We start from the raw sequence: 111,312 nt of genomic DNA, 5'->3' as shown, positions 1-111,312 counted from the left end.
GCACCTGATGGTGCGGGCCGGCGGGCACCGCCGGATCACCACCCAGCTCTACTTCGCCGGTGGTGAGTGGCTCGACTCCGACGTCGCCTCCGCGACCAAGGACGAGCTCGTCCTCGACCCCCGGCAGCAGTCCGACGGCAGCTGGAGGACGGTCTACGACTTCGTCCTCGAGCCCGCCTGAGGTCCGTCCGATCCGGTGTCCGTCCGGCCCCGCGTGCCCGGGGCCGGGCGGGACCGCCGTCCGACAGGGAGACCGCCATGACGGTCACGCTCGAACGACCCCCGACCGGACCCGTGCCCGTGACCGAGTCCGGCGCCGGGTCCGGCGGGTACTGGCACGGCCTCGACGAGGTCCCCTGGTGGTGGGGCCGGTCCGTGGTCACCCTCGGGGTGTTCGACGGGCTGCACCGCGGCCACGCGCGGCTGCTCGACCGGGCGGTCGGGCTGGGCCGGCGTCGCCGGCTCCCGGTCGTGCTCACCACCTTCGACCCGCACCCGGCGACCGTGGCGGGGCCGGCCCGCGACACCACCACGGTCGTCACCCTGGAGCGGCGCGCCGAGCTGGCCCGCGCGCACGGCGCCGACGCCGTCCTCGTGCTGCCGTTCGACGGCGAGGTCGCCCGCACCCCGGCCGTCGACTTCGTGCGGGACGTGCTGGTCCGCGCCCTGCGCGCCACCGACGTCGTCGTCGGGGAGAACTTCCGCTTCGGGCACCGCGGGGTCGGCGACGTCCGGCTGCTCCGCCGGCTCGGTGCCCGGCACGACTTCACCGCGCACGGCGTCCCGCTGCTGCCCGGCTGCTCGTCCACCCGCGTCCGCGCGCTCGTCGCGGCGGGGGACCTCCTCGGGGCGCGGAACGTCCTCGGCCGCCCGCACCGGGTGCTCGCCCGGGCCGACGGGGCCCGGCCGGCGGTTCCCGACGGCGTGGCGTTGCCGCCCGACGGCCGCTACCGGGCCCGCGTCGGCACCACCTCGACGGTGGTGGAGGTGCGGGGACGGACGCTGCTGGTCGCGGGTCGTCCGCAGGGGACCGTCGCGGTCGACCTGCTCGAGCGGATCCCGTGACGTGAACCTCGATCCGTAACGGCTCCCGCCTTGGCCCGACAAGCAGAGGGCCCACGGAAGGGGAACGCGTGACGGAGACCCGAGCCGACGGCGGGCGCCCCGCCGGGCACCGCGACCGGGTGCGGCAGCCGCCGCCCCTGCCGGTGGTGCCGATCGTCCTGCTCGGCGTGACGGCGGCGGCGCTGGTCGGGCGGTACGCCTTCGAGCTCGTCCTCGGCACGAACGAGGCCGTGCAGACCTGGTCGACGGTGTTCGTGGCGATCGTGCTGCAGGCGGTGCCGTTCCTGGTGCTGGGCGTCATGCTGTCGGCGGCGATCTCGGCCTTCGTCCCGGAGGGCGCGCTCGCTCGCGTGCTGCCCCGCCGGCCGGCCGCCGCGGTGCCGGTCGCCGGGATCGCCGGCGGCGTGCTGCCCGGGTGCGAGTGCGCGTCCGTCCCGGTGGCGGGGCGGATGATGGCCGGAGGTGTGGCCGCGCCGGCCGCCCTGGCCTTCCTGCTCTCGGCCCCGGCGATCAACCCGATCGTCCTGGTGGCGACGGCCGTCGCCTTCCCGCAGAACCCGGAGATGGTGGTGGCGCGGGCCGTCGGCTCGCTCGCGGTGGCGCTGGTGATGGGGTGGCTGTGGTCGGCGCTGGGCCGGCCGGAGTGGCTGCGTCCCCCGCGGCCCGCGCACCGCGAGGGCGGCACCCGCGGTGAGCGCTTCCGCACCACCCTGCAGCACGACTTCCTGCACGCCGGCGGCTACCTCGCGGTCGGCGCGCTGGCCGCCGCGACCCTCAACGTCGTCGTCGACCCGGCCTGGACCGCGGGGATCGGCGGCGTCCCCGTCGTCTCGTTGCTGGTGCTGGCCCTGCTCGCCGTGGTGCTGTGCGTGTGCTCGGAGGCCGACGCCTTCGTGGTCGCCGGGCTGTCCGGGTTCTCCCTGACGGCGAAGCTCGCGTTCCTCGTCGTCGGGCCGGTGGTCGACCTCAAGCTGGTGGCGATGCAGGCGGGCACCTTCGGCCGCCGGTTCGCCCAGCACTTCGCGCCCGCGACCTTCGTGGTGGCGGTCGTGGTGAGCGCGGTCGTCGGCGGGATCCTGCTGTGAACCGGCTCGTCGCACCGATCCTGCTGTTCGTGCTCGGCGCGGTGGCGGTGCAGCTGGTCGTCTTCGGCAACCACGTCGACTACGTCCGCCCCGGGCACGGGCCGCTGCTCGCGATCGCGGGCGGGCTGCTGATGGCCGCCGGCCTGTGGGGGGTCGTCGCCGGCCTGCGTGCCGCCCCCGAGGAGTCCGCGGGGGCCGCGCGGCTGGCCCGGGCACGGGTGCACACCCGCGGCCCGCTCGCCGCGGACCGCGAGACGCTCGAACGGCTCCGCGCCGACGAGCAGGCCGAGGGGCACGACCACTCCCGGGTCCCGGGCGTCGGCTGGCTGCTGGTGCTGCCCGTGTTCCTCGTGCTGCTCGTGCCGCCGCCCGCGCTGGGCGCCTTCGCCGCGGACCGCGCCGGTGCCGAGGTCCCGCGCCCGGCGGCGGTGGCCACCGAGACCCTGGCGGGGCCCGACCCGGTCGCGGTCGAGCTGCACGACTACGCCGAGCGTGCCGCCTGGGACGACGGCCGGACGCTGGCCGGCCACACCGTCGTGCTCACCGGCTTCGTGACACCGCGCGAGGAGGGCGGCTGGTACCTGAGCCGGATGGTGATCAGCTGCTGCGCCGCCGACGCCCGCAGCTACCTCGTCGAGACGGCCGGTGCCCCGGCGGAGCGGGTGCCCGCGCGGAACTCCTGGCAGCAGGTCACGGGCACCTACACCGCGGGCGACGGCACGCACACCGCGCGGATCACCGCGCTGGAGGTCCGGCCCGTCGCCGCCCCGCAGGACCCCTACGAGCTGCCCTGATCGGCACCGACCCGGGCTGATCCGAGCCGGACCGGCGCTGACCAGCACCGACCGGCGGCCCCGGTCCGGTGTGGTGTGACCCCGGTCCTACGATCTCGGCCGTGTCCTCCCTCCGCACCCGGGCCCGCGACGCGGACCGGAACGCGCTGTGCAACGCCCTCGACGCCGCGTACGCGGAGGGGCAGATGGACGGGGCCGAGCACCGCGAGCGCACGGCCACCGCGCTGCGGGCCACCACCCTCGGCGAGCTGAAGGCGCTCGTCGCGGACCTGCAGCTCGAGCGCCCGATCGCGCTCCTGCCCCCGGACCGGCCGCAGCGCTCCCGCGGGACGCGCTGGGCCGGCGTGCTGGTCGCGCTGGCGCTGCTCGGGGTCGGGTTCGGGGTCGGGCACGCCGCGGCCCGGTCCAGCGCCCCGGCCACGGTCGCGGCCGGGGAGACCGCCGCGGCGGGCCGCCAGGTCGCCCCGGTCGTCGTCACCCCGGCCGGCCTGCACACCCCGGAGGGCTTCGGCCGCCTCGTCGACGACCTCCGCTCCCGGCTGGGCACCGCGGTCGTCGCCGATGCGACGATCTACCCGGACTACGCCGTGCTGACCGTGCCGGTCGAGGGCTCGCCGGGCCGCGCGCAGTCCTACACCTACCGCGGCGGCCTCGACGGCCCCAGCCCGGCCGGCACCCGGGACGCCGACCAGCCCGTCGTCGACCTCGCGACGATCGACGCGGCGACCGCGCTCGGGCTGGTGGCCGGGGCACCGGAGAGCCTGAAGGTGCCCGACCCGACCAGCCGCTACCTGATCATCGACGACGAGGGCACCGGCCCGCGGATCGCCGTCTACGCGTCGAACGAGTACGGCGAGACGGGCTACCTGGAGGCCCGCCCGGACGGCTCGATCGTCGCGGTCCACCCGCACGAGGCACGCTGATCCGTCCCAGACGCGACTCCGGACCGCCGTCGGCCCGGCCTCACTCCCCGCCGAACTCGGTGGCCTCCCGCTCGGCGTCGGTGCGGTCGTCGCGGCCGTCGTCGGTCGGGCGCGCGGTGCCCGGGTCGACGTCGCGGGTCGGCGCGTCGACGGGCTCGGCCGCCTCGTCGTCGCGCGGGTCGGTGTCGGGGTTCGGCACGGGTCCTCCCTGGGCGCCGGGATGGTCACGGTCGGCATCCCCGCCCGGCGACGGCCGAAACCGCGACGCGATGTGTGCACTTGCCGGTTAAGTACGTCTGCGGTTACATATCTCCCGTGGACGCGTTCGCGGTGCTGGCCGACCCCCTGCGCCGGCAGGTCGTCGAGCTCCTCGCCGAGGGCCCGGCCACGGCGGGCGACATCGCCGCCCGGTTCCCGATCACGCGCCCGGCGGTGAGCCGGCATCTGCGGGTCCTGCGGGAATCGGGGCTCGTCGAGTCCGCGGTGCGGGGCCAGCACCGCGTCTACACCCTCCGCCGCGCGGGGCTCGCCGAGCTGGACGACTGGCTCGGCAGGTTCCGCCCCCTGACCGACGACGCCCCGCCGGTCGGGCCCGCCGCGCGGCTCGACGCCCTCGACACCGAACTCCACCGCGGCCGTCGCGCCCGGCGCGCCGCCGACCCGACGGGAGAGCACCGTGGCACTGCCTGACCCCGGCGACCGCCGCACCCTGATCCTGCACCGGACGTATCCCGACCCGGTCGAGGAGGTCTGGGCGGCGCTCACCGACTCCGCCCGGCTGGCCCGCTGGTTCGGCTCCTACACCGGCACCGGCCGCGCCGGCGGCACCGTGGAGCTCACCGTGACCGGCGAGGTCGACGCGGGCGGGGCCGTGGCCGAGCCGGTCACCGTGACGATCCACGAGTGCGCGGCGCCGCACCGGCTCGCCGTCGAGGTCCCCGACGGGCCCGAGGGGCAGGCGTGGCTCATCGAGGTCGACCTCGCCCCCGCCGGCGGGGGCACGGAGCTGGTCTTCAGCCAGCGGCTGGTCCCGGGGCTCGACCCGGCGGACGTCGAGGCGGGCTGGAACTGGTACCTCGACCGGCTCGAGGCCTCCCTCCACGGCACCGAGATGCCGGACTGGAGCGCCTACGCCCCCGGCTGATGCTCGTCGACCGGGTGGACCGGCCTGGCGAGGATCTCGTCGGCGAGGCGCGGTACGAGCGCCTCGCGGTCGAAGCGGTGCCCGAAGTCGGCGTAGGCGACCAGCTCGCGATGGAGGAGCTCGCCGACGCAGCCGGGGTAGAGCCGGCGCGCGTGGTGGGCCGCGGCCCGGAAACGGCACCGGTCGTGCGGCGGGATGTCCGGGGCGGTTCCGTCGAGCCCGGCCGTCCCGGTGACCAGGCGGATCGTCATGGAGGAACTGTGCGCGTCCCGACGGGTCCCGCGCGACGGGGAGAACTACGTACACGAAACGGGCGAACGGACGTATCCGGCGCCCGTCCCTGACCGCTCCTGTCAGGGTTGGGGCGTAGCCAGTGGTCATGAGCGAACGGATCGTCGTCACCGCCCCCACCGGTCGTGTCGGGAGCCGGGTCGTGCACCTGCTGCTGCAGGCCGGGGCTCGGCCGACCCTGCTGGTCCGCGACCCGTCGCGGCTCGACCCGGTCGTGCGCGCCGCCGCCGACGTCCGGCAGGGGGACCTCACCGACCGCGCGTTCGTCCGGGAGGCCGCAGCGGGGGCGGAGGCCGCGTTCTGGCTCGACGTCACCCCGCACACCGCGGACGACCCGGTGAAGGAGTCCGCCGCGCTCGGCGAGGTGTTCGCGGCCGCAGCCCGCGAGGTCGGCCGGAACGTGTTCCTGAGCAGTGGCGGCGCCGAGCTGCGGTCCGGCGCCGGGCACATCGACGGGCTCGGGCGCATCGAGGAGCTGCTCGACGCCACCGGTGCCGCGGTGACCCACCTGCGCTGCGGCTACTTCTGCACGAACCTCCTCGCCGACGTCGACGGGCTGCGGCAGGGCGTCCTCGCCGCCGCCCGCGACCCGGAGGAGCCGATGGCGTGGGTGGACCCGCGCGACATCGGGGAGGTCGCCGCGGCGCGCCTGCTCGCGCGGGACTGGTCGGGCCGGGTCGTCCAGGGCGTGCACGGGCCTGAGGACCTCACGTACGCGCAGGTCGCGGCCGTCCTCGCCGAGGTCCTCGGCCGGCCCGTCACCTACCACCGCCTCTCCGACGACGACGTCCGCGCCGCCCTCCGCGCTGCCGGCCTCGGCGAGGGGGCGGTCGAGGGGATCGTCGGCATGACGGCCGGGACGCGGGGCCTCCGGTCCGACCCGCCCCGCACGGCGCTCACCACCACCCCCACCACCCTGGCCGAGTGGGCGCACCGCGTCCTGCGGCCGCTCGTGCAGTGAGGTCAGCCTGCCGAACGGGCGGCGTAGCGCTCCTTCAGCTCGCGCTTGAACAGCTTGCCCGTGGCCTGGCGCGGGAGCCGGTCGGCGAAGTCGAGGGCACGCGGACACTTGTACGTCGAGAGGTGCTGCCGGCACCAGGCGAGCAGCTGCTCGGCGAGCTTCGGGCCGGGAACCCGCCCCGGCTGCACCTGGACGACGGCGTGGACGACCTCCCCCATCTCGTCGTGCGGGATGCCGAACACGGCGGCGTCGGCGACGTCCGGGTGGCCGACCAGGACGTTCTCCGCCTCCTGCGGGTAGATGTTCACGCCGCCGGACAGCACCAGGTCGGACCGGCGGTCGGCGAGGAAGAGGTAGCCGTCCCGGTCGACGTGGCCGAGGTCGCCGACCGTGGTCCAGCCCCGGTCGTTGCGCGAGCCCGCGGTCTTGACCGGGTCGTTGAGGTACTCGAACTCCAGCCCGCCCTCGGACCAGATCGTGCCGACCTCGCCGGGCGGCAGTTCCGTCCCGTCGTCGTCGAGGACGTGCGGTTGCCCGACCAGCGCCCGTCCGACGGAGCCCGGGTGCGTGAGCCACTCCTCGGAGTCGATCGCGGTGAACAGGTAGTTCTCGGTCGACGAGTAGTACTCGTGCACGATCGGCCCGAGCCAGTCGATCAGTTCCCGCTTGACCTCGGCCGGACACGGGGCCGCCGCGTGCACGACGACCTGCAGCGACGACAGGTCGCGCGCCGCCCGGACCTCCGGCGGCAGCTTGAGCATCCGGATCAGCATCGTCGGCACCATCTGGGTGTGGGTCACCCGGTGCCGCTCCACGAGCTCGAGCGCGGCCGCAGCGTCGAACTTCTCCATGATCACGACCGTGCCGCCGTACCGGTGCACCGTCATGCAGAACCGCAGCGGCGCGGCGTGGTAGAGCGGGGCGGGCGAGAGGTAGACCGCCTTCTCGTCGAGCCCCCAACGGTCGTGCAGCAGGGTGGCGACACCCGGAGGGGTGCCCAGCGGGGCCAGCGGAAGGGCCGCGGCGACACCCTTCGGCCGCCCCGTCGTGCCCGAGGAGTAGAGCAGGTCGACGCCCTCCCGTTCCTCGAGGACGACCGGCGGGGCGGCGGCGACCGCCGACGCCAGCTCCTCGAACCCCTCCTCCGCGGCACCCGTGGTGAGCCGCAGCCCCACCCCGGGCGCCTCGCGCAGCGCCGACGCTGCCCGCCCGGTGTACGCCGGGCTGACGACGAGCGCACGGGCACCGGAGTCGCGGAGGATGTAGGCCGCCTCCGCCGGCTCGAGCCGGACCGGCAGCCCGACGTACCGCAGGCCGCTCCCCTGCGCCGCCCAGGCCACCGGCAGGTAGTCCGCGGTGTTCTCCATCAGGATCGCGACACAGTCGCCGTGCCGCAGCCCGCGCGACCGGAGCAGGGCGGCGATCGCCCGGGACGAGTCGACCAGCTCGCCGTAGGTCACGGTCCGACCGCTGTCGGCCATGACGTACGCCGGGCGCCCGGGATCGGTCTGCGCGATCGCGTCGGGAAAGGGTGTGTCCGAGGTGGGTGTCTGCACGGGGGCCTCCGGCGTCAGCGGGCCGCGGTCGCCTCGGTGCCGGTGGCGGCGGCCGGGGCGGCGGTGGAGTGGTAGCGGCGGCGGCTGATGAGCTGCAGGCACAGCAGGGCGGCGGCGGCGAGCACGACGATCAGCACGCCGACCCGCCAGGCGTTGGCGGGGTCGCCGTTGATCAGCGCGACGGTGACGAACGGGGCGAACCCGCCCACGATCGCGGAGATCTGGTAGCCGAGCGAGGCCCCGGAGAAGCGGATCTCCGGCGGGAACAGCTCCGCGAAGAGCGTGCCCTGGGTGCCCGTCTGCAGTGCCATCGCGACGACGGCGCCCAGCACGGCCACCGCGAACGGCCAGATCCGGTCGGGCCCCGACGCGGCGATCAGCAGCCACATCGGCACGGCCCACACCAGCATCGCGGCCGAGCCGAGGCCGAAGACGAGCTTGCGGCCGATCCGGTCCGACAACCAGCCGAAGAACGGCACGAGCGGGATCATCACCACGCAGGCGATCAGGATCCAGGTCAGCACGGTGGACCGGGCCACGCCGAGAGAGGTCGTGACGAGCTGCACCGAGCCGGTGATCGTGGCGTAGAAGAACACGATGCCGACGGTGTTCGCGCCGGCCGCGGTCAGGATCGCGCCCGGGTTCCGGCGCAGGACCTCGAAGAACGGCGAGCGGCGCACCTGGGGCTGCGCCGCCGCCTTCGCGGCGGCCGCCCGGAACTCCGGCGTCTCCTCCAGGTAGCGGTGGATGGCGAAGGCGATCGGCAGCATGACCAGGCTGATCCAGAACGGGATCCGCCACACCCATGTGACGAACGCCTCGGGGGACGCGAAGGCGGTGGCGAGCAGGAACGCGACGTTGCCCAGCACGACACCGATCGGCACGCCGAGCTGGGCGAAGCTGCCGTAGTAGCCGCGCAGGTGCGCGGGCGCGTTCTCGGTCGCGACCAGGACCGCGCCGCCCCACTGTGCGCCGACGGCGAGGCCCTGGCAGACCCGCAGCGTGACGAGGATGGTCGGCGCGAGCCACACGGCCTGGGTGGCCGGCACGAACCCGATCAGGGAGGTGGCGACGGCCATCAGGACGACCGCCCCGACCAGCACCGGCTTGCGCCCGTACTTGTCGCCGAGCTGACCTGCGACGATGCCGCCGATGGGGCGGGCGATGAAGCCGACCGCCACGGTGGCGAACGAGTTCAGCGCGGAGACCACCGCACTGTCCGTCGCGAAGAAGGTCGTGTTGAACACCAGCGCGGCCGCGGTGGAGTAGATGAAGAAGTCGTACCACTCGAGGGAGGTCGAGAGGGCCGCGGCCACGGACGCCCGGGCGGAACGGCGGGGCGGCGCGGCCTCGGGGAGGGCCGCGTCGGCGTCTGACTGCATTGTCGTCTCCAGGGTGCAGACCGCGGCCACCGGGCTCGAGGTCGGTCAACTCTGACTGATTGGCTGCCTGCAGGCCCGTGCCGACGTCTCGGTGGGTCACCCCGTCACGGTCGATCGACCGGAAGCCGCAGGTCGGCGCTGACCTGCCGGGGTGCGGCGCGACGAGGCTACGACGACGGACGGCCGACAGTCAATGCTGACTGCCGTCCACACTTTCCGGAGCGTCAGATCTCGAGGAGGACCCTCGCGACGTCCGTCCAGTGCGCGAGGTGGGGGTCACGCCGGGGGTCGCGGTGGTCGAACGAGTAGGTCAGCGCCGCGCCCCGCATGCTGGTCACCAACATCTCCCGGAGCTGGGGGTAGCGGGGGTGCCCGGCGAGCTCCGGACCCCACATCCGGTCCACCCCGGCCCGGATCACCCCGCCGAGGCGACGCTCGGCCGGGAGCAGCGCGGCGGCGATGCGGTCGTTCGTCCGGGCGGCGGTCCAGATCTCCATCGCGGCCCAGAAGTGCGGCTCGTGGAAGGTCAGCCACATGAACTCGACGACGTGCGCGACCCGGACCGGCCCCGGCACGTCGGCGGGCAGGTGGGTGTCGATGCGCTCGACGGTCTCCCGGATCCGCTCGTCGGCCAGGTACTCGGCGGCCGCGAGCAGCAGCGCCTCCCGGGAGGGGAACCAGTGCAGCAGCCGGCCCCGCGAGATCCCCGCCCTGGCCTGGATCCGCAGCGTGGTGGCGGCGCTGAAGCCCTCCTCGACCAGGCACGCGACCGCCGCGTCCAGGATGCGGGTCCTGCTGTCGACCGCCGGCGGCGACGGTGCCGCCCGGTCGACGTCCGAGGTGGGCGTCACACCTGCAGGGTAGGCGAGGGACGCGCAGCAGTCACTCCTGACGGTCGGCAGTCACCCACGACGTGTCCGTTCTGTCGGTCCCCCTCGCTACGCTCCCGGACGTGATCGGGAGGGGCGGTGGCTGACGCGGAGGACGTGCGGCGGCTGGCGCTGACCCTGGCGGGCGTCGAGGAGATCGACAGCGACGGGTTCGACTTCCGCGTGGGTGGGCGCGGGTTCGTCTGGTCCTACCCGGAGCGGGTGCCGGGGCAGCGGCGGGTGCTCCGCACGGACATCGCCGTGCTGTACGTGGGCGACGAGGCGGAGAAGCAGGCGCTGCTGCTCGGGGAACCGGACCTGTTCTTCACCACGCCGAGCTACGACGGGCTGCCGCTGGTGATGGTGCGCCTGGAGAAGGTCGGTCCGCAGCGGCTCGCCGAGCTGGTCGTCGACGCCTGGCGGATGCGCATGGAGCCGTAGGCGTCAGGGCCGGGCGAGCTCCCACACCACCACGCCGGGCAGGCCCACGAACGCGGTCCGCGTCGCCTCCGGAACCAGCTCGACGGTCGGGGTCACGGCGGCCTCCGGTGTGAGCACCGGCTCCTCGGCGCCGTGCACGACCAGCCCCGCCGCCAGCGCGGCCCGCGCGTAGTCGGTGACCCGGTGCCGGTGCAGCCGCACGTAGGCGCGGCCCGCCGCGCTCGGGAACTGCGCCTGCCAGCCGAGCTGCACCAGAAACGGATGGACGTCGCTGACCAGGATCCGCCCGCCCGGCCGGACCACCCGCGCCAGCTCCGCGACCGCCGGCTCCAGCTCGGGCACGTGCACCAGGGCCAACGCACACACGGCGGCGTCGACCGACGCGTCGGGCAGGGGCAGGTCCGTGAGCGTGCCCTCGAGGAACCGCCCGCCCGGGATCTTCGCCCGGGCCCGCTCCAGCATGTCCGGGGACTGGTCGACGCCGACCACGGAATGTCCCCGCTCCGCAAGCCGCACGGCGTGGCGCCCGGTCCCGCACGCGGCGTCGAGCACCTCACCGGCGGGCCAGGCGTCGAACCGGCTCCGCATCGGCGGCTCCTCGATGGAGAACAGCCGCAGCGGACCGTCGTAGGTCGGTGCCCACCGCGCGTACCCCTCGCGCAGGTCGAGCTCCACCCCCAGCGGTCCCTGCAGCGACGGGTCCCGCTCCAGCCGCCCGAGCACGTCCCGGGTCTCCGCCATCCGCGTCGCCCGGGCCGTGGCCGCGTCGGCGCCGTCGGCGTGGAGCAGCCGCAGCAGCGCGAGGCCCTCCACGCCCACCGTCAGCTCGCCCAGCGTCGGGTCGGTCACGCGCCCACGCTACCGAGCGGGCGCAAGCAGCCCGCGGAACCGCGGGGGGCCGGCGCCGCGGGGTCACCAGGTGTCGATGTTCGGCCGCACCTTCTCCGGCTGCGGCCCGACCTTCCGCTCCGGGAACGAGGAGACGATCCAGCGGCGGGTGTCGGCGGGGTCGATGACGTCGTCGATCTCGAAGACGGTGGCCACCGACAGCGCCTTGCCCCTCTCGTACTCGGCGGCGACGTACTTGCGGAACAGTTCCTCGCGCTCGGCCGGGTCGGCGACGGCCGCCAGCTCCTTGCGGTAGCCGAGCCGGACCGCACCCTCCAGGCCCATCCCGCCGAACTCGCCGGTCGGCCACGCCACCGCGAAGGCCGGGGCCTTCAGCGAGCCGCCCATCATCGCCTGCGCGCCGAGGCCGTAGCACTTGCGCGTGACGACCAGCCCCACCGGCACCGAGAGGTTGGCGCCCACGGAGAACATGCGGCTGAAGTGCCGCACCGTCGCGTGCGTCTCGGACTCGGTGCCGACCATGAAGCCGGGGGTGTCGCACAGCGAGACCACGGGCAGCCCGAAGGCGTCGCAGAGCTGCAGGAACCGGGCGGCCTTGTCCGCGCCGTCGTGGTCGATCGCGCCGCCGAGGTGGGTGGGGTCGTTGGCGATCAGCCCCATCGGCCGGCCCTCGACGCGGATCAGGGCCGTGATCATCCCGGGTGCGAAGCCACGGCGCAGCTCCAGCACCGAGTCCACGTCGGCCAGGCCCTCGATCGCCGCCCGCATGTCGTACACCCGCACCCGGTTCTCGGGGACGACGTGGCGCAGCGCGCGCTGGTCCGGCGCCTCCCACTCGCGCACCGGCCCCTGGAAGTACGACAGGTACTGCCGGGCGACGCGGGTGGCCTCGGCCTCGTCGGGGACCAGGACGTCGACCACGCCGTTGGGGACCTGCACGGACATCGGCCCGACGGCGTCGGGCGCGACCACGCCCAGGCCGCCACCCTCGATCATCGCGGGCCCGCCCATGCCGAGGCTCGTGCCCTCGACGGCGATGATCACGTCGCACAGCCCGGCCAGCGCGGCGTTGCCGGCGAAGCACCGGCCCGCGACCACGCCGACCAGCGGCACCCGGGCCGAGAGCCGGGCGAAGAGCTCGAAGGCCGGGACGTCGAGCATGGAGGCCCAGCTGCCGTCCGTGTCGCCGGGCCGGCCCCCGCCGCCCTCGGCGTAGACCACCACCGGCCAGCGCCGCCGCTCGGCGAGCTCGAAGACGCGGTCCTTCTTCTTGTGGTTGGTGCAGCCCTGGGTGCCGGCGAGCACGGTGTAGTCGTAGGACAGCACCACCGCGTTGGCGTTCTCCTCGCCGACGAGGTCGCGGTTGATCGTCGCGGTGCCGGCGAGCATGCCGTCCGCGGGCGTGCGCTCGATGAGGTCGTCGAGGGACCGGCGCAGCCGCTGCGCGGCGATGGCCAACGGCCCGTACTCGACGAAGCTGCCCTCGTCGCACAGGTCCGCGAGGTTCTCCCGCGCGGTCCGCAGCCCCGTGCGGTGCCGCTTCTCGACGGCAGCCCCGCGGTGCTCGTCGAGCCCGAGGGCGTGCCGCTCCCGCACCTCGGCGAGGTCCGGGCGGACGTGGTCGAGGTCGACGGCGGCCGCGGCCTCCGCCTCCTCGGCCGCCGCCGCGTCGGAGGTGAAGGCGAGCAGGGCGTCGCCGGGGGCCACGGTGTCCCCGGCCTCCACGACCACGGCGCCGACCCGCCCGGCCGCGGGCGCGGCCACGACGTGCTCCATCTTCATCGACTCGACGACGACCAGTGCCTGGCCGGCCCGCACGACCTCGCCCTCGGCGACCTCGACGGCCACGACGGTGCCGGGCGCCTCGGCCCGCACCGCGTCCCCGTCGACCTCGCGGCGCTCCTCGGGCGCGGCGAGGTCCGCGGCGGTCTCGACGTACCGGTGCGGCCGGGTCGCGGCGAGGATCTCGGCGAGGTGGGTGTCGAGGAAGTCCGTGGTCAGCTCGCCGGCGGCGAAGGCGGGGTGCCCGACGATCCCGGCCAGGACGTCGACGTTCGTCTCGACGCCGCCGACGTGCACCTCGGACAGCGCCCGGTGCGTGCGGGCCGCGGCGGTGGCGAAGTCCGCGGAGTGCACCACGAGCTTGGCGATCAGCGGGTCGTAGCGGGGGCTCGTGCGGTAGCCGGTGTGCCCGGCGGCGTCGACCCGGATCCCGCGCCCGGCGGGCAGCTCGAACGCGGTCAGCACGCCGGCCGACGGCGTGGTCGTGCCGTCCGGGTTGGTGCGTTCGAGGGTGATCCGGGCCTGCAGCGCGGCGCCCCGCGGCTCCGGCGCCTCCTCCTGGGTCAGCCCCAGCTCGGCGAGCGTGGCGCCGGCCGCCAGCCGGATCTGCGTCTGCACGAGGTCGACGCCGGTGACCTCCTCGGTGATCGTGTGCTCCACCTGCAGGCGGGGATTGACCTCGATGAACGCGATCCGGTCGCCGCTGACGAGGAACTCCACCGTGCCCAGGCCGGAGTAGCGCACCGACCCGCCGAGCCGGACCGCCGCCGCGAGCAGCCGCGCCCGCACCTCCGGGTCGAGCCCCGGGCTCGGCGCGATCTCGACGATCTTCTGGTGCCGGCGCTGGATCGAGCAGTCCCGCTCGCCGAGCTGGGTGACCGCACCGGTGCCGTCGCCGAGGATCTGCACCTCCACGTGCCGGGCCGGGGTGAGCAGCTCCTCGACGTAGACGCGGTCGTCGCCGAACGCCGCGCCGGCCTCGGACGCACAGCGGCCCAGGGCCTCGTCGAGCTGCGCGGGATCGGTCACGCGGCGCATCCCGCGGCCGCCACCGCCGGCGACCGCCTTCACCATGACGGCGCCGGTCACCGCCAGCAGCGCCCGCGCGCCGTCCCGGTCCGCGGCGGCGAGCACCGGGAGCCCGGCGGCCTCGGCGAGGTCGCGGGCCCGCGTCTTGTCCCCCAGGGCCGCGAGGATCTCCGGCGACGGCCCCACGAACCGGATTCCCCGCTCCGCGCACGCCTGCGCGAACCGCGGGTTCTCGCTCAGGAACCCGTAGCCGGGGTGGATCGCGTCGGCGCCCGCCTCCTCCGCGGCCCGCAGCACGTCGTCGACGTCGAGGTAGCCGGCCACGCCGGCCCCCCGCAGGGCGACGGCGGCGTCGGCCTTCGCGACGTGCGGCGCGTCGGGCTCGTCGGTCGTGTGCACCGCGACGGACGGCATGCCGAGATCGGCGGCGGCCCGGGCGATCCGGACGGCGATCTCGCCGCGGTTGGCGATCAGGAGTCGGGTGAACACGCTGGTCGGGACCTCGGCAATCCGTGGGGCGCGGCCGTGGCCGCGACGACGTCGTCACCGAGAGGGTTGTTGACGATGGCGTCATCGTCAACCGTGGCGGAGCGGAAGCGCCGGATGACCGGCCCCGCACCACCACGGGGCGTCCGGCGTCCCCGGCTCCGCCCCTGATCGCCATCTGCGTGCGGCAGTGGCAGTTTCGCCAGCCGCACGCGCACTCAGCTCGCGATCATGGAGTGAGAAGCGTGTGAAGACCACCCCGGGGTCCCCCGTCCGGTTGACGAGTCGGACGAAGCAGTATCCGGGGCAGGAGTCGCTCGTTGCACCGCGCAGCGGGCAGCCGGCCTGCTGGATGCGTTCCTCACGGCATCGCCCTTCCGGGGCCGGCACCCGCGTCATCCCGTCGAGGGATGGTGGCGGTGACCCGTGATCACGGGCGGAGGCGCGCGCACCTCCTGCCCGTGATCGCCGCCCCGCCTACGCCCCGTGCGGCGCAGCGGTGGTGCCCCGCACCACGAGCTGCGGCGGGAGGGCGATCTGCTTCGGCTCCCGCTCGGGCAGGTCGAGCCGCTCGACCACGGCCTTGATCGCGAAGTCCGCCATGCCGGGGATGTCCTGGCGGACCGAGGTGAGGTCGATGCCGGGGAGCTTGGCGAAGCGCGAGTCGTCGTAGCCGACCACGGACAGGTCCTGCGGCACCCGGACCCCCGCCCGGAGCATCACGTCGAGCAGCCCTATGGCCGCCTGGTCGTTGGCGGCGATGACGGCGGTCGGCAGGGGGCCGTCGAGGAGCCGTCGCCCGGCGGCCGCGCCGTCCTCGTCGGTGTACCCGGCGGGCACCACCCGGATCTCCCCGGCGAGCCCGTGGTCGGTCATGGCCCGCTGGTAGCCCGCCCGGCGGTCGGAGGCGCCCGGGTTGGGGCCGCCGTCGATGTGGGTGATCCGCCGGTGGCCCAGCGCGACGAGGTGCTCGACGGCCTGCCGGGTGCCGAGGGCGTCGTCGTTGCGGACGACGTCGACGGGACCGCGGGTGACGGCACGGCCGACCTCGACGAGGCGGACCTCGTCGGCGATCGCGTCGAGCCGGTGCCCGTCGAGGTCCGGCCCCACCACGATCAGCCCCTCGCACCGATAGCGCAGCAGCTCGTCGACGACGTGCTCCTGGCCGCGGGTGGGGGTGACGGCGCCGAGCAGCAGGTGGTAGCCGAGCTGCTCCGCGGCGGGGTACATGTGCTCGACGAGCTCGACCTCGAACGGCCGGCGCAGGTCGAACAGCACGCCCAGGGTGCGGGTGCGGTTGCTGCGCAGTCCGCGGGCCAGCGAGTCCGGCCGGTAGCCGAGCTCGGCCGCCGCCTCGAAGATCCGCCGGCGCGTCTCCTCCGAGGCGCCCTCCTTGCCGCGGAAGACGATCGACACCAGCGCCCGGGACACCCCGACGTGCTGGGCGATGTCGGCCATCGTCGGCTTCCGGTCGGGTCGGCGCTCCCGCGCCCCCGGCCCGGTCCCGCGTGCCCGGTCCTGCTCGACCATCGACAACCTCCCCGATCCGCCCTTGACGGCAGGGCGGCTCGTCCGCACACTACACGACTAGATCGAGCTACTAACACGATCTAGTCTCACGATCTAGTCGGCCGGTCCGGCTGGAGCCCTCGACGCTCGGAGTGCACATGAGTCAGGACATCGGTGTCGCCGTCATCGGAGCGGGGATGGCCGGGCGGGCCCACGCCCACGGCTACCGCTCCGCGGGCACGGTCTTCTCGACCGGGCTGCCGCCGGTCCGGCTGGTCTCGATCGCGGACATCAACGCCGACCTCGCGCAGGACACCGCCACCCGCTACGGCTTCGAGCGCGCGGACACGAGCTGGGAGGCGATCGTGAAGGCCGACGACGTCGACGTGGTCAGCGTCGTCGTCGCCAACAGCCTGCACCGCGAGATCGTCCGCGAGCTGGCCGCGGCCGGGAAGCACGTGCTCTGCGAGAAGCCCCTCGCGCCGACCCCGGCCGACGCCCGGGCGATGATCGACGACGTCGAGGCGGCCGGCATCGTCGCCCGCGTCGGCTTCACCTTCCGCCGGGCCCCCGGGATCGCCGCGGTCCGCGAGCAGCTGCGGTCGGGCCGGCTCGGGCGTCCGCTGCACGTCAACGCCCAGTACTGGACGAACTACGGCGCCGACCCGAAGGCGCCGATGAGCTGGCGCTACCGCGGCGGCCCCGGCACCGGCGCGCTGGCCGACCTGAGCAGCCACCTCACCGACGTCGCCGAGTTCCTCGCCGGCCCGATCGAGGACGTGTACGGCGCGGCGCTGTCGACGGTGGTCACCGAGCGGCCGCTGCCGCTCGGGCACGTGGTCGGGCACGCCCACGTCGAGGTCGGCACCGAGACCGAGCCCGTCGACAACGACGACTGGGCCACCTACACCGCCCGGTTCGCCGGCGGCGCCACCGGCGAGATCAGCACGTCCCGGGTGGCGTTCGGGCACGCCAACACCCTGAGGTTCGAGGTGTTCTGCGAGAACGGCGCGGTGGCCTTCGACGTGACCCGCCCCGGCGAGTTCGCGATCGCCACCGGCGGGCTGCCCGCTGCGACCGACGGGTTCCGCCGCGTCGTCGTCGGGACCGACCACCCCTACATCACCGGCGGCCTGGCCATGGACGCCACCGGCATCGGCGTCGGCCACAACGACAGCTTCGTCTATCAGGCCCGGGCGTTCCTCGACGAGGTCGCCGGCCGCGACGAGGAGATCCCGCGCTGCGCCTCCTTCGCCGAAGGCCTGCACAACCTCGAGGTCCTCGACGCCGTCGTCCGCTCCGCCACCGCCGGCTCGCCGACCCCGGTGGCCGCACCGACCTCGGTCGCCGTCTGACGCGGTGACCACCGCGGCGCGCCGGCCGCACCGCACCACCAGGGCCCCGGCGCACCGCGTCCCACCCAGCGAAAGGGCAACGATGCTCCGCTCACGCAAGACCGCGACCGCCGTGCTCGCCGCGGCCGTGGGGGTCCTCCTCGCGGTCGCCGGATGCAGCAGCCGGGGCGGTGCCCAGGCACAGTCCGGCGGCGCCGCCGAAGGGCAGTCCTACACGATCGCCATGATCACCCACGAGGCGCCGGGATCGGCCTTCTGGGACCGGGTCCGCTCCGGCGCGGAGCAGGCCGCCCGCGACCTGAACGTCGACCTCAAGTACTCCAACGACCCGGCCGGGTCCAACCAGGCGACCTTCGTGCAGAACGCCGTCGACAGCAAGGTCGCCGGCATCGCCGTCACGTACGCGTACCCCGACCAGGTCGGCCCGGCCACGGAGAAGGCCGCGCAGGCCGGCATCCCGGTCGTCGCGTTCAACGCCGGCATGAACGTCTACAAGGACTACGGCGCGTCGATGTTCTTCGGCTCCGACGAGGACCTCGCCGGGCAGAGCGCCGGCACCCGCATTGCGCAGGAGGGCGGCACGAAGGTCCTCTGCGTGGTCCACGAGCAGGGCAACATCTCCCTGGAGACCCGCTGCGGCGGTGTCGCCAAGAGCTTCCCGGGCACGGAGACCCTGCAGGTCAACGGCTCGGACCTGCCGTCCGTGCAGCAGACGATCTCCGCCAAGCTGCAGCAGGACCCGTCGATCAGCAACGTCGTGACCCTCGACGCCGGCATCGCCTCCGCCGCCCTCGCCGCGAAGGAGTCGACGAGCAGCCGGGCGAAGATCGAGACCTTCGACCTCAGCCCGGACGTCGTGACCGGCATCAAGGAGGAGAAGATCGACTTCTCCGTCGACCAGCAGCCCTATCTGCAGGGCTACCTGGCCGTGCAGGCCCTGTGGCTGAACCTGACGAACGGCAACGACATCGGCGGCGGCCGCCCGGTCCTGACCGGCCCGTCCTACGTCGACTCGTCGAACATCGACAAGGTCGCCGACTACGCGGCGCGCAATACCCGGTGAGTGGGCCGGCCGGGGCCGCGGAACCATCGCCTCCGCGGTCCCGGCCCGGGAGTCCACCCGTCGTCCCCCGACCTCCACCCGAGGACCTTCATGAGCGACCCGACCCGCACCGCGACGCCGACCCTGACCCACGTCCGCCTCGGCACCGCCCCCGACTCCTGGGGCGTCTGGTTTCCCGACGACCCGCAGCAGGTGCCCTGGCACCGGTTCCTCGACGAGGCCGCGGCCGCCGGGTACACCGCCGTCGAGCTCGGCCCCTACGGCTACCTGCCCACGCACGCCGAGCAGCTGCGCGACGAGCTCGGCCGCCGCGGGCTCACCCTGACCGGCGCGACCGCCGGCACCGCCCTGCACCGCGGCGGGGACACGCTCGCCACCACGCTCCCCGAGTGCCGCGAGATCGCCCGGCTGCTCACCGCGCTCGACGCGCCGTACCTGATCACGCTGCCCGCGATGTACACCGACCTGCACACCGGTGAGCTGCTCGAACCCGCCGAGCTCACCGGCGAGCAGTGGCACACCCTCGGCACGGCGCAGTCCAAGCTCGGCCGGATCCTGCTCGACGAGTCCGGCGTCCGGCAGATGTTCCACCCGCACGCCGACACGCACGTGGCCGACGAGCCGAGCATCGACCGGTTCCTCGAGGTCAGCGACCCGGACACCGTGTGGCTGTGCCTCGACACCGGGCACGTCGCCTACGCCGGCGGGGACAACCGCGCGATCGTGGCGCGGCACCCCTCGCGGATCGGGTACGTGCACCTCAAGTCCGTGGACCCGGTGGTCCTCGCCCGGGTCCGCGCGGAGCGGATGTCCTTCGCCGACGCGGTGCAGGCCGGCACGATGGTCGAGCCCGACGCGGGCGAGCCGCACATGCCCGCCCTGCTCGCCGACCTCGACGCCCTCGGCGTCCCGCTCACCGCGATCGTCGAGCACGACATGTACCCGGCCCCGCCCGGCGCCCCGCTGCCGATCGCCGCGCGCACCTGCCGCTACTACACGAAGCAGGGCCTGACCGGCGGCCGCTGAGTGGCCGGGTGCCTGGCCGGCGGCGCCGGTCTCACCCCGGCCGGACGAGGCCGGCGGGGCGCGGGGCTGGCAGGGTGCCGCGCCTCACCGGGGCGGCCGAGCCGCGGACCGAGCACGGGAGGGGTCATGGCGGACCACACCCTCGGAGCACGCGTGACGGGGCACCGCGACCGGGCGAGGACCGCCGTGCTCGAGCAGGAGGGGCGCTGGTTGATGGGCCGGTTCGCCCCACGGGAGCTGCTCGACGGCATCGGCGACTACCTGCACCGGGCGGCGCCCGAGCGCGAGGAGGAGCTGATGGCCGCGATCCGCGCCCGGGCCGCGGAGCTGGCCGAGCAGGACGCGGACCTGCCGGTCGACGGGCCGTCCCGGGGGATGCTGGCGCTCAGCTCGGTGGTGCTGGCGGCCTTCGAGACCCTGCTGCCGCTGTTCGACGGCGACCGGGTCCGGACGATCCGCTACCTGCAGCGGGTGTTCGGGGCGATGCTGCGCCGCACCGTCGACGCCGCGTTCGGCGCGCTGGCCCGCCGCGAGGACCCGCTGGGGGCCGTCGACGACGCCTGCCGCGCCGACTTCGCGATGTACGGCGACTACTACGAGACCACCTTCGAGCGGACGGACGGCACCTTCGAGATGCGGATCGGGCGCTGCTTCTTCCGCGACTTCTTCGACCGGCACGACGCCCGGCCGGTCACGACCGTGCTGTGCGCGTGGGACGCCAACTGGATGACCGCGCTCGACCCGGCGCTGGGCGGGCTGGTGTCGGAGCGGACCTCGTTGCTGTCGCTCGGCGACGACGCCTGCCGCTTCCGGGTGCACCGCACGGACGACCCGCTCGCCCGGCACAGCGACGCGCTCGACCGGTTCGGCGACGAGCCGGCACCCGCGCCGTAGGTCGGACGCGGGCGCCGGCCGACCGGTCAGAACCCGCCGAAGTCGACCGGTGATCGTCCTGGGCGGCGTCCGGCGCGTGCGAGGATCGGCGGCATGGCCACGACCTTCGCCGTCATCTACACGTACACCGACGACACCGAGCTGCGGGACGCCACCCGTCCCGCCCACCGCGACTACCTGCGCGAGTTCGTCGACAGCGGGTCCCTGCTCGTCGCCGGCGCCTGGGCGCCCGCGGAGGCCCCCGGCGGCCTGCTGATCTTCCGCGCCGAGGACAAGTCCGCGGTGCAGGCGATCGTGGACAAGGACCCCTTCACGACATCGGGCGTCGTCTCCGCCGCCGACATCCGCGAGTGGGCCCCGCCGCTCGGCCCGGTGGCGGGCGCGCTCACCGGCCAGGCCTGACCGGCCCGCAGCGCGTGCCGGGCCGGTCCCGGTCCGGCACGCGCCCGGTGGGTCTCACCCCGGCACCCGCCGGGCGGCCGCAGGCCGGCAGGCCGGGGCGGCGGGCCTGCGACGCAGCGGCCGCGGCCGGCGGAGGCCGGCGGCCACCTCGCGCAACGGGCGCGGCGCGATCCCGCGGGCCGCGTCGAGCCGGCGGGCCTTGCGCCGCGTCGCGAGGATGCCCACGACCGCGAGCGCCCAGATCGGGTACTGCAGCAGCCAGGCGACCCGGAACGCCTCCGCGGTGAAGCCGCCGAGCGCGGTGAGCACGGCGCCGACCGCCGCGAGCAGCACCAGCGAGGCGCTGTAGCCGGCGATGTTGACCATGCCCTGGGCCACGGCGAGGTTGCCGCGCGGGTTCGTGGTCCGCGCGATGTCGAACCCGACGACCGAGCCCGGTCCGCCGACGGCGAGCACCAGGATCAGCAGCACGAGCAGCCAGAACGGCGCCGGCCCCGGCAGCGCGAGCACGACCGTCCACACCGCGACCGTCGCGGCGATCACGCCGAGCAGCAGCCACGACCGGCGCATCGGGTGCCGCGCCGTCAGCATCCCGACGACCGGGCCCACGCAGACCGACGCCACCACCAGCAGCGTCATGAGCGCGCCCGCGGTCACGGCGTCGAGGCCCTGCGCGGACACCAGGTACGGCAGGCCCCAGAGCAGCGAGAACGTCATCATCGAGAACTGGGTGCCCATGTGCCCGAAGAACCCGAGCCGGGTGCCGGGCCGCCGCCACACCGCGCGGACCTGGGCGAGCAGCTCACGCGCCGGCACCGGGTCGGGCGCCGGGGCGCCGCCCGGACCGTTGCGCACGACCGTGCCCGCGACCAGCGCCGCGAGCACGCTCCCCGCCGCCGCGACCCCGAAGGCCGTGGACCAGCCGGTCGCGTGCAGCAGCAGGAGCAGCGGCAGCGTCGAGAGGATCTGACCGAGCTGCCCGACGATCGTGGTCACCTGGGTCAGCAGCGGGACCCGGCGGGCCGGGAACCAGCGCGGCACCAGCGCCATCACCGCGGCGAACACCAGGGCGTCGCCCGCCCCGACCACCACGCGCGCGGTCGCCGCGGCCGGCACGGACCCGGCGAACGCGAGCAGGGTCTGGCCGCCGCCCAGCATCAGCCCGCTGACGGCGAGGACGAGCCGGGGGCCGAACCGGTCGACGAGCAGGCCCGCCGGGATCTGCCCCGCGGCGTAGACCCCGACCTGGAGCAGCACGAACAGCGACAGCTCGCTGGGCGAGATCCCGAAGCGGTCCGCCGCGTCGAGCCCCGCGGCCCCGAGCGAGGTCCTTTGCGTGACCGCGAGGACGTACGCGAGCAGCGCCGCGATCCAGATGAGCCGAGCCCTGCCCCCTCCGCCTGCTGCGCGTCCCGCGGTCGTCCCGTCCACCGTGTCGTTCCGTCCACCCTCGGTGGCGCGCATCCGGCTCCCCTCACTCGACTCGGCCCGCCACATGATGGCAACCGGTTGCCGTGAATTGCCAATCGCCTGCCACACTCCGGGCATGGATCACAGCGACGGCGCCGGGAGCGGCCCGTCCCGCCCGGTCACGATCTACGACGTGGCCCGCGAGGCCGGGGTCGCGACGTCGACCGCCTCGCGCGCGCTGTCCAACCCGGGTCGGGTGAGCGAGCGGACCCGCGCACACGTCGAGGAGGTCGCCCGCCGCCTGGGCTATCGGCCGAACCGCATCGCCCAGGCCCTGCCGTCCGGGCGGACGAGGATGCTCGGCCTGGTCGTGCCGGACATCGCCAACCCGCACAACGCCCGCCTGATCCGCGGCGCCGAGGCCCAGGCGGCCGCCGCCGGCTACACCCTGGTGATCGCGGACAGCCAGGAGCAGCCGGAGCTCGAGGCCGCGCATGTGGAGCGGCTCGCCCCCTTCGTCGACGGGTTCGTGCTGTCCTCCCGCGTCGACGACGCCGGCCTGCACGGGCTCCGCGACCGGCGCCCGGTGGTGCTGTTCAACCGCACGCTGCCCGAGCTGCCCAGCGTGTGCGTCGACTTCGACGACTCGGGCCGCCAGGTCGTCGAGCACCTGACGAGCCTCGGCCACCGCACGGTCGCCTACCTGCGCGGGCCCGCGACCTCGTGGGCCGACGCGACCCGCCGCGCGGCGCTCGCGGCGCACTGCCGCCGCCACGGGGTCGCCCTGACCCTGCTCGGTCCTTTCCCGCCGACGCTCGAGGCCGGCGCCGCGGCCGCGGACGCCGCGCTCGCCACCGACGCCACGGCCGTGATCGCCTTCAACGACCTGCTCGCCATCGGCGTCCTGCAGCGGCTGGAGCACCGCGGCGTCGCGGTCCCGGGCGCGCTCAGCGTGGTGGGCGGCGACGACATCTTCGGCGCGACCTTCTGCCGCCCGCCGCTCACCACCCTCGCCAGCCCCGCCGACCAGGCCGGACGCACGCTCGTCGACATGCTGAACGGCCGGATCGACGCGACCGAGGTCGTGCTGCCCGCGCCGCTCGTCGCCCGGGACTCGACGGGCCCCCGGCGGAGCTAGCCTGCCGTCCGCAGCCGGCCGCGGTCGATCACCACGGCGTTGTCGCCGTCCCGCGTGGTGCGGAAGGTGGCGCCGCCGGTCTCGTCCCGCCAGATCGCGACGGTCAGCCGGTCGCCGGGCAGGACGGGCGCGGTGAACCGGCCCTCGATGGACGCGAACCGGGCCGGATCGCCCCCGCAGACGGTGTGCAGCAGCGCCCGGGCGGTGAAGCCGTAGGTGCACATGCCGTGCAGGATCGGCCGGTCGAACCCGCCGCGGGCGGCGAAGGCCGGGTCGGTGTGCAGCGGGTTGCGGTCCCCGGTCAGCCGGTAGATCAGGGCCTGGCCGGGCCCGGTGGCGTAGTGCACCTCGTGGTCCGGCGGGCCGTCCGGCGCCGGGACCGCCGCGGAGCCGCCCCGCGGGCCCCCGAAGCCGCCCTCACCGCGGATGAACGCGGAGCCGACCGTCGTCGCGAGCGGGGCGCCGGTGGCCGCGTCGACGGCCTCGCACGTGGTCTCGACCAGGGCCCCGCTGCCCTTGTCGAACACGCCGGTGACCTCGGCGGTGACCCGCACCCGGCCCGCCACGGGGAGCGGGGCGTGCAGCCGGACGGCCTGCTCGGCGTGCACCAGCTTCGTGTGGTCGATGTCGCCGAGGGGAACGGCGCCGACCCGGGTCATGATCGCGGCGTAGGTGGGCAGCACCGCGGTGGTCACGCCCTCGGTGTTGTCCGTGGTGAAGGCCAGCTCGTCGAGCGGGTCGTCCTGGCCGGCGCCGACGGCGAGGGCGTAGAGCAGCACGTCGTCGCGGTCCCAGGAGAACTCGGCGGGCTCGCTGCGGGTGCCGAGCAGGTCGGGGGCCAGAGGCATGAGATCTCCTTTGATTCAGCTGCCTCAAAGCCTAGGGCCGGAGACCCGCCCGCCGGAACCCTCAGTCGAGCCGCGCGGCGAGCCGCACGACCCCGAAGCCGGCCGACGGGCTCAGAAGTTGCCCCGCCGGGCCTGCTCGCGCTCGATCGCCTCGAACAGCGCCTTGAAGTTGCCCTTCCCGAAGCCCAGCGAGCCGTGGCGCTCGATGAGCTCGAAGAACACCGTCGGACGGTCGCCGAGGGGCCGGGTGAAGATCTGCAGCAGGTAGCCGTCCTCGTCCCGGTCGACCAGGATCCCGCGGGACTGCAGCTCCGCGATCGGCACGCGGACCTCGCCGATGCGGGCGCGCAGCGCGGGGTCCTCGTAGTACGAGTCGGGGGTCGGGAGGAACTGGATCCCCCTCGCGCGCAGCACGTCCACGGTCCGCAGGATGTCGTTGGTCGCCAGCGCGAGGTGCTGGGCGCCCGGCCCGCCGTAGAAGTCGAGGTACTCGTCGATCTGCGAGCGCTTCCGCCCGACGGCCGGCTCGTTGAGCGGGAACTTCACCCGGTGGTTGCCGCTGGCCACGACCTTGCTCATCAGCGCCGAGTACTCGGTGGCGATGTCCTCGCCCACGAACTCCGCCATGTTCGTGAAGCCCATGATCCGGTTGTAGAAGTCGACCCACTCGTCCATGTGCCCGAGCTCGACGTTCCCGACCACGTGGTCCAGGGCCTGGAACAGCCGCCGCGGCGCGCCCTCGGGTTGCACGTGGGTGGAGGTGCGCGCGACGTAGCCGGGCAGGTAGGGACCGGAGTAGCGGGACCGGTCGACGAGGGTGTGCCGGGTCTCGCCGTAGGTGGCGATCGCGGCGGTGCGGACCGTGCCGTGCTCGTCGGTGACGTCGTGCGGGTCGACCAGGATCGTCGCCCCCTGCGCCCGGGCGTGGGCGATGCAGCGGTCGACGTCCGGCACCTCGAGCGCGATGTCGACGATGCCGTCGCCGTGCCGGCGGTGGTGGTCCAGCAGCGGGCTGCCCGGGTGGACGCCGCCCTGGAAGACGAACCGTACGGCGCCCGAGCGCAGCACGTAGGCCTGGTGGTCGCGGTTGCCGGTCTCGGGGCCCGAGTACGCGACGAGCTCCATCCCGAACACGACCTGGTAGAAGAGTGCCGTCTGGGTGGCGTTGCCGACCGCCCAGACCACGGCGTCCCAGCCGGTGACGGGGAACGGATCGCCCTCGCCGTCGTACTCCACGAGGCCGACCAGCTGGCGGAGCTGGTCGAGGTCCAGGTCGGCGAGGCGTTCCTGGCTGGTGAGGGACTGGCTGGTGAGGGACTGATCGACGGTCACGACGGGCCTCCTCGTGCGGCTCTGCACACGAAGGACACCTCTCCGGCCGATCTCTCGCAACAGCGCCGACCCGAGCTGGCCGTTCCGCCCATTCTCGGCCGGTTCCCGGGCCCCGCAGCTGTACAGTCCGCCCACATGGAACTCGACGCGCTCGACGTCGACCTGCTCGCCGCGCTGCGGGAGCACACCCGCGTCGGGGTCCTCGAGCTCTCCCGCACCCTCCAGGTCGCCCGCGGCACGGTGCAGGCCCGCCTCGACCGGCTCGAACGCGCCGGCGTGATCACCGGGTACGGACCGGAGATCGACCTCGCCGCCGCCGGCCACGGGGTGCAGGCCTTCGTCAGCCTGGAGATCGCGCAGGGCGCCCTCGACGACGTCGCCGCCGAGCTGGCCGCCCAGCCCGCCGTCCTCGAGGCCTACGCCACCACCGGCTCGTCCGACGTGCTCTGCCGGCTGGCCGCCTCCTCGCACGAGGACCTCCAGCAGGCGCTGCTCGCGCTCAACCGGTCCCCCTCGGTGGGGCGGTCTACCAGCGTGGTCGTGCTCTCGGTCGTCGTCCCGCCCCGGACCGGCCCGCTGCTGGGGAGCGCCCCGCGCCCCGCCCCACCCCGCGCCCCCGCCTACCGCCGCGAGGACTGATCGACTCAGCCGGGTGGGGCGAGGGCGAAGCGCTTGTCGAGCCAGCCCTCGATCTCGGTGGCGGCGAGCTCGTTGCCCGTGGGCTCGCCCTCGGCGATCGCGCCGCCGAAGTGCAGGCCGCGCACGGAGGCGACCGTGAGGTCGTCCGACCCGAGGGCGGCGATCATGCGGCGGGTGTCGGAGGGGAAGGCCGCCTGGTCGCCGGTGAGCTCCACGAACAGTGTCGGCACGGCGACGCCGGGGGCGCAGCGGACGAAGTCGGCGTTGGTGCTCAGCCCGGACCAGGTCGAGAGCCAGGCCTCCGGGGTGGTGAGCCGCCCGAAGCCGACCTGGCCGTAGTTGATCAGGTCGGGGCGCCTGCCGAACAGCGAGCCGTAGGGCCGCTCGCTCGGGTCGAGGGAGAGGTCGACGGTGCGGGGGTCCGCGTCCGTGCGGAACACCGTGAGGATCCGCGGGGCCAGCGAGCGACGGCGGTCCGCCGCGCTCCCGGTCGCCTTGACGGCGGCGCGCGCCTCGGCCGCGCGAGCGAGGTGCTCCCGCGCCACGGCGTCGATCCGGGCGACGCGGTCGCGCTGCGCCGCCCGGTACCGCTGCAGGAACTCCGTGGAGTACGTCGCGCTCGTCGGCGGCTCGGCGAACCCGTTGGCCGTCGAGAAGGGATCGAGCTCCGGGACGACCGAGAGCGGGTCGGACTCGTCGGCGACGGACGGGTCGATGCAGCCCAGCAGCAGCGCCCCCTGCCCCGGGTGCGGAGCCAGGAAGACCGCGCCGTCGGCCACCGGCATGGGCGCGTCGGCGAGCTTCGTCGGCCGGCCGCCGGGGGTGGTGACGATCCGGTCGCCGGGCGCGAGCGCGGCCTGCTCGAGGTAGAAGGCGTAGAGCGTGCCGCCGCCGGAGTGCCCCAGCACCACCACCGACTCGAAGCCCTGCTCGCGCAGGAAGACCTGGCCCGCGGCGACGTCGAGCAGTGCCTGCTCGTGGACCAGCGTGAGGTCGTTGTTCACCGAGCGCGTGTGCTGGGTCCACACGGCCGCACCGGCCTGCAGCAGCAGAGGGACCAGCGGGTGGTGCGTGACGTCCTGGCGCGGGTGCATCAGGCAGACCACCGTCCGGGCCCCGGGCACCGTGGCCAGCACACCGCGCACGGTCGCCCCGTCGGCGGTGGTCAGCTCGTGCACGGTGGTGACCGTGGAATCCGGCCGCTGCCCCGCGGCCAGGTAGCGGCCCGCGCCCAGGCCCCCGGTCGAAGCGGCTGTGTTCACACCGGCTCCACGCGCAGCGCGTCCTTGTCGTGCTGGGTGATCCGCCCGTCCCGGGCCACCCCGCCGACGCAGGAGTACCAGACCGCGTGCCGGCACCCCGTCGCGCGGCGGTCGATGACGATCGGCCCGTCCGCCCGGATCTCGAAGTACGGGCCGATCTTGTCGACGACCACCGCGGGGTCCTCGGCGGCGACCTTGGCGACGGCCGTGTTCTCCGGGACGTCCAGGACGTAGAGCGTGGTCATCGGACCACCGTCTCCCAGCCCGCGGCCTTCTCGACGATCAGCTCGGCCTTGCGCGCCAGCAGCTTGCCGAAGGTCGGCTCGGGCTCGGCGACGACGTCGAGCAGCGCGTCGATCGTGAGGTTCGCGTCGAGGTCCTCCTGCGGCGTGACCGGCCGCATCGCCCTGGTGATCTCGAACATGTAGCCGTTCGGGTCGTGCGTGTAGATCGACTCGATCGTCTCGTGCTGGATCTGCATCTCCACGGGCCAGTCGCTCGCGTCGAGCCGGCGCCGGTACTCCAGCAGGTCTTCCTCGTCGTCCACGTGGATCGCGAGGTGCCGGGACCGGACGAAGTACTCCGGGACGTCCGCGCCGAAGCGTGCGTAGACGTCCCCCTTCTCCCCTTCCGCGCCGCCGACCGAGGTGTCGGTGCCGAAGTAGTAGAAGAACGCGATCCGGTCGGAGTTGCCGATGTCGAAGAAGAAGTGGATGAAGTCGGGGTGGTCCTCCGGCCCCCAGCCCGCTGCACAGATCGAGTGCACGACCGGGAACCCCAGGACGTCCCGGTAGAAGCGCACCGTCGCGGCCGGGTCGAAGGTCGGGAACGCGACGTGGTCGACCCCCTGCACCCGGTGGTCCCGCTCGCTCATCAACAGCCTCCTCGTGTCGGACACCGTCGACGGTACGCGTCTGTCGACGACCGAGTCAACAGTTCTACACATTCGACGAATGCGGCCTCGGACACAGGAAGGGCTCCTCCACCTGCGACGGAGGGGCCCGTGGGACCGGCGGGATCAGAGATCGAGGATGCGCTCCAGGTGGTCGAGGTCCTGGCGCAACAACTTCAGGGCCGCCGCCGGCCCCTCGGCCTCGGGGGCCTGGCCGTCGGGACGGACCAGAGCGGCGACGGCCATGTCCGCGAGCTGGTCGGTCACGCTCGCGGCGGTGTCCCTGCCGCCGGGATGGAACCACCAGGCGACCCAGTTGCACATGCCGAGCACGCCCAGCGCCGCGACCCGGGCGTCGACGGGCCGGAAGCGGCCCGCGCGGACGCCGTCGTCGACCACCCCGGCGATGACCTTGAGCACCGCGCGGCGGCTCTCGTCGTAGGCCGTGGTCAGCTCGGCCGGGAGCTCGGCCTCGGAGCGGATGAGCAGCCGGAACCGCGCGGGCTGTGTGGTCCGCCTCCCGACGATCACCTCGACGATCCCGCGCAGCCGCCGCACCGGGTCCTCGTCCCGCTCGACGAGCGCGTTCAGCTCGTCCAGCGGGCCGTTGGTGACCTCGGTGACGAGCTTGGCCAGCAGCTCGTCCTTGCTCTTGACGTAGTAGTAGAGCGCGGGCCGGGTGATGCCGAGGGCGTCGGCGATGTCCTGCAGGCTCGTGCCGGCGAAGCCGCGCTCGGCGAAGAGCCGGGTGGCGTGCTCGTAGAGCTCGTTCTCGACCAGCTCGCGCCGGGCCGTGCCGGCCCGCCCGCCCTTCCGGCCCGCCCCCGGTTCGCTCATGCGCCGATGGTAGGTGGCGCCGGAGCGGGCGCAGCCGACCGACCGGCCCCGGCGAGCAGGCTCCCCGCCCCGGGAAGCACCGGATCGAGGCCGAGCCCGCGCAGCAGCGCGTACGCCCCGGCGGTGGCCGCGGACAGCACCGGCAGCCCGAACTCCTCCTCGGCGGGCGCGACGAGGTCCAGCGACGGCATCTGCACGCAGGCGGAGATCACCAGGGCGTCCGCACCGGTCAGGTCCAGCCCGCGGGCCGCGCCGAGCACCCGGTCGCCGGGGATGCAGCCGACCTCGGCGTTGTCCCCCACCTCGAGGGCCACCCAGTCGACGACGGCGAACCCCTCCGCCTCGAGGTACGCGACGACCTGCTCGGCCAGGGGCCTCAGGTACGGCGTGACCAGCGCGATCCGCCGCGCGCCCAGCGCCTGCAGCCCCTCGACCAGGGCGCCCGCGCTGGACAGGACCACGGCGTCGATCTGCGCGCGCACCTCCTTCTCGACGCGCTGGTGCTCCCCCGGCCCCTGCGCCATCAGTGCGACGAGGCAGGCGTAGAGCAGGGCGTCGACGCGGGCGTCGGCCAGCTCGTCGACGCACCGCTCGCGCTGCGCGTTCATCGCCCTGAGCTCCTCCGGCGACACCTGGTGCATCCGCATCCGGCTGGAGTGGAAGGAGAACCGCTCGGGGTGCCGGGCGAGCAGGGCGGGGATCTCGGTCTCGACGGTCACGTTGGAGCTGGGGACGACCAGCCCGATCCTCTTCATGTACCCACCTTGGAAGCGATGTCGGCCGCCAGGGCCTTCTTGTCGGTCTTGCCCACGAGCGTCCGCGGGATCTCGGCGAGGTGCTCGATCCGCTCCGGCCACTTGAACTTGGCGACGCCCAGCCCGGCGAAGTGCTCCTGCACCTCGGGCAGGGTCAGGTCGGGCCCCTCGACCACCACGTACGCGCACGTCCGCTCGCCGAGCCGGGGGTCCGGCATGGCGACCACGGCCGCGCCGGTGATCCGCGGGTGGCGGAGCAGCAGCAGCTCCACCTCCTCGGCGTTGATCTTCTCGCCGCCGCGGTTGATGAGGTCCTTGATCCGGCCCTCGATCGAGACGTGCCGCTGCCCCTCGATCTCGACCAGCGCGGCCAGGTCGCCGGTGCGGTAGAACCCGTCGCTCGTGAAGGCGCGGGCGTTGTGCTCCGGGGCGTCGAAGTAGCCGCGCAGGGTGTAGGGCCCGCGACAGCACAGCTCGCCGACCTCGCCGGGCGGGACCTCGTCCTCCGTCCCCGGTTCGAGGATCCGCACCTCGTCGTGCGCGGACAGCGGGGTGCCGACGGTCGTGGCGCGGGCCTCCCGGGGCGCGCCCGGCCGGGTGGTGAGGAACAGCCCCTCGCCCATCCCGAACAGCTGCCCCGACCAGAGCCCGCGGTCCTCCAGGCCGTCGAACAGGGCGGGCGGGACCTTGCTGCCGGACAGCACGACCTGGGTCACGGCCGCGACGGCCGCGGGGAAGTCCGGGTGCTCGGCGGCCCGGTAGTGCCCGTGCCCGAGCAGCACGTGCGTCGCGCCCTCGGGCGCCATCAGCGGCAACGACTCGTCGAGGTCGGGCGTGCCGAGGACCAGGCAGGCGCCGACGCTGTGCGGGCCGTGGACCGCGCAGACGATCCCGGCGTTGTGGATGATCGGGATCAGGTGCGCGACGCGGGTGTCTGCGGTCCAACCCCAGGACCGCGCGTACTCCACGGCGTTGTACCAGTACTCGGCGTGCAGCCGCGGGATCACCTTGGGCACTCCGGTGGTGCCGCCGGAGAGCTGGAAGGCCGCGACGGCGTCGGGCTCCAGGTCGGCCTGCACCCGCTCGACGAGCGCCCGGGCGGACTCCCCGTCGACGTCGGCGCCGAGGGTCGACAGCGCCACGCCGCGCGGGTCGTCGCCGACGACCAGGACGTGCCGCAACGTCGGGTGCCCCGCCCGCTGCTCCTCGGCGAAGCCGACCAGGTCGAAGCCGCGCGTCCCCGCCTCGACCAGGTGCGCGACCGCCCCGACGCGGCGGCTGATCTCGCCGATCTCGTGTCCGCGGTGCGCGGCCAGGGTGGCGACCGGGACCAGCCCGGCCTTCAGCACCCCGTACCAGGCGACGACGGCGTCGAGCCGGTTCGTGACCTGGAACAGCACCGGGTCGCCGGGCCGCAGCCCGAGCCCGGCGAGCCCGGCGGCGAGCCGGTCGGTGCGCTCGTCGAGCGCGCGGTAGGTCAGCCGGCCGTCGAGGGCGACGACGGCCTCCCGGTCCGGGTGGGCGAGGGCCACCCGGTGGAACTCGGTGGCGATCGGGGCGGTGCCCCACAGCCCGGCCTCGCGGTAGGCGCGGACGTCGGCCTCGGGGTACGGGACCAGAGGGGCCTGGGCGAGGGTCATGGCGTCTCCTGTACGTCGGTGAGCACCACCCGGTCGGTGCGTCCGCTGACCAGCCCGGCCGCCAGATCGTCGCGCAGCGCGGCCGGTCCCTCCACCGCCGTCGGCACGCCGGCCTCGAGACCGATCCGCTCGGCCAGGTCCAGGCGGGTCAGCAGCGCAGGGCGGTCGGGCGGTCCGGTGAGCCGGACCCCGGCCGTGCCCCGCGCCTGCGCGACGAGCGCGTCCCCGGCCGCGGACCACGGGTCGTCGAGCGCGGCGCGCAGCGGGACGAGGTCGGCGGCGCGGTGGCGGGCCGGCGGGTGGTCGAGGACCCAGGAGGTGATGCCCTCGGGAGCGACGTCGGCGGGCTCGCCGGCGTACTGCTCCAGCGCCGCGCCGACGACGTCCGGGCTGGTCTGCGCGAACCGGTCCAGCGGCACGTTCCCGGCCCGGGACATGTAGGCGACCATCAGCCGTTCGACGGGCAGGTGCAGCCGGGCGGGGAAGGACTCCCACCACAGCTGGCTGCGCCGGGCGAGCTCCTGCAGCCGCTCGACGGCGGGCCGGCGCACCGCCTCGTAGCGCGCGAACGCCGCATCCCGGTCCGGCTCGGCGCGCAGCGCCTCGACCAGGCCGATCGCGTCCTCCATCGCCAGCTTCGTGCCCGAGCCGATGGAGAAGTGCGCGGTGTGCGCGGCGTCGCCCAGCAGCACGGTGTTCCCCGCCGACCAGCGGTCGCAGCAGACGGTGCGGAAGCGCAGCCAGCGCGTCCGGTTGCCGATCAGCGCGTGCCCGCGCAGCTGCTCGGCGAAGACCTCCCGGAGGTAACGCAGCGAGGTCTCGTCCGAGGCGTCGAACTTGGTGGCCTGCGTGGACGCGTCGAAGCCGGCCCGCCGCCAGGTCTCCTCGTCCGTCTCGACGAGGAAGGTGCTGCGCCCGCCGGAGTAGGGGTAGGCGTGCGTGACGAACACCCCGTGCTCGGTCTCCACCGGCGCGAAGACGGCGTCGTCGAGGGCGAAGTCGGTGCCGCACCACAGGTAGAGGCCCCGGCCGACCTCGATCCGCCCGCCGAACGGCCCGTTCTCGCGGGTCGCGCTGCTGACGCCGTCCGCGGCGACCACCACGTCCGCGTCGAGCTCCCCGGCGGTCACGCGCGTGCCGAACTCCAGCACCACGCCGGCCTTCTCCGCGTGCCGCTGCAGCACGGCGAGCAGCTCGGTGCGCGCGATGCCGATCAGCCGGTCGTTGCGCACCCGGGTCGTGTGCGGCCCGACCTGCATCGTCATGTCGTGCCGCAGGCCCGCGGCCACGAGGTCCCGCAGCGTGTCCGGGTCGGCGGCCTCGAGCTTGCGCTGCGTGCCGGCGGCGAGCCCCACGCCGAAACCGAAGGTGGTGTCGGGCTCGCCCTGCTCGTGCACGACGACCTCGCAGGACGGATCCGCGAGCTTGAGCAGGCGGGCGGCGTAGAGCCCGCCCGGCCCTCCGCCCAGCACCGCGACGCGACGTGGCTGCATCTGCTCCCTCTCCGTACCAGCTTCTTTGACTTTGCCGTCGACTATTCGACGACATAGAAGCCGGAGAAGTCAAGGTTGACTACCGTCGGATGTGTTGAATAGTCTACGCATCCGTCAGCCACCCCTGCGCGAAGGAGCGCCAGCCATGGCCTATGTCATCGGCGTGGACGTGGGCGGCACGTTCACCGACGCCGTGCTCGACGACGACGCCGGGACCGTGCTCGCCGCGAAGTCCCCGTCCACCCCGCCGGACTACTCGCAGGGCGTCCTCGACGTCCTGCGGCTGCTGGCCGACCAGCTCGGGAAACCGCTGCCCGAGATGCTGGCGGAGACCCACCACATCGCGCACGGGACGACGTCGTCGCTCAACGCCCTGGTCATGGGCAACGTGCCTCCGGTCGGGTTCCTCACCACCAAGGGCCACCGGGACTCGATCTTCATCATGAACGTCGAGGGCCGGTACCTCGGCCGCTCCCCGCACGAGCTGCAGCACGTCCTCGGGCAGAACAAGGACCACGCGCTGCTGCCGAAGCGGCACGCCCTCGAGGTGACCGAGCGGATCGACCGCGACGGCGCCGTGGTCGTCGGGCTCGACGAGGACGAGGCGCGCGCCGCGATCCGGGCCCTGCTGGCGGACGGGGGGCGCGCGATCGCCGTCTCCCTGCTGTGGTCCTTCCGCAACCCGGTGCACGAGCGCCGGCTGCGCGAGCTGATCGCGGAGGCGGACCCGGAGGTCTTCGTCGCGCTGTCGTCCGAGGTCAGCCCCCGGATCCGGGAGTTCTCCCGCAACGCCACCACGATCATGAGCACGCAGATCGGGCCCGGCCTGCGGGACTACCTCGGCACGCTGGAGTCGTCGCTGCGGGACAACGGCCTCACCGGTCCGCTGCTCGTCATGCAGTCCAACGGCGGCGCCGTGGCCGCCAAGGAGGCACCGGCGGCGGCGATCAGCACCGTCGGGTCCGTGCTCACCGGCGGCGTCGTCGGGTCGGTGGCCCTGGGCCGCCAGCTCGGCCACCGCAACATCATCTCCACGGACGTCGGCGGCACGACCTTCCTCGCCGGCCTGGTCGTGGACGGCGAGCCCGTCCGCGACACGACCACGGTGATCAACCACCACCCGATCAACGTCCCCACGCTGCGCGTCGACGCGATCGGCTCCGGCGGCGGCGCCATCGCCTGGCTCGACGCCGGCGGCAACCTGCGGATCGGCCCGCGCAGCGCCCAGGCCGTCCCCGGTCCCGCCTGCTACGGCAACGGCGGCACCGAGCCCACCAACACGGACGCGAACCTCGTGCTCGGCATCCTCCCGGAGCGGGGTCTGCTCGGCGGGCGCAAGCCGCTCTCGCTGGACCTCGCCCGGCAGGCCATCGACACCCAGATCGCCAAGCCGCTCGGGCTGACCGTCGAGGAGGCCGCGGCGGCGATCTACACGGTGCAGAACGCACAGACCGGCGACCTGCTGCGCAAGACGGTCGTCGAGGCCGGGCACGACCCGCGCGACTTCGTGCTCTACGCCTTCGGCGGGGCGGGCCCCGCGCACTGCGCCGGGTACGCCGCCGAGGTGGGCTGCGACGAGGTCGTGGTCCCGCTCGGGCCCGTGGCGTCGGCCTTCTCCGCGTTCGGGCTGGCCTCGTCGGACATCGTGCTGGCGGCCGAGCTCTCCGACCCGACCGTCGTGCCCTTCGACCCGCAGCGGGCCGAACGCAACTTCGCCGAGCTGGAGAGCCGGGTCCGCGAGGGTCTGGAGCGGCAGGGCGTGACCTTCGAGAAGGTCGAGCTGTTCCGCGAGATCGACATGCGGTACTCGATGCAGCTCGCCGAGGTCACGGCTCCGGTGGCGAACGGTCCGCTGGGCATGCCCGAGGTCGAGGCCGCCGCGGCGGCGTTCGAGAAGCGCTACGCCGAGCTGTTCGGCAAGGACGCCGGGTTCCGCGAGGCCGGCATCCAGGCGATCACCTTCCGGGTCCGGGCTGTGGGGGTGCTCCCGTTCAGCCCGGAGCTGCCGGAAGTGCCGGCGGCACAGGGAGAAGCGATCCCGTTCACGACTCGGCCCGTGCAGCTCGACGCCCGCCTCGGCTACGTCGACACCCCCGTCCACGACTACGCCGCGCTGCGCGCCGGCCACGTCCTGACCGGCCCGGCGATCGTCGAGGTGCCGACGACCACCGTCGTCGTCCCGGGCGGGACAACGGGCACCGTCGACCACCTCGGCAACCTCACCATCCGCAGGAGTGCTTGAGATGACCATGCCGATCCCCGGCTCGGAGGCCTTCTCCAGCCGCCCCGTCGACCCCGACGAGCTGGCCCGCTCGCTGCCGTCGTCGCTCCCGGTCCACAGCGTGACCCAGGAGCAGATCGACGCCCTCGACCCGCTCACCTACGAGGTCATCCGGCACCGGCTCTGGTCGGTGACCGACGAGATGGGTGAGGCGCTCAAGCGCATGTCCGGCTCGCCGATCGTCACCGACGCCAACGACTTCGACTTCGCCATCTCGGACGAGCTGGGCCAGGAGGTCCAGGTCGGCCTCTACAACACGATGCTCGTCGGCGCCGTGGACCTGGCGATCTACTGGACGCTGCGCAACCGCGCCGACAACCCCGGCATCGAGGCCGGCGACATGTTCCTGTGCAACGACCCGTGGGTCGGCGGCGGGCTGCACCAGAACGACGTGATCGTCTACCAGCCCGTCTTCCACGACGGGAAGCTCTTCGCCTGGACCAGCGCCATCGCCCACCAGCCCGACCTCGGCGGCGTCGGCCTCGGCTCGTTCTCCCCGGCGGCGCAGGACGTCTTCTCCGAGTCCCTGCCCACCCCGCCGGTCAAGGTCGTGCGCGAGGGCCGGCTGCAGCGCGACGTCGCCGACCTCTGGGTGCGCCGCTCCCGCGTCCCGATGCTGGTCGGGCTGGACCTGCGGGCCAAGATCGGCGCCAACAACGTCGGCGCCGAGCGGCTGCACGCCCTGATCGCGCAGTACGGGCCGGACACGGTCAAGGCCGTGATGAAGCGGATGATGTCCGACGCCGAGACCCGCCTGCGGGACAAGCTCTCCGCGTTGCCGGACGGCTCGTGGACCGCCACCGGGTACCAGGACCAGTCCCACGAGGGCGACCGGGACCTGCACAAGATCACGGTGACCACCACGAAGACCGGCGACCGGCTGACCTTCGACTTCACGGGCACGGACCCGCAGGCCGGCGTGATCAACTGCACCTACGCCGGCATGCGCGGCGGCGTCATGCTGGCGCTGCTGCCGATCCTGGCCAACGACATCCCGTGGTCCGCCGGCGGGCTGATGCGCTGCTTCGACCTGGTCACCGAGGAGGGCACGCTCAACAACGCGACCTTCCCCGCCGCCGTCGGGCGCGGGCCGATCGGGCCGGCCTGGCTGACCGGCAGCCTGATCGCCGAGTGCCTGTCCCAGATGCTCGACCGGGACCTGGAGCTGGGCAAGAACGTCCAGGCCACCTGCTGCGGCACGTGGGACACCGCCGTCATCGCCGGGCTGGACGAGCGCGGCGAGCAGCCCGCCCCGTTCCTGTCGATCATGATGGAGCCGATGGCCGGCGGGTACGGCGCCCGCCCGCACGCCGACGGCGTCGACACCGGCGGCCTGTTCTGCATCCCGATGGGCCGGGTGCCGGACGTCGAGATGACCGAGTTCCTCTACCCCGTCCTCACGCTGTGGCGGCGCGAGGTGCCGGACTCCGGCGGGCCCGGGCGGCACCGCGGCGGGCTCGGCGCCTCGATCGCGATCACCCCGCACGGCACCAGCCTCCCGATGGGCCTCGTGCTCGCGAGCGCGGGCAAGGCGGTGGCGCAGAACGCCGGGCTGTCCGGCGGGCACCCCGGCAACAGCGGGCTCGACGTCGTCGCGCGGCAGAGCAGGGTGGCGGAACTGCTCGGCTCCGGCCGGATGCCGTCCTCGCTGGAGGAGGTCGGCGACACGCTGGAGCCCGGGCAGAACTACGCGTCGAGCTACCTGGCGCCCGGCGAGGTCTTCGCGATGACCTGGCAGGGCGGCGGGGGCTACGGCGACCCGCTGACCCGCGACCCCGAGGCCGTCGTCCGGGACCTGCGCGAGCAGAAGATCACCGCCGGCGCGGCGACCGGCGTGTACGGCGTGGTCCTCGCGGACGGCAGGGTCGACCCGGCGGCGACGGCGGCCGAGCGGGAGCGGCTGCGCGGCGTCCGGCGCGACCGGTCCCGGGTGGCGGGCGAGACCCGTGGCAAGGCGGACCTGTCGTCGGTCAAGCGGGTCGACGACAACCTCGTCGAGGTCGGCTCCGCGGTCGCCTGCGCGCACTGCGCCGAGATCCTCGGGGACACCGGGGAGGGCCCGCTCGCCCTCGCGGTCTACGACGGGCCGCCGACCGACGCCGGGCCGCAGATCATCGCGCAGGCGACCGACTACGTCGACGCGCCCGTCGTGTTCCGGCAGTACAGCTGCCCGTCCTGCTGGACGGCGCTGTCCTCCGCGGTCGTCCCCGCCGACCACCCCGACCGGGCCGCCACCCTCGGCCGGCTCACGGTCACGGCCGGCTGACCGACGGGTGGGCGAGCGGCGCTCCCTCCCGCTCGCCCACCCGTTCCGCCCCCTGCCGTCCGCCGGTCAGGGCCTCGCGTCCCCCGCGGCGTCGGCCGATCACCCGGTCCTGGCGGCGAGCGCGCCGCACCACCCTTCGGAGGACCCCGGAACCACCCGGGCAGACGCCCTGAAGGGACTCCTGAAGATGAACAAGCGCATCGCGGTCGCCGCCACCGGCGGGCTCGCCGTCCTCGGACTCGTCGGAGTGGCCGGGGTGGCCGGGGCCGCCGACCCCGTGTTGCCGCACTGCTGACGACGGGTCCGCCGGGCCGAGGGCCTCGCGGACCTTGTCGCGTGCGCCGGCCCCGAGGACAATCGCCGACCCGCACGGGCACGTTCGTCGGGAGGCCATCATGGGCGAGGAGTACCAGCCGCTCCCACGGCCGGTGGGCCGGCACGCGGTGTTCGTCCGGCACCGGTTGCACAGTCCCCGGGTGGCGCAGTCCGCCTACATCGCCCCCAACGCCGTGCTGTGCGGGGACGTCACCGTCGGCCCGCACAGCCGGGTCCTCTTCGGGGCCGTGGTCACCGCCGAGGGCGGGCCGGTCGAGATCGGGGCCCACTGCGTGATCATGGAGAACGCGGTGGTGCGCGGCGTCGCCCGGCACCCGACCCGGCTCGGCGACCACGTGCTCGTCGGGCCGCACGCCTCGCTGACCGGCTGCGTGATCGAGGGCGACACCCGCATCGCGACCGGCGCGGTGGTGTTCAACGGCGCCCGCCTCGGGGTCGGCGCGGAGCTCGACTTCCACGCCGTGGTGCACGTCAACACGGTCGTCCCGGCCGGGACGGCCGTGCCGATGGGCTGGTTCGCCGGCGGCGACCCGGCCGAGCTGGTCCCGCCGTCGGACCGGGACCGCATCCGGGAGCTGATGGGCCCGCTGGACTACGCGGGCACGGTCTTCGGGGTCGGCGGGACGGACACCCCGATGCAGGACATCGCCCAGCGCTACGCCCGCGCCCTGGCCCTGCACAACCGGGACGTCGTGCTCCTGCCGAGCCAGCGCGACCTGCTCGCGCACGAGCCGGAGGAGGAGGGCGAGCACGAGCGGCCCGCGGGCTCGTCGACCGGCAAGGTCGCCGTCGACCACCGGTTCCTGTAGGGCGGCCGTCCCCCGATCGGCCGACACGGCGCTCACCCGGCGCATCCGTCGTCGGGCCGACGGTGCGGGGCCGCGATCGGGAGCAGGGTTCTCCTCAGCAGCGAACGAAGGAGAATCCGATGACCGCCACCGCCACCCTTACTCGCCCGGCCCCGCAGGACCGCCACCACCTGCACGCCGAGCAGACCCCGTCCCCCTGCCCCGGCGCCCCCCGACCCGCCCTCCGCCTGCAGCGCCGGCTCGTCGCCCGGATGGTCGGCTGACCGCTCGTGCGCGCTCGGGGGGAGCGCACGACGCGGCTGGAGGATCGTCGCCGTGCGCTCCCCCGAGGGGAGGCGCCCAGTGACGTGTGGGGGTGCCTGGGCGCCTCGTGCTCGGTGGAGGAGGCGCGCTTCCCCGATATCGCTCGCGCCTCCTCCGACAGGCCTTCCCGCTCGAGCGGTTCGCCTGCCCTCGCGCAGCGGCGCGAGCCGGGGAGTGGAGTCCCGCGGCGACCACCGAGCCCGGTCGACGGCCGCGGGACTCCTGCACCAGGGTTGTGCCCCACGGTCGGTGGACCGGTGGACCCTGACGCCCAGACACGCCACCGCCCCGACGAGGACCATCGCTGTGCCTGGCAGCAGCCGTGTGCCACCGATGCGCCCGTCGAAACATCCTGATCTCGGACGCGTCGCCGTCAGCGGAAGGCCTGCTCCAGGGCGTCGACAGCACGGCCGCGGTTCCGGGAGAACGGGCCGGCGGGTCACGCGACACGGGCGAGCCGCGTTCCCGGCGCGGGGAAGGCCAGCACCTGAGCCGTCGGTTCGGGTTCCCATGGTCGGTGCGTCACGACGGCGCCGCAGCCGCGGCAGCGGCACGGCCGGGTGGCGAGCGCGCCCTCGGGGACGGTGACGATGGCGGTGCAGGTCTGGCAGAGCGTCGTGGTGAACATGGTGTGCCTCCTGGTCCGGGTCCTCGCAGGTGAGACTCCGGTGCGGGCCCCGACTCATCGGCGCGCGCCGTGTTCCGGGAACGCCTTTTCCGGGTTCCCGGATCGACGGTCCGGCGGCCCGGCGAGCGGCTAGCGTCCGGCGCGGCGGACCGCGGTGCGGGCGGCCGCCGGAGGGAGGACGGCGATGTCCCACGGGGTCCTGACCCGGGAGCAGCTCGGGCACCTGCGGCACTGGGACAACCTGTCCCGGCAGCTGCCCAACGACTGGTCGCTGATGCAGGGCAAGGGCGTGAGCCAGGACGACTTCGGCGGCTACCGCTTCCAGCTCGCCTACATGGTCTACGGGCTCGCCCTCGCCCACCGGCACCGGCTGCCCGCGGCGCCCGGCCTGTTCGCCCCCACGATCCGCCGGCTGATCGAGAAGCTGCTCATGCCCGAGGTGTGGCTGTACTGGCGCGACGTCTCCCGCGGCGGCTCGGTGTTCAACGCCCACCTCTCGGAGGGGCTCGCCGAGGAGTGGGACCCGGTCGTGCGGGACAACATCATGTACTCGGCGTACGTGCAGTCCTGCGCCGCGCTGCACGACCAGCTCTTCGGCACCGACCACTACGCCGCGCCGGGCTCGCTCACCTTCCGGCACTGGTCGTTCTTCTGGGGCGGGCCGGAGAAGCGGTTCGCCTACGACCGGGACTCGCTGACCGAGCACCTCTACTGGCTCATGGTCGAGAGCGGCTACCTCGGCGTCGCGTGCGAGCCGAACTGCGTGTTCCAGATCTGCAACCAGCCCGCGATCCTCGGCTTCCGGCTGCACGACCAGATCACCGGCGGTGCCCGCGCCGACGACGTCGTCGCGGGTTACGAGAAGGCCTGGGCCGACTTCGGCCGCCTCGACGACGCCGGCCACTACGCCATGATGATCTCCCAGGACACCCGGGAGGTGCGGCCCAACGAGCGCCCCTCCCCCTGGGTCGACGCCTGGTGCGGCGCGCTGATGAACACCTGGAACCACGACTTCGTGCACGGGCACTACCGGCGGCAGGTCGCCGACTTCCTCGAACCCGGGCCCGACGGCACGGTGTCGGTGCCCTCCGCACCCGCGCGGCAGGTCATGGGCCAGGAGATCGTGTCCGACACCTGCGACTTCGGCTGGGTCGCGGCCTGGGCCTCCGAGATGGGCGACCGGGACACCCTCGACGGCCTGCTCGCCCACGCCGACCGGTTCATGACCCCCACCTGGCGCGACGGAGGCCTCTACTACCCGCGCAACGACACGCCGTCGGACGCCGACGGGCGGCGCACCGAGATCGAGCCCATGTCCGGCAACGTCCTGCTCGGCTACGCGCGGCTGAACGTCGCGGACGGCCTGCGGCGCATCTACCAGGAGCCCTGGCCGGCCGGCCACCACGACGCGCCCCGGCTCGCCGCGGTCGACCGCGACGTCGAGGTCAGCCGCGCCGAGGTCGTCGACGGGGTGCTGCACGCCCGCCTGCGCCGCGACCGGACCGTCCCCGGGGAGGGCACCGTCACGCTGGCCGGCCTCCCGCCGGGAACCCGCCTGTGGCTGGGCGGCACGGAGGTCACCCCGCGCACCCCGTCCGTGCTCGACGTGCCGGACGGCGCGGCCGTCGACATGGTGGCCGCGCCGTGACCGCCCCGCCGATCCGCGCGACGTACTCCCTGGTCGACCACCACAACACCCCGGTGACCGAGCGGACCTACCGCGGGCGCTGGCAGCTGGTCCAGTTCGGGTTCACCTCGTGCCGCGTGGTCTGTCCCCGCGCCCTGGCCAAGCTCGACGACGTGCTGGACCGGCTGGGCGACGCGGCCGCGGCCGTGGTCCCGCTGTACGTCACCGTCGACCCCGAGCGGGACATCCCGGAGCGCCTCGAGGCGCACCTCGAGGCCACGCACCCACGCTTCACGGGGCTCACCGGGACCGCGGAGCAGACCGGCGATGCAGCCGCGTCCTTCCGGGTCTTCACCCGCCGCCGCGACACCCCGGCGGGCTACGACGTGCAGCACACCGCGATGACGTACCTGCTCGATCCGGCCGCGGCCCCGGCCCGGTACTGGTCGGACACCCGGGACGCCGAGAGCATCGCCGCGGACCTGACGGCGCTGCTCGCCGCGGCACGGACCTGAGCCGTCAGGCCGACACGACCGGCGGCTCACCCGGGCGGGCCCACGCCCCGGGCGCGACCCCGTACCGGCGCCGGAAGGCACGGGTGAACGTGGTGGTGTCGGCGAACCCGCACCGGGCGGCCACGGCAGCGACGGTCGGGCGGTGCTCGCGGCCGAGCAGGTGGGCGGCCCGCCGGAGGCGCTCGTCGCGCAGGAACGTGGCGGGTGGCGGCTGTCCCGCCTCGGCGAACACGCGCGTGACGTAGCGGCCGGACACACCGAAGCGCCGGGCGATCGTGTCGACGGACATGCCGGGATCGGTGAGGTTCTCCAGGACGAACCGCTGCATCGTCGCGGCGAGGGCGACCGGACCGGTGGGCGGTGTCTCGGTGCCGCCGAGCGAGCCGAGCAGCGCGTCGAGCATCTGCAGCACCGCGGACGACATCCGGGCGGCCGACACCGCGTCCAGGCCGTCGACGGTCTGCTCGAGCGTGTCCGCGGTGGCGGCCAGCACGCGCAGTGCGGGGATCGACCCCGGGATCGTCCGCGCGAGGCCGGCGGAGACCGCGGCCTCGTCGAGCCCCGCGCACTCCCCCGTGACCTGCAGCGTCAGGCAGGAGGTCGACGCCTCGCACTCGAGCGACAGCCGCTCGCGGCTGCGGTACAGCACGGCCTCGCCGGCGACCGCCCGAGCGACGCGCCCCGCCTGCGCCACCCGGACCGCGCCGCGGCGCTGGATCGAGAGGAAGAGGGTGTCCGGTGCGTCGTCCACCGACCCGGCCCGGGTCATCCGGCAGGGGTCGGCCGCGATCCGGGAGAGGCCCAGGCGGGTGTCGAGCCCGCGTCCGACGATCTCGCCGCGGAACCCCGCGGTCCCCGCGGCGGGCGGCCGGACCCGGAGCGGGACGAAGCTGGTCTCGGCGATCGCGCTCCACTCGTCGAACGAGGAGGCCGCCGCCGAGAACATCCCGTGATGCTAGCCGGACTCGCGGCCCCTCCGGCAGCGATCGGTGCGGGTCGGACCGGTCACCAACCGGGCTCGACGAGCGCGGGCGTTGCTACCGTTGATCGTGGACCCGCCTCCTGCGGACTCCCCGGACGAGCGCGTCGTACCCGGCACGACAAGACGACGCCGTTCCGGAGGTGTGTCATGGCGTGGATCGTCCTCGTCGTCTCGGGTGTCCTCGAGACCGTCTGGGCCGCGGCGCTGGCCCGCAGCCGCGGGTTCACCGCGGTCCTGCCGTCCGTCACGTTCCTCGTTGCGCTGGTCCTGAGCATGGCCGGCCTCGCGTACGCGCTGCGGTCGATCCCCGTCGGCACCGGCTACGCGACCTGGGTCGGGATCGGCGCCGTCGGCACCGCGCTCTACGGCATGGTCGCCCTCGGCGAGCCGACGACCGCGGCCCGGCTGCTGTGCCTGGTCGCGATCGTCGCCGGCGTGGTGGGGCTCAAGTTCCTGCACTGACCGACCTGTACCGGGGTCCCGCCGTAGGCTCCGGTCGACCTCGCCAGGAGGAGGACCATGACCACCGAGAGCGCGCACCTCGCATGACCGACGAGCTCGTCGGGCGCCCCGAACGCCCCGGGCCGCCGCGCAGCCGCCCGCAGGCCCGGGCCGACCTGGACCCCGAGCGGGCCGCCCTGCACGACCTGATCGCCACCGGTCCGCGCCGCGCGCAGAGCCGGGTCCCGCTCGTCGACGACGAGGAGCGGCTGCTCGGCCCGTTCGGGGCGATGCTGTTCTCCCCGCGGATCGGGTCCGCCGTCCAGCAGGTCGGCGCCGCCCTGCGCACCGACCCCGACCTGCCCCCGCGCCTGCGCGAGCTGGCGGTCCTCACCGTCGCGGCGCACACGCGGTCGGAGTTCGAGTGGACCTCGCACGAGGGCACGGCGCGGGACGCCGGGCTGACCTCCACGCAGCTCCAGGCCCTGCTCGACGGCACGGAACCGGCGGGGCTCGACGCCGCCGAGCGGCACGCGTGGCGGGTCGCCCGGGCCCTGCTCGTCGACCGCGACGTCGACGACGAGCTGTACGCCGCCGCCCTCGGCGCGCTCGGCCGCGACACCCTCGCCGCCCTGGTCTGGCTCGTCGGCTACTACTCGATGCTCGCCGGCGCGCTGGCGACCTTCCGGCCCGCCGGCCCCGGCTCCCGGTAGGCGGACCGGCGGATACGGTTCCGCCGTGGCGGTGGAACGGGCGGGCGCGGACCGGCTGTGGGTCGACGAGGCCGTGCGGCGCGTGGAGGCGGACGCGAACCGCTCCGCGGACACCCACCTGCACGTCCTGCCGATGCCCGCCGACTGGGGCGTCGACGTCTACCTCAAGGACGAGTCGGTGCACCCCACCGGCAGCCTCAAGCACCGCCTGGCCCGCTCGCTGTTCCTGCACGCCCTGGTCAGCGGGCAGATCGGGCCGCACACCACGGTCGTCGAGGCCAGCTCCGGGTCCACCGCGGTGTCCGAGGCGTACTTCGCGCAGCTGATCGGCGTGCCGTTCGTCGCGGTGCTGCCGCGCTCCACCAGCCCGGAGAAGATCGCGCTGATCGAGCGGTACGGCGGCCGCTGCCACCCCGTCGAGCACGGGGCCGGGATGTACGCCGAGGCGGAGCGGCTGGCCGCGGAGTGCGGCGGGCACTACCTGGACCAGTTCACCCACGCCGAGCGGGCGACGGACTGGCGCGGCAACAACAACATCGCCGAGTCGATCGTGGCGCAGCTCGCGCAGGAGCGGTACCCGGTGCCGGAGTGGATCGTCGTCGGGGCGGGCACCGGCGGCACCTCGGCGACGATCGGCCGGTACCTGCGCTACCGGCGGATGCCGACGCGGCTGGCCGTCGTCGACCCGGAGAACTCGGCCTTCCTGCCGGGCTGGGCGAGCGGCGCGGCGGACTACGCCACCGGGATGCCGGGCCGGATCGAGGGGATCGGGCGCCCGCGGATGGAGCCCAGCTTCGTGCCCGGGGTGATCGACCTGATGCTGCCGGTGCCCGACGCCGCGAGCATCGCCGCCGTGCGCCACCTGCACGAACGCACCGGGCGGTTCGCGGGCGGCTCGACCGGGACGAACCTGTGGGGCGTCTACCACCTCGTCGCGCGGATGCTGGCCGACGGCGTGCGGGGCAGCGTGGTCACCCTGATCTGCGACGGCGGCGAGCGCTACCGGCACAGCTACTACGACGACGACTGGGTCGCCGCCCAGGGCCTGGACCTCGCACCCCACACCGAGCGGATCGAGCGGTTCCTCGCGACGGGCGAGTTCTGAGCCGATCCTCAGGGGTGCCAGTCGTTGGCGACGTCGAGGTCGTGCAGCAGGCGGGCGAGGGTCTCGTCGTCGTAGGGGCCGGTCGTCGCCGGCCGCTCGGCGCTCGTCGGCACCTCGTCCGGGGCGGAGGCGGGTTCGTGCGGCTGTGTCATCCGGTGCTCCTCGGTCGGGCCGGGACGGACGCCCACGAGCCTGCCCCTCCCGCCGCCGCGGCGATAGGGCCGGAGGGACCCGGTGCGGTCAGGGCGAGGGCGCGTCGCGGCGGGGGCTCTCCTCCACCGCCGGCCGGTGCATCGACACGGCCAGGGTCGGCAGGACCAGGACGGTGAGCACCGCCGCGCCGACGAGGGCGGCGGCGTTCTCCGGCAGCATCGTCCCGTTCCGCAGCCCGATCTGGGCCAGCGCGACGACCAGCGGCAGCGCGGTGGCCGTCACCAGCGCGGTCTGGATCCGCTCGCGCAGGGACAGGACGCCGAGGTAGACGAGCAGGGCCGGCAGCCCGCGGATGGCGATCATGAGCCCGAAGAAGAGCACGAGGCGCAGCGGGGCCTGCGCGATGGCGTGCAGGTCGATCGTCATGCCGGAGTACACGAAGAAGATCGGGATGAGGAAGCCGTGCCCGGCCACGTCGAGCTTCTCCTCCAGCACCGGCGCGCTCGGCCCGGCCCAGCGCCGCAGCACCATCCCGGCCACGAACGCGCCCAGCACCGCGTCGAGGTGGAACCGCTCGGTGACCGCCAGCAGCAGCACGAGCAGCAGCACCGTGAACCGCAGCGTGATCTGGCTGGTCTCGTGCTGGCGCTCGTCGAAGACCCGCGCCAGCCGCCCGCCCGGCCGCATCACCCGGGACGCGACGGCGAGCAGAACCGCGAGCACGGCCACCGCCGCCAGTGACAGCAGCGCGACGAACCGGTTGGCGATGCCGAGGAACACGGCGATCGCGAGGATCGGGAACAGCTCCCCGGCCGCGCCGCCGGCCATCAGGTACCCGCCCAGCCGACCGCGCAGCATGCCGTTCTCGCGCAGGACCGGCACGAGCGTGCCCAGCGCGGTGGTGGTCATCGCGAGGGCCACGGGCACGAACGCCCGCACCAGCCCGAGCGAGGTGAGCAGCCCGACGGCCCCGAGCGCGAGGAGCAGCGACACCACCCAGGCCAGCAACGCCCGCCGCCCCGCGTCCTGCCGGTACAGCCGCTGGTCGAGCTCGTAGCCGGCGAGCAGGAACACGAACCCCAGCCCGAGGTCGGCGAGCGGCTCGACGGGCGCGGGCGCGGCCACGCCGAGCACCTGCGGCCCCACGACGATCCCGCCGGCGAGCAGGAGCACCACCTGCGGGACGCGTACCCGGGGGAACAGGCCGAGCAGCAGCGGGGCGAGCGCCGCGACGACCGCGATGGCGAGCAGGCTGTCGAGGGCGCTGCCGACGTCGTTCACCTACCGGATCTCCTTCTTCGACGGGGAGCCGTCCACCCACCTGCTCGTCGGGACCCCGCCACGCGCTAACCCTCGGACACCCGGTGTGGGCATGATCGCGCGGTTCGCCGGCCCCGGTCGAGGGGTCAGGCGTCGTCGCCGGACGGCCGAGAAGCAGGTTCGGCGCCGCGCGGGACTCCTCGACCGCCGGACCGATGAGTCTGCGGCCGCCGGACGGTCTGCCCCGGGGAGTAGGTGAACCGGAGGAGGAACCATGTCCGCACTGCCGCCCGTCGTCGACGCCGCCACCTGGGAGAAGGAGCTCGCCGAGCTGCGGGTGCGCGAGAAGGCCGCGACCCGCGAGCTCGACGCCATCGCCGCCCAGCGCCGGCGGCTGCCGATGGTCGAGATGCCCGACTACGTGCTGGAGGGCGCGGACGGCCCGGTCCGGCTCGTCGACGTCTTCGGCGACGCCCCGCAGCTGATCGTCTACAACCACATGTGGCACGACGGCGAGGAGTGGCAGTGCGGCGGCTGCACCGGCTTCACCTCGCAGTTCACCCGCCTCGAGGGCCTGGCGAAGTTCGACGCCCGCTTCGTGGTCGTCACCCAGGGCCCGATCGAGGAGGCACTCGCCTACCGGCGCCGGGTCGGCAACACCATGGAGTGGTACTCGACGGCGAACAGCTCGTTCGGCTCCGACGTCGGGGCCCCGCCCGGCGGCGGGTTCGCGGTCAACGTGTTCCTGCGCGACGGCGACACGGTCTACCGGACCTGGCACACCAACGGTCGCGGCACCGAGCAGCTGAGCTACCTGTTCGGCCTGGTCGACCTGCTGCCGTACGGCCGGCAGGAGGTGTGGCAGGACTCGCCGGAGGGGTGGCCGCAGGGTCCGACCTACAGCCGCTGGGCGGGATCGGAGGAGATCGCGGCGGCCTACGGGCCCACCGGCTGAGTCTCGTCGTCGGGCGCAGACGCTGGTCAGCCCGACGACTCCGCCCGTCGCTTCAGCCCCTCGGCCTCGAGGTCGACGTAACGACGGACGGTGCGCGCCATCAGCCGCCAGGCCGGCCCGGCGAGCGGGCCGGTCTGGGCGAACCGGAGGACGAGGGTGCACCCGTCGGGTCCGGGGCGGATCTCGTGGTCGCCCACGGAGTGCAGGCCCGGGGCGCGCGAGATCCAGGTGAACGACCGGCCGGGCTCGATGCGGGTCACGGTCCACACCGCCGGGGGCAGGCGGGGCTGGCGCACCCGGACCCGCTCCCCGACCCGGAGCGCGCCGTCGACGCTGCGGCGCACGGACGACATCGAGGGGGTCGACGCCGGCCAGGACTCGACGTCCTCGAGCACCGCCCACACCCGGTCCGGCGGTGCGGCGACCGCGATCGTCCGCTCGTAGGAACCCATGACCTCATCATCCGGCGTTGGCGCGGCGGGCGGTGCCGAAGCGGCGCTGGTAGGCCGCGGGGCTGATGGACAGCTTCCGCGCGAACACCCGGCGCATGCTCTCGTAGCTGGGGAATCCGGCGAGAGCTGCGGCCTGTGTCGCGGTGTGCCCCTGGTCGAGCAACGCCCTACCCATGTCGAAGCGGATGTTCTCCACGTAGCGGGCCGGTGTGGTGGACAGTTCGTCGTGGAAGAGCCGGGTGAGGTGGCGGGTGCTGACGTTGAGGTGTTTCGCGAGCTCACCGGGCGAGTGGTTGCCCTGCGGGTCCGCCGTCACGAGGTCGGTGATCTTCCGCAGGGCCGAGGACCGGGGTGGCGGACCCTGCAGCGGGGCGGAGAACTGCGACTGGCCACCCGAACGCTGCATGTAGACCACCAGGGCGCGGGCGACGTCGCGGGCCACGTCCGATCCGTGGTCCTCCTCGACGAGGGCGAGCGCCAGATCGATCCCGGCGGTCACCCCCGCCGAGGTGTACGTGGTGCCGTCGCGGACGTAGATCGCGTCGGGTTCCACGCGGCACGTCGGGCACCGGGCGGCGAGTTCATGGGTGACCTTCCAGTGCGTGGTCGCGCGCCTGCCGTCGAGCAGGCCGGCAGCGGCGAGGATGAACGCGCCCGTGCAGATCGACGCGACGCGGCCGGCGCCTGCCGCCGGGACCCGTGCGGCGTCCGCGAGCTCCCCGGGCACGGGCGTCCGCGGATAGAGGCTCGAGCCGGCCACCACGTACGTGCCCGCCGCGGGCTCGGCGGAGACGGCGGCGTCGACCGCAACCCTGAACCCGAGGTTCGACGTGACGTCCTCGCCGGTCGGCGACAGCAGGACGACCTGGTAGTCGGCGCCGAACCGGTTCGCCTCCGTGAACACCTCCGCCGGGCCCGCGACGTCCAGCAACGTCACGCCGTCGTAGACGAGGAACGCGACGCGGTGCGGCGTATCACCGGCCATCGCCGAGGGCCGGTCGGCAGCGGGAGCGGCGAACGAGGACACAGCCCTTGCTAGCGCCTCGCCCGCGCCACGGCAAGCGGCGCGGCCCAGGTCCGGATGTGAGGGGTTCCTGGCCGGACGAAGGCAGCGCGCAGCAGGTGGTGGTCGGCAGCATCGAGGTCGGACAACCACCAGTGGAAAGCGCAGAAGACATGACAGAGGTCATCGCGGGCGTGGAGATCCCCGAGACGGCGGCGGTCGCCGAAGCGTCCCGTCTCATCCAGGAGACGACGAGCCCGCTCATCTACCACCACTCACGCCGGGTGTTCTTCTTCGGCCAGATCCATGCTCACCGGCTCGGCGTCGCACCGGATCCCGAACTCCTCTACCTGGCCGCCATGTTCCACGACGCCGGCCTGGCCACGCCCTTCTCCGAAGTGGAGCAGCGGTTCGAGGTCGACGGGGCCGACCACGGGCGCAGGTTCCTGCTCGAACGCGGTTTCTCCGCCGCGGCGGCCGACACCGTGTGGACGGCGATCGCGCTGCACACGACGCCGGGGATCCCCGACCGCATGGGGCCGGAGATCGCCACCACCTATCTCGGCGTGCTGACCGACGTGCTCGGCTTCGGCCTGGACGGCCTCAATTCCGATCAGGTGGAGGAAGTCCTCGCCGTGCACCCACGCGGCGATTTCAAGAACGAGTTCCTGCGCGCCTATCACGACGGGATGAAGAACCGTCCGGACACGACCAACGGGACCGTGAACTCCGACGTCCTCGAGCACTTCGTCCCCGATTTCCGGCGCACGACCACGGTCGAGCGGATTCTCGGGTCGGCCTGGCCGAGCTGACGGCCACGGACATCGAGGACAGCGCAACAACGTGTCGACTGGAAGGAACTGACATGCACGCCATCGCCGTCCGGGACCGCGACGCCGGCATCGCCGGGCTCGCACTGACCGACCTGCCCCACCCGCACGCCGCCGAGAACGACGTCGTCGTCCGGGTGCACGCCGCCGGCCGATCTCCGGGCTGACCGCGTGGCAGGGACTCTTCGACCACGCACACCTCACCATCGGGCAGACCGTGCTGATCCACGGCGCCGCCGGCGCGGTCGGGTCGATCGCCGTCCGGCTCGCCCGGGAGGTCGGAGCCCACGTGATCGGTACCGGGCGGGCCGACGCCCGCAGCGTCGTGCTCGACCTCGGCGCACAGGAGTTCCTGGACCTGGGCGCCGACCCGTTGGACGGTGTCGGCCAGGTCGACGTGGTCCTGGACGTGATCGGCGGGGACGTCCTCGAGCGCTCGACCGCCCTCGTGCGCCCCGGCGGCACCCTCGTGACCATCGCCGAGCCGCCCGCGGTCCAACCCGACGACGGCCGCGCGATCTTCTTCGTGGTCGAACCCGATCGCGCGCGACTCGCGGACCTGGCCCAGCGGCTCCGGGACGGCCGCCTGAAGCCCATCATCGGCGACGTCCGCCCACTCGCCGAGACACCCGCCGCCTTCGCCCGCCACCGCCGCACGCCGGGCAAGACGATCATCCAGGTCGCGAAGGACTGACTCGGAAACCGGTGCCGCTGCCGTCGAGTTCGACCGCGGCCGAGGCGTCGGCAGCGCGGCACGAGCAGCACCTCGTCAGCGACGCAGCTGTGTGATCAGCCGCCGGGTGCTGTCGCGGCGGCCCCAGGCGAGCACCGCGGCCAGGACACCGACGGTCGCGGGAATCGCGACGAGCCCGCCGCCCACCACGATCCACGTGATCGTCACGGCGCCGATCATCAGGGCGACGAAGCACAGTGCGGCCAGTCCGGTCAGGCGAGGCACGAACATCGCGATCGCGCCGGCCAGTTCCAAGGCGCCGATGACGTACATGCCGGTGATGCCCAGACCCATGGCCTCGAAGCCGGCGACGTTCTGCGCGTCGGCCGTGAGCTTCCCGAACGCGGAGAAGGCGTAGACGGCGGCCAGGAGCACCTGCAGCGTCCAGAGGCCGACGTTCGCGGCGCGCGAGTTGGTGGCGGTGGCGGTGGCGGTGATCTCGGTCATCGGAGGGCTCCAGTCGTCGTGGGGTGTGCTCGGGGTGTAGACGCACTGGGTGGGCGGAACTCATCGGCACGCGCGTCCCCGCCGCACGATCAGCGTCAGGCGTTCGCAGAGCGGTGTGGATGGCTGGTGAACGTGTCGTGTGTCGAGCCTCAGTCGGCCGGGTCGGCCCGGGCGAAGGGGACCTCCGCGGGCACCTTGCGCCGTTTCTCGATCTCGGCGCCGTTCGCGGCGTTCCTCCACGCCCTCCTCGGCGCCGCGTCCCACGGCGACACCACCCCACCCTTCGAAGGGGGACAACCCCAACGGAATCGGCGGGAACGCCCCTGCGGCACTAGGGCAAACGGGATCGGCCGCGAGGCCCCGGGCAAGCATCCTTCTCCCGTCGGCCTTCGAGGACCGGCAACTGTCGACGAGCGGAACCGGGTCGGTGGCCACAGTCGGGCCAGCCGCCATGGAGGGGATACGAGCATGCACAACTCGGCTCTCGGGCGCGCGGAGGAGAGCCGCCGCCCCCAGGTCGTCGTGATCGGCGGCGGGTTCGGCGGGGTTCGGGGCGCGAAGGCGCTCGCGCGCGCCGACGTCGACGTGACACTCGTCGACCGCACCAACCATCACCTCTTCCAGCCGCTGCTCTACCAGGTCGCGACCGGGATCCTCCCGCCCGGCCTCATCGCGCCGGCGCTGCGCCGGGTCGTGACGAAGGAGCGCACGATCCGCACGCTGCTCGCCGAGGTGCACGGCATGGACCTCGAGCGCAAGGTCGTGCGGGCCGTCACTCCCACCGGGCAGACGCTCGAGCTGCCCTACGACTACCTCGTCGTCGCCGGCGGAGCCACGCACGCCTACTTCGGGCACCCGCAGTGGTCGCAGTTCGCCCCCGCCATGAAGACCATCGACGACGCCCGCATGCTGCGCAGCCACATCCTGGGTGCCTACGAACTGGCCGAGCTCGCCACCGACGACGCGGAGCGGGCGGCCCGCCTGACCTTCGTCGTGGTGGGGGCCGGACCGACCGGCGTGGAGATCACCGGTCAGCTGGCCGAACTCGCCCGGTACGTGCTCCCCGAGGACTACCGCTCGATCGACACCCGACGGGCCAGGATCATCCTGCTGGACGCGGGCCCTTCCGTGCTCGCCCCGTTCGCGCCGAAGCTGCAGGACTACACGCGACGCCGGCTCGAGAGCATGGGCGTCGAGGTCCGCCTGAGCACGACCGCCACGGACATCGACTCCGAGTCGATCACAGTGACGGGCCCGACCGGCGAGGAGCGCATCGTCGCCCGCACCAAGATCTGGGCGGCCGGCGTGCAGGCGTCGCCACTGGCCGCGATGCTCGCCAAGGCCACCGGCACGCCGACCGATCGTTCCGGCCGGCTGGCCGTCCACCCGGACTGCAGCGTCCCCGGCGCGGACGGCGTCTATGCGATCGGCGACATGGTCACCACCGCGGACCGGTTGCCCGGCGTGGCGCAGGTGGCGATGCAGCAGGGCACCTACGTGGGCAGGCGGATCGCGGACCGGGTGCGCGGCGACATCAGCACGCCCGCCCCGTTCCGCTACTCCGACAAGGGCAGCATGGCCACGATCGGCGCTCGCCAGGCGGTGGCCCAGGTAGGCGGCGTCACGATCACCGGACACCTCGCCTACCTGCTCTGGTGCTACGTGCACGTCATGTTCCTGATCGGCTGGGGCAACCGGCTGGGCACGCTCTACGACTGGCTCCGCTCGCTGCACCACGCGCGCAACCGCGGCCACCGGCTGATCAACCTGACCGGCGCCACGGCGGTAGAGGAGCTGCCGGCAGCGGCCTGACATCCCCGCACGACCGCCCGAGCCGGCGGAGGTGCCTGTCAACGTGGTTACTCGCCGAGAGGCAGATGGAGCTCGACGTTCACGCCGTGGACGAGCCGCGTCCGACGAGAGGGGGCGGTCCGCCGCGGGCGACGGCCCGGAACAGCAGCACCATCCCGACGATCTGCCCTATGTGGTAGGCGGAGTCGGGGTCGAGTCGCACCAGCGTCGCCGCGCCCGGCACCAGTCGCAGCAGCGCGCCCGCGATGCTCACCCCGATGGCCACCAGCATCAGGCGACCCGACGGATGCCGGCGCAGCCACGCCCAGACCCACAGCCCGATGACGCAGGCCATCGTGAGGCCCTCGCACAGCATGATCGCCGTGATGCCGGGGTGGCCGGTCGCGGCGAGGACCGCGTAGGCGGCGACACCCAGCAGGCGCAGCGGCCAGAACACGATGGCGCGGGTCCGGCCGAGGACCTGCACCACGGACGCCGCCAGCAGGAACGACATGACGACGACGACCATGGTGCTCATGACCGCCCACGTGACCTCGCCGACCTGAGGAACGCCGATGAGGAAGCCGTGGTAGAGCGCGCCCATCAGCGCGGTCACCGCCGCCCAGGCGAACGCGGCGCGCCAGTACCGCGCCCCCTCGACGTCCCGGGGCAACCGGGGAACGAGGTAGAGGGTGACCAGCCCCAGTGCGAGGTCGGTCAGCGAAGCCATCGGCTGGACGAGCACACACCACGGTACGTCCGGCGGTGCCCGGCGCAGCAGGGTTCCGGGCGGGAGTCCCGGTAGGGCCAGGATGGGCGCCGACGTGCTGGTCAGGCGCTGAGCCGGAGGTCGGGATCGAACCGACGACCTACTGTTTACAAGACAGTTGCTCTACCACTGAGCTACACCGGCACCGCCGGACTCGCGCCCGGCAGCCCACATCGTAGAGCGCCGCGGTCGTTTGGCAGCCTTGGCGCCTGTGGTGGACGAGCTGAACCCCGCCGAGCGGCTGGCGAACCGGCTCCGGGCGACGCTGAAGCGCGACGCCCGCCGACTCCTCGCGGCGGGTCCGCCGACGTTGCCCATGCTGATGGTCGGGCCGCAGGTGCCCGACGACGCCCGGGTGCAGGAGGTCCTCGACTTCTGCATGCGCGTGGGCGAGGTGCAGCTCTCCAGCGGGGAGAGCGTCGGGGTGACCACGGACCTGATGCTGCGGCTCGCGGAGATCTGCGGCCTGCCGGCGGTGGACGTGGACATCACGTTCACGTCGATCACGATCTGCTGCCACCGCGGCAACGCGGCGTCGCCCGTCACGTCGATGCGGCTCGTCAAGTACAAGACGCTGGACCTGACGCGGCTCGCGGCCGTCGACGCGGTGGTCGACGCCGTGGTGGAGGGCCGGCTCGACGTCCGGGCCGCGGCCCGCGAGCTCGACGAGGCGGTCAACGCCCGCCACCCCTACCCGCGCTGGACGGCGACGGCGGGCTGGGGCGCGCTGGCCGGGGCGATCGCGGTGCTGCTGGGCGGCGGTGCCGTCACGGCGATCACGGCGTTCCTGGTCACGGGCGCGATCGACCGGGTCGGGCGGATCCTCAACCGCTGGGGGCTCCCGGCCTTCTTCCAGCAGGTCACGGGCGGTCTGCTCGCCACCACCGTGACGATCGGGCTGTTCGCCGCGGGCCTGTTCCCGCCGGGCACCCGGCCGTCGCTGGTCGTCGCGTCGTCGATCACCGTGCTGCTGTCCGGGCTGTCCGTGGTCGGCACCGTGCAGGACGCGATCTCCGGCTACTACGTCACCGCGGCCGGCCGGGTCGCGGAGATCACACTCCTGTCGGCGGGCCTGCTGACCGGCGTCGTCCTCGGCCTGAAGTTCGGGTTCGCGGTCGGCATCGCGCTCGACGTCGCGGGCTCGACCTCGGCGAGCGTCGGGCGGTTCACGCTGGCCGTCGCCACCGGCGCGGTGGCGGCCGCCGGGTACGCCCTGGCGGGCTACGCGCCGTTGCGCGCACTGCTCTACGCGGCGGGGACGGGCGCGGTGAGCTGGGGCGTCTACAGCGCGCTCAACCAGTACTCGGGAATCGGGCCGGTCGCGGCGACGGGGATCGCCGCGATCGTGATCGGCATCGGAGCCGGCCTGCTGCGCCGCACCCGGCAGGTGTCCTCGCTGGTCGTGACGCTCGCGGGTGTCACGCCCCTGCTGCCCGGCCTGACCGCCTATCGCGGCTTCTACCAGCTCGCGGTCGAGGGGCTGTCCGAAGGACTGGTCACCGTCACGCTGGCGCTGGCCATCGGGCTGGCGTTGGCAGCGGGCGTGACCTTCGGCGAGTTCCTGGCCCGGCCGCGCCTGCGCACGGCGTCGGGCGACCCCGAACCCGTCGCCGCCGCCGACGATTCAGAGCCCGCGAACCTGCCCGGCGGTCAGTAGGGTTCTCCCCGAGGATCCGCCGGCGACGGCCGCGCCGGCGGCGCGAGGAGGATCAGGTGGCCCGCAACAGCAAGTCCGAGCTTCCCCCGCCCGATTTCGTGGTCGTGGCCAACCGGCTGCCCGTCGACCTGGAGAAGCTGCCCGACGGCGGCCGACGCTGGAAGCGCAGCCCCGGCGGCCTGGTCACGGCCCTGGAGCCCATGCTGCGCGCCCGGGACGGCGCGTGGATCGGCTGGCCCGGCGTGCCCGACGCCGACGTCGGCCCGCTCGTCGAGGACGGCCTGCAGCTGCACCCCGTCGGCCTCAGCGCGGAGGAGGTCGAGAGCTACTACGAGGGCTTCTCCAACGGCACGCTCTGGCCGCTGTACCACGACGTCGTGGCCCCGCCGGTGTTCCATCGGCACTGGTGGCAGGCGTACGTGAAGGTCAACCAGCGCTTCGCCGACTACACCGCGAAGGTCGCCGCCGAGAACGCCACGGTCTGGATCCAGGACTACCAGCTGCAGCTCATGCCGGGGATGCTCCGCGACCTGCGCCCCGACCTGCGGATCGGGTTCTTCCTGCACATCCCGTTCCCACCCACCGAGCTGTTCATGCAGCTGCCCTGGCGGACCCGGATCGTCGAGGGCCTGCTCGGCGCGGACGTGATCGGCTTCCACACCGCGGGCGGCGTGCGCAACTTCCGCTGGCTCGCCACCCGCCTGGCCGGCGCGGGGGCCGTCCGCAACCGCAACGAGGTCACGGTCGGGCGGCGCACCGTGAAGCTCGGCGCCTTTCCCATCTCCATCGACTCGGCGCAGCTGGACCAGCTCTCCCGCACCGACGCCGTCGTCAAGCGGGCGGCGCAGATCCGGGACGACCTCGGCAACCCGGAGAAGATCGTCCTCGGCGTCGACCGGCTCGACTACACGAAGGGCATCGACGTCCGGCTGCGGGCCTTCCACGAACTGCTGGAGGAGGGCCGGATCACCGCCGAGAACGCGGTGATGATCCAACTCGCCACGCCGAGCCGCGAGCGCGTGGAGCACTACCAGCGGATGCGCGACGACATCGAGCTCTCCGTCGGCCGGATCAACGGCGAGTTCGCGAAGGTCGGCCACCCCGCGGTGCACTACCTGCACCAGTCGCTGCCGCGCGAGGAGCTGGCGGCCTTCTTCCTGGCCGCGGACGTCATGCTCGTCACGCCCCTGCGCGACGGCATGAACCTCGTCGCCAAGGAGTACGTCGCCTGCCGGCACGACCTCGGCGGCACGCTGGTGCTGTCCGAGTTCGCGGGTGCCGCGGCCGAGCTGACCAGCGCCCTGCTGGTCAACCCGCATGACACGGACGGCGTCAAGGAGGCGCTGTACGCCGCACTGACCATGCCCCCGGAGGAGGGCCGCAAGCGGATGCGGACCCTGCGCAAGCAGGTCATGACCCACGACGTCGACCGGTGGGCCCGGTCCTTCCTCGACGCCCTGGGCCTGGAGCCGGCCGATGGCTGAGCCCGAGCTCGACCCGGACCAGCTCGACCCCGCCCTGTCCGCGGCGCTCGACCGGCTGGGCGAGGCCGGCACCCTGCTCGTCGCCCTGGACTTCGACGGCGTGCTGGCCCCGATCGTGCCCGTGCCCTCCGACGCCCGGCCCCTGCCGGACTCCGCCGACGCGGTCCGCGAGCTCGCCGGGGCGCCGGGCACCACAGTCGTCCTGCTGTCGGGGCGCGGCCTGACGGACCTGGGCACCGTCTCGGGCTTCGCCGAGCCGGTCCGGATGGTCGGCAGCCACGGCGGCGAGTACGGGCCCGGCCTCACCGACGGGGACGGCTCCCTGCTCAGCCCGGCGCAGCAGGACCTCAAGGAGAAGCTGACCCTCGCGCTCGTCGACCTGGTCGAGGGCGAGATCGGGGTGACCCTGGAGCACAAGCCGGCCGGGGTCGCGGTGCACGTCCGCAACGCCGCGCCGGAGGTCGGCACGAGGGTGCTCGACGCCGTCCGGGCCGGGCCCGGCACGTGGGAGGGCGTGGACTCCACCGAGGGCAAGGCGGTGATCGACCTCGCGGTCCTGCAGGTCAGCAAGGGTGCCGCCGTCGACACGCTGCGCCAGCGGCTCGGTGCCGACGCCGTGTTCTTCGCGGGCGACGACGTCACGGACGAGTCCGTGTTCACCCGGCTCCGGCCGGGCGACGTCGGGGTGAAGGTCGGCGAGGGCGACACCGCGGCGGAGCACCGCGTCGTCGACCCCGAGGCGGTGACGGGCGTGCTGCGCGCCCTCGCGCGCGTCCGGCCCTGAGGATCGACTTGCCACTGGCAAGATGTCGCGGGTGAAGCCCTACCACCACGGCGACCTGCGACGGACCCTGCTCGCCTCGGCGGTCGAGGTGATCGCCGAGCGCGGGGTCGCGGCGCTGAGCCTGCGCGACCTCGCGCGGCGGGCCGGTGTGTCCCACGCGGCCCCGACGCACCACTTCACGGACAAGACGGGGCTGCTCACCGCCGTCGCCGCCGAGGGCTGGGCGCTGCTCGCGGGCGCTCTCGCCGCGCACGCCACGGACTTCGCCGAGGCCGGGGTGGCCTACGTCGTGTTCGCCGTCGGGCACCCGGCGCACTTCGCGGTGATGCGCAGCCCCGACCTCGTCCGCGTCGACGACCCGGAGCTGGCGGAGGCCCGGGGCCGCGCGGCCGCCGTGCTGGAGGGCGAGGGGCGGGACCGCACCCGGCGACTGGCGGCATGGTCGCTGGTGCACGGGCTGGCGGCGCTGGTCCTGGAGGGGAACGTCACGCCCGGGCCGGATCAGGACGTCGCCGCCCTCGCCCGCGAGGTCACCGCCCAGCTGCGCCCGGACGACGTCGCAGGTCAGCCGGGGTCGTGAGTGCCCAGTGCCCCTGTAGGGGCAGTTGCCACTCACGGGTCACCAGCCCGAGAAGAACTTCTCCGTCTGCGTGGCGGGGCCGCTGGTGGAACCCACGACGAGCTCGGTGGGCAGCACGATCTGCTTGGGCTTGTTGCGCTCGCCGCGCTGCAGCAGCAGCTCCCCGGCGACCTGGCCCTTGCGGCGCACGGGCTGCCGCACGGTCGTGAGGCCGACCCGCTCGGCCTCCGGCACGCCGTCGAACCCGGTGATCGTGAGCCGGTCCGGGACCGCGATCCCGGCCTCCGCGGCGTGCTGCAGCGCGCCGATCGCCAGCACGTCCGAGGTGCAGACGAGGGCGGTGACGTCCGGGTAGGAGGCCAGCAGCTCGCGCGCGGCCGACGCCCCCGCCTCGGGACTGTGCTCGAACCGCTCGACGACGGGCACGGCGGACCAGTCGACGCCGGCGTCGACGAGCGCGTCCCGGAGACCGCCGATGCGCTCGCGCTGCACGGGGTAGGAGGTGTTCTCCTGCCGGACGAGGTCGGCCGGCCCGTCGTGCCGCTGCGGGCCCAGCCGCATGCACAGCACGCCGATCTTGCGGTGCCCCAGCGCGGTCAGGTGCGCGCCGAGCGCGCGCATGCCCTCGCGGTCGTCGACGCTGACCCGGTCGACGCCCTCGACGCCGACGGGCTGGTCGCAGACCACGGTGGGCACCGGCCGCTCGAGCACGGCACGGAAGTGCGGGTCGTCCTCACTGACGGAGTAGACGACGAAGCCGTCGACACCCGCCTGGTGCACCGCGGCGACGTCGGCGTGCTCGGGGCTGACCGGGACGAGCAGCAGGCCCTGCCCGGCCTGCTCGCAGGCCAGGGCCAGCCCCTCGAGGAAGCCGGTGGCCACCGGGTCGCGGAAGGCGTAGGAGAGGGCCTCGGTGAGCAGCAGGCCGACGGCGCCGGCGCGCCGGGTGCGCAGCGAGCGCGCCACCGGGTCCGGGCCCGGGTAGCCGAGCCGCCGCGCCGCCTCCAGGACCTTCTCCCGCAGCGGCGCGGAGAGCTGGTCGGGGCGGTTGTAGGCGTTCGAGACGGTGGTACGGGACACGCCCAGCTCCGCGGCGAGCGACGCGAGCGTCGCCGGCCGCCTGACGTGGGGTGAACCGGTCATGTCACGAAAGGTAGCCGCCCCTGGTGGGCGCTCGGTAGCCCGGCCTGCCACCACCCGCTAGAGTGAAGTGACAACGGTTTTCAATAAAACCATGCGCACAGCCTGATACGGAGCACGACCCCACGATGAGAACGCGCCTCGCCACCACCCTGCTGGCCGCCGCCGGCCTGGTCTCCCTCGCCGCCTGCGGCTCGGGATCAGACGCCGGCGGGACCGGGTCCGCCCCGACCTCCGCCGAGGGCGGGAAGGTCGCCGTCGTCGCCTCGACGGACGTCTACGGGAGCATCGCCTCCGCCGTCGGCGGCAACCTCGTCGAGGTCAGGTCGCTGATCGACTCGCCGAACGCCGACCCGCACGAGTACGAGTCCACCCCCGCCGACGCCGCGACGGTCGCCAAGGCCGCGCTCGTCGTGGTCAACGGCGGCGGCTACGACGACTTCGCCTCCCGCCTCGTCGAGTCGTCCGGCACGAAGGCCACGGTGATCGACGCCGTGCAGCTCTCCGGCCTGCCCGGCGCCCCCGAGGCCGGCCACGCGGAAGGCGACGGCCACGACCACGGTGGGTTCAACGAGCACGTCTGGTACAGCCTGCCGACCGTGCGGAAGGTCGCCGACGAGATCGCCGAGGACCTGGGCGCGGCCGACCCGGCCAACGCCGCGACGTTCACCGCCAACGCGCAGAAGTTCGGCACGGACCTCGACGGGCTGCAGCAGAAGGTCGACGCGATCAAGGCCGGGCACTCCGGCCGGCGGATCGCCGTGACCGAGCCGGTCCCGCTGTACCTGACCGAGGCCGCCGGCCTGCAGAACGCCACGCCCGAGGAGTTCAGCGAGGCCGTCGAGGAGGGCACCGACCCGGCCGCGGCGGTGCTGGCGTCGACGCTCGAGATCGTCGAGGGGCCGGACCCGGTGAAGGCGCTGGTCGCCAACAGCCAGACCGAGAGCCCGTCCACGCAGAAGGTGGCGGACGCCGCGAAGGCCAAGGGCGTGCCGGTCGTCGAGGTCAGCGAGACGCTGCCGGACGGCGTGGACTCCTACGTCGCGTGGCAGACCGCCCAGCTCGACGCCCTGGCGGGCGCCGTGAACGGAGCGGCGTGAACAATGAGGTCATGACCGCGACACCCCCGACGGCGCCCCCGGCGGCGGTCGCCCTGCGGGACGCGCGGGTCGCGTTCGGCAGGCGGGTGCTGTGGGAGGGCCTGGACCTCGACGTCCGGCCCGGCGAGTTCCTGGCGGTCCTGGGCCCGAACGGGTCCGGGAAGACCACGCTGCTGCGCGTCCTGCTCGGCCTCCAGCCGCTCGACGCCGGAGAGGTCCGGATCGCCGGCGAGCCGGCCCGGCGCGGCGGGGGCGGCATCGGGTACATCCCGCAGCAGAAGGCCCTGGTCGAGGACATGCCGCTGCGCGGAGCCGACCTCGTCGGACTGGGGCTCGACGGCCACCGGTTCGGCCCCGGCCTGCGCGGTCGCGCCGAGCGGCGGCGGCGGGTGGCCGCCGCGCTCGAGGCGGTGGGCGCGACCTCGTACGCCCGCTCCCCCGTCGGCCGGCTCTCCGGCGGCGAGCAGCAGCGGCTGCGGGTGGCGCAGGCGCTGGTCGGCGATCCGCGCGTGCTGCTGTGCGACGAGCCGCTGCTCTCCCTCGACCTGGCCCACCAGCGCACGGTCAGCCGGCTGATCGACGAGCGTCGCCGCGCCGCGGACACGGCGGTGGTGTTCGTGACGCACGAGATCAACCCGATCCTTCCGCTCGTCAGCCGGGTCCTCTACCTGGTCGGCGGCCGGTTCCGGATCGGCACGCCGGACGAGGTGATGACCTCGGAGACGCTCTCCGAGCTGTACCGGACGGACGTCGAGGTCGTGCGGGTGCAGGGCCGGCTCGTGGTGGTCGGCGCCGAGGACCAGCACGCCCACCACGACGCGCTGGAGTCCGTGACGTGAGCCGGTTGTTCGGGTTCGAGGGCGTCGGGGAGCTGCTGGGCCTGCCGTTCGTGCAGAACGCCTTCCTCGCCGCCGCGCTGCTCGGCCTGGTGGCGGGCGCGCTGGCCCCGCTCGTCGTGGCGCGCGGCATGGGGTTCGCGGTGCACGGCACGGCCGAGCTCGCCTTCACCGGCGGGGCCGCGGCGCTGCTCATCGGGATCTCGGTGAGCGTCGGGGCGGTCGTCGGGGCGGTGGTCGCCGGGCTGGTGTTCGGCGTGCTCGGGCTGCGCCAGCGCGAGCGCGACTCGGTGATCGGCGTGGTGCTCGCCTTCGGGCTGGGCCTCGGGGTGCTGCTGCTGGCGCTCTACGAGGGCCGGGCGTCGAACAAGTTCGGCCTGCTCACGGGCTCGATCGTGTCCGTCGACTCCAGCAACATCGCCGTTCTCGTCAGCGTGACGATAGTTGTGCTGGCGACCCTCGCGGTGGTCTACCGGCCGCTGCTGTTCGCCAGTGCGGACCCGGACGTCGCCGTGGCCCGCGGGGTGCCGACGCGCGTGCTGTCGCCGCTGTTCGCCGTCCTCGTCGCCCTGACCACGGCGCTGGCCGTGCCGATCGTCGGCGCGATCCTCGTCCTCTCGGTCACGATCATCCCCGGCGCCGCGGCCGCGCGGGTCACCTCGAACCCGCTGACCGCCACCGTGCTGGCGATCGGGATCGCGGAGCTGTCGCTCCTCGGCGGCACGTTGCTGAGCCTGGCGCCGGGCCTGCCCATCTCCGGCTACGTCGCCACGATCGCGTTCCTGGCCTACCTGGTGTGCCGGCTGGTCGGCCGGGTCCGCGGCCGCCTGCGCGCCGCCTGAGGAGCGGTCAGAGCCAGCGCGGCAGCTCCGGCGGGGTGCCCGGCAGCACGCTCGCCGGGGCCCGACCCGTCAGCCAGGCGACGATGTCCAGGGCGGGCGCCTTCGTCGTCTCCATCTCGCCCAGCGGGGCCGACTCCGCCGGGATCGACTCGCCGGGGCCCGACGCGACCGGCGCGGGGCTCACGCCCGGGTCGCCGAGCTGCCACACCCGCTCGCGGTCGGTCGGCGCGAGCAGGAGCGTGGGGCAGCCCTCCCGGCCGGACAAGGTGGCCGTGACGTCGTCGAGCAGCAGGTCGACGACGCCGGCGGGCAGGTCCGCGAGCGAGGCGCCGGTGCCGAGGTCGGCGGCGTGGATCCACACCTCGCGGATCCGCAGGAACGGGATCTCGGTGGCGGGGATCTCGCGGCCCTGGGCGCTGCGGATCGTCGCCTCCCACTGCTCCGGGGTGAGCGCGCCGAGCGCCTCGTCGAGCTCGCGGGCGGTGGAGGCGAGCTCGGACCGCAACACCCCCGGCGGCCGGCCGGAGGTCTCCTCGATCTCCGCGGCCCGGGCCTCCGGGCTCGGGTACATCGGCGTCTCGACGCCCGTGCGCGCCCAGGCCGCGAGCCGGACGAGGGCCTCGGCGTTGCGCGCCAGGTGGGCCACGACGTGCGCCCGGGTCCAGCCGGGGAGGGCGCTGGGAGCGGTCAGCTCGGCGTCCGGGATCCCCTCGACCACGGCGAGCAGGTGCTCGGTGCCCGCGCGCATCCACGGGAGGGTCTCGGACGTGTCGTTCCTGCTCACGCGGACAGTGTGGACGATCGGGCGGCCGCGCACAGCGCGGAGCGGCCCGGGCCTCAGCCCAGGCGGCGCCGCCGCGCGACCTCGGCCAGCACCACCCCGGCGGCGACCGAGGCGTTCAGCGACTCGACCTCGCCGGCCATCGGGATCGAGACCGTGACGTCGCAGGACTCACGCACGAGCCGGGAGAGGCCCTTGCCCTCCGAGCCGGTCACGATCACCAGCGGGTCCGTGGCCAGGTCGAACTCGTCGAGCGAGACGTCCCCCTCGGCGTCGAGCCCCGCCACCATCAGCCCGGTCTGCGCGTACTCGCGCAGCGTGCGGGTGAGGTTGGTGGCGCGGGCGACCGGCAGCCGCGCGGCGGTGCCCGCCGAGGTCCGCCAGGCCACCGCCGTCATGCCCGCCGAACGGCGCTGCGGCACGACCACGCCGTGCCCGCCGAACGCGCTCACCGACCGCACGACCGCGCCCAGGTTGCGCGGGTCCGTGACGCCGTCGAGCGCGACGATCAGCGCCGGCTGCCCGGACTCCGACGCCGCCTCGAGCAGCTCGTCCGGGTGCGCGTACTCGTAGGGCGGGATCTGCAGCGCGACGCCCTGGTGCAGCGCGCCGCCGGAGATCCGGTCCAGCTCGGTGCGCTCGACCTCGAGGATCGACAGCCCGAGGTCGGCGGCGAGGTGCACCGACTCGGCGACCCGCTCGTCCGACGTCGCCCCGACGACCACCCGCAGCGCCGTGGCCGGGACCCCGGCGCGCAGGCACTCCAGCACGGGGTTGCGCCCGAGCACGGTCTCGGGGACGTCGCCGTCCTGGGGGCGGCGGCCGCGGGTGCCCGCGGCGGCGCGGCGGTCCTTCGCCGCCGTCCGGCGCTGGGCCGGGTGCCCCTTGCGCGCGGACGCGGGCGGCGTCGGGCCCTTGCCCTCGAGCCCGCGGCGGCGCTGGCCCCCGGAGCCGACGACGGCGCCCTTCTTCGTGCCTTCCTTGCGCACCGCACCGCGGCGCTTGGAGTTGCCGGCCATGATCCCTGTCTCTTGATTCAGGCGTTCTTGAGCGACCACGTGGGGCCGTCGGCGCCGTCCTCGACGGCGATGCCCGCGGCGAGCAGCCGGTCGCGCAGCGCGTCCGCCTCGGCGAAGTCCTTCGCCTTGCGGGCGGACTGACGGCGCTCCAGCAGCTCCTCCACGAGCGAGGACAGCGCACCGAGCGCGGCCTCGTCGCCCCGGTCGCCGGAACGCCAGTGCGCGTCGAGCGGGTCGACGCCGAGCACCGCGGCCATCGCGCGGACGGACTCGGCCGCCGCGGTCGCCGTCTTCCTGTCGCCTGCGTCGAGCGCGGCGTTTCCCTCGCGGACCGTGGTGTGCAACACGGCGAGGCCGCCGGGCGTGCCCAGGTCGTCGTCGAGCGCGGCGGCGAACTCCGCCGGCACCCGGTCGGCGACGCCCGGCGCACCGGCCCGCTCGCCGACGCGGTGCAGGAAGGACTCGATCCGCCGGAACGCCGCGACCGCCTCGGACAGCGCCGCGTCGGAGTACTCGATCGCCGACCGGTAGTGCGGGCCGACGAGGTAGTACCGCAGCTCGACGCCGCGGACCCGCTGCAGCAGCGCGTCGATCGACAGCGTGTTGCCGAGCGACTTCGACATCTTCTCGCCGCCCATGGTGACCCACGCGTTGTGCAGCCAGTACCGCGCGAACGGGTCCCCGGCCGCGCAGGACTGGGCGCGCTCGTTCTCGTGGTGCGGGAACACCAGGTCGAGCCCGCCGCCGTGCAGGTCGAACTCCGGGCCGAGGTAGGTCGTGGCCATGGCCGAGCACTCGAGGTGCCAGCCCGGCCGGCCCGCGCCCCACGGCGTGGGCCACGACGGTTCGCCCGGCTTGGCGGCCTTCCACAGCGTGAAGTCCAGCGGGTCCCGCTTGGCGTTCTGCTCGCCCTCGCCCTGCGCGACGTCGTCGACCTTCTGGCCCGACAGCCGCCCGTAGTCCGGGAAGGTGCGGACGGCGAAGTAGACGTCCCCGCCCGCGGCGTAGGCGTGCCCGCCCTCGATCAGCCGCTCGATGTACCCGACCATCTGCGTGACGTGCCCGGTCGCGCGCGGCTCCAGCGACGCCGGCAGGCAGCCCAACGCGTCGTACGCCGCGGCGAAGGCCCGCTCGTGCGTGGCGCCCCATTCCCACCAGGGCCGGCCGGCCTCGGCCGCCTTGCGCAGGATCTTGTCGTCGATGTCGGTGACGTTCCGGACGAGCGTGACGTCCAGCCCCTCGCGACCGGGCTCGGAATGGGCGAGCCACCGCCGCAGCACGTCGTAGTTCAGCGAGCTGCGGACGTGCCCGATGTGGGGCAGTCCCTGCACCGTGGCGCCACAGACGTACATCGACACGGCTCCGGCCCGCAGCGGGACGAAGTCACGCTGCTTCCTGGTCAGGGTGTCGAAGAGTCGGACGCTCACCCATACCAGGGTACGGACGCCCTGGTCCGGGAGGTGCGGCAGGGCTGCATCACATTTCTCCAAGACGCCGGACGGCCGTCCCGGCACGCTGGACGGCATGACACGCATCGAGCAGCTGTACCCCCGTCTGCCCGTCCGGGGCGCCGACGCGGCGATCGCCTTCTACCGCGCGGCGTTCGGCGCCGAGCTCGTCGAGCGGTACGCGACGCCCGACGGGGCCGTCGTGCACGCGTTGCTGCGGGCCGGCCCGGTGCACTGGGCGGTCAAGGACGGCGACCAGTACGACCCGGCCCCGCCCGACGGCGGCGGCCCGGCGATCCTCGCCCTCTACGTCGACGACGCCGACGCCGTGGCCGAGGCGATGCTGGCCGGCGGATCCGAGGTCCGGTTCCCGGTGGCCGACCAGCCCTACGGCGAGCGCGGCGGCCGGCTCACCGACCCCTTCGGCCACCAGTGGATGGTCGCCCAGAAGACCGAGGACCTGACCCCCGAGGAGGTCGAGGAGCGGACGAAGGCGATGTTCGCCGAGTGACCGCGCGAGCGAACGGCGCTGTCGCTCACCAGGTGTGAGCGGGAGTGCCGCTCGCTCAGTCCGTGGCGGGGAGGAGGAGGGCGGTCGCGATCGCGGCGATGCCCTCGCCGCGGCCGGTCAGCCCCAGCCCGTCCGTGGTGGTGCCGGAGACCGAGACCGGCCCTCCGACGACCGAGGACAGGACCTTCTGCGCCTCGTCCCGGCGCGTGCCGATCTTGGGGTGGTTGCCGATCACCTGCACGGCCGCGTTGCCGACCCGCCAGCCCTCGGCGGTGAGCAACCGGTGGACCTCGGCGAGCAGCGCGACGCCGCTCGCGCCCGACCACTCGGGCCGGCCGGTGCCGAACACCGCGCCGAGGTCGCCGAGGCCGGCGGCGGAGAGCAGGGCGTCGCAGAGGGCGTGGCACGCGACGTCGCCGTCCGAGTGGCCGGCGCAGCCGTCGACGCCCTCCCACCACAGCCCGGCGATCCAGCACGGCCGCCCGGGCTCGACGGGGTGCACGTCCGTGCCGATCCCGGTCCTCACGCCTTCTCCTCCAGCAGCAGCTCGGCGATCCGCAGGTCCCAGGGCGTGGTGACCTTGAACGCCGCGGGATCGCCCGGCACCGTGACGACCGGCGCGCCCAGCCGCTCGACCAGGCCGGCGTCGTCCGTGGCGACGGCGTCCACACCGGACTTCCCGTAGGCCGCCCGCAGCGTCTCCCAGGCGAAGCCCTGCGGGGTCTGGGCGGCCCGCAGCTCGGACCGGTCGACCGTGGCCTCCACCGCCGCGGCGACCCCCACCCGCTTGACCGTGTCGGCCAGCGGGAGAGCGGGTACGACCGCGGGGTGACCGGCCCGCACCTCCGCCACCACGGCCGCGACCAGCGCGGGCGGGGTCAGCGGGCGGGCGGCGTCGTGCACCAGCACGACCTCGGGAGGCCCGTCACCTGCGGGTCCCCCCGGTCGTTCACAGCCGTGGGGACCGGACAGCACGTCGAGCGCGAGGCGCACCGACGCCGTGCGCGCGCCGCCCCCCACCAGGACGGTGACGGGGCGGCCGGCCAGCAGTGCCCGCGCGTGGTCGAGCAGGTCGGCCGGCACGGCGACCAGCACCTCGTCGACCGCGCCGGAGGCCAGCAGCCCGTCGACGGCCCGGACCACGATCGGCACACCGCCCAGCGGCACGAAGGCCTTGGGCGCACCCGCGCCGAGACGGGTGCCCGAACCGGCCGCGGGCACGACCGCGGCGACGCTCACCGCGGCGCCCACGGGTGCGCGGGCCGTGCCGAGGACGCCATGGGGCCGTACCGTGCCGATCGCGGGGCGGGTCAGGCGTTGGTGGTCGCCAGCACCTCGTCGAGCAGGGCCTCGGCCCGCTCCTCGTCCGTCCCCTCGGCCAGCGCGAGCTCGCTGACGAGGATCTGCCGGGCCTTGGCCAGCATCCGCTTCTCGCCGGCGGACAGGCCGCGGTCCTTCTCGCGGCGCCAGAGGTCGCGGACGACCTCGGCCACCTTGTTCACGTCGCCCGACGCGAGCTTCTCCAGGTTCGCCTTGTACCGGCGCGACCAGTTGGTGGGCTCCTCGGTGTGCGGGGTGCGCAGCACCTCGAACACCCGGTCCAGCCCCTCCTGGCCCACGACATCGCGAACGCCCACGACCTCTGCGTTCTCGGCGGGAACGCGAACCGTCAGGTCACCCTGGGCGACCTTCAGGACGAGGTACTTGCGCTCCTCGCCCTTGATCGTCCTGGTCTCGATCGCCTCGATGAGAGCGGCACCGTGGTGCGGGTAGACGACGGTCTCTCCGACCTTGAAAACCATGTGTCCTCTGGCCCCTTTCGCTGCACCCAGGTTAACACGCCCGACCCGCCCCCCGTGCGACGGGAGGGGACATCGTCGCAGGTCACGGGGTTGACAACGGGCGTAAAACGTGCAGACGCGGGTACGCGGGGGTACACGGGAGCAACCCGGGAGAGCCGAGTGCACGGACTGTCGGACCCGGCGACTACGCTGCACCCGCACGACCGGCCGTCAGGAAGGACACCCGAACCGTGAGCCGCGCGACCTCCCCCCGACGCTCCGCAACGCGCCCGGGCGCGTGGAAGGTCCTGGCCGCCGGCACGGCCGCCGCGGGCGCCCTCCTGCTGTCCGGCTGCGGTGCGGGCCAGGTCGCCCAGACCGCCGAGCAGGTCGCCGCCGTCGGCGGCACCGGCGGCGTGGTGGGCGACGTGGCCGTCCGCAACGCCGAGATCGCCTGGCCCACCGGCCTGGCGCCGACCGGGGCGGTCTACCAGAAGGGCGGCCAGGCCCTCGTCGAGATGATCATCGTGAACGACGGCGGGGCGGCCGACCGGCTCGTCTCCGCCTCGAGCGAGGCCGGCACCCAGGTCGTCGTCACCGGCGAGCAGGTCCTCGCCCCGCAGCTGCCGCTCGTCGCGGGCGACGAGGGGGACGTGGCCGCGATCCCGGGCGCCAAGCGGATCACCGTGGAGATCGCCGGCCTGCGGGACGACGTCGTGGCCGGGCGCACCTACCCGCTCACCCTGGTCTTCGAGAAGGCCGGCCGGCTGACCGTCGACCTGCCGGTGGCGAACCCGACCACGCCGCGGCAGGACGAGGCGCCGGCCGAGGGTGCCGCCGAGGGCGGCCACTGAGCGCCCGGCTCCGTGGCGCGCGCTGACCACCGATGACCACGAGGACGCGCGCCGCCCGCAGCTCGTACGCCTGCAGCGAGTGCGGCCACCGCGCCGCGCAGTGGGTCGGGCGCTGCCCCGGCTGCCAGGCCTGGGGCACGCTGACCGAGCAGGCCGAGCCCGCCCGGGCCGCGGCCGCCGGCGGCGGTCTGCGCCGGGTCGCGGCGGGGGCGCCGAGCACCCCCGCCCGCCCGATCGCCGAGGTCGCCCTCGACTCCGCGCGGGCCCGGCCCTCCGGGGTCGACGAGCTGGACCGCGTCCTGGGCGGCGGGCTGGTGCCCGGCGCGGTGGTGCTGCTCGCCGGCGAGCCGGGCGTCGGCAAGTCCACGCTCCTGCTCGAGGTGGCGGCGAAGGCCGCGGCCTCCCTGCGCGGCGGCTCGGTCCTCTACGTCACCGGCGAGGAGTCCGCGGGCCAGGTCCGGCTGCGGGCCGAGCGCACCGGCGCCCTGCACGAGCGGCTGTTCCTGGCCGCCGAGTCCGATCTCTCGTCGATCCTCGGGCACGTCGACGCCCTGCGGCCCGACCTGCTGATCGTCGACTCCGTGCAGACCATGACCTCGCCGGAGGTCGACGGCTCGCCCGGCGGCGTCACGCAGACCCGGGCGGTCACCGTGGCGCTCACCGCGCTGGCCAAGGAGCGCGGGCTGCCCGTGCTGCTCGTCGGGCACGTCACGAAGGACGGCAACATCGCCGGCCCCCGGGTGCTCGAGCACCTGGTCGACGTGGTGCTGGCGTTCGAGGGCGACAAGCACTCCACGCTGCGGATGGTCCGCGGGGTGAAGAACCGCTTCGGGCCCGCGGACGAGGTCGGCTGCTTCGAGCTGCGGGACGAGGGCATCGTCGGGCTGCCGGACCCCTCCGGGCTCTTCCTGGCCCGCTTCGGCGCCACCCAGGCGTCGGTGGTGCCGGGGACCGCGGTCACCGTCGTCATGGACGGGCGGCGCCCGCTGCTGGCCGAGGTCCAGGCGCTGGTCGCGTCGTCGTCGATGCCCACGCCGCGGCGGGCCGTGAGCGGGCTGGACAGCTCGCGGGTGGCGATGCTGCTGGCGATCCTCGAACGGCGCGGCCGGGTGCGGCTGCAGGACTCCGAGGTCTACACCGCCACGGTCGGCGGGATGAAGGTCACCGAGCCTGCGGCGGACCTCGCCCTGGCCATGGCCGTGGCCTCCGCGAAGAACGACGTCGCCCTCCCGCCGGACCTCGTGGTGCTCGGCGAGCTGGGCCTGGCCGGCGAGGTGCGCCGGGTCTCCGGGGTGCGCCGGCGGCTGGCCGAGGCCGCCCGGCTCGGCTTCACCCACGCCCTGGTGCCGCCGGACAGCGATGCGGGCAGCGGGACCGGCATGAAGGTCACCGAGGTCTCGGACGTGTCGCAGGTGCTGGCGCGGATCAGGCGGGCGTCAGCGTGAAGTGGGTCGGGCCGCTGATCTTGTCGGCGACCCGGGTCAGCAGCGTGTAGTCGCCGGCCGGCAGCCGGGTCCGCGCGGCCGTGCAGCCCGGGTTCGACGACAGCCCCGACCACGTCACCTCGAAGGCCACGGGCTGGCCGGGCACGAGGGTCCGCAGGTCCTGGGTGGACGGGTTCACGCAGTCGTTGCTCGACCACAGCCGGGTCTTGATCGGGCGGTCCCAGACGACGATCTCCTGCAGGGCGCCGTCGAGGTCGCGGACGCAGGCCTGGTTGCTGATGTTGACCACGGTCAGGCGCAGCTCGGGGCGGTCGCCGACCTTGTGCTGCGGCGCGTCGATCTCCGCCCCGACCGCGATCATGTCGTTGGTGCACGGCGGCGGGCCGGTCGGGGGCGCGGGCTCGGTCGGCGGTACCGGCACCGAGGCGCGCGGGGTGTCGTCGGGACGCTTCGACTCGTCCGTCGTGCTCGCCGGGCCGCCCTCGGCCGAGGCGCCCGGGGAGGTCCCGCCCGAGGTCGTCGTGCCCGGGACGGAGGTGCCGATCGGCACCCCGGTCGCCGACAGCGGGGCGTCGGCGGAGGTGCCGGGCTCGGCCGACGGCGTCCCGGTCGTCGGGTCGGTGGTGGCGCCGGTCGACGGGGCGACGGAGGCGACCGAGGAGCCGGACGGGAGCGCGGAGCTGTTGGCCGCGCGGCTGGTGGCCTCGTCGGTGGGGCCGGGGCTCGGGGTCGGACGGGTGAGCGCGGCGACGGAGAAGCCGATCACGACGAAGAACGCGATGACGGACACGAGCGCCAGCCAGCGCCGTTTCCAGTAGACGTGCGCGGGCAGCGGTCCTACCGGCTCCCACATGTCACGCAGAGTAGATGCGTGATTACTACACGTCGCTGGATCTCGCGCGGCGCGGCGCGCCCGTTCCACCGGTGTGGGGGACCGTATCGGGCGATCACCCACCCGGTCGCGCGGCCCCCGGACCGGCGGTGCGACGATCGCGGCGTGACCTCCGTCCTGCACCGCCCCGTCCCGGCCGGGCTCGGCGCGCGCACTGCGGAGTGGTTCCGGGCGCACGCCCGCGACCTGCCCTGGCGGCGCCCCGGCACCACGCCCTGGGGCGTCCTGGTCAGCGAGTTCATGCTGCAGCAGACGCCGGTGTCGCGCGTCGAGCCCGTGTGGCTGCGGTGGATGGAGCAGTGGCCGGTGCCCTCGGCGCTCGCCGCCGAGTCCCGCGCCGAGGTCGTCCGGGCCTGGGGGAAGCTCGGCTACCCGCGCCGGGCGATGCGGCTGCACGCCGCCGCCCAGGCCATCGCGACCGAGCACGGCGACCGGGTGCCGTCGGACGTCGCGGCGCTGGAGGCCCTGCCCGGTGTCGGCAGCTACACCGCCCGCGCGGTCGCCGCCTTCGGGTACGGGCTGCGGGCCCCGGTCGTCGACACGAACGTCCGCCGGGTGGTCGCCCGGGCCGTCCACGGGGCGGGCGACGCCGGCCCGGCCCGCACCAGAGCCGACCTGGCCGACGTCGACGCCCTCCTGCCCGGGGAGGACGCCGAGGCCGCGGTCGTCTCCGCCGCCCTGATGGAGCTGGGCGCCGTGGTGTGCACGGCCCGGTCGCCGCGGTGCCCGGCGTGCCCGGTCCAGGTCGAGTGCGCGTGGGTGGCGGCCGGCCGGCCGGAGTACACCGGGCCCCGCCGTCCGGTCCAGGGCTACGCGGGCACGGACCGCCAGGTGCGCGGCAGACTGATGGACGTGCTGCGTGCCGCCGAGCACCCGGTGCCCAAGGCCGCGCTCGACGCCGTCTGGGCCGACGGGCCGCAGCGGGACCGCTGTCTGGACTCCCTGCTGGTGGACGGCCTGGCCGAACAGACCGCGGACGGCCGCTTCGCGCTGGGCGGCACGGCCGCGCATACGACAGACTGACCGCCCGAAGGTCCCTGGGTACGAGGAGCTCGATGGCGCAGATCGTCCGCTTCCGGCTCGACATGGCCGCCGAGGAGCGCGTGGTGGAGCTCCGCGACCGGCTCCGCGCCGAGGGCCTCCGCGTCCCGCACGAGATCCCGACCCTCACCTTCGCCGCCGCCGCGCAGATCCCGGCCGTCGCCCGCGTCGAGCTCACGGAGGCCCTGCGCGGGCTCAGCCTGCCCTCGCTCTGGCTGCCGACCCTGGGCTCGGTCGCCGGGCACGACGACGACCTGGTGCTCTCCGCCATCGTCGACACCGAGCTGCTCGCGGTACACAGCGCGGTGCACGACGCGCTGGCCGGCAAGGTGCGCTCGCCCTTCGGCTCCTACCTGCCGGGCGCGTGGCTCCCGCACGTCGTGCTGGCGCACGAGCGGCCGGCCGACGCGTTCGCGATCCTGCACCCCGTCCGCCCGGTCCGGGCCGGGATCGAGGGTGTGGAGATCGCCGACACCCGGGACGGGTCGAGCGAGCCCCTGTTCGCCTGACCGGCCGGCGCCCGATCACCCGGCGTGCAGCAGGCCGCGCGGCACGAAGGGCTGTTCGCCGCGCTTTCGGGCCCGCCACCAGCGCTGACCGGTGTGGGCCAGCCGGCGGCCCTTGCGCACCGCGGTCAGCTGGGTCGCCATGTGCCACTGGTAGCGCCAGGGCCGTTGCAGACCCTGCCGGTGCGACAACGAGAAGGCGAACTCCACCGCGTCGCGGTCGAGGTACCGGTCGACGTGCTCGAACCAGGCCGCACCGGTCCGCGCGGCCGCCTGGGCCGTGCGCAGCGCCTCCCGGCCCTTCCGGTCGAACCAGCCCAGCGCCGCGGACAGCGACGGCTGCTCGTACAGCGCCTGCGCGAGCATCATCGAGTCGGTCATCGCGAACCGGGTGCCCTGGCCCATGGTGAAGTGCGTGGTGTGCGCCGCGTCGCCGAGCAGCACGACGTTCGCATGCCGCCAGGTCTCGTTGCGCACCTCCAGGAAGCGCAGCCAGGGCGACGGCCGCCCGCGCGAGCTGCTGATCAGTGCCTGCCCGTCGAGCGTGTGCGCGAAGACCTTCTCCAGCAGGGCGATGCCGTCCTCGTGCGGCAACGTGTCCAGGCCGAGGCCGGTGAAGGTCTCCGGCGAGCACTCGACGATGAACGTGCTCACGCCCGCACTGGTCGGGTAGCCGTAGCACCAGATCCAGCCGGCGTGCGTCTCCTCGAACGCGAAGGTGAAGCTGGTGAAGACCTTCTCGGTGCCGAGCCAGATGTACGGGTTGCGCCCGGTCGCGAGGGCCGTTCCGAAGTCGTCCGCCACATGTTCGCGGACCCGGCTGCGCGCCCCGTCCGCCACCACGACCAGGTCCGCGGCCAGCTCGCCGCTCTCGAACGTGCCGTCGGCGAGGGCCGGCGCCGGCACCGGGCTCTCGTACCGGACCTCGACGCCGAGGTCGGCCGCCCGGTTCGCCAGCACCTCCAGCAGCCCCGCGCGCGGGACGCTGAACCCGTACCCGGGCAGGTAGCCGACCTCCTCGCCGCGAAGGTGCACCTCCTGCTCCTGCCACAGGTGGGAGCGGGCGCGGATCGCGCGGGCGGACTCGCGGTCGTTGCGGTACAGCCGGTCCAGCAGGCCGTCGTGACAGACCACACCCCAGCCGTACGTGGCGCCGCGCGGGTCCTTCTCCAGCACGGTGATCTCGTGCGCGGCGTCGCGCCGCTTGGCCGAGATCGCGAAGTAGAGCGCGGCGGGCCCGCCGCCGATGCAGACGATCCTCATCGTGCCGCCTTCCTCTCGCGCGGGCCGGGACCGGCGGCCCTCCGGGCCGCGAGGTCGACCGGCACCGGTGCCGTGTCGTGGTGCAGCCGGTAGAGCTGGGCGTAGCGCCGGTCCCGGGCGAGCAGCTCCGCGTGGGTCCCGGCCTCGGTCACCCGGCCGCCCTCGAGGTAGAGGATCTGGTCGGCGTCGGTGACCGTGAGCAGGTTGTGCGAGATGACGATCGTGGTGCGACCGGTCATCAACCGCCGCATCGGACCGAGCACGCGCTCGGCCGACTCGGCGTCGAGGCTCGTCGTCGGCTCGTCGAGGAGCAGCACGGGCGCGTTGCGGATCATGGCGCGCGCCACCGCGATGCGCTGCCGCTGGCCGCCGGAGAGCAGCCGGCCGCGCTGGCCGACGCGGGTGTCGTAACCCTCCGGTAGGGCGTCGACGAAGTCGTCGACATCGGCGGCGCGGGCCGCGCGCTCCAGGTCCTCCCGGGTCGCGTCCGGCCGCCCGGCCAGGATGTTCTCGGCGATGGTGCCGTCGAGCAGCAGGGTCTCCTGCAGCACGACCGCGACGTTCGCGCGCAGGTCCGCGGGCTCGAGGTCGCGCAGGTCCCGTCCGTCGAGCAGGATCCGGCCGCGGGTCGGGTCGTAGAACCGCAGGAGCAGCTTGACCAGCGTGGTCTTGCCCGCACCGCTCGCCCCGACCAGGGCCGTCGTTCCGCCGACGGGCACCGTGACGGACAGGTCGTCGAGCACGTCGACGCTCTTCTCCGGGTAGCGGAAGCCGACCTCCTCCAGCCGCAGCTCGCCGCGGACCCGGTGGACCGGGGTCGGGCCCGGACCCGGGGGCGCCAGCCGCACCGGGTGCGCCGGGGCCGGGACCGAGGTGCGCTGGTCGAGCAGCTCGATGATCCGCTCGGCCGAGGCGGCGGCCGCGTACACCGAGTTCGAGTAGGACCCCAGGCCGCGCACCGGCGAGTAGAGCTGGGACAGGTAGATCAGGAACGCGAGCAGGCCACCGAGCGTGATCCGGTCCGCGGCGAGCTGCCAGATCCCGACCCCCATGATCGCCATGACGCCGAGGACCTCGATCATCTGCACGGACGGCGAGAAGAACGCGCGGAGCCGGGTCGTGCGCAGGACCGCCTCGATCGCCCCGCGGCTCTGCCGGGTGAACCGGCGCACCTCGTGGGCCTCGCCGCCGTACGCCTGGATCAGCATCGCGTTGCCGAGGCTCTCCTCGGTGACCGCGCTGATCCCGCCCGACCACTGCCGAACCTGGCGCGAGGAGTGCCGGATCCGCTTCGAGAACCACTTCGCCACGAGGCCGAAGAACGGCACCGCCGCGAGCGCGACCAGCGCGAGCTGCCAGTTCAGGTAGAACAGCACGCCGGTGAAGACGGCGATCGTGACGCCCGACGACACCAGGCGCGTCACACCGGAAAGCACCAGGCCCTCGATCTGGGAGATGTCGCCGGTGAGCCTGCTGAGCGTGTCGCCGAGCCGGCGGCGGTCGAAGAAGCCGAGCGAGAGCGTCTGGACGTGCGCGAACACCCGCACCCGCAGCCGGTGCAGGAAGTGCTCGCCGATGTAGGCGGTGAGGTAGGTCGACCAGACGCGCAGCAGCCCCAGCGCGAGCGTGAGGCCGACGTAGTAGGCCGCGAGCCGGGGGAACGCGGCGAAGTCGCGGGGCGCGAGGACGTCGTCGACCAGGAGCTTGAACAGCCACACGATTGCGGCGTCGACGAACGGGGCCACGACGACCAGGACCAGCACGACGGCGAGCCGGCCGTAGAAGGGCCGCGCGTCCGGCCCGAAGCGGCGGAAGATCTCCCGCACGGCGACGGGCGGCGCGGCGTCGACCAACCCGACCTCGTCGGGTGGCGTCCGGCTCAGCAACGACCGCAGCACGTCACGCACGGGGTCCTCCTCCCTGACGGGAGCGGTGGCCCCGCCGGAACGGGACCACCGCCGTCTCATCGGTCAGTCGTCGCAGTCACCCCACTTGCCCCAGCCGTTGTCATCGTCACAGTTGTCACCCCAGTGGCCCCAGCCACCCCAGTCGTTGTCGTCGTGGTCGTGGCCCCAGCCACCACCCCAACCGTGGTGATGGTCGTCGCCACCCCAGTGATCGCCCATCTCGATTCCTCCTCCTTCGTGGAGCTTGTCCACATTGGACTCGTGCCCCGCTCCACATCGGATGTCACCCTCCCTGGTGGGGGGGCCGAGGGAGAGCCGTGCGGGTCCGGTGCGCGTTGCACACCGCAAGCCACATCACTCGGACGGAGCAACCAAGATGGTGTGGTCGTCCTCGCCGTCCGGTCCTGCCGCCGGGTCCGCACCGTCGCGGGGCCCCTCGACCCCGCGGCGATCGGGCCCGGCGGCCGGGTCCGTCCGGTCCCGCCGCCCGCCCTCGCGGGCGGCGGGGTTGCCGGCAGGCTCGTCCGGGGAGCCGGCGGAGTCACCGGAGCCCGCGCCGCCCGCGTCGCCCGTGCCGCCGCGGCCGGAGTCACCGCGCTGTTCGCGGTTCCCGGAGCCGGACCGCTGCTCGCTCGCCCCCGACTCGGAGCGGTACCCGGTGTTCGAGCGGTCCGCCGGGTTCGAGTGTTTCCCGGAGTGCGAGCGGTCGGAGTTCGAGTACTTGTCGGTCTCGGAGCGGGTCCGGGAGCGGTCCGCCGAGCCGGACCGGGTCTCGGCGCGGGTCTCGCTGGCCGCCCGGGCGGACCGGTCCCGACGCTCCTGCCCCGCGTCCTCCCGGTGGTTCCGCGCCCCCTCCGACCGCGCCGTCCGGTCGCCGGGCCCCTCGGCCCGCCGCCGCTCCTGCTGCGTCGAGGTGTTCCCCTCGTCGTGACGGGGATCCGTCGCCTCGGTCCGCCCGGTGTCCCGGCGATGGTCGCGGGCCCCGTCCGAGGCCCGGCGCCGCTCGTCGGAAGGCCGGGAGGACCGGTCGTCACGCGACCGGTCGGTCCGGGCGGCGGAGTCGTCGCCGCGCGCCGGGTTCCGCGCGTCGCTCCGGTCCACGGCGTCGCGATCGCTCCGGGAGGGCTGGTCGCCGGGAGAGTGCCGGTCAGCGTCCCTCTGCCACGACTCCGTCCGCGCCCGGTCCGACTCCCTGGCCCGGCCGCCGGACGCGGGCGGCGCATCGTCCCAGTTCTCGCGGAGCCCGTCGTCGGACTTCCCGGGCCGCGTGTCCGGGGCGTCCGGCGCCGACGCGCGGGTGCGCGTCACGACGTCGGACCGGTCGCGGACCTCGGAACGCTCCTGCGGCGCGTCGGCCCGGTCCGTACCGCGGGCCTCGTGGTGCCCCTGTGGCGGGTCGGCCCGCCCGGTGCCACCCGCGTCGCGGTGCTCCTGCGGCGCAGGCTGCGCGGGCGCGGGGTGCGTGGCGCGGACCTCATGGCGCTCCTCCGGAGCCGGCCGGCTCGAGGCCCGTCCACCCTCGGTGCGGTTCGAGCGTTCGGCGTGCCACGTCACCGGCCGCCCACCCGGCCCGGGGCGCTGCCGGTCCGCGTTCCCGGTCGGGCGCGGCTGCTCGCGGTCCTGCCGCCCGGAGTCCGGGCCCGGCTGCGGGTCCACGGACGCGGGCGTCGACCGGCCCGGCGCCTTCGGGGGCGGGGCGTCGTCCTGGGCGTCCCGGGCCGGGGCACGGTCGGGCTGGGCGGGGTGCTGCTGCGCGGGCGGCGGGGCGAGCGCGTTCGGGCCGGTGGCCGCGCGCGCCAGGGACTCGTGCCGGGCACGGAGCGTGTCGCGGCCGTCCTCGGTGCGGACCCCGAGCAGCATCCGGCGCGCGCCCGCGAGCTGCATGCGGGCGCCGTCGCGGTCCCCGAGCGCCAGCTCCGCCGCGGCGCGGTCGAGGCGCGCGTCGACCATGCGGGCGGCGTCGGCCGAGCCGACGGCGAGCGTCCCGGGCCCCTGCCCCAGCCCCGCCCCGAGCAGGCAACCGACCACCAGCGCCGCCGCGGCGGCAATCGGGAGCCGCCGCGCGCGGCGCACCTCCTCGGCCGGCGGCCGCGCCGCGGCGAGGGCCGGCTCGGCGGCGGGCTCCTCGTCCTCCTCGGGCGGCGGTGCCTCGGCCGACCGCCGGACGCCGCGCCACTCGAGCAGCAGGTCCAGGACCGGATCGGAGCCGTAGCACTCGCGTATCCGGTCGTCGGGGACCGCGTGCCGGCCCAGGGCGTCGAGCAGCGCGTCGTCGGCCAGGATGGCGGAGAGGTCGACCGGCTCCGGGGCGCGCGGGCAGCACCCACCCACCGCCGGCTCCTCGTCGAGGGGCCGGCGGCCGGCGGGGGTGCCGTCGCCGTCGGGGGTCATCGTGCGGATCAGCCCGCTTCCGGCCGTAGCTGCCAGACCGTGCCACCGGTGAGCATCCGGCGCATCGCCTGGAGGGCCCGGTGCTGGTTCAGCCGCACCGACTCCGGTTTCAGCGCCAGGTGCTCGGCGGTCTCCCGCACCGACAGCCCCCACACCACCCGCAACAGCAGGATCTCGCGCGCCCGCCCGGGCAACCGGTGCAACAGCCGGTCGACCTCGGCGGCGGCCGCCCGGTCGAGGGCGTTCAGCTCCGGCTGGTCCCGGCGCTCGCACCCGTCGCCCGGCTCCGGCGGCTCGGCGACCGCGCGCTCGTGCGTGCGCACCGCCGTGGTGCACGCGCTCGCGATCCGGTGGCTCGCCACCGTGTGCACGAACGCGAGGAAGGGCCGTCCGCGGTCCCGGTAGGAGGGCAACGACCGCAGGAGGGCGATGCAGACCTCCTGCGTGACGTCCTCCGCCGACACCGCCGACCCGTGCAGCCGGTTCTCGCAGTAGCGCAGCACGAGCGGCCGCACCAGCTCGAGCAGCTCCGTCAGCGCACGCTCGTCCCCTCGACGGGCCGGCGCCACCAGCTCGTCGATCCGGGCCCCGGGTCCCCCGGCCCGCTCCGGTTCCGCCGCGGGCGGGTCGTCCGCGGCCAGGACGCTTCTCCGCTCCTGGTACATCCCCACACCTCGGGCGCGTCCCCCACCGGTGTCCCGGCTCGGGCGACCCGGGACCCCGCGACACGTCGGCGGGTTGGCCGGCGGCGCGCAGCTCTCGACGTTGTACCCGGAATTCGCCTGCGCCCCGGCGGATTCGCGGCTCCCGAATGGAGTGGCCAGAGGCTTGCACAGCGCCGTCGCGGCCCACAAGGGCATTTCTGAGTGCGTCTCAGCAATCCGGTGACGATGTGGCACACCAAGGTCACATTCGGCGACCGATCTCACCGTGACCTGGGTGAACGCGGATCACAAAGCGCGGGAACGCCAGGTACGTAATTCAGGAACCGCCGTTCGGAGCAAGGCCCGGAACGGCCGACCGGACGGGGTCGGCCGAAACCGCAGCGTGGCCGCCGATCCGGTCTTCACCGACATCGGGTGAGAAAGGGTTCCACGACGCCGAGGAACGCCTTCTCGTCGGCGTGCACCAGATGCCCCGTTCCGGGCAGCACGTGGTGCTCGGCCCCGAGCCGCTCCGCCATCGCCGCCATCTGGCCCGCCGGGGCGACGGACTCCTCCGCCTCGACCAGCAGCACCGGGCAGCCGACGGCGTCGAGATCGGCCCACCGGGCCTCGCGCGTCCAGCCTGTGGCGATCTCCAGGGCGTCGCGAACCCGGGTCAGCAGGTGCAGCCCGTCGGCCCGTTCCTCCACGCACTCGGCCATGTAGTCGCCCAGCTCGCGGCGGGGGTACCCGAAGGCCTCCCGCACGGCCTCGCGGCAGGCGAAGGGCTGCGGGACCGCCCCGAACCACGCGGCCATGTCGGCCACCGGCCGCCCGGCCAGGCCGGTGAGGTCCACCGCCATGTCCTCGACGACAACCCCGCGCACGAGGTCCGGACGGCGGGCGGCGAGCGCCAGCGCGTGCAGCCCGCCCATCGAGTGCCCGATCACCACCGCCGGTCCGGCGCCGGCCTGCTCGAGGAGGTCCGCGGCGTCGTCGGCCATCCGGTCGGTGGTCCACGGGCCGGCGGCCTGCGAGCGGCCGTGGCCGCGCGCGTCGAGCCCGAGGACGCGGCCGTGGTCGGTGAGCCTGCGGGCCACCGACCACCAGGTCGTGGCCCGGCCCATCAGCCCGTGCAGCAGCAGGACGGGCGGGCCCCCACCCCCGAACTCGACGACCGCGAGGTAGGTCCCGTCGGACGTCCGCACCGATCGCCGCCCCTCCATCACCGGTGAGGCTAACGTGGGGCGCATGGCCGTCGTGAAGATCAACGCAATCCACGTCCCCGAGGGCGCGGGCCCCGAGCTCGAGAAGCGGTTCGCGAACCGCAAGCACGCCGTCGACGGGCAGCCGGGCTTCCTCGGCTTCCAGCTGCTCCGCCCGGTCAAGGGCGACGACCGCTACTTCGTCGTCACCACCTGGGAGTCCGACGAGGCGTTCGAGGCGTGGCGCACGGGTCCGGCCGTCGAGGCGCACGCCGGGCAGCGCGCCCCCGACGCGGGCGGCAAGCCGGTCGCGAGCGGGGCGGACCTGCTGGAGTTCGAGGTCGTGGAGCTCTGACCCGCGCTTGACGACCGTAGACCCGGAGATCGCCGAGGCCGCCGAGCTGCTCCGCGGGGCCGAGGCGCTGCTCGTGTGCGCCGGTGCCGGGATGGGCGTCGACTCCGGGCTGCCGGACTTCCGCGGCACCGAGGGCTTCTGGCGGGCCTACCCGCCGTACGAGGCTCTCGGGCTGCGGTTCGAGGAGATCGCCGACCCGGTCCACTTCGCCGACGATCCCGATCTGGCCTGGGGTTTCTACGGTCACCGGCTCGCGCTCTACCGCGCGACGGTGCCCCACGAGGGCTTCGCGGTGCTGCGCCGGTGGGCGGATCGGCGGCCGACGCGGGTGTTCACCTCGAACGTCGACGGGCAGTTCCAGCGGGCCGGTTTCGACGAGGTCGCCGAGGTGCACGGCTCGATCCACCACCTGCAGTGCCTGCGGGGGTGCGGCCATCCGGTCTGGCCGGCCGACGGCGTCGAGGTCGACGTGGACCCGGTGTCGATGCGGGCGCGCGCGCCGCTGCCCTCGTGCCCGGCGTGCGGCGGGCTCGCCCGGCCCAACATCCTGATGTTCGGCGACTGGTCCTGGGACCCGTCGCACTCCGGGCCGGGTCTGAAGAGCCTGCACGAGTGGATACGGGCTCACCGGCGCGACCTCGTCGTCGTCGAGGTCGGCGCGGGCACCGCCGTCCCCACCGTGCGCCGCGAGGCCGAGCTCGCCAGCGCCGCGACCGGCGCACTCGTCCGGATCAACGTGCGCGAGCCGCAGGTCCGGCACGGCCGCGGGGTGGGCATAGCAGAAGGCGCTGAGCGCGCACTCCGCGAACTCGACGCCCTCCTGTGAGTGGCGATAGTCGCTATGGCGACTATCGCCACTCACGAGGTCACAGGTCGTCCTTCAGCCGCTCCCACTCCTCGTCGGTGAACAGCCGCGAGCGGATCAGGAACCGGACGCCCTCCGGCGCCTCGACCGAGAACCCGCTGCCGCGCCCCTTCACCACGTCGACGGTGAGGTGGGTGTGCTTCCAGTACTCGAACTGCGACCTCGACATCCAGAACCCGATGGGCTTCGCCAGCCCCCCGACGGACAGGTCACCCAGGTGGACGTCCTGCCCGCCGGTCTTGAAGTCACCGTCCGGGTAGCACATCGGCGCACTGCCGTCGCAGCACCCGCCGGACTGGTGGAACATCAACGGGCCGTGGATGTCGGTGAGCCTCACCAGCAGCTCCGCCGCCGCCGGCGTCAGCGCCACCCGCTCGGTACCCGAACCCGGGACCTCTGCCACCGGGGCCTCGGCTCGGTCGACCGCGGAGTCGCCCATCAGAAGAAGCCCTGAGCGTTCTTCGAGTAGCTGACCAGCATGTTCTTGGTCTGCTGGTAGTGGTCGAGCATCATCTTGTGGTTCTCGCGACCGATGCCGGACTGCTTGTAGCCACCGAAGGCCGCGTGCGCCGGGTAGGCGTGGTAGTTGTTCACCCACACCCGGCCCGCCTGGATGTCGCGACCGGCGCGGTAGGCGGTGTTGCCGTCGCGGGACCAGACCGCCGCACCCAGGCCGTACAGGGTGTCGTTGGCGATCTTCATGGCGTCGTCGTAGTCGCTGAAGCGCGCGACCGACACGACCGGGCCGAAGATCTCCTCCTGGAAGATCCGCATCGAGTTGTTGCCCTCGAACACGGTCGGCTGGATGTAGTACCCGCCGGACAGCTCGCCCCCGAGGTCGGCCTTCTCACCGCCGGTGAGGACCTTCGCGCCCTCCTGGCGACCGATGTCGATGTAGCTCAGGATCTTCTCGAACTGGTCGTTCGACGCCTGGGCACCGATCATCGTGTCGGTGTCGAGCGGGTGGCCCTGCTTGATCTGCTCGGTCCGCTTGACCGCCTGCTGCAGGAAGTCGTCGTAGATGCCGCCCTGGATCAGCGCGCGGGACGGGCAGGTGCAGACCTCGCCCTGGTTGAGGGCGAACATCGCGAAGCCCTCGAGGGCCTTGTCGTAGAAGGCGTCGTTGGCGGCCGCGACGTCGTCGAAGAAGACGTTCGGGCTCTTGCCCCCCAGCTCCAGGGTGACCGGGATCAGGTTCTCCGACGCGTACTGCATGATCAGCCGGCCGGTCGTGGTCTCACCGGTGAAGGCGATCTTGCGGATGCGGTTCGACGAGGCCAGCGGCTTGCCCGCCTCGACACCGAAACCGTTCACGATGTTGACGACGCCCGGGGGCAGCAGGTCGGCGACCGTCTCCAGCAGCACGTGGATGGAGGCCGGGGTCTGCTCGGCGGGCTTGAGGACGACCGCGTTGCCGGCGGCCAGCGCGGGCGCGAGCTTCCAGATCGCCATCAGGATCGGGAAGTTCCACGGGATGATCTGCCCGACGACGCCCAGCGGCTCGTGGAAGTGGTAGGCGATCGTGTTCTCGTCGATCTCCGAGATGCCGCCCTCCTGGGCGCGCACCGCGCCGGCGAAGTAGCGGAGGTGATCGATCGCGAGCGGGATGTCGGCAGCCAGGGTCTCGCGGCAGGCCTTGCCGTTCTCCCACGACTCGGCGATGGCGATCTTCTCGAGGTTCGCCTCGATGCGGTCGGCCATCTTGTTGAGGATGTTCGCGCGCTCGGCGACGGAGGTCTTCCCCCACGCCGGGGCGGCGGCGTGCGCCGCGTCCAGGGCCTTCTCGACGTCCTCCGCCGTGCCGCGGGCGACCTCGGTGAACGTCTGGCCGGTGATCGGCGTCGGGTTCTCGAAATACTGACCCTTCGCAGGGGCCACGTACTCGCCGCCGATGAAATGGTCGTAGCGGGGCTTGAAGCTGACGACGCTGTCCGGCTGCCCGGGGTTGGCGTACTTGGCCATGTCCGTCCTTCCACAACATTGGGTCCAGCTCGTGATGGCGGACACTAGGAAGGTGGGGGTTGCAGCCGCGTTGCACGCAGATGCGGACCTCTCCGTTCGGACAGTCCGAACGGGCGGAAACGGCTTTGGGTTGCCTGTCCTCGCAGGTGAGAGGACGATCGAGCGGGACGACGGCGTCGGGGGAGGGCTGACATGAGCGAGCAGATCCGTGATCTGGTGTCCGCTTCGTGGCGCCGCTCGCACGCGGCCCGGGTCGACCCCGAGCACGGGCTGCCGCCGCACGTCTTCGAGCACCGCGAGGTCGCCGACGTCCGGGCGGGCCATCCGCTCGCCGAGGTGCTGCCGCTGCTGCGGGACACCCTGCTGCAGATCGCCGACGAGGCGATGCACATGATGATCGTCACGGACGCCCAGGGGCACATCCTGTGGCGCGAGGGGCACCAGGCCGTGCTGCGCCGCGCCGAGGGTGTCGGGCTCGTCGAGGGCACCCGCTGGAGCGAGGACGCCATCGGGACCAACGCCATGGGCACCGCGCTCGCCGAGGACCGGGCGCTGCGGATCCACTCGGCGGAGCACCACGTCCGCGCCTACCACCCGTGGACCTGCGCCGCGGCCCCCGTCCACGACCCCGACACGGGCGAGATGGTCGGCGTCGTCGATATCACCGGGCCCGCCCGCACCTTCCACCCGACCACGCTCGCGCTTGTCAGCGCGGCGGCGAAGCTGGCCGAGAAGCACCTCGAGACGCGGATCGCGGTGCGGGACGAGCGGCTGCTCACCCGCAACCTGCCGCACCTGACCGGGCTCCGGAACGAGCCGGGCGCGCTGCTCAGCCCACGCGGGCGCGTCCTCGCCGCCCAGCCCGACGGCTGGCTCGCCGAGCGGGTCGACCTCGGCACGGACCCCGCCGACGGCATGCGGGTGGCGCTGGGCGCCCGCGGCGAGGGCGTCCTGGAGCAGCTGGCGGAGGGGTACCTGCTGCGCCTGCACCGGCCCGGCGCCCGCCGCCGGCCGTCGCTGGCGCTGCGCTTCCTCGGCGCGGAGCGGCCGGTCGCCCGCCTCGACGGCCGGGCCGTCCGGCTCTCGACCCGGCACGCCGAACTGCTCACGCTGCTGGCGCTGCACCCGGAGGGTCTCACCGCGGACCGGCTCGCCACCGCCCTCTACGGCGACGCGGGCAAGGCCGTGACCGTCCGCGCGGAGATGCACCGGCTGCGGCTCCAGCTCGACGCCGGAATCGTCCGCACCCAGCCCTACCGCCTGCAGGCCGCCGTCGACGCCGACTTCCTCACCCTCCGCGAGGCCCTGCGGCTCGGCCGGGCCCGGGAGGCCGCCGACCTGCACCGGGGCGAGCTCCTGCCCGCCTCCGACGCCCCCGCCGTCCGCGAGGAACGGGACGCCCTCGCCGTCGCCGTCCGCTCCCTGGTGCTGCGCAGCGGGGACGCCGAGGCGGTGTGGTCCTACGCCCGCACGGAGCACGGGAAGTCGGACGAGCAGGTGCGGGAGCGGTTGGGGATGCTGCTGCCGGCCGGCGACCCGCGCCGCACCCTGACGGGCCTCGACCCGCACTGAGGAGCGGCGGGCTGAGCACGTTCTGGTCGGCTTGCACTCTGGGTGAGCGTTTTGTCCTTTTCCTCCCGTCTGTTCCGGCGTATCGGCCCAGCGCGCTGCACCCGAACGGCCCAACGACGACGGGATTCAGGTCACGGCCTGTAACAGGACCCCGGGAGCGGTCGACAGCGGAGTGACAGGCCGCTGCCCGGACCCCGCCGGCGCGGCGCTCCCCCCTGTCGGGAAAGGTTCGCCGTGCCCCGCCCTCGCGCGACGGTCCGGCCCGCGCCGTCGTGGTTGCTGGTCGGTTCGCTCCTCGTCGCCTTCCTCGTCGTGCTCGTCGTCTGCGGCCTGACCGCCGGCAAGATCGGCAACGACGCGACCGGCGCCCACGAGGAGGGCTCGTCCGAGCAGGTGCCCGACGAGATCCTCGCGGGTGGCCCGATCATCGACGGCCAGCACGAGCCGGTGCGGTCGACGAGCATCCCGAACGGCACCGTCGTCCTCACCTTCGACGACGGCCCGGACCCCACGTGGACACCGCAGGTGCTCTCGATCCTGCGCAAGCACAACGTGCCCGGCAGCTTCTTCGTGGTCGGCTCGATGGCCAGCCGCTACCCGGAGCTGATCCGCGACATCCACGAGCAGGGCTCCGAGCTGGGCGTCCACTCCTTCTCGCACCCCGACCTCGGCACGTCGGCGAGCTGGCGGGTGGAGCGCGAGATGGCCGAGACCCAGCTCGTGATCCAGGGCGCCACCGGCGAGTCGACCTATCTCATGCGGCCGCCGTACTCCTCCAGCGCCGCGGCGCTCGACGACATCGGCTACCAGACCGTCAAGCAGGTCGGGGCCATGGGCTACCTGACCGTGCTGACGGACGTCGACGGCGAGGACTGGAAGCGGCCCGGCGTCGACCAGATCGTCCGCAACGCCACGCCGAAGGACGGCACCGGCGGCACGATCCTGCTGCACGACTCCGGCGGTGACCGCACCCAGACCATCGCGGCGCTCGACAAGCTGATCCCCCAGCTGCAGGCGGCCGGCTACACGTTCAAGACCGTCGAGCAGGCGATGAACCTGCCGCCCGCCCCGGCCGCGAGCAGCACGGACGTCCTGCTCGGGAAGCTGCTGCTCGGGGTCATCGGCGCGGCCTGGTGGGTCTCCGACGCCGCCCGCTGGCTCCTGGCCGGGGTCGCGACCCTGGTCGTCCTGCGGCTGATCCTGATGGTCGTGGCCGCCCGGCGGCACGACAAACGGCGGCGCGACCCGGACTGGGCCTGGGGGCCGACGTACACGCAGCCCGTCTCGGTGATCGTCCCGGCGTACAACGAGTCGAAGAACATCGAGGCGACCGTGCGGTCGATCCTCGCGAACGACCACCCTCTCGAGGTGATCGTCGTCGACGACGGGTCGTCGGACGGCACGGCCGAGCTCGTCGAGTCGCTCGACCTGCCCCGGGTGCGGGTGATCCGCCAGCTCAACGCGGGCAAACCGGCCGCGCTCAACACCGGTACGGCGAACGCGCGGTACGAGGTCGTCGTGATGATGGACGGCGACACGGTCTTCGAGCCGGACACCGTGCGCCATCTCGCGCAGCCCTTCGCCGACCCGCGGGTGGGTGCGGTCGCGGGCAACGTGAAGGTCGCCAACACCGACACGCTGATCGGCCGGCTGCAGCACGTCGAGTACGTGGTCGGGTTCGGCATCGACCGCCGGGTGCAGGACACGACGTCGTCGATCACGACGATCCCGGGGGCCGCCGGCGCCTTCCGCAAGGAGGCGCTGCGCGAGGTCGGCGGGCTGTCCGACGACACCCTCGCAGAGGACACCGACCTCACCATCGCCCTGGGCCGGGCCGGCTGGAAGGTCGTGTTCGAGGACCGCGCGCTGGCCTGGACCGAGGCTCCCGCGACCGCCGGCCAGCTCTGGCGGCAGCGGTACCGGTGGAGCTACGGGACCATGCAGGCCATCTGGAAGCACCGACGCGCGGTGCGCGAGCCCGGCTCGTTCGGCTGGCTCGGCCTCGCCCACGTGCTGCTGTTCCAGATCATGCTGCCGCTCTCGGCGCCGCTGGTCGACATCTTCCTGCTCTACGGCCTGCTGTTCGAGGACCCCGCGACCACCATCCTGCTCTGGAGCCTGATGATGGGGCTGCAGGTCGCGGGCGGCATCTACGCCTTCCACGTCGACGGCGAGCCGAAGGGCGCGCTGTGGGTGCTGCCGGTGCAGCAGTTCGTCTACCGGCAGCTGATGTACGTGGTGCTCGTGCAGTCCGCGGTGAGCGCCATCAGCGGTGTCCGGGTGCGCTGGCAGAAGCTCAAGCGCACGGGTGCGGTCGACGCGCTGCTCTCCCCGCAGGCCTCCCCCGCCCCCGTGCCGCCCGCGGGCGCGGCCGGGCGGCACCCGTCGTTCCCCAGCATGCCGGCCGTGCCCGCCCCGACCGCCGTCGCGGCCGTCCCGGAGCCCCGTCCCGCCGGGCCCGACGACCCCGGGTCACCGCTCCCCGCCCCCGTCGCGCGACCGCGGGGCCGGGAGCGGTGGCTCGACACGCTGCGCGGGCTCGCGCTGGTCCGCGTGGTCGTCTACCACGCGCTGGGGCTCGGCTGGCTGTCGATCGTCTTCCCGTCGATGGGCGTGATGTTCGCGCTGGGCGGGTCGCTGATGGTGCAGTCGATGCGGAAGACCCCGGCGATCGACGTCATCGGGCAGCGGATCCGGCGCCTCCTGCCGCCGCTGTGGCTGATGGCCGTGATCTTCGTGCCGATCATGGTGTGGCAGGGCTGGGCCGCCGAGGGGGCCGACGCCGAGAGCCCCGGCAACGGGATCCCGTGGAGCGACCTGATCTGGTGGGTCTTCCCGATCATGGACCCGCCCGGCAGCGAGTGGGGCTTGGACACCGTCGAGGTGCTCTGGTACCTGCGCGCCTACCTGTGGTTCGTGCTGCTCACGCCGGTGATGCTCAAGGCCTTCCGGAAGAGCCCGGTGATCAGCGTGCTGGTCCCGCTGGCCCTGGTGATCGTCGACGGCCTGCTCGGGTCGCCGTTGTCCGACGCCAGCGGGCTGGGCGCCGGCCTGCTCGACTTCGTGACCTTCGGCGCCTGCTGGATGCTCGGCTTCGCGCACCGCGAGGGCATGATCCGCCGGCTCCCGCTGCCGGCCCTGCTCGGGCTGGCCGCGGCCGGGATCGCGGCGGGCATGTTCTGGGCCGTCGGGCACCCGTCGCCGGACGCGGGGCTGGACCTCAACGAGATCCCGATGGCGCAGGCCCTGGTCTCGGCCGGGTTCGTGCTGCTGGTGCTGCGGGTCAACCCGGCCATGGGCTGGGTCGACAAGGTGCCCGGGCTCGGCCGGCTGATCTCCGTCGTCAACGCGCGGGCGATCACGATCTACCTGCTGAACAACCCGGCGATCGACGTCGCCGCCTGGGCCAACGACCGTCTCGGTCTCCCGGACTCGAGCGGCTGGCTGGTGCTCAGCTCCGTGGTGATCATCGTGCTCGGGGTGGCCTGCTTCGGCTGGGTCGAGGACCTCGCCGCCCGCCGGCCGCTGCAGATCCTGCCGGGCGGGAAACGCGCCGCGGCGGCCCGCCGGAAGAAGGACGACGACGCCGTGCGCCAGGGCCCCGTCCTCCGGCCGCGGACCCTCGCCGAGGCCACCGCCCGGCGCATCGCCGAGATGCCGGCGACCGAGGTGCTGCCGGTGGTGCCGCGACAGGGCGCCCCGGCGCCGCGCGAGGGCTTTCCGGCGCCGACGCCACGCGAGGGCGCTCCGACGCCGGTCCGGCGTGAGGGCGCTCCGGCGCCGGTGCCGAGCGGGGCGTGGGCTCCCGGCCGGGCGGCCGAGGGTGGGCCGCGGCGGGCTACCGTCCCCGGCCCCCGCGGCTGGCCGGCAGATCCGCAGGCATGGTCCGCAGGCCCTCAGGAACGGCCTGCGGCCCCGCAGGAGCCGCTCCCGGGCCGACGCCGCCCCCAGCCGCGCACCCGGGCGCAGGAGTGGCCCCCACCCCAGCGCCGCCCCTGACCCGAGTTGAGGCCTGGGCGGGCGTCGCGAGTCGCACTCGGGCCCCGGCGAGTCGGTAGTTCCGGCACCGCGAGTCGGCAGTTCCGGCACCGCGAGTCGGTAGTTCCGGGGCACCGAGTCGGAGAAGTCGGGAGATCGGCCGGACGAAGTCCTGCGCCGACGCCGACTCAGCGGGCCGGGGTGTCCGGAGCCTCGTCGAGGTGGTCGGGGATCCCGTCGTCGTCGGTGTCGGGCAGGCGCGGGTCGCCCTGCCCCGCGCGCACGGCCTCCAGCTGCGCGGCGAGCGCGAAGCCGGCCAGGAGGGCGATGCCGCTGACGTTGGCCCAGAGCAACAAGGCCATGATCGCCGTCAGTGGGCCGTAGGTCTCGTCGAAGTTCGCACCGAGCACCACGTACCCGGCCAGCAGCGCCGAGCCCGCGAGCCACGCCAGGACCGTGACCGTCCCGCCGACGACGAGCCAGCTCAGGCCCGGCTGGCGGCGGCGCGGGGCGAAGCGCAGCAGGGCCGTCACCGCCACGATCAGCGCCGCGAGGCCGGCGGGCCAGCGCAGGACGTCCCAGATCTCCTCGGCCACGTCGCCCCACCGGTAGACCTGCTCCATCGCCTCGCCGAAGGGCTCGCCCGCGACGATGAGCAGGAGACCGACCGCCATCGCCACGCCCGCCGTCGCCGTCAGCAGGGCGGCGCGACCGTACTTGCGGAGCGCCGGCCGGTCCCGTTCGGTGCCGTAGATGCGGTTGGCGCCGCGCTCGAGCTGCGCGAAGGCCGAGGTCGCCGCGAGGAAGGCTGTGACCAGCGCCAGCGCGACCACGACCTCGCCGCGCTCCTCGCCGTCCACCTCACCCTCGACGGCCTGCCCGACGAGCTGGTCACTGGTGCCGGGCGAGATCGCGACGACCGTCCGGGCGACGACCTCGGAGAAGGACTCCACCCCGAGCGTGGTCGCCAGCCCCGCGCCGGCGATCACCAGCGGTACCGCGGCCAGCGCGAGCTGGAGCGCGAACGCGCGGGCGTGGGAGAAGCCGTCGCCGTAGCGGAAGCGCACGAAGCCCGTCACGAGGAGGTGGCGCAGGCCGTAGCGGCGGACGGTGTGCCAGGCGTCGTCGGCGGACAGCAGCTCGCCCGACATCAGCTCGGTCTCCGGGACGGCGCGGACCGAGCTCATGGCCGCCACGGTAGCGACGGCGGGCCGGCCCCGCCGGTGGGCCGTGGCCCGGAACTGCCATCTCGGTGTCCCGGAACTGCCGACTCGCGGTGCCGGAACTCGCGACTCGCGGTGCCGGAACTCGCGACTCGCGCTGCCGGAACTCGCGACTCGCGCTGCCGGAACTCGCGACTCGCGGTGCCGGAACTGCCGACTCGCGGGGCGGGTGAGAACGGCGGCGGCCCGCCTCCCGAAGGAAGGCGGGCCGCCGTCGTGCTGCCTGGTCCTACTCCTCGCCGCCACCGGCGGCGATGTCGACCGGCGGGGCGTCCGGGACGCCCGCGGCCGGGCGGGGCTCACCGCGGAAGGTGAACGTCGCCTTGTCGTCGTGCGCCGGGTTGCCCTCGGGCACGCTCTCGTCGATGCCCTCGACGTCGACGATCACGATCTGCCCCGGCTCGACCTCGCCGAACAGGATCTTCTCGGACAGCTGGTCCTCGATCTCCCGCTGGATGGTCCGGCGCAGCGGCCGGGCGCCCAGCACCGGGTCGAACCCGCGGCGGGCCAGCAGGCCCTTGGCGGCGTCCGTGAGCTCGATCGCCATGTCCTTGTTGGCCAGGGCCTTCTCCACCCGCGTGATCATCAGGTCGACCATGGAGATGATCTGCGGCTGCGTGAGCTGGTGGAAGACGATGATGTCGTCGATGCGGTTCAGGAACTCCGGGCGGAAGTGCTTCTTCAGCTCGTCGTTGACCTTCGTCTTCATGCGCTCGTAGTTCGACTGCTCGTCGTTGCTCTGCGCGAAGCCGAGCCCGACGGCCTTCGAGATGTCCTGGGTGCCCAGGTTCGAGGTGAAGATCAGCACCGTGTTCTTGAAGTCGACGGTGCGACCCTGGCCGTCCGTGAGGCGGCCGTCCTCGAGGACCTGCAGGAGCGTGTTGTAGATCTCCTGGTGGGCCTTCTCGATCTCGTCGAACAGCACGACCGAGAACGGCTTGCGGCGCACCTTCTCGGTGAGCTGGCCGCCCTCCTCGTAGCCCACGTACCCGGGAGGGGCACCGAAGAGCCGCGAGGCGGTGTAGCGGTCGTGGAACTCGCCCATGTCGATCTGGATGAGCGCGTCGTCCTCGCCGAAGAGGAAGTTCGCCAGCGCCTTGGACAGCTCGGTCTTACCGACACCGGACGGGCCGGCGAAGATGAACGAGCCGGACGGGCGCTTCGGGTCCTTCAGGCCGGCACGGGTGCGGCGGATCGCCTGGGCGACGGACTTGACCGCCTCCTCCTGGCCGATGATCCGCTTGTGGAGCTCGTCCTCCATCTTGAGGAGACGGGTCGTCTCCTCCTCGGTCAGCTTGAAGACGGGGATGCCGGTCCAGTTGGCAAGGACCTCGGCGATCTGCTCGTCGTCGACCTCGGCCACGACGTCCAGGTCACCGGACTTCCACTGCTTCTCGCGCTCCGACTTCTGCCCGAGCAGCTGCTTCTCCGAGTCGCGCAGGTGCGCGGCGCGCTCGAAGTCCTGCGCGTCGATCGCGGACTCCTTGTCCCGGCGGACGTTCGCGATCTTCTCGTCGAACTCCCGCAGGTCCGGCGGCGCGGTCATCCGGCGGATGCGCATCCGGGCGCCGGCCTCGTCGATCAGGTCGATCGCCTTGTCCGGCAGGTAGCGGTCGGAGATGTAGCGGTCGGCCAGCGTGGCCGCGGCGACGAGCGCCGGGTCGGTGATGGTGACCCGGTGGTGCGCCTCGTAGCGGTCGCGGAGGCCCTTGAGGATCTCGATGGTGTGCGTGACGCTCGGCTCGCCCACCTGGATCGGCTGGAAGCGGCGCTCCAGGGCCGGGTCCTTCTCGACGTACTTGCGGTACTCGTCGAGCGTGGTGGCGCCGATGGTCTGCAGCTCGCCGCGGGCCAGCATCGGCTTGAGGATGCTCGCGGCGTCGATCGCGCCCTCGGCGGCACCCGCACCCACGAGGGTGTGGATCTCGTCGATGAACAGGATGATGTCGCCGCGCGTGCGGATCTCCTTGAGCACCTTCTTGAGGCGCTCCTCGAAGTCACCGCGGTAGCGGGAGCCGGCGACCAGGGAGCCCAGGTCCAGCGTGTAGAGCTGCTTGTCCTTCAGCGTCTCGGGGACCTCGCCCTTGACGATGCCCTGGGCCAGCCCCTCGACGACGGCCGTCTTGCCGACGCCGGGCTCGCCGATGAGGACGGGGTTGTTCTTGGTCCTCCGGGAGAGGACCTGCATGACCCGCTCGATCTCCTTCTCCCGGCCGATGACCGGGTCCAGCTTGCCCTCACGGGCCTGCTGGGTGAGGTTGCGACCGAACTGGTCGAGCACGAGGGAGGACGACGGGGTGCCCTCGCCGCGGCCGGAGGAGGCCTCGGCGGGCTCCTTGCCCTGGTAGCCGGACAGCAGCTGGAGGACCTGCTGGCGGACGCGGTTGAGGTCGGCTCCCAGCTTGACCAGGACCTGCGCCGCGACGCCCTCGCCCTCGCGGATCAGGCCGAGCAGGATGTGCTCGGTGCCGATGTAGTTGTGGCCGAGCTGCAGCGCCTCGCGCAGCGACAGCTCCAGCACCTTCTTCGCCCGAGGCGTGAACGGGATGTGTCCCGACGGCGCCTGCTGGCCCTGGCCGATGATCTCCTCGACCTGCTGGCGGACGCCCTCCAGGGCGATCCCGAGCGACTCGAGCGCCTTCGCGGCCACACCCTCGCCCTCGTGGATCAGGCCAAGGAGGATGTGCTCGGTGCCGATGTAGTTGTGGTTGAGCATCCTGGCCTCTTCCTGCGCCAGGACGACAACACGCCTTGCTCGGTCGGTGAACCTTTCGAACATTCGCACTCCTTGCCTGCTGCGCCCACACGTGCGACGCGTCCAGCATCCCTGTGACACTGCGCCGCGGACGCCCCATACCACTGTATCGGTCGCCGACCGGTCGGCGCCTCCGCCGCGGCCCCGCGTAACGCGCACGGTACGCACCGATACCGACACAACGGTGTGACCTCGGCGTGCATTCCCCGTCCGCGGGAGTTCAGCCCTGCGCGAACGGCCAGAAACGGCGCCGACCTGCGAAGATCGTCAGGCCGAGGCGGCCTGCTCGGCCTCCTCCAGCCGCGCCTGCTCCTGCTTGTAGACGCGGAAGCCCTCCTCGTCCCGGCCCCGCCGCCAGTAGCCGGAGACGGACAGCGCGTCCCGGTCGACGCCGCGCTCGCGCAGCAGGTGCCGCCGGACCTCGCGGACCTCGCCCGCCTCGCCGTGGACGAACGCGTGCACCCGGCCGGCCGGGAACTCGAGGGCCCGGACGGCCTCCAGCAGGGCGCCCGCCCCGCCGTCGGGGGCGCCGGCGCGATGCAGCCAGCGCAGCCGCAGGTCGCCGGCGCAGGCGAGGTCCTGCCGGTCGGCCTCGTCGTCGACCTGGACGAGCGCGTGGACCGGGACGCCGGCGGGGATCCGCTCCAGCGCGGCGCCGATCGCGGGCAGCGCCGCCTCGTCGCCGACGAGCAGGTGCCAGTCCGCCTCGGGATCGGGCACGTAGGCCCCGCCCGGGCCGAGCAGCCGCAGCACGTCGCCGGGGCGGGCCGAGGCGGCCCAGGGGCCGGCGAGGCCGCTGTCGCCGTGGTGCACGAAGTCGATGGTCAGCTCGCCCGCGGCGGGGTCGAACGCGCGCACGGTGTAGGTCCGCACCCGCGGCCACTCCTCGCGCGGGTGGTCCCGCCGGACGGCCTCCATGTCGAGCGGCTCGGCGTAGTCGACGCCCGGCACCGGAAACAGGATCTTCACATAGCGGTCGGTGAACGCGGTGTCCGGGAACGACGCGAGCTCGGGCCCGACGGCGACGACGCGCACCATGTGCGGGCCGATCCGCTCGGTGCGCGCGACCTCGAGGGTGGTCATGCGGCGTGCCACGGGGTGTACCTCCGGGAGCGGCGGGTCTTTCGCCCCACGCTACGCCCGGAGCGAGGTGAGGCAATCCTTGCTTCCGCCCAGCAGAAGGGCCGGCCGGGACACGCCCGGCCGGCCCTTCCGACGTGCCTCGCTCAGTTCTCCTGGTGGTACGCCTCCAGGACCTCGGCCGGGATCCGGCCGCGGTCGGAGACCTTCATCCCGCGCTTGCGGGCCCAGTCGCGGATGGCCTGGTTCTGCTCGCGGTCGATCGACGGCCGCCGGTTCGTGCCGCCGGGTGACGATCCGCCACCGCCGCGGCGCCGTCCGGAGGCCCGCCGGGCCGCACCCACGTAGGACGCCAGTGCGTCCCGCAACTTGCTCGCGTTCGCCGTTGACAGGTCGATCTCGTAGCTCTTCCCGTCGATGCCGAACTCGACGGTCTCGTCGGCCTTCTCGCCGTCGAGGTCGTCGACCAGCTTGATCTCGCGGATCTGCGCCACCGCCGCAGCCTCCTGGTTCGAATAGTTCCTGCTGAATGCACGGCCGCGCCGTCGAGGAAATATAACGCGATTACCGAAGGCGTGTCGAGGAGGGGTCGAACTCGCGAGATTCTGGAACGCGTTATAGCTCGCGGCGGACCAGCGGGAAGAGGATCGTCTCCCGGATTCCGACGCCGGTCAGCGTCATGAGGAGGCGGTCGATGCCCATTCCCATGCCGCCGGTCGGCGGCATTCCGTACTCCATGGCCCTCAGGAAGTCCTCGTCGAGCTGCATGGCCTCGGGGTCGCCCTTGGCCGCCAGCAGGGACTGGGCGTGCAGCCGCGCACGCTGCTCGACGGGGTCGACCAGCTCCGAGTAGGCCGTGGCCAGCTCGTGCCCGAACACGATGAGGTCCCAGGCCTCGGCGAGCCGCGGGTCGTCGCGGTGCTGACGGGTCAGCGGGCGCACCTCGACCGGGTAGTCGCGGACGAAGGTCGGTTCCTGCAGCGTGTGCTCGACGAGCTTCTCGAACAGCTCCAGCACGATTTCGCCGGCGCCCCACGAATCCTGCAGCGCCACGTCGTGGGTCGCGGCGATCTTCCGCAGTTCCTCGGCCGACGTGTCCGGCGTCACGGATTCCCCGACGGCCGTGGCGACCGATTCGTGCAGCGTGACCGAGCGCCACTCGCCGCCGAGATCGTGCTCGGACCCGTCCGCGTGACGCACGACGGTGGAACCGAACACGGCGCGTACACATTGCTGGATCAGTTCGCGGGTCAGAACGGCCATGTCGTCGTACGTGGCATAGGCCTGGTAGGCCTCGAGCATCGCGAACTCGGGTGAATGGGTCGAGTCGATGCCCTCGTTGCGGAAGACGCGGTTGAGCTCGAAAACGCGCTCGATCCCGCCGACGACCGCCCGCTTGAGGAACAGCTCGGGGGCGATCCGCAGATACAGATCCGTGTCGATGGCGTTCGCGTGCGTGACGAAGGGGCGCGCCGTGGCCCCGCCGTGCAGCAGCTGCAGCATCGGCGTCTCGACCTCGACGAAGTCCCGGTCCTCGAACTCCCGGCGCAGCGTGCGCAGCACGGTGGAGCGCGCCCGGACCATCTCGCGCGCCTGCGGGCGCATGATCAGGTCGACGTAGCGCTGCCGGACGCGGGTCTCCTCGGACAGGTCGCTGTGCGCGTTGGGCAGCGGGCGGATCGACTTGGCGACCATCGCCCACGAGTCCGCCATGACCGACAGCTCGCCGCGGCGGGAGGTGATGACCTCGCCCGTGACGGCCACGTGGTCGCCCAGGTCGACCTGGGCCTTCCAGCGGGCCAGCTCGTCCGCCCCCACCTTCGCGAGGCTCAGCATGGCCTGCAGCTCCGTGCCGTCGCCCTCGGTGAGCTGGGCGAAGCAGAGCTTGCCGGTGTTGCGGAGGAACATGACGCGCCCGACGACGGTGACGACCTCACCGGTCTCGGTGTCCGCCGGCAGGTCGGGGTGCGCCTCGCGGACGGCGCGCAGCGTGTGGGTGCGCGGCACGAGGACGGGGTACGGGTCGTCGCCCGCCTCCAGCATCTCCGCGCGCTTCTTCGCGCGCACCTGCATCTGCTCGGGCAGGTCGTCGGCGGGGGTGCGCGGCTCGTCGGTCACGCCGGGTAAGGCTAGACGGCGGTACCGCGCGCCGTCCGCGCGGTGTCCGCCCGCGGCTCCTGCACGCCGCCGGGAGCCGCACCCGTGCGGACGTTGCGCTCGTACGTGAGGCGCAGGCCCTCCAGGGTCAGGTCCGGGGCGTACTCGGTGATGGTGTCCGAGATGCCCTTCATCAGCGGCGCGAGGCCACCGGTGCCGAGCACGGTCACCGGGCCCGCGCCCGGGCCGAGCTCGCTGACGATCCGGCGCACCAGGCCGTCGACCTGGCCGGCGAAGCCGTAGAGCACGCCGGACTGCAGGCACTCCACGGTGTTCTTGCCGATGACCGAGCGGGGCGGCACGAACTCCACGGTGCGCAGCGCGGCGGCGCGGTGGGCGAGGGCGTCCATCGAGATCTCGATGCCGGGGGCGAGCGCACCCCCGAGGAACTCGCCCTTGGCCGACACGACGTCGATGTTCGTCGAGGTCCCGAAGTCGACGACGATGCACGCCGTCGCGTGCCGGTGGTGCGCGGCGAGCGTGTTCACCACCCGGTCCGCGCCGACCTCGCGCGGGTTGTCGACCAGCAGCGGCACGCCCGTCCGCACCCCCGGGCCGACGACGACGGTGGGCATCCGCACCGCTCGCCGCTCCAGCATCAGCCGCAGTTCGCGCAGCAGTGACGGGACGGTGGACAGCGCGGCCACGCCGTCGACCCGCGGGGCGTACTCGCCGAGCATCGCGCCGACGGCGACCTCCAGCTCGTCGGCCGTGATCCGCGGGTCGGTCCGCATCCGCCAGTCCCGCACGAGGAGCTCGCCCTCGTACACACCCAGCGCGATCTGGGTGTTGCCGATGTCGATGCAGAGCAGCATCAGCGGGAGCCGGACAGCAGCCCCGAGCCCTCGGGGGCGTGCGCCGGGTCCGAGCCCTGCTCGACGATCCGGTTGTGCTCGTCGACGAACACCACGCGCGGCGCGTAGGTGAGCAGCTCGGCCTCGTCGAGCTGGCCGTAGGCGATCAGGATGACGAGGTCGCCGGGGTGCACGAGGTGCGCGGCGGCGCCGTTGATGCCGATGACGCCGCTGCCCCGCTCGCCGGGGATCACGTAGGTCTCGAGCCGGGCGCCGTTGGTGATGTCGACGATCGCGACCTGCTCGCCCTCCAGCAGGTCGGCGGCCTCCATCAGGTCGCGGTCGACGGTCACCGAGCCGACGTAGTGCAGGTCGGCCTGGGTCACCGTTGCGCGGTGGATCTTCGAGGTCATCATGGTGCGCAGCACGGGGACTCCTAGAGCTGGACGGGGACGTTGTCGATGAGGCGGGTGGCGCCGATCCGGGCGGCGACGAGCAGCCGGGCCCGGCCGCCGTCGACCGGCTCGCCGAGGGTGTCGGCGTCGCGCAGCTCCAGGTACTCGACCTGCAGCGCCGGTTCGGTGTCGAGGACCGCGCGGGCCCGCTCGAGGACCGCCGCGGGCCCGTGGGCCGAGACGGCGGCGCCCTCGCGCAGCGCGCGGGAGAGCGTGACGGCGCGGGGGCGCTCGTCGGCGGACAGGTAGACGTTCCGCGAGGACAGGGCCAGCCCGTCCGGCTCGCGGACCGTGGGCACCCCCACCACGGACAGCGGGAAGTCCAGGTCCCGCACCATCTTCTTGACCAGCGTGAGCTGCTGGTAGTCCTTCTCGCCGAACAGCGCGACGTCGGGCCCCACGATGTGGAAGAGCTTCGCGACGACGGTCAGCATCCCGTCGAAGTGCCCCGGCCGCGGCCCGCCCTCGAGGTCGGCGCCGAGCGCCCCGGCGACGATCCGGGTGTCCGAGCCCGGCGGGTACATGTGGTCGACCGAGGGCGTGAAGACGAGCTCGACGCCCTCCTCGCGGCACGCGTCGAGATCCCGCTCGAGGGGCCGCGGGTAGCGCTCCAGGTCCTCGTTCGGCCCGAACTGCAGCGGGTTCACGAAGATGCTGACGACCGGGACCACGTTGCCGGGCACCGACCTCGCATGCCGGATCAGCTCGCGGTGGCCCTCGTGCAGCGCGCCCATCGTCGGCACGAGCACGACCTTGCGCCCGGCCGCCCGCAGCGCACGGCTGACGGGGGTCAGCTTGGCCGGGTCGTCGTGCACGGTCAGCCGGCCGCGGGCGTAGCCGTTGCGGGTGCGGGCGGGTGCGGTCACCGGTGCTCCTCAGAGTCGTCAAGGGCGGCGCGGACCTCGTCGGCCGCGTGGTCGGGCAGCAACCCGCCCTCCGCCGCGCGGTGCGCGGTGCGACGGGCGAGGGTGCGGTAGGTGTCGGCGAGCTCGGGATCGGCGCGGTCGAGCTCGCGGAGGTGGGTGCGGACGGTGCCGACGTCGCCGCGGGCGACCGGCCCGGTCAACGCGCGGTCGCCGTGGCGCAGCGCGTTGTCCAGCGCGGCGGAGAGGAGGGGCCCGATCAGCCGCTCGGCAGGCCTGACCCCGGCCTTGTCGAGCAGGTCGGCGCAGTCACGCACGAGCGTGACCAGGTGGTTCGCGCCGTGGGCGAGGGCGGCGTGGTACAGCGGCCGGACCTGCTCGGGGACCCGGACCGGCTCGGCGCCGAGCTCCAGGACCAGCGCCTCGCCCACGTTCCAGGCCGCCTCGTCGTCCGCCCGCGCGGTCACCGCGACGCAGCAGCCGGTGAGGCGCTGGACGTCCTCGGGCCGGCCGGTGAAGGTCATGACCGGGTGCAGGGCGAGCGGCAGGATCCCGTGCTCGACGGCCGGGTCCAGCACCTCGACGCCGTGCGCGCCGGCGGTGTGGACCACGATCTGGCCGGGGCGGAAGGCGCCGGCGGCGGCGAGGCCGCGGACCAGGCCGGGCAGCACGTCGTCCGGGACGGCGAGGAGGGCGAGGTCCGCCGCGCGGATCACCTCGTCCGGAGCCAGCAGCGGGGCGTCGGGCAGGAGGGTCTCGGCGCGGTGCACGGACGCCCGGGAGACCCCCGAGGTCGCCACGACCCGGTGCCCCACCGCGTCCCACGCGGCACCCAGAACGGCCCCGACACGGCCGGCGGAGACCACTCCGACGGCCAGCCGGGCGGGCCGGCCAGCACTCATCACGCGCTCCTGCTCCGTTCCAGTCCACCAGGGGTACCGGACGTTGTGGTCGACATCGATCGGCGACGACGGCCACGAGGGTAGGCGGGTGTGGACCATCCCGGGGAGAGCGCGTGACGGGCTTCACCGGGCCGGGCGGCTCACACGCCGCTCACGAGGGCGTCATGCTGTGGTGATCCCTGATGGGCGACCCGACGCGTCGGGCTGCTCCCGACGGCGCCCATGGTGGGGGCGTGCGTCGAAGGGGCCGCGCACACCCGCCCGGCCGGATGGGCGGCGGCGCGGCGACCGGAGATCGTCGATGTTGTGTATTCCCGCAGCTCATCGGGCCGCTCACACTCGATCGAGTGACGGGACTGCCGGGAGAGATGCCGCTGATCGGCACACCGGTCGTGGCCGGCATCGGGTTCGTCGTGTTCGTGCTGGTGTTCCTGCCCGTGACGGCGTCGTGGATCGGGTCGATCTCGACCATCGCCCACGAGGGCGGGCACGTGGCGATGGCGATCCTGACCTTCCGGAATCCCAAGGGCTTCGTGCTGGACGAGAACACCCACGGCGGGTCCGGCGGGAGCACGGACGCCGACAGTTCGTGGGGCGCCGGAGCGATTCTCACCGGCATCGTCGGCTATGCGACCCCGCCTCTGCTCGGATGGGGCGGCGCGCACCTCGTCGCCGAAGGGCGCGCCGTGGCGGTGTTGTGGATCGCCGCCGTTCTTCTCCTGTCCTCGTTCTTCATGGCCCGAGGTCTGTTCACGAACCTGGTCGTACTGCTGGTGGGAGCGGGCATCGTCTGGGCCCTGGTAGGCGGCAACGCCGCCTGGCAGGCCGCGGTGGCGGTCGGACTCGTGTGGGTGATGTTGTTCGGCGCGATCAAGGGCCTGCTCCAGCTCGGCTTCGGCTCCCGCGGCGACGCCGCGATCCTCGCCCGCGTCACCTGGATCCCGGCGATCATCTGGATCCTCGGGTGGTGGGCGCTGACGCTCGTGTGCCTCTACCGGGGCGTCCGGCTGCTCCTGCCCTTCTGATCCTCAGCGCTGGGGCGGCGGGCCCCACCCCGGCGGCGGGCCGGGGGGCGGCTGCTGGCCGCGAGGGGGCAGGCCGGGGGCGCCGTAGGTGGGCGGGGGACCCTGGCCCTGGCCGGGCGGACCGTAGCCCTGCGAGGGCGGGCCGTAGCCCGGGGTGGCGTAGCCCTGCGAGGGCGGGCCGTAGCCGGGGGTCGCGTAGCCCGGGCCGTACCCCTGTGGGACCGGCGCCCAGCCGGGAGCGGGGGCGGGCGGCGGGGTCCAGCCCGGCGGATGCTGGTTGCCCCAGGCGGCGGTGAGGGCGTCGGGCATGCCGAGGGCCCGGGCACGGGCCTTGGCGAGGGCGCGGAGCCGCTCGTGCTCCAGCTCCTCGGCGCTGTCCCGGACCGCGCCGCGGGCGATGCGGGAGCGCAGGAAGGCCAGCTCGGTGACCGCCCCCTGGTAGTCGGCGACCGCGCGGGCGGCGTGCGGCCCCGACCGCTGCTTGACGGCCCGGCGCCAGCCTCGCCGCTGCGCGAGGTTGCCGAGCAGTGGCACCTCGCTCCAGGCGATCCAGCCCGCCTGCGCGAACGACGGCAGCTGCTCGGCGACCGTCTTCGCCTCGCGCCGCCGCTGCCAGATCACCACGACCGCCAGCCCGATGAACAGCGGCACCATGATCACGACATAGACCTGCACGAACCCGGTCCCGCCCAGGACCGACGCGGCCCCGTTCCACATCGCGTGCAGGAGCACCGCGACCAGGTAGCCGGCGAGCACCGCGAGCACCCGCACCGCCGTGCTGCGGCTCGCGGCGGCGATGCCCGCCCCGATCCCGATCATCGACGTGAACAGCGGGTGCGCGAAGGGCGAGAACACCCCGCGCAGCAGCAGCACCGCGAGCACCCCGCCGCTCTGCCCGGCCATCGCGTCCTCCGCGAAGGCGCGGCCGATGTAGAGGATGTTCTCGGTGAAGGCGAAGCCCGCGGCGACCAATCCCGCGTAGACGATCCCGTCGACGATGCCGTCGAACTCCCGGCGCCGCCAGACGAGCAGCCCGACCAGGAAGAGCCCCTTGAGCGCCTCCTCGACGAACGGGGCGATCACGACCGAGCCCAGCACGTCCCCGCTGCCGCGGCCCAACAGGGCGTCGACCGCCAGGGCCGCGCTGGAGTTGATGATCAGTGCGGACAGCGCCGCGAAGCACGCGCCCCACAGGAACGCGATCAGCAGCATCCGCGGTGGCTCGGGCTCCCAGCGGTCGATCCACAGGAACGTCGCGACGACCGGTCCGACCGGCAGAAGCGCACACAGCGCCCCGACGAGCACCCCACCGGGACCGACCGAGTTGCCGACCAGCCCCAGCACCACGAGCCCGCAGACGCCCAGCGCCACCAGGCCGACGACCGGCAGCAGCACGCCCTTGCGCCGCGCGGCGTGGGTGTGCCGCGTGGTCGGCTCCGCGGGCGGGTGTCCGGTCGGCACGGGGAAGGCCATGGCGGCGAGCCTACTTTCCGCCACCGACATCCACCGGCCGTCACGGGGCGCCCTACCGGGTGGCCGCCCCGCCCCCGGATCCGCCGTCGCGACGCTGCTCGTCCGGGTCGTCCGGCGTGCGGCAGCACCGTTCCAGCCAGAGCGCGCCGCCGACCAGCACGAGCGCGCACAGCAGCCCGACGACCGCCGCCGTGGTGTCCGACGCCGCCGCGGTGACCGTGGAGGCCCGCGGCAGCACGTACGCCAGCAGCCCGGCCCACAGGCCGCCGACGAGCGCGCCCCCGACCGCCGACGCCTGCGCCACCAGCACCGCCCGGGCCGCCACCAGCGGCTCGACGGGCTTGCTGCCGGACCGCCGCTCAACGCGGCCCTTGAGGATCCACCCCGCGACGGCCTCGGCGAGCCCGAGCACGCCCAGCGTGACCCCGGCGGGCGCGGGGAAGGACGGCAGCGTGCCGTAGGTCAGGCTGACGACCAGGTGCGCCACGATCCCGGCGCCCAGGAAGGCGACGAGCAGGTCGCGGTGCCGGATCGGCTTCACCGCAGGACCAGGTCGGGCCGCGGCCGCACCGTGTCCGCCTCGCCCGCGGGCAGCGCGGCGAGCAGGTCGGCGACGCGCCCGTGTCCCGGCAGCACCGCGTCGGGCTCCACGTCGAGCCACGGGATCAGGACCGTCGCGCGCTCCGGCGTGCCCGGGTGCGGCAGCAGCAGTTCGGGATCGTCGCTGCTCACCCCGTCGACGGTGACGACGTCGACGTCGAGCGTGCGCGGGCCCCACCGGACCTCGCGGACCCGCTCGGCGGCCTTCTCCAGCTCCTGCCCGCGGCGCAGCCAGCCCCAGTGGTCCACGGCCGGGTCCGCGACGATCAGGACCGCGTTGAGGAAGTCCGGCTGCTCCACGCCACCCCACGGCGCCGTCTCGTAGACCGGCGACGCGGCGACCACCGCCGCGCCGAAGCCGGCGACGGCCCCGCGGAGGTGGGCGAACCGGTCCCCCAGGTTGGAGCCCAGCGACAGCACCGCGCGGCTCACGCCGGGATCACCCGGCCCCGGCCGCCGTCCTGCCGGGAGCGGCGGGCGACCACCGCGACGTCGGCGAAGTCCAGCGGGATGGGGGCGTTCGGCTTGTGCAGGGTGACCTCGACGGCCTGTACGCGCTCGTCCTCCATGACCGCGTCGGCGATCTCGGCCGACACCGTCTCGATGAGGTCCCGCGGTTCGCCCGCGACGATCGCCGCGGTCCGCTCGGCCAGCTCGCCGTAGTGCACCGTCTTCGTGAGGTCGTCCGTGGCGGCGGCCTCCCGCAGGTCCAGCCACAGTACGACGTCGACGACGAAGTCCTGCCCGTCCCGCTTCTCGTGGTCGAACACGCCGTGGTTGCCACGCACGCGCAGGCCGCGCAGCTCGATGCGGTCCGTGTCCGGCGCGCTCATGCCGGCGGCTCCCCCAGCCACGGCCCGGTGCGGGCCCGCGACGAGCCGAGCCGGTACGCGGTGCTGACGGCCACGGCGTCCATCGTGGACTCCACGTCGTGCACCCGGACGCCCCAGGCCCCCACGTGCGCGGCGAGCGCGCTGATCGCGGCGGTGGCCCCGTCCCGGCCGGCCGGCGGGCGCAGCTTGCCCTCGGCGTCGGCCAGCAGCTGCCCGAGGAACCGCTTGCGCGAGGCCCCGACCAGCACCGGGAAGCCCAGCGCGACCAGCACGTCCAGCCGGCGCAGCAGCGCCCAGTTGTGCGCGGCCGTCTTCGCGAAGCCCAGCCCGGGGTCGAGGATCAGCCGGTCCGGGTCCACCCCGGCCATGACCGCGGCGTCCGCCCGGGCGACGAGCTCCTGCCGCACCTCGCCGATGACGTCCTCGTAGGACGCCAGCTCCTGCATCCGGTCGCTGTGCCCGCGCCAGTGCATGAGGATCCACGGCACGCGCAGCGACGCGACCGCGGCGGCCATCCGCGGATCGGCCAGCCCGCCCGACACGTCGTTGACCACGACCGCACCGGCCTCGACCGCGGCCACGGCCACGGACGCGCGGGTGGTGTCGACGCTGACCCGGACACCCTCGGCGACCAGGTCGCGGATCACCGGGACCACCCGGTCGCGCTCGGTCGGGGCGTCGACCCGGCCCGCGCCGGGCCGCGTGGACTCCCCGCCGACGTCGACGAGGTCGGCCCCGGCGTCGCGCATGGCGACCCCGTGGGCGACGGCGTGCTCCCGGTCGAGGTAGCGGCCGCCGTCGGAGAACGAGTCCGGCGTGACGTTGAGGATGCCCATCACGACGCAGCGGCCGGGATGCGGGACGCGGCCGTCCAGCCCGGCGGCCATCACGTGCCCCGGATCAGCGACAGCGCCTCCGCGCGCGAGGACGGGGAGGTCTGGAAGAGCCCCCGGACGGCGGAGGTGGTCGTGCGCGAGCCCGGCTTGCGGATGCCGCGCATCGCCATGCACAGGTGCTCGGCGTCGATCACCACGATCACGCCCCGCGGGTCCAGCTTGCGGACCAGCGCGTCGGCGACCTGCCCGGTCAGCCGCTCCTGCACCTGCGGCCGCTTCGCGTAGAGGTCGACCACGCGGGCGATCTTCGACAGCCCGGTGACCCGGCCCTCGACCGACGGGATGTACCCGACGTGCGCCACCCCGTGGAAGGGCACGAGGTGGTGCTCGCAGGTGCTGTACAGGGGGATGTCCTTGACGAGGACGAGCTCGCCGTGGCCCTCGTCGAACGTCCGCTCGAGGACCGTCGCCGGGTCGACGTACAGCCCGGCGAAGATCTCCTCGTAGGCGCGCGCGACGCGGCCGGGGGTGTCCCGCAGGCCCTCGCGGTCGGGGTCCTCCCCGAGCGCGATCAGCAGCTCGCGGATCGCCGCCTCGGCGCGTGCGTGGTCGACGCCCGCCGCGGCCCGCCGCTCCGCCGCCGTGTAGGCCGGCGCCTCGCCGTCGGTGGTTCCGGTGCTCAGTTCCTGCTCCCTGCGTCGGGGCCCTGCGGGCCCGGCGCGTCCGGACCCTCAGCGGCCGGACGCTGCGCGGGCGGCTCCTGCCCGAACTGCTGCGTCGGCTGCTCCGGGGAGGCCTGCTGGCCCTGCCCCTGCTCACGACCGTAACCCGATGCGTGCCCCGGCGCCGTCCGGTCACCCTGGTGGGGGGCCCAGTTCGGCGGCGGCCAGGTCTGCCCGGCCGGAGTGGTCGCGGGGCGCCAGTCCGGCGGGGCACCGTAGTTCGGCGCGACCGCGTAGGGCGGCTGCCGGTCCTGCTGACCGCCGGCCGCCTGCGGGACGTGCCCGTGGCCGTTGCCCGCCCCGTGGGCCGCGCCGTTGCCCTGGGCGTGCGCGCCGTTGCCCTGCGCCCCGTGCGCGGGCGGCTCGGCCGGGAACCCGCCCGGGTAGCCGCCGCCGTTGGGGCCGGGGCCGGGCAGCGGGCCGGGGCCGCCGTTCGGGCCCGGCGACGGGACGGTGTGGCCGCCGCCCGGGTACGACCCGACGGGAGCGGGCTCGCGCTCGGTCTCCGGCGGCCAGATCTCGCCCCGCTCGCGGGCCAGCTCGGCGCGCGTCTTGATCGGCGGCTTGTCCGACGGGGTGCGCTCGCCGAAGTCGTTGAACGCCGTGATCCGCGGCCGCTTCTCGACGTCGCCGAAGATCCGCTCCAGGTCCCGGCGGGTCAGCGTCTCCTTGTCCAGGAGCTCGACGACCAGGTTGTCCAGGACGTCCCGGTAGGTGTTGAGGATCTCCCACGCCTCGGTGTGCGCGGCCTCGATGAGCTTGCGCACCTCCTCGTCGATCTCGTGGGCGACCTCGAGCGAGTAGTCCGCCTGGTTGCCCATCGAGCGGCCGAGGAACGGGTCGCCCTGCTCGCGGCCGTAGCGGACCGCGCCGAGCCGGGCGCTCATGCCGTACTCGGTCACCATCGCGCGGGCGATCTTGGTGGCCTGGTCGATGTCCGACGACGCGCCGGTGGTCGGCTCGTGGAACACGAGCTCCTCCGCCGAGCGCCCGCCCATCGCGAAGACCAGCCGGGCGATCATCTCGGAGCGCGTCATCAGGCCCTTGTCGTCCTCGGGGACGACGAGCGCGTGGCCGCCGGTGCGGCCGCGGGGCAGGATCGTGAGCTTGTAGACCGGCTCGAGGTCCGGCATCGCCCACGCCGCCAGCGCGTGCCCGCCCTCGTGGTAGGCGGTGATCTTCTTCTCCTGCTCGGAGATGATCTTGCCCTTGCGCCGCGGGCCGCCGACGACGCGGTCGACGGACTCCTCCAGCGCGGCCCCGTTGATCAGCGAGCCGTTCTCCCGCGCGGTGAGCAGCGCGGCCTCGTTGATCACGTTCGCCAGGTCGGCGCCGGACATCCCGACCGTCCGCTTGGCCAGGCTCAGGAAGTCGACGTCGTTCGCGAACGGCTTGCCCTTGGAGTGCACGGCCAGGATTGCCTGCCGGCCCGCCAGGTCCGGCGCGCCCACGGGGATCTGCCGGTCGAAGCGGCCCGGGCGCAGCAGCGCGGGGTCGAGGATGTCCGGCCGGTTGGTGGCCGCGATGAGGATGATGCCGCCGCGCGCGTCGAACCCGTCCATCTCGACGAGGAGCTGGTTCAGGGTCTGCTCGCGCTCGTCGTGGCCGCCGCCGAGGCCGGCGCCGCGCTGGCGGCCGACCGCGTCGATCTCGTCGACGAAGATGATGCAGGGCGAGTTCTGCTTGGCCTGCTCGAACAGGTCCCGCACACGGGAGGCGCCGACACCGACGAACATCTCGACGAAGTCCGAGCCGGAGATCGTGTAGAACGGTACGCCCGCCTCGCCCGCGACCGCGCGGGCCAGCAGCGTCTTGCCGGTGCCGGGCGGCCCGTAGAGCAGCACGCCCTTCGGGATCTTCGCGCCGAGCGCCTGGTAGCGGCCCGGGTTCTGCAGGAAGTCCTTGATCTCGTAGAGCTCCTCGACCGCCTCGTCCGCGCCGGCGACGTCGGCGAAGGTGGTCTTGGGCATGTCCTTGGACAGCTGCTTGGCCTTCGACTTGCCGAAGGACATGACGCGGTTCCCGCCGCCCTGGGCGTTGTTCATCATCCAGAACAGGACGAGGAGCACGAGGCCCAGCGGGATCAGGTAGATCAGCATCGTGGTCAGGAACGAGTCCTGCCGCACGATCGTGTTGTAGTTCGCGACCCCGGCGTCCTGCAGCTTCGTGAACACGGCGTTCGACGACGCCGCCGGGTACTGCGTGATGATCTTCGTGCTGCCGTCGACCGGGCTGGTCAGGTCGAGGCGGAGCCGCTGCTCCTTGTCCTCGATCGTGGCGTCGGCCACGTTCCGGGCGTCGATCTGCTGCAGCGCCGTCGAGGTCGGGACCTGCGTGTAGCCGCGGGTGTCGTCGAAGAGCACGGAGAACGCGAAATAGACCAGGACCACGACGAGGATCCAGATCAAGGGGTTGCGGAGCAGGCGCTTGCGGTCCATGCAGCTTCGGCCCTGGTGGCCTTCACCTTCCCGAGTGTGCGTTCCGGTCCCGCGCTGGCGGCGACGCGCCGACCGGCCTGATCCGCCAGGATAGCTTCCGCCGGCCGAGGACGCGCCACCGCGCCGGGCGCGGGCCGGCGGGGTGATCGTGCCAGGTCAACGATCGACGGCCGGGTGGTGTTCCCGCGCGTCCCCGCAGGCCCAGGGCCCGGAGCCGCGCCGACAGGTCTCGGTGCCGTCTCGGGCGCGCACCGAACCGGCCACCCCGCTCGCGACGGACGTTCACGGGATGGTGGGGTATCCCGGCGCCGGACGTGTCGTTGGACCCTGGCGGCGGGTACTCGCGGGGCCGAATCGTGGCGGGCGGTCGTCACGGTCGTCGGGGAAGCAAGGGGTGGCGGATGCGTGTGGGGTCGGGCGGTGCCGTTCGGGGGCCGGGTTCGTGGGCCCGGCGGGCGGCGGTGGCCGCCGCGGTGGCGGGGGTCGCCGCAGCGGCCGTGCTCCTCCCCTCCACGGCGAGCGCGCGCCCCGCGCCGACGGCCCCGGCGGCCGCGCCCGCGCCGACCTGGGCGCCCCGGGAGGGTGCGGCGGTGCACCCCGGCGTCGGCACCACCACCCAGGGCGGCGGCGCCTGCACCAGCAACTTCGTGTTCCGCGGCGGCGACGGCTCGGTCTACCTCGGGCAGGCCGCGCACTGCGCGGGCACCGGCCAGTCCTCCGAGACGGACGGCTGCACCTCGGCCACGATGCCCGCCGGCACCGCGGTGACCGTGCGGGGCGACCGCGGCTTCACCGCGACCGGGACGATGGTCTACAGCTCCTGGGTCACCATGCAGCGCCGCGGCGAGACCGACCCCAACACCTGCGCCTACAACGACTTCGCGCTGGTCAAGCTGCCGCCGGAGGCCGTGGCCGTCACGAACCCGACGGTGCCGTGGTTCGGCGGCCCCACCGGCGTCGCGACGGGCGGGCTGCCGGAGGGCGCGCAGACCTTCAGCTACGGCAACTCGCCGGTCCGCGGCGGGGTGAGCGCGGTGAGCCCGAAGGCGGGCGTCAGCGCCGGCGACGTCGGCGACGGCTGGGGGCACATCGTCTACACGGTCAGCCCGGGCGTCCCGGGCGACTCCGGCAGCGCGTTCCTCGACGCCTCCGGCCGCGCGATCGGCCTGCTCTCCACGCTGAATCTCGCGCCGCTGCCGGTCAGCAACGGCGTGTCCGACCTGTCCCGGGTGCTGGCCTACGCCAACGCCCACGGCGACCTGGGCGACCTCTCGCTGGTCGACGGCACCGCGCCGTTCACCTCGACCCCGCCCGGCGTGGCCGTGGAGGACCTCGCCCCGCCGGCCGGGCCGCCGGTGGGCGCGGCCTCCTGAGCCGCGCCCGTCAGGCGTAGACGGACGGGTCGAGCGTGCCGATGTAGGGCAGGTCGCGGTAGCGCTCGCCGTAGTCCAGCCCGTAGCCCACGACGAACTCGTTGGGGATGTCGAAGCCCACGTACTTCACGGGCACCTCGACCTTCACCGCGTCGGGCTTGCGCAGCAGCGTGACGACCTCGAGCGAGGCGGGCTGCCGCGACTCCAGGTTCTTCAGCAGCCACGACAGCGTGAGCCCGGAGTCGATGATGTCCTCGACGATCAGCACGTGCCGGCCCGCGATGTCGCGGTCGAGGTCCTTGAGGATCCGGACCACGCCCGACGACGAGGTCGACGAGCCGTAGGAGCTGACCGCCATGAACTCCAGCTGCACCGGCAGCGGCATGGCCCGGGCGAAGTCGGTCATGAACATCACGGCGCCCTTGAGGACGCCGACGAGCAACAGGTCGGTGTCACGGCCGCCGGGACCGCAGACGTCGGCGTAGTCCTTGCCGATCTGCTCGGCGAGCTCGGCGGTCTTCTCGCCGATCTGCTGCTCGGTGACCAGGACGGACGCGATGTCCTCGTCGTACACGGGGTGTGACCCTCTCGCTCGGCGGTCGTTCTGCTGGGCGCGGGCGGTCAGCCCGGCCGTGCGGGTACGAGCCTTCCATGCTCGCGGACGACGTCCAACCCGCCGGGCAGCCGGGGCCCGCCCTGCCCGCGCCACGCGCCGACGAGGGCGTCGGCGGCGCGGAGGTGGGCGTCGGTGACCGCGGTCGCGCCCGACTCGAGGAGCCACGCGCGCAGCACGCGCCTGCGGACCGCGGCGGGGACCTCCCCGAGGACGTCGACACGCAGGGTGTTCCCGTCCCGCGCCGCTTCACGCACGCGGTCCGCCCATGCGGTGAGCGCCTCGTCGTCCTCGCGGAGCTGGGCGGCCGTGCGGGCCAGGGCCTCGGCGACCCCGCCGGCCAGCACGTCGTCGAGCAGCGGGAGGGCCTCGGCCCGGAGCCGGGCCCGGACGAACCGCGGGTCGGTGTTGTGCGGGTCCTCCCAGGGCACGGGATCGCTGCCGCAGGCCGCGCGGACCCGGTCGCGGCGCAGGCCGAGCAGCGGGCGCAGCCAGGGCTCGTCCCACTCCCGCATGCCGGCGAGCGACCGCGCCCCGGAGCCGCGGCCGAGTCCGAGCAGCACCGTCTCGGCCTGGTCGTCGAGGGTGTGCCCGAGCAGGACGGGCGAGCAGGGGTGGGGGCGGGCGGCGGCCAGCGCGGCGTAACGGGCCCGGCGCGCGGCGGCCTCGGTGCCGCCCGGACCGTCGACGGTCACGGGGTGCACCCGGGCGTCGATGCTCCGTGCGCGCACTGCCGCGGCGAGGGCCTCGGAACGGTCGGTGGACCCCTCCTGCAGCCGGTGGTCGACGATCGCGGCGACCACGCCACCCGGCCGCTCGGCGTGCGCGGCGAGCAGCAGGGCCAGCGAGTCCGCCCCGCCGGAGCACCCCACGACCAGCGGGGCGCGGCGGACGTCGTCGGGCAGCCGACCGAGCGCCCCCCGCACCGCCCGCCGGACCTCGCCCATCGCCTGCACTATGGCTCCATAACGCGCTGAACACGCCCGAGAATTCGCATTATGGTTCCATAACGCGCAAAAACGGCGGCGAATCGAGCGTTATGGTTCCATAGCGCGGTTTCACGCCACGCGGGCGAGCCACTGGTCCGGGGCGGCGAGCTCCGCGCGCGTGGGCAGCGTGTTCGGCGAGTTCCAGACCTTGTTGAAGCCGTCCATGCCGGCGGCGCCCACCACGTGCGTGGTGAACGCGGAGCCCACGGCGTACTGCTTGACCTTGGCCTCGACGCCGAGGAGCGCGCGCAGCACCCGGTCGACGATCCCGCCGCCGCGGCGGCGCACGGTGAACCGCGCCCGGATCGTCTCGACGGTGGGGACGACCTCGGGCCCGGCCGCGTCCATGACGTGGTCCGCGTGCCCCTCCAGGAGCGTGGTGAGCGCGATCAGCCGGTCCAGCACCGCGCGCTGCTCGGGGCCCTGCAGCAGCTCGACCAGCGCCAGCGAGTCCCCCTTGGCCTCCTTGAAGGCCCGCACCGCCTCCGGCAGCCGCTCGATCATGGCGCTGCCGTTGGCCGTGCTCATGGAGAGGAAGCGGCCGACCTCGGCGGCGAAGTGCTCGCGCAGCCAGGGCACGGCGGTGAACTGCAGCCGGTGCGTGGCCTCGTGCAGGCAGACCCACAGCCCGAAGTCCTCGGACGGGACGTCGAGGGCCTGCTGGGCGGCGTAGACGTTCGGGGCGACGAGCAGCAGCCGGCCGTCCTTCGCCGGCCCGCCGAACGGGTCGTACTGGCCCAGCACCCGGGCGCCGACGAAGGCGAGCACCCCGCCGATCTGGAGGCCGGAGGTGGTGGAGGTCACCGCGCGGGCGGCCCGGGCGGTGCGCGGCAACCGGGCGCCCGCGGTGAGCTCGGCCATCCCGTCGACGGCCGCGGCGGCCCACGCCGGCCGGTCGACGACGTCCGCGGGCAGCAGGGGCAGGCCCTCGCCCATCCGGGTCACGGCCCGGACGTGCCCCTCCGCCACGGCCGCGTCCTTGCGCAGCCGCTCGACCAGCTCTGTCGCGACCGCGGCGCTCACGGGCGGGCCGGCGGGGACCAGGCGGGCGGCGGTGCGCCGGGCCAGGCCCCAGTTCACGGGCAGGCCGGACACGGTGTCGGGGTCGGGGGCCGACACGTCGGCGCCGGCGGAACCGGTGGGGGCGTTCACCTCCGCCACGCTACGCGGGAGTCAGCGGCACCCGCAGCGGCTCAGCGTGGCCGCCATGGTGTCGAGCCGCGGCCGCACGGTGGCCGGGGACTGGCCGTTGGACATCAGCGCGAAGACGAGCAGCCGGCCGTCGACGTCCGTGACCACGCCGGCCAGCGCGCTCACCCCGGTGAGGGTGCCGGTCTTGGCGCGCACCACGCCCCGTCCCGCGGAGGCGCTGCCGGTGGCGAACCGGTCGTCGAGCGTGCCGTCGCCGCCCGCGACGGGCAGCCCGGAGACGATCGGGCGCAGGAACTCGGTGCCCTCGCCCGGCCCGGTCGGTGCGGCGGCGGCCGCCAGGATCGCGCCGAGCAACCGCGGCGGCACCCGGTCCTCGGTGGAGAGCCCGCTGCCGTCGGCCATGTGGGCGCCGGTGACGTCGAACCCGGACTGGGACAGCGCGGCCAGGACCTGCTCGGAGGCGCCGGCGAAGGAGGGATCGGCCTTGCGGCTCAGCGCGACGTCCCGGGCCAGGGTCTCGGCGAGGACGTTGTCCGAGCTGGTCATCAGGTGTTCGACCAGCGACGACACCGGCGCCGAGTAGACCTGGCCGAGCGGCTTCGCGTTCGCCGGGGCGGTGCCCTCGGTGACCGCCG

111 protein-coding genes, 1 tRNA gene and 1 riboswitch (2 of these 113 only partly in view) are annotated in these 111,312 nt (G+C 74.0%); of the genes, 48 read left to right on the top strand and 64 right to left on the bottom strand.

Annotated elements, in window-relative coordinates; all coding sequences use genetic code 11:
* From catA to PKE99_RS15675, 5 genes are all read left to right on the top strand, one after another.
* A protein-coding gene (gene catA, locus PKE99_RS15695; protein ID WP_037045340.1) for a catechol 1,2-dioxygenase crosses the window boundary here: on the top strand, positions 1-181 show its 3' portion. It extends 671 nt beyond the left edge of the window; the window shows 181 of its 852 coding nt (coding positions 672-852); its start codon lies beyond the left edge, outside the window; its stop codon occupies positions 179-181.
* A gap of 77 nt (positions 182-258) precedes the next feature.
* Positions 259-1,065 carry an adenylyltransferase/cytidyltransferase family protein gene (locus tag PKE99_RS15690; RefSeq protein WP_081924101.1) on the top strand — a complete coding sequence of 269 codons (807 nt, stop codon included), beginning with the start codon at positions 259-261 and terminating at the stop codon, positions 1,063-1,065.
* 68 nt (positions 1,066-1,133) lie between these two features.
* Positions 1,134-2,150 (top strand): permease, encoded by a 1,017-nt coding sequence (locus tag PKE99_RS15685; RefSeq protein WP_051737363.1) that lies wholly within the window; start codon positions 1,134-1,136, stop codon positions 2,148-2,150.
* Positions 2,147-2,944 (top strand): TIGR03943 family putative permease subunit, encoded by a 798-nt coding sequence (locus PKE99_RS15680; RefSeq protein WP_051737362.1) that lies wholly within the window; start codon positions 2,147-2,149, stop codon positions 2,942-2,944. Before PKE99_RS15685 ends, PKE99_RS15680 begins: the two co-directional genes overlap by 4 nt.
* A gap of 101 nt (positions 2,945-3,045) precedes the next feature.
* Positions 3,046-3,867 (top strand): DUF1707 SHOCT-like domain-containing protein, encoded by an 822-nt coding sequence (locus tag PKE99_RS15675; RefSeq protein WP_051737361.1) that lies wholly within the window; start codon positions 3,046-3,048, stop codon positions 3,865-3,867.
* Positions 3,868-3,907: 40 nt separating this feature from the next.
* On the opposite strand, the gene PKE99_RS15670 is transcribed toward PKE99_RS15675, so the two are convergent.
* Positions 3,908-4,066 carry a hypothetical protein gene (locus PKE99_RS15670; protein WP_156067558.1) on the bottom strand — a complete coding sequence of 53 codons (159 nt, stop codon included), beginning with the start codon at positions 4,064-4,066 and terminating at the stop codon, positions 3,908-3,910.
* Between the two features lie 116 nt (positions 4,067-4,182).
* Here PKE99_RS15670 and PKE99_RS15665 point away from each other — a divergent pair, with 116 nt between their 5' ends.
* Both PKE99_RS15665 and PKE99_RS15660 read left to right on the top strand, forming a co-directional pair.
* Complete coding sequence (locus PKE99_RS15665) at positions 4,183-4,557, top strand: ArsR/SmtB family transcription factor (RefSeq protein WP_037045337.1); 375 nt, start codon at positions 4,183-4,185, stop codon at positions 4,555-4,557.
* Entirely contained in the window at positions 4,544-5,011 is a 468-nt protein-coding gene (locus PKE99_RS15660; protein WP_051737360.1) for an SRPBCC family protein, read from the top strand. The genes PKE99_RS15665 and PKE99_RS15660 overlap by 14 nt, the downstream gene beginning before the upstream one ends.
* Here the strand turns inward: PKE99_RS15660 and PKE99_RS15655 are convergent.
* On the bottom strand, positions 4,996-5,262 hold the full coding sequence (locus PKE99_RS15655) for a hypothetical protein (protein WP_051737359.1): 267 nt from the start codon (positions 5,260-5,262) through the stop codon (positions 4,996-4,998). The genes PKE99_RS15660 and PKE99_RS15655 overlap by 16 nt on opposite strands.
* Positions 5,263-5,390: 128 nt before the next feature.
* On the opposite strand from PKE99_RS15655, the gene PKE99_RS15650 reads away from it, so the two are divergent.
* Positions 5,391-6,263: an NmrA family NAD(P)-binding protein gene (locus PKE99_RS15650; protein WP_037045448.1), complete on the top strand. Its 873-nt coding sequence runs from the start codon at positions 5,391-5,393 to the stop codon at positions 6,261-6,263.
* A gap of 2 nt (positions 6,264-6,265) precedes the next feature.
* On the opposite strand, the gene PKE99_RS15645 is transcribed toward PKE99_RS15650, so the two are convergent.
* The 3 genes from PKE99_RS15645 to PKE99_RS15635 form a co-directional block, all read right to left on the bottom strand.
* Positions 6,266-7,819: an AMP-binding protein gene (locus PKE99_RS15645; RefSeq protein WP_269322986.1), complete on the bottom strand. Its 1,554-nt coding sequence runs from the start codon at positions 7,817-7,819 to the stop codon at positions 6,266-6,268.
* A gap of 14 nt (positions 7,820-7,833) precedes the next feature.
* Complete coding sequence (locus PKE99_RS15640) at positions 7,834-9,201, bottom strand: MFS transporter (protein ID WP_037045445.1); 1,368 nt, start codon at positions 9,199-9,201, stop codon at positions 7,834-7,836.
* Between the two features lie 224 nt (positions 9,202-9,425).
* The gene (locus tag PKE99_RS15635; protein ID WP_037045336.1) at positions 9,426-10,052 is read right to left on the bottom strand and encodes a TetR/AcrR family transcriptional regulator; all 627 of its coding nucleotides are present in this window, start codon (positions 10,050-10,052) and stop codon (positions 9,426-9,428) included.
* A gap of 117 nt (positions 10,053-10,169) precedes the next feature.
* Here PKE99_RS15635 and PKE99_RS15630 point away from each other — a divergent pair, with 117 nt between their 5' ends.
* Positions 10,170-10,511, top strand: coding sequence for an MmcQ/YjbR family DNA-binding protein (locus PKE99_RS15630; protein ID WP_037045335.1), 342 nt, complete (start codon positions 10,170-10,172; stop codon positions 10,509-10,511).
* Positions 10,512-10,514: 3 nt separating this feature from the next.
* On the opposite strand, the gene PKE99_RS15625 is transcribed toward PKE99_RS15630, so the two are convergent.
* The 3 genes from PKE99_RS15625 to PKE99_RS15615 all read right to left on the bottom strand — a co-directional run bounded on the left by PKE99_RS15625 (position 10,515) and on the right by PKE99_RS15615 (position 16,187).
* Positions 10,515-11,360 carry a class I SAM-dependent methyltransferase gene (locus PKE99_RS15625; protein WP_037045333.1) on the bottom strand — a complete coding sequence of 282 codons (846 nt, stop codon included), beginning with the start codon at positions 11,358-11,360 and terminating at the stop codon, positions 10,515-10,517.
* A 63-nt stretch (positions 11,361-11,423) separates the two neighbouring features.
* Positions 11,424-14,660, bottom strand: a complete 3,237-nt coding sequence (locus tag PKE99_RS15620; RefSeq protein WP_037045331.1) for an acetyl-CoA carboxylase family protein — start codon at positions 14,658-14,660, stop codon at positions 11,424-11,426.
* 474 nt (positions 14,661-15,134) lie between these two features.
* Positions 15,135-16,187, bottom strand: a complete 1,053-nt coding sequence (locus PKE99_RS15615) for a LacI family DNA-binding transcriptional regulator (protein ID WP_231498194.1) — start codon at positions 16,185-16,187, stop codon at positions 15,135-15,137.
* A gap of 137 nt (positions 16,188-16,324) precedes the next feature.
* On the opposite strand from PKE99_RS15615, the gene PKE99_RS15610 reads away from it, so the two are divergent.
* The 5 genes from PKE99_RS15610 to PKE99_RS15590 all read left to right on the top strand — a co-directional run bounded on the left by PKE99_RS15610 (position 16,325) and on the right by PKE99_RS15590 (position 20,906).
* Positions 16,325-17,521: a Gfo/Idh/MocA family protein gene (locus PKE99_RS15610; RefSeq protein ID WP_037045328.1), complete on the top strand. Its 1,197-nt coding sequence runs from the start codon at positions 16,325-16,327 to the stop codon at positions 17,519-17,521.
* 82 nt (positions 17,522-17,603) lie between these two features.
* On the top strand, positions 17,604-18,584 hold the full coding sequence (locus tag PKE99_RS15605) for a substrate-binding domain-containing protein (protein WP_037045327.1): 981 nt from the start codon (positions 17,604-17,606) through the stop codon (positions 18,582-18,584).
* A 90-nt stretch (positions 18,585-18,674) separates the two neighbouring features.
* Positions 18,675-19,610: a TIM barrel protein gene (locus PKE99_RS15600; RefSeq protein ID WP_037045326.1), complete on the top strand. Its 936-nt coding sequence runs from the start codon at positions 18,675-18,677 to the stop codon at positions 19,608-19,610.
* A 126-nt stretch (positions 19,611-19,736) separates the two neighbouring features.
* On the top strand, positions 19,737-20,504 hold the full coding sequence (locus PKE99_RS15595; protein ID WP_037045325.1) for an L-2-amino-thiazoline-4-carboxylic acid hydrolase: 768 nt from the start codon (positions 19,737-19,739) through the stop codon (positions 20,502-20,504).
* Positions 20,505-20,597: 93 nt separating this feature from the next.
* Entirely contained in the window at positions 20,598-20,906 is a 309-nt protein-coding gene (locus tag PKE99_RS15590) for a YciI family protein (RefSeq protein WP_037045323.1), read from the top strand.
* 54 nt (positions 20,907-20,960) lie between these two features.
* Here the strand turns inward: PKE99_RS15590 and PKE99_RS15585 are convergent, their stop codons facing one another.
* Positions 20,961-22,370, bottom strand: coding sequence for an MFS transporter (locus tag PKE99_RS15585; RefSeq protein WP_081924100.1), 1,410 nt, complete (start codon positions 22,368-22,370; stop codon positions 20,961-20,963).
* Positions 22,371-22,452: 82 nt separating this feature from the next.
* Here PKE99_RS15585 and PKE99_RS15580 point away from each other — a divergent pair, with 82 nt between their 5' ends.
* Positions 22,453-23,454, top strand: coding sequence for a LacI family DNA-binding transcriptional regulator (locus PKE99_RS15580; RefSeq protein ID WP_051737358.1), 1,002 nt, complete (start codon positions 22,453-22,455; stop codon positions 23,452-23,454).
* Here the strand turns inward: PKE99_RS15580 and PKE99_RS15575 are convergent.
* Entirely contained in the window at positions 23,451-24,302 is an 852-nt protein-coding gene (locus tag PKE99_RS15575) for a MaoC/PaaZ C-terminal domain-containing protein (protein ID WP_037045322.1), read from the bottom strand. The two genes, PKE99_RS15580 and PKE99_RS15575, sit on opposite strands and share 4 nt — an antisense overlap.
* 111 nt (positions 24,303-24,413) lie before the next feature.
* Complete coding sequence (gene hppD, locus PKE99_RS15570; protein WP_037045321.1) at positions 24,414-25,634, bottom strand: 4-hydroxyphenylpyruvate dioxygenase; 1,221 nt, start codon at positions 25,632-25,634, stop codon at positions 24,414-24,416.
* A 135-nt stretch (positions 25,635-25,769) separates the two neighbouring features.
* Here hppD and PKE99_RS15565 point away from each other — a divergent pair, with 135 nt between their 5' ends.
* Positions 25,770-26,273, top strand: coding sequence for an Lrp/AsnC family transcriptional regulator (locus PKE99_RS15565; RefSeq protein ID WP_037045319.1), 504 nt, complete (start codon positions 25,770-25,772; stop codon positions 26,271-26,273).
* A 5-nt stretch (positions 26,274-26,278) separates the two neighbouring features.
* Here PKE99_RS15565 and PKE99_RS15560 read toward each other — a convergent pair whose 3' ends face one another.
* The 7 genes from PKE99_RS15560 to PKE99_RS15530 all read right to left on the bottom strand — a co-directional run bounded on the left by PKE99_RS15560 (position 26,279) and on the right by PKE99_RS15530 (position 33,152).
* A complete protein-coding gene (locus tag PKE99_RS15560) occupies positions 26,279-27,535 on the bottom strand; it encodes an alpha/beta fold hydrolase (protein WP_037045317.1) in 1,257 nt (418 codons plus the stop codon).
* Positions 27,532-27,780, bottom strand: a complete 249-nt coding sequence (locus PKE99_RS15555) for a hypothetical protein (protein WP_037045316.1) — start codon at positions 27,778-27,780, stop codon at positions 27,532-27,534. Before PKE99_RS15555 ends, PKE99_RS15560 begins: the two co-directional genes overlap by 4 nt.
* On the bottom strand, positions 27,777-28,409 hold the full coding sequence (locus tag PKE99_RS15550) for a VOC family protein (RefSeq protein WP_037045314.1): 633 nt from the start codon (positions 28,407-28,409) through the stop codon (positions 27,777-27,779). Before PKE99_RS15550 ends, PKE99_RS15555 begins: the two co-directional genes overlap by 4 nt.
* Before the next feature lie 144 nt (positions 28,410-28,553).
* Positions 28,554-29,264 carry a TetR/AcrR family transcriptional regulator gene (locus PKE99_RS15545; protein ID WP_037045313.1) on the bottom strand — a complete coding sequence of 237 codons (711 nt, stop codon included), beginning with the start codon at positions 29,262-29,264 and terminating at the stop codon, positions 28,554-28,556.
* Positions 29,261-30,019 carry a maleate cis-trans isomerase family protein gene (locus tag PKE99_RS15540; RefSeq protein ID WP_037045312.1) on the bottom strand — a complete coding sequence of 253 codons (759 nt, stop codon included), beginning with the start codon at positions 30,017-30,019 and terminating at the stop codon, positions 29,261-29,263. The genes PKE99_RS15545 and PKE99_RS15540 overlap by 4 nt, the downstream gene beginning before the upstream one ends.
* Positions 30,016-31,659 (bottom strand): (2,3-dihydroxybenzoyl)adenylate synthase, encoded by a 1,644-nt coding sequence (locus PKE99_RS15535; RefSeq protein WP_037045310.1) that lies wholly within the window; start codon positions 31,657-31,659, stop codon positions 30,016-30,018. Before PKE99_RS15535 ends, PKE99_RS15540 begins: the two co-directional genes overlap by 4 nt.
* On the bottom strand, positions 31,656-33,152 hold the full coding sequence (locus PKE99_RS15530; protein WP_037045308.1) for an FAD-dependent monooxygenase: 1,497 nt from the start codon (positions 33,150-33,152) through the stop codon (positions 31,656-31,658). The genes PKE99_RS15535 and PKE99_RS15530 overlap by 4 nt, the downstream gene beginning before the upstream one ends.
* Positions 33,153-33,297: 145 nt before the next feature.
* On the opposite strand from PKE99_RS15530, the gene PKE99_RS15525 reads away from it, so the two are divergent.
* The 4 genes from PKE99_RS15525 (at position 33,298) to PKE99_RS15510 (ending at position 39,107) form a co-directional block, all read left to right on the top strand.
* The gene (locus PKE99_RS15525) at positions 33,298-35,394 is read left to right on the top strand and encodes a hydantoinase/oxoprolinase family protein (RefSeq protein WP_037045306.1); all 2,097 of its coding nucleotides are present in this window, start codon (positions 33,298-33,300) and stop codon (positions 35,392-35,394) included.
* Between the two features lies 1 nt (position 35,395).
* Positions 35,396-37,699, top strand: coding sequence for a hydantoinase B/oxoprolinase family protein (locus PKE99_RS15520; protein WP_037045305.1), 2,304 nt, complete (start codon positions 35,396-35,398; stop codon positions 37,697-37,699).
* 395 nt (positions 37,700-38,094) lie between these two features.
* On the top strand, positions 38,095-38,844 hold the full coding sequence (locus PKE99_RS15515; protein ID WP_051737357.1) for a gamma carbonic anhydrase family protein: 750 nt from the start codon (positions 38,095-38,097) through the stop codon (positions 38,842-38,844).
* A gap of 119 nt (positions 38,845-38,963) precedes the next feature.
* Complete coding sequence (locus PKE99_RS15510; protein ID WP_156067556.1) at positions 38,964-39,107, top strand: hypothetical protein; 144 nt, start codon at positions 38,964-38,966, stop codon at positions 39,105-39,107.
* A gap of 479 nt (positions 39,108-39,586) precedes the next feature.
* On the opposite strand, the gene PKE99_RS15505 is transcribed toward PKE99_RS15510, so the two are convergent.
* On the bottom strand, positions 39,587-39,775 hold the full coding sequence (locus PKE99_RS15505) for a hypothetical protein (protein WP_037045301.1): 189 nt from the start codon (positions 39,773-39,775) through the stop codon (positions 39,587-39,589).
* A 184-nt stretch (positions 39,776-39,959) separates the two neighbouring features.
* Between PKE99_RS15505 and PKE99_RS15500 the strand changes: the two genes are divergently transcribed.
* The gene (locus PKE99_RS15500; protein ID WP_051737356.1) at positions 39,960-41,423 is read left to right on the top strand and encodes a linalool dehydratase/isomerase domain-containing protein; all 1,464 of its coding nucleotides are present in this window, start codon (positions 39,960-39,962) and stop codon (positions 41,421-41,423) included.
* On the top strand, positions 41,420-41,917 hold the full coding sequence (locus PKE99_RS15495) for an SCO family protein (protein ID WP_037045300.1): 498 nt from the start codon (positions 41,420-41,422) through the stop codon (positions 41,915-41,917). The genes PKE99_RS15500 and PKE99_RS15495 overlap by 4 nt, the downstream gene beginning before the upstream one ends.
* A 4-nt stretch (positions 41,918-41,921) precedes the next feature.
* Here PKE99_RS15495 and PKE99_RS15490 read toward each other — a convergent pair whose 3' ends face one another.
* Entirely contained in the window at positions 41,922-42,863 is a 942-nt protein-coding gene (locus PKE99_RS15490) for an AraC family transcriptional regulator (RefSeq protein ID WP_037045299.1), read from the bottom strand.
* Between the two features lie 103 nt (positions 42,864-42,966).
* Positions 42,967-43,032, top strand: a riboswitch (guanidine-III (ykkC-III) riboswitch).
* A 14-nt stretch (positions 43,033-43,046) separates the two neighbouring features.
* On the opposite strand from PKE99_RS15490, the gene PKE99_RS15485 reads away from it, so the two are divergent.
* The 3 genes from PKE99_RS15485 to cds1 all read left to right on the top strand — a co-directional run bounded on the left by PKE99_RS15485 (position 43,047) and on the right by cds1 (position 45,158).
* The gene (locus PKE99_RS15485) at positions 43,047-43,361 is read left to right on the top strand and encodes a DMT family transporter (RefSeq protein ID WP_037045298.1); all 315 of its coding nucleotides are present in this window, start codon (positions 43,047-43,049) and stop codon (positions 43,359-43,361) included.
* Between the two features lie 83 nt (positions 43,362-43,444).
* Entirely contained in the window at positions 43,445-44,053 is a 609-nt protein-coding gene (locus PKE99_RS15480; RefSeq protein ID WP_037045296.1) for a carboxymuconolactone decarboxylase family protein, read from the top strand.
* 25 nt (positions 44,054-44,078) lie between these two features.
* Entirely contained in the window at positions 44,079-45,158 is a 1,080-nt protein-coding gene (gene cds1 / locus PKE99_RS15475; protein ID WP_269322985.1) for an L-cysteine desulfhydrase Cds1, read from the top strand.
* Positions 45,159-45,166: 8 nt separating this feature from the next.
* Here the strand turns inward: cds1 and PKE99_RS15470 are convergent, their stop codons facing one another.
* Positions 45,167-45,310, bottom strand: a complete 144-nt coding sequence (locus PKE99_RS15470) for a hypothetical protein (protein ID WP_156067554.1) — start codon at positions 45,308-45,310, stop codon at positions 45,167-45,169.
* Positions 45,311-45,398: 88 nt separating this feature from the next.
* The gene (locus PKE99_RS15465) at positions 45,399-46,592 is read right to left on the bottom strand and encodes a cation:proton antiporter (RefSeq protein WP_037045294.1); all 1,194 of its coding nucleotides are present in this window, start codon (positions 46,590-46,592) and stop codon (positions 45,399-45,401) included.
* A gap of 253 nt (positions 46,593-46,845) precedes the next feature.
* Here PKE99_RS15465 and PKE99_RS15460 point away from each other — a divergent pair, with 253 nt between their 5' ends.
* Entirely contained in the window at positions 46,846-47,526 is a 681-nt protein-coding gene (locus PKE99_RS15460; RefSeq protein WP_037045292.1) for a DUF899 domain-containing protein, read from the top strand.
* A gap of 26 nt (positions 47,527-47,552) precedes the next feature.
* Here PKE99_RS15460 and PKE99_RS15455 read toward each other — a convergent pair whose 3' ends face one another.
* Together PKE99_RS15455 and PKE99_RS15450 are read right to left on the bottom strand one after the other, a co-directional pair.
* Positions 47,553-47,978 (bottom strand): SRPBCC family protein, encoded by a 426-nt coding sequence (locus PKE99_RS15455; protein WP_037045290.1) that lies wholly within the window; start codon positions 47,976-47,978, stop codon positions 47,553-47,555.
* Between the two features lie 7 nt (positions 47,979-47,985).
* Positions 47,986-48,963 (bottom strand): GlxA family transcriptional regulator, encoded by a 978-nt coding sequence (locus tag PKE99_RS15450; RefSeq protein WP_037045287.1) that lies wholly within the window; start codon positions 48,961-48,963, stop codon positions 47,986-47,988.
* Between the two features lie 98 nt (positions 48,964-49,061).
* Between PKE99_RS15450 and PKE99_RS15445 the strand changes: the two genes are divergently transcribed.
* From PKE99_RS15445 to PKE99_RS15435, 3 genes are read left to right on the top strand one after another with little or no spacing between them, the layout of a single operon-like run.
* Positions 49,062-49,793 (top strand): HD domain-containing protein, encoded by a 732-nt coding sequence (locus PKE99_RS15445; RefSeq protein ID WP_306470739.1) that lies wholly within the window; start codon positions 49,062-49,064, stop codon positions 49,791-49,793.
* Positions 49,794-49,846: 53 nt separating this feature from the next.
* Positions 49,847-49,978 (top strand): hypothetical protein, encoded by a 132-nt coding sequence (locus PKE99_RS15440; protein ID WP_269322984.1) that lies wholly within the window; start codon positions 49,847-49,849, stop codon positions 49,976-49,978.
* Between the two features lie 50 nt (positions 49,979-50,028).
* Positions 50,029-50,505, top strand: coding sequence for a zinc-binding dehydrogenase (locus PKE99_RS15435; protein ID WP_231498193.1), 477 nt, complete (start codon positions 50,029-50,031; stop codon positions 50,503-50,505).
* A 75-nt stretch (positions 50,506-50,580) separates the two neighbouring features.
* Here the strand turns inward: PKE99_RS15435 and PKE99_RS15430 are convergent, their stop codons facing one another.
* Positions 50,581-50,991, bottom strand: a complete 411-nt coding sequence (locus PKE99_RS15430) for a DoxX family protein (protein ID WP_037045285.1) — start codon at positions 50,989-50,991, stop codon at positions 50,581-50,583.
* A 149-nt stretch (positions 50,992-51,140) separates the two neighbouring features.
* A complete protein-coding gene (locus tag PKE99_RS15425) occupies positions 51,141-51,263 on the bottom strand; it encodes a hypothetical protein (protein WP_269322983.1) in 123 nt (40 codons plus the stop codon).
* 196 nt (positions 51,264-51,459) lie between these two features.
* Here PKE99_RS15425 and PKE99_RS15420 point away from each other — a divergent pair, with 196 nt between their 5' ends.
* Positions 51,460-52,803: an NAD(P)/FAD-dependent oxidoreductase gene (locus tag PKE99_RS15420; protein WP_037045283.1), complete on the top strand. Its 1,344-nt coding sequence runs from the start codon at positions 51,460-51,462 to the stop codon at positions 52,801-52,803.
* 79 nt (positions 52,804-52,882) lie between these two features.
* On the opposite strand, the gene PKE99_RS15415 is transcribed toward PKE99_RS15420, so the two are convergent.
* The gene (locus PKE99_RS15415) at positions 52,883-53,512 is read right to left on the bottom strand and encodes a DUF6962 family protein (protein WP_156067552.1); all 630 of its coding nucleotides are present in this window, start codon (positions 53,510-53,512) and stop codon (positions 52,883-52,885) included.
* Between the two features lie 111 nt (positions 53,513-53,623).
* Positions 53,624-53,695 (bottom strand) — tRNA-Thr (locus tag PKE99_RS15410).
* Positions 53,696-53,762: 67 nt separating this feature from the next.
* Here PKE99_RS15410 and PKE99_RS15405 point away from each other — a divergent pair.
* From PKE99_RS15405 to PKE99_RS15390, 4 genes are read left to right on the top strand one after another with little or no spacing between them, the layout of a single operon-like run.
* Positions 53,763-55,208, top strand: coding sequence for a threonine/serine exporter family protein (locus PKE99_RS15405; protein WP_231498192.1), 1,446 nt, complete (start codon positions 53,763-53,765; stop codon positions 55,206-55,208).
* A gap of 56 nt (positions 55,209-55,264) precedes the next feature.
* The gene (locus PKE99_RS15400) at positions 55,265-56,692 is read left to right on the top strand and encodes an alpha,alpha-trehalose-phosphate synthase (UDP-forming) (RefSeq protein ID WP_051737355.1); all 1,428 of its coding nucleotides are present in this window, start codon (positions 55,265-55,267) and stop codon (positions 56,690-56,692) included.
* Positions 56,685-57,476, top strand: a complete 792-nt coding sequence (otsB, locus tag PKE99_RS15395; RefSeq protein WP_051737354.1) for a trehalose-phosphatase — start codon at positions 56,685-56,687, stop codon at positions 57,474-57,476. The genes PKE99_RS15400 and otsB overlap by 8 nt, the downstream gene beginning before the upstream one ends.
* A 22-nt stretch (positions 57,477-57,498) precedes the next feature.
* Positions 57,499-58,056, top strand: a complete 558-nt coding sequence (locus tag PKE99_RS15390; RefSeq protein WP_037045281.1) for a TetR/AcrR family transcriptional regulator — start codon at positions 57,499-57,501, stop codon at positions 58,054-58,056.
* A gap of 39 nt (positions 58,057-58,095) precedes the next feature.
* On the opposite strand, the gene PKE99_RS15385 is transcribed toward PKE99_RS15390, so the two are convergent.
* A complete protein-coding gene (locus PKE99_RS15385) occupies positions 58,096-59,199 on the bottom strand; it encodes a LacI family DNA-binding transcriptional regulator (RefSeq protein ID WP_037045280.1) in 1,104 nt (367 codons plus the stop codon).
* A gap of 125 nt (positions 59,200-59,324) precedes the next feature.
* On the opposite strand from PKE99_RS15385, the gene PKE99_RS15380 reads away from it, so the two are divergent.
* Genes PKE99_RS15380 through PKE99_RS15370 form a run of 3 tightly spaced genes read left to right on the top strand, consistent with a single transcriptional unit; the run spans position 59,325 to position 61,974 of the window.
* On the top strand, positions 59,325-60,296 hold the full coding sequence (locus tag PKE99_RS15380; protein ID WP_037045279.1) for a metal ABC transporter solute-binding protein, Zn/Mn family: 972 nt from the start codon (positions 59,325-59,327) through the stop codon (positions 60,294-60,296).
* A gap of 11 nt (positions 60,297-60,307) precedes the next feature.
* Entirely contained in the window at positions 60,308-61,135 is an 828-nt protein-coding gene (locus tag PKE99_RS15375; protein WP_051737375.1) for a metal ABC transporter ATP-binding protein, read from the top strand.
* The gene (locus PKE99_RS15370; RefSeq protein ID WP_037045277.1) at positions 61,132-61,974 is read left to right on the top strand and encodes a metal ABC transporter permease; all 843 of its coding nucleotides are present in this window, start codon (positions 61,132-61,134) and stop codon (positions 61,972-61,974) included. Before PKE99_RS15375 ends, PKE99_RS15370 begins: the two co-directional genes overlap by 4 nt.
* Before the next feature lie 7 nt (positions 61,975-61,981).
* Here the strand turns inward: PKE99_RS15370 and PKE99_RS15365 are convergent, their stop codons facing one another.
* Genes PKE99_RS15365 through cysS form a run of 3 tightly spaced genes read right to left on the bottom strand, consistent with a single transcriptional unit; the run spans position 61,982 to position 65,201 of the window.
* Positions 61,982-62,758 carry a maleylpyruvate isomerase family mycothiol-dependent enzyme gene (locus PKE99_RS15365; protein ID WP_037045276.1) on the bottom strand — a complete coding sequence of 259 codons (777 nt, stop codon included), beginning with the start codon at positions 62,756-62,758 and terminating at the stop codon, positions 61,982-61,984.
* Positions 62,759-62,811: 53 nt separating this feature from the next.
* Entirely contained in the window at positions 62,812-63,774 is a 963-nt protein-coding gene (gene rlmB / locus PKE99_RS15360) for a 23S rRNA (guanosine(2251)-2'-O)-methyltransferase RlmB (protein ID WP_037045275.1), read from the bottom strand.
* A gap of 17 nt (positions 63,775-63,791) precedes the next feature.
* On the bottom strand, positions 63,792-65,201 hold the full coding sequence (gene cysS, locus PKE99_RS15355) for a cysteine--tRNA ligase (protein ID WP_037045273.1): 1,410 nt from the start codon (positions 65,199-65,201) through the stop codon (positions 63,792-63,794).
* Positions 65,202-65,298: 97 nt separating this feature from the next.
* On the opposite strand from cysS, the gene PKE99_RS15350 reads away from it, so the two are divergent.
* Complete coding sequence (locus tag PKE99_RS15350) at positions 65,299-65,733, top strand: VOC family protein (protein ID WP_037045270.1); 435 nt, start codon at positions 65,299-65,301, stop codon at positions 65,731-65,733.
* A gap of 55 nt (positions 65,734-65,788) precedes the next feature.
* Here the strand turns inward: PKE99_RS15350 and ispF are convergent, their stop codons facing one another.
* The 3 genes from ispF to PKE99_RS15335 form a co-directional block, all read right to left on the bottom strand.
* Complete coding sequence (gene ispF / locus PKE99_RS15345) at positions 65,789-66,259, bottom strand: 2-C-methyl-D-erythritol 2,4-cyclodiphosphate synthase (protein ID WP_037045268.1); 471 nt, start codon at positions 66,257-66,259, stop codon at positions 65,789-65,791.
* Positions 66,256-66,972 carry a 2-C-methyl-D-erythritol 4-phosphate cytidylyltransferase gene (ispD, locus tag PKE99_RS15340; RefSeq protein ID WP_037045427.1) on the bottom strand — a complete coding sequence of 239 codons (717 nt, stop codon included), beginning with the start codon at positions 66,970-66,972 and terminating at the stop codon, positions 66,256-66,258. The genes ispF and ispD overlap by 4 nt, the downstream gene beginning before the upstream one ends.
* 71 nt (positions 66,973-67,043) lie before the next feature.
* Positions 67,044-67,535, bottom strand: a complete 492-nt coding sequence (locus tag PKE99_RS15335) for a CarD family transcriptional regulator (protein WP_037045267.1) — start codon at positions 67,533-67,535, stop codon at positions 67,044-67,046.
* Positions 67,536-67,765: 230 nt separating this feature from the next.
* Here PKE99_RS15335 and PKE99_RS15330 point away from each other — a divergent pair, with 230 nt between their 5' ends.
* A complete protein-coding gene (locus PKE99_RS15330; protein ID WP_051737353.1) occupies positions 67,766-68,368 on the top strand; it encodes a copper chaperone PCu(A)C domain-containing protein in 603 nt (200 codons plus the stop codon).
* Between the two features lie 32 nt (positions 68,369-68,400).
* Positions 68,401-69,813: a DNA repair protein RadA gene (radA, locus tag PKE99_RS15325; protein ID WP_037045266.1), complete on the top strand. Its 1,413-nt coding sequence runs from the start codon at positions 68,401-68,403 to the stop codon at positions 69,811-69,813.
* Here the strand turns inward: radA and PKE99_RS15320 are convergent.
* Positions 69,794-70,666: a hypothetical protein gene (locus tag PKE99_RS15320; RefSeq protein WP_156067550.1), complete on the bottom strand. Its 873-nt coding sequence runs from the start codon at positions 70,664-70,666 to the stop codon at positions 69,794-69,796. The genes radA and PKE99_RS15320 overlap by 20 nt on opposite strands.
* Before the next feature lie 144 nt (positions 70,667-70,810).
* Here PKE99_RS15320 and PKE99_RS15315 point away from each other — a divergent pair, with 144 nt between their 5' ends.
* Together PKE99_RS15315 and PKE99_RS15310 are read left to right on the top strand one after the other, a co-directional pair.
* A complete protein-coding gene (locus tag PKE99_RS15315) occupies positions 70,811-71,728 on the top strand; it encodes an HhH-GPD family protein (protein WP_269322982.1) in 918 nt (305 codons plus the stop codon).
* A gap of 32 nt (positions 71,729-71,760) precedes the next feature.
* Positions 71,761-72,255 (top strand): hypothetical protein, encoded by a 495-nt coding sequence (locus PKE99_RS15310; protein WP_037045263.1) that lies wholly within the window; start codon positions 71,761-71,763, stop codon positions 72,253-72,255.
* Positions 72,256-72,270: 15 nt separating this feature from the next.
* Here the strand turns inward: PKE99_RS15310 and PKE99_RS15305 are convergent, their stop codons facing one another.
* The 6 genes from PKE99_RS15305 to PKE99_RS15280 form a co-directional block, all read right to left on the bottom strand.
* On the bottom strand, positions 72,271-73,515 hold the full coding sequence (locus tag PKE99_RS15305) for an FAD-dependent monooxygenase (protein ID WP_037045262.1): 1,245 nt from the start codon (positions 73,513-73,515) through the stop codon (positions 72,271-72,273).
* A complete protein-coding gene (locus tag PKE99_RS15300) occupies positions 73,512-75,422 on the bottom strand; it encodes an ABC transporter ATP-binding protein (RefSeq protein ID WP_231498191.1) in 1,911 nt (636 codons plus the stop codon). The genes PKE99_RS15305 and PKE99_RS15300 overlap by 4 nt, the downstream gene beginning before the upstream one ends.
* A 63-nt stretch (positions 75,423-75,485) precedes the next feature.
* Positions 75,486-75,674 carry a hypothetical protein gene (locus tag PKE99_RS15295; RefSeq protein ID WP_156067548.1) on the bottom strand — a complete coding sequence of 63 codons (189 nt, stop codon included), beginning with the start codon at positions 75,672-75,674 and terminating at the stop codon, positions 75,486-75,488.
* Between the two features lie 102 nt (positions 75,675-75,776).
* Positions 75,777-77,813, bottom strand: coding sequence for a hypothetical protein (locus PKE99_RS15290; RefSeq protein WP_037045261.1), 2,037 nt, complete (start codon positions 77,811-77,813; stop codon positions 75,777-75,779).
* An 8-nt stretch (positions 77,814-77,821) separates the two neighbouring features.
* Positions 77,822-78,478: a sigma-70 family RNA polymerase sigma factor gene (locus tag PKE99_RS15285; protein ID WP_081924096.1), complete on the bottom strand. Its 657-nt coding sequence runs from the start codon at positions 78,476-78,478 to the stop codon at positions 77,822-77,824.
* A gap of 401 nt (positions 78,479-78,879) precedes the next feature.
* Positions 78,880-79,683, bottom strand: a complete 804-nt coding sequence (locus PKE99_RS15280) for an alpha/beta fold hydrolase (RefSeq protein WP_051737351.1) — start codon at positions 79,681-79,683, stop codon at positions 78,880-78,882.
* Between the two features lie 25 nt (positions 79,684-79,708).
* Here PKE99_RS15280 and PKE99_RS15275 point away from each other — a divergent pair, with 25 nt between their 5' ends.
* Positions 79,709-80,017, top strand: coding sequence for an antibiotic biosynthesis monooxygenase family protein (locus tag PKE99_RS15275; protein ID WP_037045259.1), 309 nt, complete (start codon positions 79,709-79,711; stop codon positions 80,015-80,017).
* 7 nt (positions 80,018-80,024) lie between these two features.
* Positions 80,025-80,843, top strand: a complete 819-nt coding sequence (locus PKE99_RS15270; RefSeq protein ID WP_037045256.1) for an SIR2 family NAD-dependent protein deacylase — start codon at positions 80,025-80,027, stop codon at positions 80,841-80,843.
* Between the two features lie 40 nt (positions 80,844-80,883).
* On the opposite strand, the gene PKE99_RS15265 is transcribed toward PKE99_RS15270, so the two are convergent.
* The gene (locus PKE99_RS15265) at positions 80,884-81,321 is read right to left on the bottom strand and encodes a DUF779 domain-containing protein (protein WP_081924095.1); all 438 of its coding nucleotides are present in this window, start codon (positions 81,319-81,321) and stop codon (positions 80,884-80,886) included.
* Entirely contained in the window at positions 81,321-82,844 is a 1,524-nt protein-coding gene (gene exaC, locus PKE99_RS15260; protein ID WP_037045255.1) for an acetaldehyde dehydrogenase ExaC, read from the bottom strand. The genes PKE99_RS15265 and exaC overlap by 1 nt, the downstream gene beginning before the upstream one ends.
* A gap of 192 nt (positions 82,845-83,036) precedes the next feature.
* On the opposite strand from exaC, the gene PKE99_RS15255 reads away from it, so the two are divergent.
* Complete coding sequence (locus tag PKE99_RS15255) at positions 83,037-84,416, top strand: GAF domain-containing protein (protein ID WP_051737350.1); 1,380 nt, start codon at positions 83,037-83,039, stop codon at positions 84,414-84,416.
* 234 nt (positions 84,417-84,650) lie between these two features.
* A complete protein-coding gene (locus PKE99_RS15250) occupies positions 84,651-88,415 on the top strand; it encodes a glycosyltransferase (RefSeq protein WP_063739745.1) in 3,765 nt (1,254 codons plus the stop codon).
* A 167-nt stretch (positions 88,416-88,582) separates the two neighbouring features.
* Here the strand turns inward: PKE99_RS15250 and PKE99_RS15245 are convergent, their stop codons facing one another.
* The 9 genes from PKE99_RS15245 to PKE99_RS15205 form a co-directional block, all read right to left on the bottom strand.
* Positions 88,583-89,581, bottom strand: coding sequence for a YihY/virulence factor BrkB family protein (locus PKE99_RS15245; protein WP_051737349.1), 999 nt, complete (start codon positions 89,579-89,581; stop codon positions 88,583-88,585).
* Between the two features lie 265 nt (positions 89,582-89,846).
* Entirely contained in the window at positions 89,847-92,396 is a 2,550-nt protein-coding gene (locus tag PKE99_RS15240) for an ATP-dependent Clp protease ATP-binding subunit (protein WP_037045253.1), read from the bottom strand.
* Positions 92,397-92,639: 243 nt separating this feature from the next.
* Positions 92,640-93,455, bottom strand: a complete 816-nt coding sequence (locus tag PKE99_RS15235; protein ID WP_037045251.1) for a siderophore-interacting protein — start codon at positions 93,453-93,455, stop codon at positions 92,640-92,642.
* 143 nt (positions 93,456-93,598) lie between these two features.
* A complete protein-coding gene (locus PKE99_RS15230; protein ID WP_037045250.1) occupies positions 93,599-93,946 on the bottom strand; it encodes a histone-like nucleoid-structuring protein Lsr2 in 348 nt (115 codons plus the stop codon).
* A 121-nt stretch (positions 93,947-94,067) separates the two neighbouring features.
* Entirely contained in the window at positions 94,068-95,525 is a 1,458-nt protein-coding gene (gene lysS, locus PKE99_RS15225) for a lysine--tRNA ligase (protein WP_197040604.1), read from the bottom strand.
* 56 nt (positions 95,526-95,581) lie between these two features.
* Entirely contained in the window at positions 95,582-96,424 is an 843-nt protein-coding gene (locus tag PKE99_RS15220) for a type III pantothenate kinase (RefSeq protein ID WP_081924094.1), read from the bottom strand.
* Entirely contained in the window at positions 96,424-96,831 is a 408-nt protein-coding gene (gene panD / locus PKE99_RS15215) for an aspartate 1-decarboxylase (protein WP_037045246.1), read from the bottom strand. Before panD ends, PKE99_RS15220 begins: the two co-directional genes overlap by 1 nt.
* 8 nt (positions 96,832-96,839) lie before the next feature.
* On the bottom strand, positions 96,840-97,724 hold the full coding sequence (gene panC / locus PKE99_RS15210) for a pantoate--beta-alanine ligase (RefSeq protein ID WP_037045245.1): 885 nt from the start codon (positions 97,722-97,724) through the stop codon (positions 96,840-96,842).
* Entirely contained in the window at positions 97,721-98,623 is a 903-nt protein-coding gene (locus tag PKE99_RS15205; protein ID WP_037045244.1) for a Rossmann-like and DUF2520 domain-containing protein, read from the bottom strand. The genes panC and PKE99_RS15205 overlap by 4 nt, the downstream gene beginning before the upstream one ends.
* A gap of 347 nt (positions 98,624-98,970) precedes the next feature.
* Between PKE99_RS15205 and PKE99_RS15200 the strand changes: the two genes are divergently transcribed.
* Positions 98,971-99,648, top strand: a complete 678-nt coding sequence (locus PKE99_RS15200; RefSeq protein WP_197040603.1) for a M50 family metallopeptidase — start codon at positions 98,971-98,973, stop codon at positions 99,646-99,648.
* 3 nt (positions 99,649-99,651) lie between these two features.
* On the opposite strand, the gene PKE99_RS15195 is transcribed toward PKE99_RS15200, so the two are convergent.
* Genes PKE99_RS15195 through ftsH form a run of 7 tightly spaced genes read right to left on the bottom strand, consistent with a single transcriptional unit; the run spans position 99,652 to position 106,550 of the window.
* Positions 99,652-101,121 carry a PrsW family intramembrane metalloprotease gene (locus PKE99_RS15195; RefSeq protein ID WP_063739744.1) on the bottom strand — a complete coding sequence of 490 codons (1,470 nt, stop codon included), beginning with the start codon at positions 101,119-101,121 and terminating at the stop codon, positions 99,652-99,654.
* 52 nt (positions 101,122-101,173) lie between these two features.
* Entirely contained in the window at positions 101,174-101,662 is a 489-nt protein-coding gene (locus PKE99_RS15190; RefSeq protein ID WP_037045240.1) for a DUF3180 domain-containing protein, read from the bottom strand.
* Positions 101,659-102,153, bottom strand: coding sequence for a 2-amino-4-hydroxy-6-hydroxymethyldihydropteridine diphosphokinase (folK, locus tag PKE99_RS15185; RefSeq protein ID WP_037045239.1), 495 nt, complete (start codon positions 102,151-102,153; stop codon positions 101,659-101,661). Before folK ends, PKE99_RS15190 begins: the two co-directional genes overlap by 4 nt.
* Positions 102,150-102,554, bottom strand: coding sequence for a dihydroneopterin aldolase (gene folB / locus PKE99_RS15180; protein ID WP_037045237.1), 405 nt, complete (start codon positions 102,552-102,554; stop codon positions 102,150-102,152). The genes folK and folB overlap by 4 nt, the downstream gene beginning before the upstream one ends.
* Positions 102,551-103,441 (bottom strand): dihydropteroate synthase, encoded by an 891-nt coding sequence (gene folP, locus PKE99_RS15175; protein WP_051737348.1) that lies wholly within the window; start codon positions 103,439-103,441, stop codon positions 102,551-102,553. Before folP ends, folB begins: the two co-directional genes overlap by 4 nt.
* Complete coding sequence (folE, locus tag PKE99_RS15170) at positions 103,441-104,073, bottom strand: GTP cyclohydrolase I FolE (RefSeq protein ID WP_081924092.1); 633 nt, start codon at positions 104,071-104,073, stop codon at positions 103,441-103,443. Before folE ends, folP begins: the two co-directional genes overlap by 1 nt.
* Positions 104,070-106,550, bottom strand: a complete 2,481-nt coding sequence (gene ftsH, locus PKE99_RS15165; protein ID WP_037045233.1) for an ATP-dependent zinc metalloprotease FtsH — start codon at positions 106,548-106,550, stop codon at positions 104,070-104,072. Before ftsH ends, folE begins: the two co-directional genes overlap by 4 nt.
* A gap of 401 nt (positions 106,551-106,951) precedes the next feature.
* Here ftsH and PKE99_RS15160 point away from each other — a divergent pair, with 401 nt between their 5' ends.
* On the top strand, positions 106,952-107,923 hold the full coding sequence (locus PKE99_RS15160; RefSeq protein ID WP_037045232.1) for a hypothetical protein: 972 nt from the start codon (positions 106,952-106,954) through the stop codon (positions 107,921-107,923).
* A gap of 10 nt (positions 107,924-107,933) precedes the next feature.
* Here PKE99_RS15160 and hpt read toward each other — a convergent pair whose 3' ends face one another.
* The 4 genes from hpt to dacB all read right to left on the bottom strand — a co-directional run.
* Positions 107,934-108,497 carry a hypoxanthine phosphoribosyltransferase gene (gene hpt / locus PKE99_RS15155; protein ID WP_037045230.1) on the bottom strand — a complete coding sequence of 188 codons (564 nt, stop codon included), beginning with the start codon at positions 108,495-108,497 and terminating at the stop codon, positions 107,934-107,936.
* Between the two features lie 47 nt (positions 108,498-108,544).
* On the bottom strand, positions 108,545-109,483 hold the full coding sequence (gene tilS / locus PKE99_RS15150; protein ID WP_037045398.1) for a tRNA lysidine(34) synthetase TilS: 939 nt from the start codon (positions 109,481-109,483) through the stop codon (positions 108,545-108,547).
* A gap of 111 nt (positions 109,484-109,594) precedes the next feature.
* Positions 109,595-110,644, bottom strand: a complete 1,050-nt coding sequence (locus tag PKE99_RS15145; RefSeq protein ID WP_081924109.1) for a zinc-dependent metalloprotease — start codon at positions 110,642-110,644, stop codon at positions 109,595-109,597.
* 54 nt (positions 110,645-110,698) lie between these two features.
* Positions 110,699-111,312, bottom strand: partial view of a D-alanyl-D-alanine carboxypeptidase/D-alanyl-D-alanine endopeptidase gene (dacB, locus tag PKE99_RS15140; RefSeq protein ID WP_051737347.1) — the 3' end only. It continues 838 nt past the right edge of the window; 614 of the gene's 1,452 nt are visible here — the last part of the coding sequence; its start codon lies off the right edge, out of view; it ends in the stop codon at positions 110,699-110,701.

The sequence above is a fragment of the Pseudonocardia halophobica genome (assembly GCF_027922425.1).
Lineage (GTDB): Bacteria > Actinomycetota > Actinomycetes > Mycobacteriales > Pseudonocardiaceae > Pseudonocardia > Pseudonocardia halophobica.
Note: the sequence above shows the minus strand (reverse complement) of the source record. Positions and strands in the feature narration are given on the sequence as shown.

Bases quoted from the DNA above. Each gene is read 5' to 3' on its own strand.
- PKE99_RS15485 (WP_037045298.1), top strand. From the start codon at position 43,047: ATGGCGTGGATCGTCCTCGTCGTCTCGGGTGTCCTCGAGACCGTCTGG.
- tilS (WP_037045398.1), bottom strand. From the start codon at position 109,483: ATGGGCGAGGTCCGGCGGGCGGTGCGGGGGGCGCTCGGTCGGCTGCCC.
- PKE99_RS15335 (WP_037045267.1), bottom strand. From the start codon at position 67,535: ATGGTTTTCAAGGTCGGAGAGACCGTCGTCTACCCGCACCACGGTGCC.
- PKE99_RS15500 (WP_051737356.1), top strand. From the start codon at position 39,960: ATGTCCCACGGGGTCCTGACCCGGGAGCAGCTCGGGCACCTGCGGCAC.
- PKE99_RS15265 (WP_081924095.1), bottom strand. From the start codon at position 81,321: ATGGGCGACTCCGCGGTCGACCGAGCCGAGGCCCCGGTGGCAGAGGTC.
- PKE99_RS15590 (WP_037045323.1), top strand. From the start codon at position 20,598: ATGGCCACGACCTTCGCCGTCATCTACACGTACACCGACGACACCGAG.
- PKE99_RS15255 (WP_051737350.1), top strand. From the start codon at position 83,037: ATGAGCGAGCAGATCCGTGATCTGGTGTCCGCTTCGTGGCGCCGCTCG.
- PKE99_RS15440 (WP_269322984.1), top strand. From the start codon at position 49,847: ATGCACGCCATCGCCGTCCGGGACCGCGACGCCGGCATCGCCGGGCTC.
- ftsH (WP_037045233.1), bottom strand. From the start codon at position 106,550: ATGGACCGCAAGCGCCTGCTCCGCAACCCCTTGATCTGGATCCTCGTC.
- PKE99_RS15415 (WP_156067552.1), bottom strand. From the start codon at position 53,512: ATGGCTTCGCTGACCGACCTCGCACTGGGGCTGGTCACCCTCTACCTC.
- PKE99_RS15545 (WP_037045313.1), bottom strand. From the start codon at position 29,264: ATGAGCGAACCGGGGGCGGGCCGGAAGGGCGGGCGGGCCGGCACGGCC.
- PKE99_RS15375 (WP_051737375.1), top strand. From the start codon at position 60,308: ATGACCGCGACACCCCCGACGGCGCCCCCGGCGGCGGTCGCCCTGCGG.
- PKE99_RS15555 (WP_037045316.1), bottom strand. From the start codon at position 27,780: ATGACCACGCTCTACGTCCTGGACGTCCCGGAGAACACGGCCGTCGCC.
- PKE99_RS15515 (WP_051737357.1), top strand. From the start codon at position 38,095: ATGGGCGAGGAGTACCAGCCGCTCCCACGGCCGGTGGGCCGGCACGCG.
- PKE99_RS15550 (WP_037045314.1), bottom strand. From the start codon at position 28,409: ATGAGCGAGCGGGACCACCGGGTGCAGGGGGTCGACCACGTCGCGTTC.
- PKE99_RS15160 (WP_037045232.1), top strand. From the start codon at position 106,952: ATGCGTGTGGGGTCGGGCGGTGCCGTTCGGGGGCCGGGTTCGTGGGCC.
- PKE99_RS15540 (WP_037045312.1), bottom strand. From the start codon at position 30,019: ATGAAGAGGATCGGGCTGGTCGTCCCCAGCTCCAACGTGACCGTCGAG.
- PKE99_RS15380 (WP_037045279.1), top strand. From the start codon at position 59,325: ATGAGAACGCGCCTCGCCACCACCCTGCTGGCCGCCGCCGGCCTGGTC.
- exaC (WP_037045255.1), bottom strand. From the start codon at position 82,844: ATGGCCAAGTACGCCAACCCCGGGCAGCCGGACAGCGTCGTCAGCTTC.
- folB (WP_037045237.1), bottom strand. From the start codon at position 102,554: ATGAGCGCGCCGGACACGGACCGCATCGAGCTGCGCGGCCTGCGCGTG.
- PKE99_RS15455 (WP_037045290.1), bottom strand. From the start codon at position 47,978: ATGGGTTCCTACGAGCGGACGATCGCGGTCGCCGCACCGCCGGACCGG.
- PKE99_RS15385 (WP_037045280.1), bottom strand. From the start codon at position 59,199: ATGACCGGTTCACCCCACGTCAGGCGGCCGGCGACGCTCGCGTCGCTC.
- PKE99_RS15420 (WP_037045283.1), top strand. From the start codon at position 51,460: ATGCACAACTCGGCTCTCGGGCGCGCGGAGGAGAGCCGCCGCCCCCAG.
- PKE99_RS15305 (WP_037045262.1), bottom strand. From the start codon at position 73,515: ATGAGGATCGTCTGCATCGGCGGCGGGCCCGCCGCGCTCTACTTCGCG.
- PKE99_RS15205 (WP_037045244.1), bottom strand. From the start codon at position 98,623: ATGAGTGCTGGCCGGCCCGCCCGGCTGGCCGTCGGAGTGGTCTCCGCC.
- PKE99_RS15525 (WP_037045306.1), top strand. From the start codon at position 33,298: ATGGCCTATGTCATCGGCGTGGACGTGGGCGGCACGTTCACCGACGCC.
- lysS (WP_197040604.1), bottom strand. From the start codon at position 95,525: ATGCAGGTGCGCGCGAAGAAGCGCGCGGAGATGCTGGAGGCGGGCGAC.
- PKE99_RS15565 (WP_037045319.1), top strand. From the start codon at position 25,770: ATGGAACTCGACGCGCTCGACGTCGACCTGCTCGCCGCGCTGCGGGAG.
- PKE99_RS15575 (WP_037045322.1), bottom strand. From the start codon at position 24,302: ATGCCTCTGGCCCCCGACCTGCTCGGCACCCGCAGCGAGCCCGCCGAG.
- PKE99_RS15480 (WP_037045296.1), top strand. From the start codon at position 43,445: ATGACCGACGAGCTCGTCGGGCGCCCCGAACGCCCCGGGCCGCCGCGC.
- PKE99_RS15595 (WP_037045325.1), top strand. From the start codon at position 19,737: ATGGCGGACCACACCCTCGGAGCACGCGTGACGGGGCACCGCGACCGG.
- rlmB (WP_037045275.1), bottom strand. From the start codon at position 63,774: ATGGCCGGCAACTCCAAGCGCCGCGGTGCGGTGCGCAAGGAAGGCACG.
- PKE99_RS15650 (WP_037045448.1), top strand. From the start codon at position 5,391: ATGAGCGAACGGATCGTCGTCACCGCCCCCACCGGTCGTGTCGGGAGC.
- PKE99_RS15610 (WP_037045328.1), top strand. From the start codon at position 16,325: ATGAGTCAGGACATCGGTGTCGCCGTCATCGGAGCGGGGATGGCCGGG.
- PKE99_RS15530 (WP_037045308.1), bottom strand. From the start codon at position 33,152: ATGCAGCCACGTCGCGTCGCGGTGCTGGGCGGAGGGCCGGGCGGGCTC.
- PKE99_RS15640 (WP_037045445.1), bottom strand. From the start codon at position 9,201: ATGCAGTCAGACGCCGACGCGGCCCTCCCCGAGGCCGCGCCGCCCCGC.
- PKE99_RS15450 (WP_037045287.1), bottom strand. From the start codon at position 48,963: ATGGCCGGTGATACGCCGCACCGCGTCGCGTTCCTCGTCTACGACGGC.
- PKE99_RS15535 (WP_037045310.1), bottom strand. From the start codon at position 31,659: ATGACCCTCGCCCAGGCCCCTCTGGTCCCGTACCCCGAGGCCGACGTC.
- PKE99_RS15490 (WP_037045299.1), bottom strand. From the start codon at position 42,863: ATGTTCTCGGCGGCGGCCTCCTCGTTCGACGAGTGGAGCGCGATCGCC.
- PKE99_RS15470 (WP_156067554.1), bottom strand. From the start codon at position 45,310: ATGACACAGCCGCACGAACCCGCCTCCGCCCCGGACGAGGTGCCGACG.
- PKE99_RS15520 (WP_037045305.1), top strand. From the start codon at position 35,396: ATGACCATGCCGATCCCCGGCTCGGAGGCCTTCTCCAGCCGCCCCGTC.
- PKE99_RS15320 (WP_156067550.1), bottom strand. From the start codon at position 70,666: ATGTGGGAGCCGGTAGGACCGCTGCCCGCGCACGTCTACTGGAAACGG.
- radA (WP_037045266.1), top strand. From the start codon at position 68,401: ATGACCACGAGGACGCGCGCCGCCCGCAGCTCGTACGCCTGCAGCGAG.
- PKE99_RS15690 (WP_081924101.1), top strand. From the start codon at position 259: ATGACGGTCACGCTCGAACGACCCCCGACCGGACCCGTGCCCGTGACC.
- PKE99_RS15290 (WP_037045261.1), bottom strand. From the start codon at position 77,813: ATGACCCCCGACGGCGACGGCACCCCCGCCGGCCGCCGGCCCCTCGAC.
- PKE99_RS15240 (WP_037045253.1), bottom strand. From the start codon at position 92,396: ATGTTCGAAAGGTTCACCGACCGAGCAAGGCGTGTTGTCGTCCTGGCG.
- PKE99_RS15195 (WP_063739744.1), bottom strand. From the start codon at position 101,121: ATGGCCTTCCCCGTGCCGACCGGACACCCGCCCGCGGAGCCGACCACG.
- PKE99_RS15585 (WP_081924100.1), bottom strand. From the start codon at position 22,370: ATGCGCGCCACCGAGGGTGGACGGAACGACACGGTGGACGGGACGACC.
- PKE99_RS15580 (WP_051737358.1), top strand. From the start codon at position 22,453: ATGGATCACAGCGACGGCGCCGGGAGCGGCCCGTCCCGCCCGGTCACG.
- PKE99_RS15310 (WP_037045263.1), top strand. From the start codon at position 71,761: ATGGCGCAGATCGTCCGCTTCCGGCTCGACATGGCCGCCGAGGAGCGC.
- PKE99_RS15280 (WP_051737351.1), bottom strand. From the start codon at position 79,683: ATGGAGGGGCGGCGATCGGTGCGGACGTCCGACGGGACCTACCTCGCG.
- PKE99_RS15460 (WP_037045292.1), top strand. From the start codon at position 46,846: ATGTCCGCACTGCCGCCCGTCGTCGACGCCGCCACCTGGGAGAAGGAG.
- PKE99_RS15390 (WP_037045281.1), top strand. From the start codon at position 57,499: ATGTCGCGGGTGAAGCCCTACCACCACGGCGACCTGCGACGGACCCTG.
- PKE99_RS15605 (WP_037045327.1), top strand. From the start codon at position 17,604: ATGCTCCGCTCACGCAAGACCGCGACCGCCGTGCTCGCCGCGGCCGTG.
- PKE99_RS15350 (WP_037045270.1), top strand. From the start codon at position 65,299: ATGACACGCATCGAGCAGCTGTACCCCCGTCTGCCCGTCCGGGGCGCC.
- PKE99_RS15600 (WP_037045326.1), top strand. From the start codon at position 18,675: ATGAGCGACCCGACCCGCACCGCGACGCCGACCCTGACCCACGTCCGC.
- PKE99_RS15510 (WP_156067556.1), top strand. From the start codon at position 38,964: ATGACCGCCACCGCCACCCTTACTCGCCCGGCCCCGCAGGACCGCCAC.
- PKE99_RS15275 (WP_037045259.1), top strand. From the start codon at position 79,709: ATGGCCGTCGTGAAGATCAACGCAATCCACGTCCCCGAGGGCGCGGGC.
- PKE99_RS15245 (WP_051737349.1), bottom strand. From the start codon at position 89,581: ATGAGCTCGGTCCGCGCCGTCCCGGAGACCGAGCTGATGTCGGGCGAG.
- otsB (WP_051737354.1), top strand. From the start codon at position 56,685: ATGGCTGAGCCCGAGCTCGACCCGGACCAGCTCGACCCCGCCCTGTCC.
- PKE99_RS15430 (WP_037045285.1), bottom strand. From the start codon at position 50,991: ATGACCGAGATCACCGCCACCGCCACCGCCACCAACTCGCGCGCCGCG.
- PKE99_RS15285 (WP_081924096.1), bottom strand. From the start codon at position 78,478: ATGTACCAGGAGCGGAGAAGCGTCCTGGCCGCGGACGACCCGCCCGCG.
- PKE99_RS15655 (WP_051737359.1), bottom strand. From the start codon at position 5,262: ATGACGATCCGCCTGGTCACCGGGACGGCCGGGCTCGACGGAACCGCC.
- PKE99_RS15220 (WP_081924094.1), bottom strand. From the start codon at position 96,424: ATGCTGCTCTGCATCGACATCGGCAACACCCAGATCGCGCTGGGTGTG.
- PKE99_RS15615 (WP_231498194.1), bottom strand. From the start codon at position 16,187: ATGGTCGAGCAGGACCGGGCACGCGGGACCGGGCCGGGGGCGCGGGAG.
- folP (WP_051737348.1), bottom strand. From the start codon at position 103,441: ATGGCCGCCGGGCTGGACGGCCGCGTCCCGCATCCCGGCCGCTGCGTC.
- PKE99_RS15235 (WP_037045251.1), bottom strand. From the start codon at position 93,455: ATGACCACCCTCGAGGTCGCGCGCACCGAGCGGATCGGCCCGCACATG.
- PKE99_RS15505 (WP_037045301.1), bottom strand. From the start codon at position 39,775: ATGTTCACCACGACGCTCTGCCAGACCTGCACCGCCATCGTCACCGTC.